The sequence below is a fragment of the Ruegeria marisrubri genome, from assembly GCF_001507595.1.
Taxonomy (GTDB): Bacteria; Pseudomonadota; Alphaproteobacteria; order Rhodobacterales; family Rhodobacteraceae; genus Ruegeria; species Ruegeria marisrubri.
Map to the genome: position 1 here is coordinate 1 of NZ_LQBQ01000004.1, position 109675 is coordinate 109675.

General features: G+C 61.8%; 124 protein-coding genes and 4 pseudogenes. 48 read left to right on the plus strand and 80 right to left on the minus strand.

Going from position 1 to position 109675, the window contains the following annotated elements:
• The 3 genes from AVO45_RS05610 to AVO45_RS05620 form a co-directional block, all read right to left on the minus strand.
• The coding region (locus AVO45_RS05610; RefSeq protein ID WP_038034850.1) for a GTP-binding protein at positions 1 to 98 on the minus strand (98 nt) is incomplete at its 3' end.
• Between the two features lie 108 nt (positions 99 to 206).
• Positions 207 to 803: a type 2 periplasmic-binding domain-containing protein gene (locus AVO45_RS05615; RefSeq protein WP_068344965.1), complete on the minus strand. Its 597-nt coding sequence runs from the start codon at positions 801 to 803 to the stop codon at positions 207 to 209.
• A gap of 100 nt (positions 804 to 903) precedes the next feature.
• On the minus strand, positions 904 to 3252 hold the full coding sequence (locus AVO45_RS05620) for a DNA topoisomerase IV subunit A (RefSeq protein WP_068344966.1): 2349 nt from the start codon (positions 3250 to 3252) through the stop codon (positions 904 to 906).
• 213 nt (positions 3253 to 3465) lie between these two features.
• On the opposite strand from AVO45_RS05620, the gene AVO45_RS05625 reads away from it, so the two are divergent.
• From AVO45_RS05625 to AVO45_RS05650, 6 genes are all read left to right on the plus strand, one after another.
• Complete coding sequence (locus AVO45_RS05625) at positions 3466 to 4119, plus strand: SH3 domain-containing protein (RefSeq protein ID WP_068344967.1); 654 nt, start codon at positions 3466 to 3468, stop codon at positions 4117 to 4119.
• A gap of 68 nt (positions 4120 to 4187) precedes the next feature.
• Positions 4188 to 5015: an SDR family NAD(P)-dependent oxidoreductase gene (locus AVO45_RS05630; protein WP_068344968.1), complete on the plus strand. Its 828-nt coding sequence runs from the start codon at positions 4188 to 4190 to the stop codon at positions 5013 to 5015.
• A 79-nt stretch (positions 5016 to 5094) separates the two neighbouring features.
• Positions 5095 to 5295: a twin transmembrane helix small protein gene (locus AVO45_RS05635; RefSeq protein ID WP_068344969.1), complete on the plus strand. Its 201-nt coding sequence runs from the start codon at positions 5095 to 5097 to the stop codon at positions 5293 to 5295.
• 3 nt (positions 5296 to 5298) lie between these two features.
• Complete coding sequence (locus AVO45_RS05640; RefSeq protein WP_068344970.1) at positions 5299 to 5880, plus strand: cob(I)yrinic acid a,c-diamide adenosyltransferase; 582 nt, start codon at positions 5299 to 5301, stop codon at positions 5878 to 5880.
• 190 nt (positions 5881 to 6070) lie between these two features.
• Complete coding sequence (locus AVO45_RS05645; protein ID WP_068344971.1) at positions 6071 to 6829, plus strand: electron transfer flavoprotein subunit beta/FixA family protein; 759 nt, start codon at positions 6071 to 6073, stop codon at positions 6827 to 6829.
• Positions 6829 to 7755: an electron transfer flavoprotein subunit alpha/FixB family protein gene (locus AVO45_RS05650; protein WP_068344972.1), complete on the plus strand. Its 927-nt coding sequence runs from the start codon at positions 6829 to 6831 to the stop codon at positions 7753 to 7755. Before AVO45_RS05645 ends, AVO45_RS05650 begins: the two co-directional genes overlap by 1 nt.
• Before the next feature lie 66 nt (positions 7756 to 7821).
• Here AVO45_RS05650 and AVO45_RS05655 read toward each other — a convergent pair whose 3' ends face one another.
• Positions 7822 to 8649 carry a DUF6473 family protein gene (locus AVO45_RS05655; protein ID WP_240482078.1) on the minus strand — a complete coding sequence of 276 codons (828 nt, stop codon included), beginning with the start codon at positions 8647 to 8649 and terminating at the stop codon, positions 7822 to 7824.
• A 166-nt stretch (positions 8650 to 8815) separates the two neighbouring features.
• On the opposite strand from AVO45_RS05655, the gene AVO45_RS05660 reads away from it, so the two are divergent.
• Positions 8816 to 9691 carry a 3-hydroxybutyryl-CoA dehydrogenase gene (locus AVO45_RS05660; protein WP_068344973.1) on the plus strand — a complete coding sequence of 292 codons (876 nt, stop codon included), beginning with the start codon at positions 8816 to 8818 and terminating at the stop codon, positions 9689 to 9691.
• A gap of 81 nt (positions 9692 to 9772) precedes the next feature.
• Here the strand turns inward: AVO45_RS05660 and AVO45_RS05665 are convergent, their stop codons facing one another.
• The 7 genes from AVO45_RS05665 to AVO45_RS05695 form a co-directional block, all read right to left on the minus strand.
• The gene (locus AVO45_RS05665) at positions 9773 to 10636 is read right to left on the minus strand and encodes a lysophospholipid acyltransferase family protein (RefSeq protein WP_099045715.1); all 864 of its coding nucleotides are present in this window, start codon (positions 10634 to 10636) and stop codon (positions 9773 to 9775) included.
• Between the two features lie 77 nt (positions 10637 to 10713).
• The gene (locus tag AVO45_RS05670; RefSeq protein WP_068345073.1) at positions 10714 to 10983 is read right to left on the minus strand and encodes an HPr family phosphocarrier protein; all 270 of its coding nucleotides are present in this window, start codon (positions 10981 to 10983) and stop codon (positions 10714 to 10716) included.
• Positions 10984 to 11000: 17 nt separating this feature from the next.
• Positions 11001 to 11393 (minus strand): PTS sugar transporter subunit IIA, encoded by a 393-nt coding sequence (locus AVO45_RS05675; RefSeq protein ID WP_068344974.1) that lies wholly within the window; start codon positions 11391 to 11393, stop codon positions 11001 to 11003.
• Positions 11390 to 12271 (minus strand): RNase adapter RapZ, encoded by an 882-nt coding sequence (rapZ, locus tag AVO45_RS05680; RefSeq protein WP_082688682.1) that lies wholly within the window; start codon positions 12269 to 12271, stop codon positions 11390 to 11392. Before rapZ ends, AVO45_RS05675 begins: the two co-directional genes overlap by 4 nt.
• Complete coding sequence (locus AVO45_RS05685) at positions 12268 to 12738, minus strand: HPr kinase/phosphorylase (RefSeq protein ID WP_068344976.1); 471 nt, start codon at positions 12736 to 12738, stop codon at positions 12268 to 12270. The genes rapZ and AVO45_RS05685 overlap by 4 nt, the downstream gene beginning before the upstream one ends.
• Positions 12739 to 12741: 3 nt before the next feature.
• Positions 12742 to 14451, minus strand: coding sequence for a sensor histidine kinase (locus tag AVO45_RS05690; protein ID WP_068345074.1), 1710 nt, complete (start codon positions 14449 to 14451; stop codon positions 12742 to 12744).
• 35 nt (positions 14452 to 14486) lie between these two features.
• Positions 14487 to 15191 (minus strand): response regulator transcription factor, encoded by a 705-nt coding sequence (locus AVO45_RS05695; protein ID WP_068344977.1) that lies wholly within the window; start codon positions 15189 to 15191, stop codon positions 14487 to 14489.
• Positions 15192 to 15546: 355 nt separating this feature from the next.
• On the opposite strand from AVO45_RS05695, the gene AVO45_RS05700 reads away from it, so the two are divergent.
• The 3 genes from AVO45_RS05700 (at position 15547) to AVO45_RS05710 (ending at position 18386) form a co-directional block, all read left to right on the plus strand.
• Positions 15547 to 17145, plus strand: coding sequence for a phosphoenolpyruvate carboxykinase (locus tag AVO45_RS05700; RefSeq protein WP_068344978.1), 1599 nt, complete (start codon positions 15547 to 15549; stop codon positions 17143 to 17145).
• Positions 17146 to 17568: 423 nt separating this feature from the next.
• Positions 17569 to 17814 carry a hypothetical protein gene (locus tag AVO45_RS05705; RefSeq protein ID WP_240482079.1) on the plus strand — a complete coding sequence of 82 codons (246 nt, stop codon included), beginning with the start codon at positions 17569 to 17571 and terminating at the stop codon, positions 17812 to 17814.
• 107 nt (positions 17815 to 17921) lie between these two features.
• Positions 17922 to 18386, plus strand: a complete 465-nt coding sequence (locus tag AVO45_RS05710) for a hypothetical protein (protein WP_240482083.1) — start codon at positions 17922 to 17924, stop codon at positions 18384 to 18386.
• Between the two features lie 4 nt (positions 18387 to 18390).
• Here AVO45_RS05710 and AVO45_RS05715 read toward each other — a convergent pair whose 3' ends face one another.
• Positions 18391 to 19155 (minus strand): sulfite exporter TauE/SafE family protein, encoded by a 765-nt coding sequence (locus AVO45_RS05715; RefSeq protein ID WP_068344980.1) that lies wholly within the window; start codon positions 19153 to 19155, stop codon positions 18391 to 18393.
• Between the two features lie 143 nt (positions 19156 to 19298).
• Between AVO45_RS05715 and AVO45_RS05720 the strand changes: the two genes are divergently transcribed.
• Both AVO45_RS05720 and AVO45_RS05725 read left to right on the plus strand, forming a co-directional pair.
• The gene (locus AVO45_RS05720) at positions 19299 to 20990 is read left to right on the plus strand and encodes an acyl-CoA dehydrogenase family protein (protein WP_068344981.1); all 1692 of its coding nucleotides are present in this window, start codon (positions 19299 to 19301) and stop codon (positions 20988 to 20990) included.
• Between the two features lie 137 nt (positions 20991 to 21127).
• Positions 21128 to 21520, plus strand: coding sequence for an META domain-containing protein (locus tag AVO45_RS05725; protein WP_068344982.1), 393 nt, complete (start codon positions 21128 to 21130; stop codon positions 21518 to 21520).
• On the opposite strand, the gene recO is transcribed toward AVO45_RS05725, so the two are convergent.
• On the minus strand, positions 21504 to 22229 hold the full coding sequence (gene recO / locus AVO45_RS05730; RefSeq protein ID WP_068344983.1) for a DNA repair protein RecO: 726 nt from the start codon (positions 22227 to 22229) through the stop codon (positions 21504 to 21506). The genes AVO45_RS05725 and recO overlap by 17 nt on opposite strands.
• Positions 22230 to 22360: 131 nt before the next feature.
• Between recO and AVO45_RS05735 the strand changes: the two genes are divergently transcribed.
• Positions 22361 to 22777, plus strand: a complete 417-nt coding sequence (locus AVO45_RS05735) for a hypothetical protein (protein ID WP_068344984.1) — start codon at positions 22361 to 22363, stop codon at positions 22775 to 22777.
• 47 nt (positions 22778 to 22824) lie between these two features.
• Here AVO45_RS05735 and AVO45_RS05740 read toward each other — a convergent pair whose 3' ends face one another.
• Both AVO45_RS05740 and era read right to left on the minus strand, forming a co-directional pair.
• On the minus strand, positions 22825 to 23157 hold the full coding sequence (locus tag AVO45_RS05740) for a DUF1491 family protein (protein ID WP_068344985.1): 333 nt from the start codon (positions 23155 to 23157) through the stop codon (positions 22825 to 22827).
• Positions 23154 to 24062, minus strand: a complete 909-nt coding sequence (gene era / locus AVO45_RS05745) for a GTPase Era (RefSeq protein ID WP_068344986.1) — start codon at positions 24060 to 24062, stop codon at positions 23154 to 23156. The genes AVO45_RS05740 and era overlap by 4 nt, the downstream gene beginning before the upstream one ends.
• A 165-nt stretch (positions 24063 to 24227) precedes the next feature.
• Between era and AVO45_RS05750 the strand changes: the two genes are divergently transcribed.
• Positions 24228 to 24740: a ribosome modulation factor gene (locus AVO45_RS05750; RefSeq protein WP_068344987.1), complete on the plus strand. Its 513-nt coding sequence runs from the start codon at positions 24228 to 24230 to the stop codon at positions 24738 to 24740.
• Between the two features lie 43 nt (positions 24741 to 24783).
• Here the strand turns inward: AVO45_RS05750 and rnc are convergent, their stop codons facing one another.
• The 8 genes from rnc to folK form a co-directional block, all read right to left on the minus strand.
• Entirely contained in the window at positions 24784 to 25461 is a 678-nt protein-coding gene (gene rnc, locus AVO45_RS05755; protein WP_068344988.1) for a ribonuclease III, read from the minus strand.
• On the minus strand, positions 25458 to 26294 hold the full coding sequence (lepB, locus tag AVO45_RS05760) for a signal peptidase I (protein ID WP_068344989.1): 837 nt from the start codon (positions 26292 to 26294) through the stop codon (positions 25458 to 25460). Before lepB ends, rnc begins: the two co-directional genes overlap by 4 nt.
• Before the next feature lie 56 nt (positions 26295 to 26350).
• Positions 26351 to 26770: a holo-ACP synthase gene (gene acpS / locus AVO45_RS05765; protein ID WP_068344990.1), complete on the minus strand. Its 420-nt coding sequence runs from the start codon at positions 26768 to 26770 to the stop codon at positions 26351 to 26353.
• A gap of 1 nt (position 26771) precedes the next feature.
• Positions 26772 to 27545 (minus strand): pyridoxine 5'-phosphate synthase, encoded by a 774-nt coding sequence (locus AVO45_RS05770; RefSeq protein ID WP_068344991.1) that lies wholly within the window; start codon positions 27543 to 27545, stop codon positions 26772 to 26774.
• Positions 27538 to 28236 carry a DUF2062 domain-containing protein gene (locus tag AVO45_RS05775; protein WP_068344992.1) on the minus strand — a complete coding sequence of 233 codons (699 nt, stop codon included), beginning with the start codon at positions 28234 to 28236 and terminating at the stop codon, positions 27538 to 27540. The genes AVO45_RS05770 and AVO45_RS05775 overlap by 8 nt, the downstream gene beginning before the upstream one ends.
• 16 nt (positions 28237 to 28252) lie before the next feature.
• Positions 28253 to 30385 carry a RelA/SpoT family protein gene (locus AVO45_RS05780; RefSeq protein ID WP_068344993.1) on the minus strand — a complete coding sequence of 711 codons (2133 nt, stop codon included), beginning with the start codon at positions 30383 to 30385 and terminating at the stop codon, positions 28253 to 28255.
• Positions 30386 to 30411: 26 nt separating this feature from the next.
• Positions 30412 to 30765 carry a DNA-directed RNA polymerase subunit omega gene (gene rpoZ, locus AVO45_RS05785; RefSeq protein ID WP_068344994.1) on the minus strand — a complete coding sequence of 118 codons (354 nt, stop codon included), beginning with the start codon at positions 30763 to 30765 and terminating at the stop codon, positions 30412 to 30414.
• A 93-nt stretch (positions 30766 to 30858) separates the two neighbouring features.
• Positions 30859 to 31428: a 2-amino-4-hydroxy-6-hydroxymethyldihydropteridine diphosphokinase gene (gene folK, locus AVO45_RS05790; protein WP_068344995.1), complete on the minus strand. Its 570-nt coding sequence runs from the start codon at positions 31426 to 31428 to the stop codon at positions 30859 to 30861.
• A 136-nt stretch (positions 31429 to 31564) separates the two neighbouring features.
• On the opposite strand from folK, the gene AVO45_RS05795 reads away from it, so the two are divergent.
• From AVO45_RS05795 to rnhA, 4 genes are all read left to right on the plus strand, one after another.
• A complete protein-coding gene (locus AVO45_RS05795; RefSeq protein ID WP_068344996.1) occupies positions 31565 to 32140 on the plus strand; it encodes a LabA-like NYN domain-containing protein in 576 nt (191 codons plus the stop codon).
• Positions 32141 to 32356: 216 nt separating this feature from the next.
• Positions 32357 to 33307 carry a 4-hydroxy-3-methylbut-2-enyl diphosphate reductase gene (ispH, locus tag AVO45_RS05800; protein WP_068345076.1) on the plus strand — a complete coding sequence of 317 codons (951 nt, stop codon included), beginning with the start codon at positions 32357 to 32359 and terminating at the stop codon, positions 33305 to 33307.
• On the plus strand, positions 33304 to 33897 hold the full coding sequence (locus AVO45_RS05805) for a class I SAM-dependent DNA methyltransferase (protein ID WP_068344997.1): 594 nt from the start codon (positions 33304 to 33306) through the stop codon (positions 33895 to 33897). Before ispH ends, AVO45_RS05805 begins: the two co-directional genes overlap by 4 nt.
• Positions 33890 to 34357: a ribonuclease HI gene (gene rnhA / locus AVO45_RS05810; protein ID WP_068344998.1), complete on the plus strand. Its 468-nt coding sequence runs from the start codon at positions 33890 to 33892 to the stop codon at positions 34355 to 34357. The genes AVO45_RS05805 and rnhA overlap by 8 nt, the downstream gene beginning before the upstream one ends.
• A 16-nt stretch (positions 34358 to 34373) precedes the next feature.
• Here the strand turns inward: rnhA and AVO45_RS05815 are convergent, their stop codons facing one another.
• Genes AVO45_RS05815 through def (AVO45_RS05840) form a run of 6 tightly spaced genes read right to left on the minus strand, consistent with a single transcriptional unit; the run spans position 34374 to position 37310 of the window.
• On the minus strand, positions 34374 to 34613 hold the full coding sequence (locus tag AVO45_RS05815; protein WP_068344999.1) for a GlsB/YeaQ/YmgE family stress response membrane protein: 240 nt from the start codon (positions 34611 to 34613) through the stop codon (positions 34374 to 34376).
• A gap of 1 nt (position 34614) precedes the next feature.
• Positions 34615 to 34851 carry a hypothetical protein gene (locus AVO45_RS05820; protein WP_068345000.1) on the minus strand — a complete coding sequence of 79 codons (237 nt, stop codon included), beginning with the start codon at positions 34849 to 34851 and terminating at the stop codon, positions 34615 to 34617.
• Positions 34852 to 34865: 14 nt separating this feature from the next.
• Entirely contained in the window at positions 34866 to 35771 is a 906-nt protein-coding gene (fmt, locus tag AVO45_RS05825) for a methionyl-tRNA formyltransferase (RefSeq protein WP_068345001.1), read from the minus strand.
• Between the two features lie 35 nt (positions 35772 to 35806).
• Entirely contained in the window at positions 35807 to 36301 is a 495-nt protein-coding gene (def, locus tag AVO45_RS05830; protein WP_068345002.1) for a peptide deformylase, read from the minus strand.
• A complete protein-coding gene (def, locus tag AVO45_RS05835) occupies positions 36298 to 36795 on the minus strand; it encodes a peptide deformylase (protein ID WP_068345003.1) in 498 nt (165 codons plus the stop codon). The genes def (AVO45_RS05830) and def (AVO45_RS05835) overlap by 4 nt, the downstream gene beginning before the upstream one ends.
• On the minus strand, positions 36792 to 37310 hold the full coding sequence (gene def, locus AVO45_RS05840; RefSeq protein ID WP_068345004.1) for a peptide deformylase: 519 nt from the start codon (positions 37308 to 37310) through the stop codon (positions 36792 to 36794). The genes def (AVO45_RS05835) and def (AVO45_RS05840) overlap by 4 nt, the downstream gene beginning before the upstream one ends.
• Before the next feature lie 97 nt (positions 37311 to 37407).
• Here def (AVO45_RS05840) and AVO45_RS05845 point away from each other — a divergent pair, with 97 nt between their 5' ends.
• Complete coding sequence (locus AVO45_RS05845) at positions 37408 to 38580, plus strand: MalY/PatB family protein (protein ID WP_068345005.1); 1173 nt, start codon at positions 37408 to 37410, stop codon at positions 38578 to 38580.
• A 39-nt stretch (positions 38581 to 38619) separates the two neighbouring features.
• Here AVO45_RS05845 and AVO45_RS05850 read toward each other — a convergent pair whose 3' ends face one another.
• On the minus strand, positions 38620 to 38973 hold the full coding sequence (locus AVO45_RS05850) for a hypothetical protein (protein ID WP_068345006.1): 354 nt from the start codon (positions 38971 to 38973) through the stop codon (positions 38620 to 38622).
• A 213-nt stretch (positions 38974 to 39186) separates the two neighbouring features.
• Here AVO45_RS05850 and AVO45_RS05855 point away from each other — a divergent pair, with 213 nt between their 5' ends.
• Positions 39187 to 40176, plus strand: coding sequence for a glutathione S-transferase family protein (locus tag AVO45_RS05855; RefSeq protein WP_068345007.1), 990 nt, complete (start codon positions 39187 to 39189; stop codon positions 40174 to 40176).
• Here the strand turns inward: AVO45_RS05855 and AVO45_RS05860 are convergent.
• On the minus strand, positions 40158 to 40520 hold the full coding sequence (locus tag AVO45_RS05860) for a response regulator transcription factor (RefSeq protein WP_068345008.1): 363 nt from the start codon (positions 40518 to 40520) through the stop codon (positions 40158 to 40160). The genes AVO45_RS05855 and AVO45_RS05860 overlap by 19 nt on opposite strands.
• Before the next feature lie 193 nt (positions 40521 to 40713).
• Between AVO45_RS05860 and cobD the strand changes: the two genes are divergently transcribed.
• The 4 genes from cobD (at position 40714) to AVO45_RS05880 (ending at position 45073) form a co-directional block, all read left to right on the plus strand.
• Positions 40714 to 41682 (plus strand): threonine-phosphate decarboxylase CobD, encoded by a 969-nt coding sequence (gene cobD, locus AVO45_RS05865; protein WP_068345077.1) that lies wholly within the window; start codon positions 40714 to 40716, stop codon positions 41680 to 41682.
• Complete coding sequence (gene cbiB / locus AVO45_RS05870) at positions 41679 to 42599, plus strand: adenosylcobinamide-phosphate synthase CbiB (protein ID WP_068345009.1); 921 nt, start codon at positions 41679 to 41681, stop codon at positions 42597 to 42599. The genes cobD and cbiB overlap by 4 nt, the downstream gene beginning before the upstream one ends.
• Positions 42600 to 42624: 25 nt before the next feature.
• The gene (locus tag AVO45_RS05875) at positions 42625 to 43788 is read left to right on the plus strand and encodes a lytic murein transglycosylase (RefSeq protein ID WP_068345010.1); all 1164 of its coding nucleotides are present in this window, start codon (positions 42625 to 42627) and stop codon (positions 43786 to 43788) included.
• 85 nt (positions 43789 to 43873) lie between these two features.
• A complete protein-coding gene (locus AVO45_RS05880; RefSeq protein WP_068345011.1) occupies positions 43874 to 45073 on the plus strand; it encodes an NADH:flavin oxidoreductase/NADH oxidase family protein in 1200 nt (399 codons plus the stop codon).
• Between the two features lie 29 nt (positions 45074 to 45102).
• Here AVO45_RS05880 and AVO45_RS05885 read toward each other — a convergent pair whose 3' ends face one another.
• From AVO45_RS05885 to AVO45_RS05895, 4 genes are all read right to left on the minus strand, one after another.
• The gene (locus AVO45_RS05885; protein ID WP_068345012.1) at positions 45103 to 45462 is read right to left on the minus strand and encodes a hypothetical protein; all 360 of its coding nucleotides are present in this window, start codon (positions 45460 to 45462) and stop codon (positions 45103 to 45105) included.
• A gap of 72 nt (positions 45463 to 45534) precedes the next feature.
• Positions 45535 to 45924, minus strand: a complete 390-nt coding sequence (locus AVO45_RS19675; RefSeq protein WP_157770107.1) for a hypothetical protein — start codon at positions 45922 to 45924, stop codon at positions 45535 to 45537.
• A gap of 34 nt (positions 45925 to 45958) precedes the next feature.
• Positions 45959 to 49414, minus strand: coding sequence for an AAA family ATPase (locus AVO45_RS05890; RefSeq protein WP_068345013.1), 3456 nt, complete (start codon positions 49412 to 49414; stop codon positions 45959 to 45961).
• A gap of 140 nt (positions 49415 to 49554) precedes the next feature.
• Positions 49555 to 49944, minus strand: coding sequence for a hypothetical protein (locus AVO45_RS05895; protein ID WP_068345014.1), 390 nt, complete (start codon positions 49942 to 49944; stop codon positions 49555 to 49557).
• A 164-nt stretch (positions 49945 to 50108) separates the two neighbouring features.
• On the opposite strand from AVO45_RS05895, the gene AVO45_RS05900 reads away from it, so the two are divergent.
• Entirely contained in the window at positions 50109 to 50879 is a 771-nt protein-coding gene (locus AVO45_RS05900; RefSeq protein WP_068345078.1) for a FadR/GntR family transcriptional regulator, read from the plus strand.
• Between the two features lie 89 nt (positions 50880 to 50968).
• On the opposite strand, the gene AVO45_RS05905 is transcribed toward AVO45_RS05900, so the two are convergent.
• The 5 genes from AVO45_RS05905 to AVO45_RS05925 all read right to left on the minus strand — a co-directional run bounded on the left by AVO45_RS05905 (position 50969) and on the right by AVO45_RS05925 (position 53588).
• The gene (locus tag AVO45_RS05905; protein WP_068345015.1) at positions 50969 to 51529 is read right to left on the minus strand and encodes a F0F1 ATP synthase subunit B; all 561 of its coding nucleotides are present in this window, start codon (positions 51527 to 51529) and stop codon (positions 50969 to 50971) included.
• A gap of 5 nt (positions 51530 to 51534) precedes the next feature.
• On the minus strand, positions 51535 to 52080 hold the full coding sequence (locus tag AVO45_RS05910; protein ID WP_068345016.1) for a F0F1 ATP synthase subunit B': 546 nt from the start codon (positions 52078 to 52080) through the stop codon (positions 51535 to 51537).
• A gap of 86 nt (positions 52081 to 52166) precedes the next feature.
• On the minus strand, positions 52167 to 52391 hold the full coding sequence (locus tag AVO45_RS05915; RefSeq protein ID WP_005981269.1) for a F0F1 ATP synthase subunit C: 225 nt from the start codon (positions 52389 to 52391) through the stop codon (positions 52167 to 52169).
• A 70-nt stretch (positions 52392 to 52461) separates the two neighbouring features.
• Complete coding sequence (locus tag AVO45_RS05920) at positions 52462 to 53250, minus strand: F0F1 ATP synthase subunit A (protein ID WP_205627858.1); 789 nt, start codon at positions 53248 to 53250, stop codon at positions 52462 to 52464.
• Positions 53251 to 53252: 2 nt separating this feature from the next.
• A complete protein-coding gene (locus tag AVO45_RS05925; RefSeq protein ID WP_068345017.1) occupies positions 53253 to 53588 on the minus strand; it encodes an AtpZ/AtpI family protein in 336 nt (111 codons plus the stop codon).
• 231 nt (positions 53589 to 53819) lie between these two features.
• Between AVO45_RS05925 and AVO45_RS05930 the strand changes: the two genes are divergently transcribed.
• Positions 53820 to 54152: an ArsR/SmtB family transcription factor gene (locus AVO45_RS05930; RefSeq protein WP_068345080.1), complete on the plus strand. Its 333-nt coding sequence runs from the start codon at positions 53820 to 53822 to the stop codon at positions 54150 to 54152.
• An 8-nt stretch (positions 54153 to 54160) separates the two neighbouring features.
• Here the strand turns inward: AVO45_RS05930 and AVO45_RS05935 are convergent, their stop codons facing one another.
• The 3 genes from AVO45_RS05935 to AVO45_RS05945 form a co-directional block, all read right to left on the minus strand.
• Positions 54161 to 54574, minus strand: a complete 414-nt coding sequence (locus AVO45_RS05935) for a universal stress protein (protein WP_068345018.1) — start codon at positions 54572 to 54574, stop codon at positions 54161 to 54163.
• Between the two features lie 64 nt (positions 54575 to 54638).
• Positions 54639 to 55547: a DMT family transporter gene (locus AVO45_RS05940; RefSeq protein WP_099045716.1), complete on the minus strand. Its 909-nt coding sequence runs from the start codon at positions 55545 to 55547 to the stop codon at positions 54639 to 54641.
• On the minus strand, positions 55544 to 56422 hold the full coding sequence (locus tag AVO45_RS05945; protein WP_068345019.1) for a LysR family transcriptional regulator: 879 nt from the start codon (positions 56420 to 56422) through the stop codon (positions 55544 to 55546). The genes AVO45_RS05940 and AVO45_RS05945 overlap by 4 nt, the downstream gene beginning before the upstream one ends.
• A gap of 124 nt (positions 56423 to 56546) precedes the next feature.
• Between AVO45_RS05945 and AVO45_RS05950 the strand changes: the two genes are divergently transcribed.
• The gene (locus AVO45_RS05950; protein ID WP_068345020.1) at positions 56547 to 57128 is read left to right on the plus strand and encodes an FMN-dependent NADH-azoreductase; all 582 of its coding nucleotides are present in this window, start codon (positions 56547 to 56549) and stop codon (positions 57126 to 57128) included.
• Positions 57129 to 57221: 93 nt separating this feature from the next.
• Here AVO45_RS05950 and AVO45_RS05955 read toward each other — a convergent pair whose 3' ends face one another.
• Positions 57222 to 57752 carry a prolyl-tRNA synthetase associated domain-containing protein gene (locus tag AVO45_RS05955; protein ID WP_068345082.1) on the minus strand — a complete coding sequence of 177 codons (531 nt, stop codon included), beginning with the start codon at positions 57750 to 57752 and terminating at the stop codon, positions 57222 to 57224.
• A gap of 254 nt (positions 57753 to 58006) precedes the next feature.
• On the opposite strand from AVO45_RS05955, the gene ffh reads away from it, so the two are divergent.
• Genes ffh through trmD form a run of 8 tightly spaced genes read left to right on the plus strand, consistent with a single transcriptional unit; the run spans position 58007 to position 63380 of the window.
• Positions 58007 to 59515 carry a signal recognition particle protein gene (gene ffh / locus AVO45_RS05960; protein WP_068345021.1) on the plus strand — a complete coding sequence of 503 codons (1509 nt, stop codon included), beginning with the start codon at positions 58007 to 58009 and terminating at the stop codon, positions 59513 to 59515.
• On the plus strand, positions 59512 to 60066 hold the full coding sequence (locus tag AVO45_RS05965) for a GNAT family N-acetyltransferase (RefSeq protein ID WP_068345022.1): 555 nt from the start codon (positions 59512 to 59514) through the stop codon (positions 60064 to 60066). Before ffh ends, AVO45_RS05965 begins: the two co-directional genes overlap by 4 nt.
• A complete protein-coding gene (locus AVO45_RS05970; protein ID WP_068345023.1) occupies positions 60063 to 60668 on the plus strand; it encodes a GNAT family N-acetyltransferase in 606 nt (201 codons plus the stop codon). The genes AVO45_RS05965 and AVO45_RS05970 overlap by 4 nt, the downstream gene beginning before the upstream one ends.
• Positions 60661 to 60957, plus strand: a complete 297-nt coding sequence (locus AVO45_RS05975) for a chorismate mutase (RefSeq protein ID WP_420819929.1) — start codon at positions 60661 to 60663, stop codon at positions 60955 to 60957. Before AVO45_RS05970 ends, AVO45_RS05975 begins: the two co-directional genes overlap by 8 nt.
• A 52-nt stretch (positions 60958 to 61009) precedes the next feature.
• Entirely contained in the window at positions 61010 to 61399 is a 390-nt protein-coding gene (rpsP, locus tag AVO45_RS05980; protein ID WP_068345025.1) for a 30S ribosomal protein S16, read from the plus strand.
• Between the two features lie 11 nt (positions 61400 to 61410).
• Positions 61411 to 62046, plus strand: a complete 636-nt coding sequence (gene bluB, locus AVO45_RS05985) for a 5,6-dimethylbenzimidazole synthase (protein ID WP_068345026.1) — start codon at positions 61411 to 61413, stop codon at positions 62044 to 62046.
• Complete coding sequence (gene rimM / locus AVO45_RS05990) at positions 62043 to 62561, plus strand: ribosome maturation factor RimM (protein WP_068345027.1); 519 nt, start codon at positions 62043 to 62045, stop codon at positions 62559 to 62561. Before bluB ends, rimM begins: the two co-directional genes overlap by 4 nt.
• 3 nt (positions 62562 to 62564) lie before the next feature.
• On the plus strand, positions 62565 to 63380 hold the full coding sequence (gene trmD / locus AVO45_RS05995) for a tRNA (guanosine(37)-N1)-methyltransferase TrmD (RefSeq protein WP_068345028.1): 816 nt from the start codon (positions 62565 to 62567) through the stop codon (positions 63378 to 63380).
• A gap of 5 nt (positions 63381 to 63385) precedes the next feature.
• Here the strand turns inward: trmD and AVO45_RS06000 are convergent, their stop codons facing one another.
• From AVO45_RS06000 to AVO45_RS06025, 6 genes are all read right to left on the minus strand, one after another.
• Positions 63386 to 64471, minus strand: a complete 1086-nt coding sequence (locus AVO45_RS06000; RefSeq protein WP_068345029.1) for a Hint domain-containing protein — start codon at positions 64469 to 64471, stop codon at positions 63386 to 63388.
• 299 nt (positions 64472 to 64770) lie between these two features.
• Positions 64771 to 65514: a hypothetical protein gene (locus AVO45_RS06005; RefSeq protein WP_157770108.1), complete on the minus strand. Its 744-nt coding sequence runs from the start codon at positions 65512 to 65514 to the stop codon at positions 64771 to 64773.
• 439 nt (positions 65515 to 65953) lie between these two features.
• Complete coding sequence (locus AVO45_RS06010; protein WP_068345031.1) at positions 65954 to 66247, minus strand: hypothetical protein; 294 nt, start codon at positions 66245 to 66247, stop codon at positions 65954 to 65956.
• Positions 66248 to 66452: 205 nt separating this feature from the next.
• Positions 66453 to 67052, minus strand: a complete 600-nt coding sequence (locus AVO45_RS06015; protein ID WP_157770109.1) for a YrbL family protein — start codon at positions 67050 to 67052, stop codon at positions 66453 to 66455.
• Positions 67053 to 67211: 159 nt separating this feature from the next.
• Positions 67212 to 67874: a sulfotransferase family protein gene (locus tag AVO45_RS06020; protein ID WP_068345033.1), complete on the minus strand. Its 663-nt coding sequence runs from the start codon at positions 67872 to 67874 to the stop codon at positions 67212 to 67214.
• Between the two features lie 176 nt (positions 67875 to 68050).
• Positions 68051 to 68659, minus strand: a complete 609-nt coding sequence (locus tag AVO45_RS06025; RefSeq protein ID WP_068345034.1) for an outer membrane protein — start codon at positions 68657 to 68659, stop codon at positions 68051 to 68053.
• A 443-nt stretch (positions 68660 to 69102) separates the two neighbouring features.
• Here AVO45_RS06025 and AVO45_RS06030 point away from each other — a divergent pair, with 443 nt between their 5' ends.
• On the plus strand, positions 69103 to 69948 hold the full coding sequence (locus AVO45_RS06030) for a helix-turn-helix transcriptional regulator (RefSeq protein WP_157770110.1): 846 nt from the start codon (positions 69103 to 69105) through the stop codon (positions 69946 to 69948).
• Positions 69945 to 70439, plus strand: coding sequence for an A24 family peptidase (locus tag AVO45_RS06035; protein ID WP_068345036.1), 495 nt, complete (start codon positions 69945 to 69947; stop codon positions 70437 to 70439). Before AVO45_RS06030 ends, AVO45_RS06035 begins: the two co-directional genes overlap by 4 nt.
• 56 nt (positions 70440 to 70495) lie before the next feature.
• Here the strand turns inward: AVO45_RS06035 and cueR are convergent, their stop codons facing one another.
• Positions 70496 to 70882 carry a Cu(I)-responsive transcriptional regulator gene (gene cueR, locus AVO45_RS06040; RefSeq protein WP_068345037.1) on the minus strand — a complete coding sequence of 129 codons (387 nt, stop codon included), beginning with the start codon at positions 70880 to 70882 and terminating at the stop codon, positions 70496 to 70498.
• Positions 70883 to 70896: 14 nt separating this feature from the next.
• Positions 70897 to 73404 carry a heavy metal translocating P-type ATPase gene (locus tag AVO45_RS06045; RefSeq protein ID WP_068345038.1) on the minus strand — a complete coding sequence of 836 codons (2508 nt, stop codon included), beginning with the start codon at positions 73402 to 73404 and terminating at the stop codon, positions 70897 to 70899.
• 198 nt (positions 73405 to 73602) lie between these two features.
• On the opposite strand from AVO45_RS06045, the gene AVO45_RS06050 reads away from it, so the two are divergent.
• Entirely contained in the window at positions 73603 to 73800 is a 198-nt protein-coding gene (locus AVO45_RS06050) for a heavy-metal-associated domain-containing protein (RefSeq protein WP_068345083.1), read from the plus strand.
• A 21-nt stretch (positions 73801 to 73821) separates the two neighbouring features.
• On the opposite strand, the gene AVO45_RS06055 is transcribed toward AVO45_RS06050, so the two are convergent.
• The 11 genes from AVO45_RS06055 to AVO45_RS06105 all read right to left on the minus strand — a co-directional run bounded on the left by AVO45_RS06055 (position 73822) and on the right by AVO45_RS06105 (position 83291).
• A complete protein-coding gene (locus AVO45_RS06055; protein WP_082688689.1) occupies positions 73822 to 74514 on the minus strand; it encodes a DsbA family protein in 693 nt (230 codons plus the stop codon).
• A 37-nt stretch (positions 74515 to 74551) separates the two neighbouring features.
• A complete protein-coding gene (locus tag AVO45_RS06060; protein ID WP_068345040.1) occupies positions 74552 to 75028 on the minus strand; it encodes a c-type cytochrome in 477 nt (158 codons plus the stop codon).
• Positions 75029 to 75064: 36 nt separating this feature from the next.
• Positions 75065 to 75964, minus strand: coding sequence for a c-type cytochrome (locus tag AVO45_RS06065; RefSeq protein WP_068345041.1), 900 nt, complete (start codon positions 75962 to 75964; stop codon positions 75065 to 75067).
• A gap of 9 nt (positions 75965 to 75973) precedes the next feature.
• Entirely contained in the window at positions 75974 to 76576 is a 603-nt protein-coding gene (locus AVO45_RS06070; RefSeq protein WP_205627859.1) for a c-type cytochrome, read from the minus strand.
• A gap of 54 nt (positions 76577 to 76630) precedes the next feature.
• The gene (locus AVO45_RS06075; protein WP_157770112.1) at positions 76631 to 76972 is read right to left on the minus strand and encodes a hypothetical protein; all 342 of its coding nucleotides are present in this window, start codon (positions 76970 to 76972) and stop codon (positions 76631 to 76633) included.
• A 3-nt stretch (positions 76973 to 76975) separates the two neighbouring features.
• Complete coding sequence (locus tag AVO45_RS06080; protein WP_068345043.1) at positions 76976 to 77425, minus strand: c-type cytochrome; 450 nt, start codon at positions 77423 to 77425, stop codon at positions 76976 to 76978.
• A gap of 498 nt (positions 77426 to 77923) precedes the next feature.
• The gene (locus tag AVO45_RS06085; RefSeq protein WP_068345044.1) at positions 77924 to 78901 is read right to left on the minus strand and encodes an HpcH/HpaI aldolase/citrate lyase family protein; all 978 of its coding nucleotides are present in this window, start codon (positions 78899 to 78901) and stop codon (positions 77924 to 77926) included.
• Positions 78902 to 78976: 75 nt separating this feature from the next.
• Positions 78977 to 79948 (minus strand): 2-hydroxyacid dehydrogenase, encoded by a 972-nt coding sequence (locus AVO45_RS06090; protein WP_068345045.1) that lies wholly within the window; start codon positions 79946 to 79948, stop codon positions 78977 to 78979.
• Positions 79948 to 80838, minus strand: coding sequence for a succinate--CoA ligase subunit alpha (gene sucD, locus AVO45_RS06095; protein ID WP_068345046.1), 891 nt, complete (start codon positions 80836 to 80838; stop codon positions 79948 to 79950). The genes AVO45_RS06090 and sucD overlap by 1 nt, the downstream gene beginning before the upstream one ends.
• Positions 80835 to 82034: a malate--CoA ligase subunit beta gene (locus tag AVO45_RS06100; protein WP_068345047.1), complete on the minus strand. Its 1200-nt coding sequence runs from the start codon at positions 82032 to 82034 to the stop codon at positions 80835 to 80837. The genes sucD and AVO45_RS06100 overlap by 4 nt, the downstream gene beginning before the upstream one ends.
• A 15-nt stretch (positions 82035 to 82049) precedes the next feature.
• Positions 82050 to 83291 (minus strand): pyridoxal-phosphate-dependent aminotransferase family protein, encoded by a 1242-nt coding sequence (locus AVO45_RS06105; RefSeq protein ID WP_068345048.1) that lies wholly within the window; start codon positions 83289 to 83291, stop codon positions 82050 to 82052.
• 221 nt (positions 83292 to 83512) lie between these two features.
• Here AVO45_RS06105 and AVO45_RS06110 point away from each other — a divergent pair, with 221 nt between their 5' ends.
• On the plus strand, positions 83513 to 84145 hold the full coding sequence (locus AVO45_RS06110; RefSeq protein ID WP_240482080.1) for a response regulator transcription factor: 633 nt from the start codon (positions 83513 to 83515) through the stop codon (positions 84143 to 84145).
• Between the two features lie 130 nt (positions 84146 to 84275).
• On the opposite strand, the gene AVO45_RS06115 is transcribed toward AVO45_RS06110, so the two are convergent.
• The 8 genes from AVO45_RS06115 to rfbC all read right to left on the minus strand — a co-directional run bounded on the left by AVO45_RS06115 (position 84276) and on the right by rfbC (position 92620).
• Positions 84276 to 86054, minus strand: a complete 1779-nt coding sequence (locus AVO45_RS06115; RefSeq protein ID WP_068345049.1) for an ABC transporter ATP-binding protein — start codon at positions 86052 to 86054, stop codon at positions 84276 to 84278.
• Between the two features lie 149 nt (positions 86055 to 86203).
• Positions 86204 to 87076, minus strand: coding sequence for a hypothetical protein (locus AVO45_RS06120; protein ID WP_157770113.1), 873 nt, complete (start codon positions 87074 to 87076; stop codon positions 86204 to 86206).
• 19 nt (positions 87077 to 87095) lie between these two features.
• The gene (locus AVO45_RS06125; RefSeq protein WP_157770114.1) at positions 87096 to 87854 is read right to left on the minus strand and encodes a glycosyltransferase family 25 protein; all 759 of its coding nucleotides are present in this window, start codon (positions 87852 to 87854) and stop codon (positions 87096 to 87098) included.
• A gap of 278 nt (positions 87855 to 88132) precedes the next feature.
• On the minus strand, positions 88133 to 88966 hold the full coding sequence (locus AVO45_RS06130; RefSeq protein ID WP_068345052.1) for a rhamnan synthesis F family protein: 834 nt from the start codon (positions 88964 to 88966) through the stop codon (positions 88133 to 88135).
• A gap of 300 nt (positions 88967 to 89266) precedes the next feature.
• Positions 89267 to 90145: a glucose-1-phosphate thymidylyltransferase RfbA gene (rfbA, locus tag AVO45_RS06135; protein WP_068345053.1), complete on the minus strand. Its 879-nt coding sequence runs from the start codon at positions 90143 to 90145 to the stop codon at positions 89267 to 89269.
• Complete coding sequence (gene rfbD, locus AVO45_RS06140; protein WP_240482081.1) at positions 90142 to 91062, minus strand: dTDP-4-dehydrorhamnose reductase; 921 nt, start codon at positions 91060 to 91062, stop codon at positions 90142 to 90144. Before rfbD ends, rfbA begins: the two co-directional genes overlap by 4 nt.
• Positions 91002 to 92051 (minus strand): dTDP-glucose 4,6-dehydratase, encoded by a 1050-nt coding sequence (gene rfbB, locus AVO45_RS06145; protein ID WP_068345055.1) that lies wholly within the window; start codon positions 92049 to 92051, stop codon positions 91002 to 91004. Before rfbB ends, rfbD begins: the two co-directional genes overlap by 61 nt.
• Positions 92048 to 92620 (minus strand): dTDP-4-dehydrorhamnose 3,5-epimerase, encoded by a 573-nt coding sequence (rfbC, locus tag AVO45_RS06150; RefSeq protein WP_068345056.1) that lies wholly within the window; start codon positions 92618 to 92620, stop codon positions 92048 to 92050. The genes rfbB and rfbC overlap by 4 nt, the downstream gene beginning before the upstream one ends.
• A 575-nt stretch (positions 92621 to 93195) precedes the next feature.
• On the opposite strand from rfbC, the gene AVO45_RS06155 reads away from it, so the two are divergent.
• Together AVO45_RS06155 and pta are read left to right on the plus strand one after the other, a co-directional pair.
• Positions 93196 to 94221 (plus strand): YeiH family protein, encoded by a 1026-nt coding sequence (locus AVO45_RS06155; RefSeq protein ID WP_068345057.1) that lies wholly within the window; start codon positions 93196 to 93198, stop codon positions 94219 to 94221.
• Positions 94222 to 94232: 11 nt separating this feature from the next.
• On the plus strand, positions 94233 to 95270 hold the full coding sequence (gene pta, locus AVO45_RS06160; RefSeq protein WP_068345058.1) for a phosphate acetyltransferase: 1038 nt from the start codon (positions 94233 to 94235) through the stop codon (positions 95268 to 95270).
• Between the two features lie 146 nt (positions 95271 to 95416).
• Here the strand turns inward: pta and AVO45_RS06165 are convergent, their stop codons facing one another.
• The 4 genes and pseudogenes from AVO45_RS06165 to AVO45_RS20005 form a co-directional block, all read right to left on the minus strand.
• On the minus strand, positions 95417 to 96427 hold the full coding sequence (locus AVO45_RS06165; RefSeq protein WP_068345059.1) for a HupE/UreJ family protein: 1011 nt from the start codon (positions 96425 to 96427) through the stop codon (positions 95417 to 95419).
• Positions 96424 to 97266 carry a peptidylprolyl isomerase gene (locus AVO45_RS19335; RefSeq protein ID WP_082688687.1) on the minus strand — a complete coding sequence of 281 codons (843 nt, stop codon included), beginning with the start codon at positions 97264 to 97266 and terminating at the stop codon, positions 96424 to 96426. Before AVO45_RS19335 ends, AVO45_RS06165 begins: the two co-directional genes overlap by 4 nt.
• 122 nt (positions 97267 to 97388) lie before the next feature.
• Positions 97389 to 97738, minus strand: a pseudogene (locus AVO45_RS19340) (DDE-type integrase/transposase/recombinase); the annotation flags it as partial.
• A gap of 360 nt (positions 97739 to 98098) precedes the next feature.
• A pseudogene (locus AVO45_RS20005) lies at positions 98099 to 98533 on the minus strand (transposase family protein); the annotation flags it as partial.
• Positions 98534 to 98761: 228 nt separating this feature from the next.
• On the opposite strand from AVO45_RS20005, the pseudogene AVO45_RS06190 reads away from it, so the two are divergent.
• Positions 98762 to 98977 (plus strand): annotated as a pseudogene (locus AVO45_RS06190) (IS21 family transposase); the annotation flags it as partial.
• Between the two features lie 38 nt (positions 98978 to 99015).
• Here AVO45_RS06190 and AVO45_RS06195 read toward each other — a convergent pair.
• Together AVO45_RS06195 and AVO45_RS06200 are read right to left on the minus strand one after the other, a co-directional pair.
• Positions 99016 to 99480: a hypothetical protein gene (locus tag AVO45_RS06195; protein WP_068345065.1), complete on the minus strand. Its 465-nt coding sequence runs from the start codon at positions 99478 to 99480 to the stop codon at positions 99016 to 99018.
• A 251-nt stretch (positions 99481 to 99731) separates the two neighbouring features.
• Positions 99732 to 100436 (minus strand): hypothetical protein, encoded by a 705-nt coding sequence (locus tag AVO45_RS06200; RefSeq protein ID WP_157770115.1) that lies wholly within the window; start codon positions 100434 to 100436, stop codon positions 99732 to 99734.
• On the opposite strand from AVO45_RS06200, the gene AVO45_RS06205 reads away from it, so the two are divergent.
• The 6 genes and pseudogenes from AVO45_RS06205 to AVO45_RS19350 form a co-directional block, all read left to right on the plus strand.
• Positions 100423 to 102279 (plus strand): inositol monophosphatase family protein, encoded by a 1857-nt coding sequence (locus tag AVO45_RS06205; RefSeq protein WP_205627860.1) that lies wholly within the window; start codon positions 100423 to 100425, stop codon positions 102277 to 102279. The two genes, AVO45_RS06200 and AVO45_RS06205, sit on opposite strands and share 14 nt — an antisense overlap.
• Positions 102280 to 102369: 90 nt before the next feature.
• The gene (locus AVO45_RS19680; protein ID WP_157770116.1) at positions 102370 to 103029 is read left to right on the plus strand and encodes a hypothetical protein; all 660 of its coding nucleotides are present in this window, start codon (positions 102370 to 102372) and stop codon (positions 103027 to 103029) included.
• A 40-nt stretch (positions 103030 to 103069) separates the two neighbouring features.
• Positions 103070 to 103561 (plus strand): hypothetical protein, encoded by a 492-nt coding sequence (locus AVO45_RS06210; protein ID WP_157770117.1) that lies wholly within the window; start codon positions 103070 to 103072, stop codon positions 103559 to 103561.
• On the plus strand, positions 103558 to 104034 hold the full coding sequence (locus AVO45_RS06215) for a type II CBASS E2 protein (RefSeq protein WP_068345068.1): 477 nt from the start codon (positions 103558 to 103560) through the stop codon (positions 104032 to 104034). Before AVO45_RS06210 ends, AVO45_RS06215 begins: the two co-directional genes overlap by 4 nt.
• Positions 104024 to 105460 (plus strand): CBASS cGAMP-activated phospholipase, encoded by a 1437-nt coding sequence (locus AVO45_RS19685; protein WP_157770118.1) that lies wholly within the window; start codon positions 104024 to 104026, stop codon positions 105458 to 105460. The genes AVO45_RS06215 and AVO45_RS19685 overlap by 11 nt, the downstream gene beginning before the upstream one ends.
• A 347-nt stretch (positions 105461 to 105807) precedes the next feature.
• Positions 105808 to 105990: pseudogene (locus tag AVO45_RS19350) on the plus strand (helix-turn-helix domain-containing protein); the annotation flags it as partial.
• Positions 105991 to 106596: 606 nt separating this feature from the next.
• Here the strand turns inward: AVO45_RS19350 and AVO45_RS06225 are convergent.
• From AVO45_RS06225 to AVO45_RS06230, 3 genes are all read right to left on the minus strand, one after another.
• Positions 106597 to 107364, minus strand: a complete 768-nt coding sequence (locus AVO45_RS06225) for a glycosyltransferase family 2 protein (protein WP_068345069.1) — start codon at positions 107362 to 107364, stop codon at positions 106597 to 106599.
• A 90-nt stretch (positions 107365 to 107454) separates the two neighbouring features.
• Positions 107455 to 108012 carry a WcaF family extracellular polysaccharide biosynthesis acetyltransferase gene (locus tag AVO45_RS19355; RefSeq protein WP_082688688.1) on the minus strand — a complete coding sequence of 186 codons (558 nt, stop codon included), beginning with the start codon at positions 108010 to 108012 and terminating at the stop codon, positions 107455 to 107457.
• Positions 108013 to 108436: 424 nt separating this feature from the next.
• Positions 108437 to 109675 (minus strand): glycosyltransferase (locus tag AVO45_RS06230; protein ID WP_240482082.1); only part of this gene is annotated, 1239 nt, incomplete at its 5' end.

Sequence of the window (109675 nt, forward strand, 5' to 3'; positions counted from 1 at the left end):
GTGATTGCTGCGGTCAGCGTCGTCTTGCCGTGGTCAACGTGGCCGATCGTGCCGATGTTGACGTGCGGTTTCGTACGCTCAAACTTTTCCTTTGCCATTCCTCAGGCGCCCTTTGCGGTTTGGGGGACCCACTTGTCCCGGTTTCCTCTGCGCGCGCGAGATATTTGGTTCAGGCGGGAAAATCAAGCACCTCCTTGGGAAAAGCGCTAACCTTGAGCCGGTTTTTGCGTCACCGGGGCGCTTTCGAGGGGTGTCATCAGTACGGGTCGCTTGTCGAACCAACCGTTCTTGCGGTGTTCCTCGGCGATCCACTCCTCGACCCGGTCCGCCACTTTCAGCGCCAAACCCTTCATCTGCTCTTCCTTGGTGCGGGCATGGCCCGAGCCCATCAGGGCGCTTTCGCTGGTGGTGTCCTCGAGCACCTGGATCTGCTCGGCCTTGGCCAGGAATTTTTTCTGGCCCACGTCATAGATGTTGACCAGTACGATGGCCGTGCTTTTGGGGTTGTAGATCACCGGAACGCCCGGCGGCGCCAGCATGTAGCCTTCGAGGCTGATGCCGATGTCATATTCCTGCGATCCCTGATAGCGGCCGAGACGAAGGTCGATCGCCTTTTCGATCGCATCCGTCCATTCCTTTGGGGTCGCATCGCGCGAAACCGGCCCCTGCACGGCCTTGTCGGCAAAGGCATAGTTCACGCGCAGCTTGAACTCGCCCAGATCCTCCGGAGCCTCATACTCTTGCGTCTGCGTGCAGGCGCCAAGCAGCGCCAAGGCGGAAATCAGGGTCAGGATGCGGAACATGTTCTCGTCTCGATAGGCCTGCTTTTCCAACGGGTGTAGCGCACCGATACGGCCCGTGCCAAGCCGTATCGGCGGTTTCCCCCTGTTTCAGCCAAGGGCGTCACGAGAACTTGTAGTCACGCGGGAAGCCATAGGGCGGCTTTTTACCGACGCTCGCCCGCTTGGCCAGCCACGGCGTCATGTCGGGCTCGTGCCGGGTCTTGTCGCCGCCCATCGACCATTTCAACCCGTCTTCCCAGTTGAAGGTGGTCAGGTCGGACAGGCCGCCATCCAGTTCCAGAGTGCCCTGACGACCGCGCGCCATGTTGTATTTCTGCAAACGCACACCCTTGCCGCGCGTCATCTCGGGCAGCTCGGAGACCGGGAACACCAGGAACTTGCCGTTCTGCGACACCACGGCGACGTGATCGCCCTCGACCGGTTTGCAGATCACCGCGCGTTCATCGTCCTTGACGTTCAGCACCTGCTTGCCGTTGCGGGTCTGGGCCAGAACGTCATCCTCGGGCACGACAAAGCCGTTGCCCGCATCCGAGGCCACCAGCAGCTTGCGCCCCGGCTTGTGGATCAGGATGTCGACGATCTGCGCCTCGTTGGGCAGATCCACCATCAGGCGCAGCGGCTCGCCCATCCCCCGCCCGCCGGGCAGGTTCGCGGCGCTGACCGTGTAGACCCGCCCGTTCGAGGCAAAGATCAGCAGCCGGTCGGTGGTTTCCGCGTGGAAGATGAAACGCGGCCCGTCGCCGTCCTTGAACTTCAACTCGCGGTTCAGGTCGATATGGCCGGTCATGGCGCGGATCCAGCCCATCTGCGAGCAGACCACCGTGATCGGCTCGCGGTCGATCATCGCCTCGAGCGGCACCTCTTCGACCGCGCCGGCCTCGGCAAAGCGGGTGCGGCGGGCGCCGCCCTCGTAATCCTTGCCGAACTTCTTCTTGGTCTCCTTGATCTGCTCGGCGATCCGCGCCCATTGCAGGGATTCGTCGGCCAGCAGGTCCTCGAGATCGGCGCGTTCCTCCATCAGCTTGTCGCGCTCGCGGATCAGCTCCATCTCTTCGAGGCGGCGCAGGCTGCGCAGGCGCATGTTCAGGATCGCGTCGACCTGAACTTCGGACAACTCGCCCTCGCCCGGTGCGGGCGAGACATAGTCGGCCTCGCTGGTGGCCCGGACATGGTCGATGCCCCAGTTCTCGCGCATCAGCGCGGCCTTGGGGTCGTCGTCATAGCGGATGATGTCGATCACCCGGTCGAGGTTGAGGAAGGCGACGATGAAGCCTTCGAGCACCTCGAGCCGGTGGTCGATCTTGGCCATGCGGTGACGCGAACGGCGCAGCAGCACCTCTTGCCGGTGGTCGAGGAAGGCGCGCAGCACCTCCTTCATCGAGCAGACCTTGGGCGTCACCCCGTCGATCAGCACGTTCATGTTCAGGCTGAACCGCACCTCGAGATCCGAGTTGCGATACAGCATGCTCATCAGCACCTCGGGGTCCACGTTTTTCGAACGCGGTTCCAGGATCAGGCGGATGTCGTCGGCGGATTCGTCGCGGACATCGCCCAGGATCGGGATCTTCTTGGTCTGGATCAGCTCGGCGAGCTTTTCGATCAGCTTGGATTTCTGGACCTGATACGGGATCTCGGTCACCACGATCTGCCACTGGCCGCGGCCCAGATCCTCGATTTCATACTTGCAGCGCAGCCGGAACGAGCCGCGCCCGGTGCGATAGGCCTGGGCGATGTTCTCGGGCGGCTCGACGATGACGCCACCGGTCGGGAAATCCGGCCCCGGCACATAGTTCAGCAACGTGTCGTCACGGGCGTCGGGTGTCTTGATCAGATGCAGGCAGGCGTCGCACAGCTCGGCGATGTTGTGCGGCGGGATGTTCGTGGCCATGCCCACCGCGATCCCCGACGCGCCATTGGCCAGCAGGTTCGGGAAGGTCGCCGGCAGCACCACCGGTTCGCGCAGCGTGCCGTCGTAGTTGTCGCGGAAATCGACGGCATCCTCGTCGAGCCCTTCGAGCAGCGCCTCGGCGACGATGGTCATGCGCGCCTCGGTATAGCGCGAGGCCGCCGGGTTGTCGCCGTCGATGTTGCCGAAATTGCCCTGCCCGTCCACCAGCGGGTAACGGACGTTGAAATCCTGCGCCAGACGCGCCATCGCGTCATAGATCGCGGCGTCGCCGTGCGGGTGGTAGTTACCCATCACGTCGCCCGAGATCTTGGCGGACTTGCGGAACCCGCCCGAGGAACTGAGTCGCAATTCGCGCATCGCGTAGAGGATTCGCCGGTGAACCGGCTTCAATCCGTCGCGCGCATCGGGCAAGGCCCGGTGCATGATGGTGGACAGCGCATAGGTCAGATAACGCTCGCCAATTGCTCGGCGCAGCGGTTCCGCCACCTCTTCCCCGCCTTCGGGGGGCACCATGTTGGGGTCATCCACGATATCGGTCATAGATGCTGTGATACGCCGCCTGAGCCTTGTGGTAAAGCAATCCGCAAGCATTTTGCTGGGGACAAGTCGGCCATTTGCAACAAAGGTGGATTTCCTTTCCGCCCTGCCCCGTTTTTTCGACTCGCAGGCGGGATTGTGCTAATATTTCGGCCATAGAGTTTCGGCCATAGAGTTACGTCTTTTTTGTTTCACGTTTTTTTCGGGAGTTGCGCCATGACGCGCCTGATCGTTTTGACTTTCGCCTTTCTTGCATGGGCATTCTACGAAATGAGCGACGGAGCTGATTTCGAACCGCGTGGCGTACGCCCTCCCAAGCCTGAAAACGTGGCTGCGGCACCGGCTCCAAAACCCGAACCTCGCGCCCTGACCTTTGAAACAAGCCCCGACAAGCTGGTCTTCAAGGCCGCTTTGGGTCCGGCCAAGACACTGACGGTCCCTCCCGGACAGAACGCTCAGGGGAACGAAGACACCAAGCCGAAGGGTCAGGCCATATTCAGCCTTGCCCAGATGTCGGCAGGGCTGAACGCGGATCAGGCGGTCGGGGCCGAGAATACCACAAAGATCACCCTGATCTCGATGGAACAGGGGGCGGCGGGGCTGCAACAAGAGGACGTGGTAGCGGATACCGACCAGGAGGTCGAACCCGCCTATGCCGAGCCCGTCAAGGACATTCGGCAAGTGACCGGAACGCGCGTGAACATGCGCAACGGTCCGGGCACCATCTATCCGGTCATCGCCAAGCTGGGCATGGGCCACCAGGTCGAGGTGCTCGACGACCCGGGCATCGGCTGGCTGCGCCTGCGCGTGTTGCCCGAGCAACAGCTGGGTTGGATTGCGGCTTCTCTGGTCAGCAAAAAGGCAAACTGACGGCCGACGGCATTGCCCTGTGCCGAGCCTCGCAATAGCTATGTCAGAGGCTCACATCTGGGAACGACATGCAGAAATCCATTCTCATTACGGGGTGCTCTTCGGGCATCGGACTGGACGCGGCGCACGGCATGCGGGCGCGCGGCTGGCGCGTTTTCGCGTCCTGCCGCCAGCAACGTGACTGCGACCGCCTGCGGGCGCAGGGCTTTGACAGCCCGCGAATCGACTATACCGACGCCGAGAGCATCCGCACGGGCCTGAACCAGACGCTCGAGGCGACCGGCGGCACTCTGGACGCGCTGTTCAACAACGGCGCCCACGGACTGCCGGGCGCGGTCGAGGATGTCCCGACCGAGGCGTTGCGCCACATCTTCGAGACCAACGTATTCGGATGGCACGAGCTGACCCGGCAGGTGATTCCGGTGATGCGGGCGCAGGGGCATGGGCGGATCGTGCAGAACTCGTCGGTTCTGGGTCTGGTCGCCTTTCCATGGCGCGGGGCCTATGTGGCGACGAAATACGCGGTCGAAGGGCTGACCGACACCCTGCGGCTGGAACTGCGCGGCACCGGCATCCACGTGATTCTGATCGAACCCGGTCCCATCACCTCGAAGCTACGCGAAAAGGCGATCCCGCTGTTCGAACGCTTCATCGACTGGGAGAACTCGGCACTGCGTGAGAAATATGAAAACTCGCTGCTGAAACGGCTTTACGAGGGATCCGGCCCGGACCGATTCGAGCTGCCGCCATCGGCGGTTACCGACAAGCTGGCCCATGCCGTCAGCGCAAAACGCCCCCGGTCTCGTTACTACGTCACCACGCCGACCTATGTCGCGGGCTATCTGCGCCGCGTTCTGCCCACGGGCGCCATCGACCGCATCCTTTCCGGCGTCTGATCGGAAATAAGGGTTCGCTTTTCACCCACCCAGACGCTAGACCGGCACAAATGAAACCCGAAACCAGCACGAGGACTACATGGATCTGCTGATGGTGATCCTGTTGCTGGCCATGGCGGCGGTCGTCGTCGTTCTGGCCATCGGCATTTCGAATTTCGGCAAGGGCGGAATGGCCGCTGCCAAGAAAAGCAACAAGATGATGCGCCTGCGCATCCTGTTCCAGTTCATTGCCGTGGTGCTGATCGTGCTCTACGTCTATCTGCGTGGTCAGGGGATGTAACGCATGGTCGTTCTGAACAAGATCTATACCCGCACCGGAGACCGCGGCCAGACCGCCCTTGGAAACGGCGAGCGGGTCGCGAAATATTCCGACCGGGTCGAGGCCTACGGCACCGTGGACGAGTTGAACGCCTTTGTCGGCGTCGCCCGGGTCGAGGCCATCGAAATCGACGAATACCTCGATGAGGCGCTGGCCCGGATCCAGAACGACCTGTTCGATCTGGGGGCCGACCTGTGCCGGCCCGACATGGACAAGGATGACGAGGCCGAGTTCCCGCCCCTGCGCATGGTCGCAGAGCAGGTGGAACGGCTCGAGTCCGAGATCGACGCGATGAACATGACGCTCGAGCCGCTGCGCAGCTTCATCCTCCCCGGCGGTTCGCCGCTGGCGGCGCAGTTGCATGTCTGTCGCACCGTGGCGCGCCGGGCCGAACGGCAGGCGGTGGAACTGTCGAGCGTGGAAGCGGTGAACGAGGTGGCCGTGCGGTATCTCAACCGTCTCAGCGACTGGTTTTTTGTCGCGGCCCGCTGCGCCAACAATGGCGGCGAGGACGACGTGCTGTGGGTTCCGGGGGCAAATCGCTGAAAGAAACGGTGGTGAGGGGACGAAACTTTGTTGCGTTTAGCGGTCGAAAAATGTCGGAACGCGACGTCTCAGGACCATGACGTGACGATTTTGCCCTGTTGCGAAGCCGCGTGACCCGTTATCAAACGCCTCGAGAGCATTGGTGGAGTCGCGACGCGGCTTGCCGTTTTTGTAAGGAGCATACGCAAAAATGAAGGTACTTGTGCCTGTCAAGCGCGTGATTGACTACAACGTGAAGGTTCGCGTCAAGGCGGACGGAAGCGGTGTCGATCTCGCCAATGTCAAGATGTCGATGAACCCGTTCGACGAGATTGCGGTCGAAGAGGCGATCCGCCTGAAAGAGAAGGGCCAGGCCGACGAGGTCGTGGCGGTCTCGATCGGCGTGAAGCAGGCGCAGGAGACGCTGCGCACCGCGCTGGCGATGGGCGCAGACCGCGCCATCCTGGTGGTTGCGGCCGATGACGTGCACACCGATATCGAGCCGCTGGCGGTTGCCAAGATCCTGGCCAAGGTGGTCGAGGAAGAGCAGCCCGGCCTGGTGCTCTGCGGCAAGCAGGCGATCGACAACGACATGAACGCCACCGGCCAGATGCTGTCGGCGCTCTTGGGCTGGAGCCAGGGCACCTTTGCGTCCGAACTCAACATCGAGGGCGACACCGCCAAGGTCACCCGCGAGGTGGATGGCGGTCTGCAGACCATCTCGGTCAAGATGCCGGCCATCGTCACCGTGGACCTGCGCCTGAACGAGCCGCGCTATGCCTCGCTGCCCAACATCATGAAGGCGAAGAAGAAGCCGCTGGACGAGAAGACCGCCGCCGATTACGGCGTCGACGTCTCTCCGCGCCTGGAAATCGTCAAGACCGAAGAGCCGCCGGCACGCGCGGCGGGCATCATCGTGGGCTCGGTTGACGAGCTGGTCGAGAAACTCAAGGAAGCGGGGGCTGTGTGATGGCTGTTCTTCTTCTCGCTGAAGTCAACAATGGTGAACTGGCGCTGGACGCGACCGCCAAGGCCGTGGCCGCAGCCAAGCAACTGGGCGACGTGACCGTTCTGGCCGCCGGTGGCTCTGCCGCCGCAGCCGGCGAGGCCGCCGCCAAGATCGACGGCGTGTCCAAGGTGCTGGTCGCCGAGGATCCGTCGCTGGGCCACCGCCTGGCGGAATCGACCGCGGCGCTGATCGTCAGCCTGGCGGACGGTTACGAACACATCGTCGCCCCTGCCACCACCGACGCCAAGAACGTGATGCCGCGGGTTGCCGCGCTGCTGGACGTGATGGTGATCTCGGACGTGTCGGGCGTCGTGGACGCGTCGACCTTCGAGCGCCCGATCTACGCGGGCAACGCGATCCAGACGGTCAAGTCGAACGACGCCAAGAAGGTGGTCACCATCCGCACCTCGAGCTTCGACGCCGCCGGCGAAGGCGGCTCGGCCCCGGTCGAGACCGTGTCGGTCGGCGAGAACCCGGGCCTGTCGGAATGGGTCGAGGACAAGGTGGCCGAGAGCGACCGTCCGGAACTGACCTCGGCCGGCATCGTGGTGTCGGGCGGCCGCGGCGTCGGCTCGGAAGAGGATTTCAAGCTGATCGAGGGCCTGGCCGACAAGCTGGGCGCCGCCGTCGGCGCCAGCCGCGCGGCCGTCGACTCGGGCTATGCCCCGAACGACTGGCAGGTGGGCCAGACCGGCAAGGTGGTGGCCCCGCAGCTCTACATCGCCGTGGGCATCTCGGGCGCGATCCAGCACCTGGCCGGCATGAAGGACTCGAAGGTCATCGTCGCCATCAACAAGGACGAAGAAGCACCCATCTTCCAGGTCGCGGACTTCGGCCTGGTCGCCGACCTGTTCCAGGCCGTGCCGGAACTGACCGAGAAACTCTGAGGCGGGACGGGCAAAGGCCCGCCCCCAAGGAATTCCGCGAAGGCCCGCCCAGGTGGCGGGCCTTTGTCATGACAGGTCCATCAGAGCTCGATAGAGCCGTTCCGATATCTCGCGATGCGTCGCGGGGCCGATCAGATGCTCGGCCGAAGGCTGCTGGAGAACACCGAACAACATGTCCTCAAGCTCGTGCGACTCGGCCGAGGCCCTGACCGGGATTTCGACGATCGCCGCGCAGGCGGGACGCAGGCGCGAGACCATGTGGGAATCCACCAGAAGCGGCTCGGTGCCGAGAGCGTCTGGAGCGCCGGATTTTGACCCGGACTCATAGCGGAGCCACAACAGGACGACCGGCACCTGCAACCTTGCGATCAAATCCTGCAAACGCTCGCTCCACGCATTTCGCAGCTGGTCCAAGACCGTCTCGAAACGCGCGTCGGCCAAGGCGTGAAGTCGCCCCAACAAGTGCCGTGTGAAATGGAACTCGGTGAAGTCGACTTCTGGATACAATCCCCTGAGCATTTCAGTCGGTGCCAGGAAACGGTCGTTTCGACGTGGATGCACCCGGAACAAGTCATTCGACAGGCTGTGCGCCCCTGGAACTTGCAGGATGCAGACCTCGGCCCCATTCGCCAGCTCGATCAGCGTTTCATCACCGGACATGGCCTCAAGCCCGCAGCAGATGCTGCCCAGGTTCAGGCAGGTGCGGCCGATTCTCTGTTCCAGCAACGCAGGGAACGGTTCTCCGACAAAACGGCCGAAAGTCTCGGTTCCGCCAAGGCACGCGGTGTACGGGCCGTCCAAAGACTGCCGCGGCCCGCGGAACTGCAATCTGGATGCTCCGTATGTGCACAAGGGGTCAGAAGGCACCTCGGCACTTGGTCTGTCATAACTCATGCCAACCGCCCATGAACTGTGAACCGATGAACACGCTAGGGCCGCGAGGGTTGCGATTCCCCTAATGCGCTCATTTGAAGCAAATTGGGGAGACTGCGGACCCTTGCCGCCGCCCCCAACCTGCCAGTAAGGTCGCGGCAACCCTTGGGGAAAGGCACCGGAAAAGATGGAAATTAAGACGGTCGGAGTGATAGGCGCGGGTCAGATGGGCAACGGGATCGCCCACGTCATGGCACTGGCGGAATATGACGTGTTGCTGACCGATGTCAGCCAGGAAGCGCTGGACAACGCAATGGAGACGATCCGGGCGAACATGGCCCGGCAGGCTTCGCGCGGGAAAATCACGGAAGAAGAGATGGAAGCGGCGCTGGGGCGCATCAAGACCACGCTGAACCTGCCGGATCTGGGACAGACCGACTTGGTGATCGAGGCCGCGACCGAACGCGAAACCATCAAGCAGGCCATTTTCGAAGATTTGCAGCCGCATCTTCAGCCGCACACGATCCTGACCTCGAACACCTCGTCGATTTCGATCACGCGCCTGGCCAGCCGCACGGACCGGCCCGAGCGGTTCATGGGGTTCCACTTCATGAACCCGGTGCCGGTGATGCAGCTGGTGGAGTTGATCCGCGGCATCGCCACCGATGAAGAGACCTACAACGCTTGTAAAGCGGTGGTAGACAGGCTGGGCAAGACGGCGGCCAGCGCCGAGGATTTCCCGGCCTTCATCGTGAACCGGATCCTGATGCCGATGATCAACGAGGCGGTCTATACGCTGTATGAGGGGGTGGGCAACGTCCAGTCGATCGACCAGTCGATGAAGCTGGGGGCGAACCACCCGATGGGGCCTCTGGAACTGGCCGACTTCATCGGGCTGGACACCTGCCTGGCCATCATGAACGTGTTGCATGACGGGCTGGCCGATACCAAATACCGCCCCTGTCCGCTGCTGACCAAGTATGTCGAGGCGGGATGGTTGGGCCGCAAGACCCAGCGCGGGTTCTATGACTATCGCGGCGAGGTGCCGGTACCGACCCGGTAGCGACGGGAGGGGGCCAGCCCCCTCGCCCGGATTTCATCCGGGCTCACCCCCGGGATATTTTTCGCCAGATGAAGGCGCGGCTCAGGCCTTGGGCGATTGCCCCAAGGACAGGGTGTGGTCGCGCAACCACGCCATGAAGCCGCGGGGGTCGCGCTCCAGAAGTTTCATGTCCTCGTCCGGGATCGGCTCGCCGATGACCGGTGATTGCGGCTTGTTGCAGGATCTGACGATTTCGTGCAGCAGCAATCCCTGCCGCAGGATCGGAGAAAGCTTGTTCGCGATCTGATACCAGCGGGAGTTCGATCCGGGGAAAAAGATGGGCACGACGCGCGCGCCGGATCGCCTGATCATCTTGGCGGTAAAGACGTTCCAGTCGCGTTCAAGCGCGGGTCCGAACCATGTGTCCGAAGACATCACCACCCCCGAGGGGAACAAGGCGACGACGCCACCATCGCCAAGATGCGCCATGGCCTTGCTGCGCATTTCCAGCATCTTCGCCTGCGCTTCGGGATCGTGAGGGAACGGAACGGGGATCATGAACGAGGTCGCCGCCTCGTCGAGACCGGTCAGGACCGAGCGCGTGAGAATCCGGTAATCCTGACGCACCCGACCGATCAGTTCGGCCAGGATCATGCCGTCCACCATGCCGTGCGGATGGTTCGCCACCACCACGACCGGGCCCTCTTTTGGGATATGCGCGATCTGTTCCGCCGGCGTCAGAAGGTCGATCCCCATGGTCTCCAGCGCGCCGCCCCAGAACTTCTGCCCCCGGTAATGTTCGTTCTTCTTCTCGAACTGGCTGACCATCCGAAGAATGGTCAGCTTGCCGGTGCACCATTCGATGGCGCGGATCGCCGTCGCAGTCCACGCGTCATCGAAAGAATTCGCATAGGTCAGGGTCCGGCGATCGTAGATCTCGCCCTGCGTTCCGGTGTCACCCACCATCGAACCAGCTTTGCTGTTATCCGCGGTTTCAGCCAATTCTTGGTCTTCCAGTTTCAAGTTTCACACGGACGGTCGGCTCAGTAGCTTTCCCCGAACTTTTCGTTCACCAAGGTTTCAAGCGCATCCGCCAGCGCCTCAGCATCTGGCCCCGAGGTCTCGACGTCAATAGTCGTGCCGCGCGACGCTGCCAACATCAAAAGACCCATTATGCTGTCTCCGGACGCCGAAAGCCCGTCTTTTGACACCTCTGCCGTGGCGTCAAAGCCCTCGACGACCTCTACGAGCTTGGCCGAAGCCCGGGCATGCAGGCCCTTTTCGTTGATTATCTTCAGACGGCGGGTGGCCATGTCCATAAAGTCCGCTCTCAATCCAATGTTACGTTTTGCGTGTTGATGTATTTTCGGCCGGCCTCCATCGCCTGGCGAACGGCCTCACCTACGGGAAGGTCGCGGCTCTTGGCCAACTTGATGAGCATCGGCAGGTTGGCACCATAGAGGATGCGGCGATCGGGCGGCGCGCAGGCAAGAAGGCTCAGGTTTGACGGGCTTCCCCCGAACAGATCCGTCACCACGACGACACCGTCACCGGTATCCACCTGATCCGCGGCGGCGCATATCTCGCGCTGCTTTGCCTCACGGTCGTGGTCGGCCTCGATCGACACAGCCACCAGCCCGGGTTGCTGGCCCACGACATGCTGCATGGCCGCCAGGTACTCCTTGGCCAGCCCACCATGCGCTACGATCACGATCCCGATCAATCCGGCCTCACCTTCGCCAAACGGCGCTCAATTTCGCGGTGCCTTATTGACACCTGCTGCCCCCCTTCCGCAAGGGCCTTTGCGATGGTTTCCGCCAAGGACACCGAACGGTGCTGGCCTCCGGTGCAGCCGAAGGCCACCGACAGATGCGCTTTGCCTTCGGCCCGGAAGGCCGGCAACAGAAGCTTCAAAAGCTCCACGACCCTTTCCACGAATGGTTCGTAATTCGGGTCGCTCTGAATATAGGCGGCCACGTCCGGGTTTCGACCGTCGGCCTCGCGCAGTTCGGGTTTCCAGTATGGGTTGGCCAGAAACCGGCAGTCGAACACCATGTCCAGCCCGCGCGGCAAGCCCCGCTTGTAGGAGAAGGACTCGACCGAGACCGCCAGGTGCCGGCCGCCTTCGGGTGCGAACCATCTTTCGATCTCTTCCCGCAGCTGGTGCACGTTCAGGTTGCTGGTATCGATCAACGTGTCGGCGATCTCGCGTATCGGCTGCAGCAGCTCTTTTTCCTGCCGGATTCCCACCTCGGGGCTTGCTTCGGGTGCCATAGGATGCCGGCGGCGGGTTTCCGAGAACCGGCGCAGCAGGACGTCTTCGCTGCAGTCCAGGTAAAGGGTGGTCAGGTCGATCTCGGCCATCCGGCCGAGCCCGGCCACCAGTTCAAGGAAACCGATGGTCGAGAAATCCCGGTTGCGCGCGTCGATGCCCAGCGCCATTGGGCGCTGCGGATCAGAGCCTTCGAGCAGACGGGTCAGCAACCCCATGGGCAGGTTGTCGATCGCCTCGAACCCCAGATCCTCGAGTACGTGAATGGCGGTCGAACGCCCGGCGCCGGAAGGACCGGTGACCAAAACGATGCGCCTCTGGCTGCTCATGCGTTGGGCCATTCGGTTTCAACTCGCCCCATCTTGAGGAGCTGGATCAGGGATGCGGCGAAATGTGGTGCTTTGGCCGCGCGAAGCAAGGGAAAAGATTGTCTCAGCAGGCGGATTTCCCGCGGTTCGGGCAGGCGCGCCGTTTCGGCTTCGTCGAGATCTACCACGTATTCCAATGGAACAGGTCCGGCGTGACGCGCACGCAAAAGGCCGATGCCGCGCGCTTCGATCAGGCCTGCAATGGCTTGCGGCGTGCGAGCCATCACTTGCCCTCCTTCGAGCCTAAGATCGACCCGGTCATCGGCCACCAGATCGGCCCCAAACGCCATCAATTGCAGGGCAAGCTCGGATTTGCCCGATCCTGACTGCCCCACGATGAGGAGGGCCTTCCCATCCAGTGCAATGCAACTCGCATGAACGGTGGCACTATCGAGATGTTCCGTCCCGATCAACGCATCCGCGCCCATGGCTCAGACCGGCAGGCCGACCACGAACCGCGCTCCCAGCGGGTCGGACGTGATGTCCGCCTCGGTCGGACGGATGTTCTCTGCCCAGATCACGCCGCCATGCGCTTCGACGATCTGCTTGGAGATCGCAAGACCCAGACCCGAGTTGTTTCCGAAATGCTCTGGCGGACGTTGCGAATAGAACCTCTTGAAGATCTTGGTAAGGGCCTGATCGGGAATGCCGGGGCCGGTATCCTCGACCACGACCAACACCCGGTTCGCGCGACGCCGCGCCCAGACCCGGATGGCGTCGCCCTCTTCGCAGAAGGAAATGGCGTTCGTGATCAGGTTCACGAAAACCTGCGCCAGACGCGCCTCGAGCCCGTTGATGATGATCGGGTCAGACGGCAGGTCGGTGATGTAGTCGATGCCCTTGGCCTTTGCATCCTCGCCCAGATACTGGCTGAGGTTCCTCAGCAGCTTCAACAGGTCGAAGGCCTGTTCGTCCTCCTTGACCAATTCCGCATCCAACCGGGAGGCGTTGGAGATGTCGCTGACCAGACGGTCGAGGCGACGCACGTCATGTTCGATCACCTCCAGCAGCTTTTCGCGCTGATCGTCGCGCTTGACGACGCGCAGCGTTCCGACGGCGGACTGCAGGCTTGCCAGCGGGTTCTTGATCTCGTGCGCGACGTCCGCGGCGAATTGCTCGTTGCTGTCGATCCGATTGTAGAGCGCGGAAACCATGCTCCGAAGCGCCTTGCTCAGGCGTCCGATTTCGTCCGGGCGCGCGCTCAGGTCCGGGATCCGAATGCGGCCCGCGCTGAAATGCCGGGCGCCGCGGTCGTTGCCCATTTCGGCGGCGGCAGCCAGATCTGCCAGCGGGTTGGCGATGGTCGAAGCCAGAACGAGGCTCAATCCGATCGAAACCAGCAGCGCGACGACGAACATCTGCAGCACCCGCTCCTGCTCCTGGCGTGTCAGCGCGTCAATCTCCCCTGCGGGCCCCGCCATCGCCACGACACCAATGGGCACACCATCCTGCAAGAGCGGAGTCGTCGCTACGATGACGGTTTCGCCTTCGGCATCCGAGATCGCCTGCACTTGCGCCTCACCCTTGAGGGCCGCCGGCACCATCGCCTTCATCTGATCGGCCAGCGGGGGCGACAGATCTTTCGGAGCGCCGCTGAAGACCGAGGAAACCCCGGTCCAGACGACGTTCAGGCCGTCGCTGATGATCGTGCGCCCGTCATCCGGATTGCCCAGCGTTGTCAGCGCAGGGACACGGCCCGCGCCTTTCGTCCATCCGACCAGGTTTCCGGACAGGTCGAACACAAAAACCTCGACCCCGTCCCGCAGGCCCAGTACCGCGAGAGTTTCCTTGACGTCGATGCCGTCGCCCGTGGTCAGATTGGTCGGAGAGCCATCCCGGATCTGCGCCTCGAACACATTGCTGACCAGTTCCACTTCCCCGGCCAACGCCCGCGCCCGCTGCAGAACCTGCTCATCACGGGAATTGTCGAGATACAGAAGCCCCGCAACGAGGATGAACAATGCGATCAGGTTGAAGACAATGATCTTCCGCGTCAGCGGCGAGCGGCGCAACAGGAACATCCCGCGTCGCGCCCGCCTGGCGCGCAGCTTCGCCGTTTCCGGGTCGTGAGGTGCAACCCAGTCGTCACCCAGAACGACGTCGCCGTCGCTTGGTCCGCTTGTTGATCCGGTGTCGCGCAAGAAAACCCTTTCGTCCGCCTTCGTCAGAAGACCGATCATTCCTCGTTATATCTATACCCGATTCCGTACAGTGTTTCGATCGCGGAAAATTCCGGGTCGGCAGTACGCATCTTCTTGCGAAGGCGCTTGATGTGGCTGTCGATGGTCCGGTCATCCACGTAAACCTGATCGTCATAGGCCACGTCCATCAGCTGATCGCGGCTTTTCACGAAACCCGGCCGCTGGGCCAACGCCTGCAACAGCAGGAACTCGGTAACCGTCAGCGACACGTCGATGCCCTTCCAACTGACCGCGTGGCGCAATGGGTCCATGCGCAGGTGGCCGCGCTCCATCACTTTGGCTTCGCCGACCCCGGAACTGCCTGTATCGGTTGCGTTCGCCTCCTGCCGCCGCAGCAGCGCCCGGATGCGCTCGACCAGAAGCCTTTGTGAAAACGGCTTCTTGACGTAGTCGTCGGCCCCCATGCGCAACCCGAGAACCTCGTCGATCTCGTCATCCTTCGATGTCAGGAAGATCACGGGCATCTGGGATTTCTGCCGCAGTCGCTGCAACAGGTCCATGCCGTCCATTCTGGGCATCTTGATGTCCAGAACGGCCATGTCGGGAAGTTTCTTGTTGAAGGCGTCCAGCGCGGCCTGCCCGTCATTGTAGGTTTCTACCTCAAAGCCCTCGGCCTCGAGTGTCATGGATACGGACGTCAGGATGTTTCTGTCGTCATCCACCAGTGCAATCTTCGACATTTGGAATGCCCCTGTTACTGCTCTCGCTACTGCCCTGTCTTCGTTGTTTTTCAGGCATTCTTCCCCCTTTTGCGGCCGCGAATCAATCCATAACTGCGATTCGCCCGGAAACTGTGGCTTTAAATGAGACAAAAAAGCATTACCGGGAGCAGGATATGCGCCGCCCGAATGGGCAGGCTTTTCATGGTTGCGCTAAACTTTTGCTTGGTTGCGCTAACTGCGCCAAACCGTCCTGTTCACCTCCCGATTGACCATGATAAGACCCGCGCACCGGCCGGGTTGGAAGCCGGACAATCGCCCCAAGAGCGCACGCGTCACGCAAAAGGTCGCAGCGCCGCCATAGGAGAAATATCGCATGACATCTGGACGGGTTAACCCGCAATTCCGCCTCGAAGATCAGGGCATCGAGGGTCTGGGCAATGTCTATTACAACTTCATGGAACCGGCGCTGATCGAAGAGGCCATCAAGCGGGGCGAAGGCACGCTGGGCAACGGCGGTGCCTTTCTGGTGACGACAGGCAAGTTCACCGGCCGCTCGCCCAAGGACAAGCATGTCGTCAAGACCGACAGCGTCGCCGACAGCATCTGGTGGGAAAACAACGCCGCGATGAGCCCCGAAGGGTTCGACGCCCTCTATGCCGACATGCTCGAGCACATGAAGGGCAAGGACTACTTCGTGCAGGATCTCGTGGGCGGGGCCGACCCGGCCTATTCGATCAACGTACGCATGGTGACCGAGCTTGCTTGGCACAACCTGTTCATCCGCCACCTGCTGCGCCGTCCGGACCGCGAAGATCTGAACGAGTTCGTGGCCGATTTCACCGTCATAAACTGCCCCAGCTTCCAGGCGGACCCGAAAAAGCACGACTGCCGCAGCGAAACGGTGATCGCGCTGAACTTCGACCGCAAGCTGATCCTGATCGGCGGCACCGAATATGCGGGCGAGAACAAGAAGTCCGTGTTCACGCTGCTCAACTACCTTCTGCCGGAAAAGGGCGTGATGCCAATGCACTGCTCGGCCAACCACGCCGTTGGCAACCCGGTGGATACGGCCGTGTTCTTTGGCCTGTCGGGCACTGGCAAGACGACCCTGTCGGCCGATCCGGCGCGGGTTCTGATCGGTGATGACGAGCATGGCTGGTCCGATCGCGGCACCTTCAACTTCGAAGGGGGCTGCTATGCCAAGACCATCAACCTCAACCCCGAGGCCGAACCGGAAATCTACGCCACCACCACCAAGTTCGCCACCGTGATCGAGAACATGGTGTTCGACCCAGAAACCAAGGAACTGGATTTCGACGACGACAGCCTGACCGCGAACATGCGCTGCGCCTACCCGCTGGAATACATCTCGAACGCCTCGAAAACGGCAGTGGGTGGTCACCCCAAGAACATCATCATGCTGACCTGCGACGCCTTCGGCGTGCTGCCTCCGATCGCGCGGCTTACCCCGGCGCAGGCGATGTATCACTTCCTGTCGGGCTTCACCTCGAAAGTGGCCGGGACCGAGCGTGGCGTGACCGAACCGCAGCCGACCTTCTCGACCTGCTTCGGCGCGCCGTTCATGCCGCGCCGCCCCGAGGTCTATGGCAACCTGCTGCGCGAAAAGATCGCCCAGCACGGCGCGACCTGCTGGCTGGTCAACACCGGCTGGACCGGCGGCGCCTATGGCGTCGGCTCGCGCATGCCGATCAAGGCCACCCGTGCCCTGCTGACCGCCGCGCTGGACGGCTCGCTGGCCGAGGCCGAGTTCCGCAAGGACCCGAATTTCGGCTTTGACGTGCCGGTTTCAGTGCCCGGCGTGGCAGAGGTTCTGCTGGATCCACGCCGCACCTGGGACGACCAGGAGGCCTTCGACAAGCAAGCCGCCAAGCTGGTGCAGATGTTTGCCGAGAACTTCGAGCAGTACCTGCCATTCATCGACGAAGACGTAAAAGCGGTCGCTATCGGCTGAACCGGAGAGGCCAGAAGGCCTCTTCGTCGCATTTTGCCCCGGGTTTCTGGCTTTTCGACGGTCTGCCAACCTGTCGAATTGGGGGTAAATGCACATACAAATTCGTTGATTTCGGAGCCATCCCGCGATAGACACTCCTCCCATTGAACCATAGAACCCGGCGCTTTGACGTCGGGTTCGCGCTGAATGACAATCTCTGGACTGCAGATGCCCACTCACTCTACATCCGCAACTCAGCGAGCTTGGAACAGTTTCAGCGCTAGAACCGGCTGGCTCTCGTGATGCTTGGGTTTCACGCAGGCCAGCCATGTATCCGCGCATCTCTTGGAGGACGAAAGGCAGAGAGCGCCCAACAAAAAGGCAAGTGTTGATAGTATGACCGAAATCTCGAAACTCGCAGAACTTCGCAAACTCATGCAGAGCATGGAACGGACCTTGCGATTGGAAGGGCTGTCTCCGGTCGAGCGCGACATCTACTATGCCGCCGGTGAACTGTCCAAAACCGAAGAGGAGGTGCGGACCTTCGGCCTGATCGAACACACGCTGGTCAAGGACGTGTCTCGTCCGACCTTTTTCCGGGCCCTGAAATCCCTGGTTCGCAAGGGGTATCTGTCCCAGAGCAGCACTGCCAACCGGGGGCGCTACATCGTGCATGCCCCAGGCAAGTAAACGCTTCACCTTGGTCGCTGTTTAAGTCATTGCGCTCGCTGATTTCGGATACGTTCTGGGCCTCTCTGGCCTATGTGGTTGCATCAATTCTGACCTTCGAAGTGTTGATGCCGCTGCAGAATGCGTTTTTCCCGGAATTTGCGAGCCGGGCGAGCCTGCTGTTCCTGCCACACGGCGTGCGGGTCCTCGCGGCTTGGCTGATGGGATGGCGCGCCGTGATCGCATTGCTGCCTGGGGTATTCATCGTCTTTGCCTATCTCGGCGGGGCCGATGTATTTCTGCCAAGCCGTCTGCAATCCATCTTTGTCGCCGTGGTTTCAGCGCCGGCCGTGTTTCATGTTCTCAAAGTGCTGGGATGGGATCTTTTCCCTCGGCCCGACCGCGCCCCCTGCTGGGCCTGCGTCATGGTGGCGGGCGTGCTGTCGTCGATCCTGCTGTCCGTCACGACCAACATGGCCTTCGGCAGCGAACCGAGCGCGTATTTCGCCTTTCTCATCGGCGATACGTTCGGGCTGCTTTTTCTGATGCTGGGGCTTTTCTATGCCTTTCGCTTCATGCGTTCGGCCAACTGACGGATCAGCCCATCAGTGACCGGCGAACCAGGTTGAGGCCGACAACCAGCAACACCACCAGGGTCGCCTTGCGGAAGGTCGTCTGCTCGATCCGATCATGCCACCGCAAGCCAACCCACATCCCGATCATCGCGGGGGCGATCAGCACGGCCGAGAAGGGCGCCGTTTCCGCACGCAGGATGCCCGAGCCCAGATGGGCAAAGGTCAGGGCAACCGCCCCCAGCCCATAGATCACCCCCTGGATCCGGATATGGTCGCGCTTGGGGGTGTCCAGCGCGGTCAGGTAGGCGACCGTCGGCGGCCCCCAAACCCCTGACATCCCGCCGACGAAACCGGCGACCGCACCCGCTGCGGCTTCGACGCGGAGCGATCTTTCCTGCAGAGAGAACTTCACCCCCAGCAACTGCATCAGGGCAAATGCGACCACGGGCAGTCCGATCATCAGCAGGAAGGTTGACGTGGGCACTCGCGTGATCAGCTGCGCACTGGTCAGCAGGAACAGCAGCCCCACCAGCAGAAACACCCGGAACCGGCGGATCGAGTCCAACGCCGCCTGGGGGCCTTCGCGCAGGGCCTGCACCGCGTTGGTGGCGAGCGTGGGCAGGATCAAACCCGCCAGCGCCAGTTCGGGTGGCAGGACCATGCTGAGGCCGGATATCAGGATCATGGGCATGGCGAACCCCACCAACCCCTTGACGCAACCGGCCAGTAGGGCGACGCCACAGGCCAGAGCCAGGTCTTGAGGGGAAAGGAGGGTGAACATGGTCATACCCTTTCATATCACCCGAAATTTTCTCTGCACTGCAAAACCACGCAGGTAATTTTCGAACACTTTCAGGCATTGTTGCGAATTTTTGTTGCGCTGCATGTGCAAAATGATATGACCGTTGGACGCAAGAGAGGACCTGATTCATGGCCCATGACGGACAGGATGTAACGACGATGACGAACCCCGCTATTTTGCCCGACCTTCTGCGGCTGACCGGCGCGGCGCTTGCCCCGGTCGAGACCGTGTTCAACCTTGCGCGCGAGTCGGTGCGCGCCATGGTCACGTCCGACGGGCGGGTTTCGGGCGCATTGATCGAGGCGAACCAGACCGCCGCGCATGGCCTGTCCTGGCTGGCCACCTATCACCAATCTCTCAAGCAGATGCAGCGCTGGGCCGAGGCGCTGGAGGCCGAGGGCAAGTTCGGCGAGATGGAGCAGCTTTTGCACCAGATCGCTTTCGGCGAGTACCTGCACCAGATCGCCGGCGGTATCCCGATGAACCAGGGCGAGGTCGTGCGCCTGCAGGATCTGGGCCTGGGCTGGGACGCACTGTCCGGGTTCCAGTGCGACGAGGTTCAGACGCTGATGCGTTCGGCCAACAGTCAGGCGGCCCGCACCCGTCTGGTCGAGCTGATGGAGGCGCAATCGGGCGCCACCATGTTCGGTGCCTCGGGCCTGGACGAAGAGCTGGAGATGATCCGCGACCAGTTCCGCCGCTATGCGCAGGAAAAGGTCGAGCCCAACGCGCATGAATGGCACCTTAAGGACGAGCTGATCCCGATCGAGATCATCGAGGAACTGGCCGAAATGGGTGTCTTCGGCCTGACCATCCCCGAGGAATATGGTGGGTTCGGCCTGTCCAAGGCCTCGATGTGCGTCGTTTCGGAGGAGCTGTCGAGGGGCTATATCGGCGTGGGCTCGCTGGGCACCCGCTCCGAGATCGCGGCCGAATTGATCATTGCGGGCGGCACCGACGAACAAAAAGCGCAATGGCTGCCCAAGATCGCCAGCGCCGAGATCCTGCCGACGGCCGTGTTCACCGAACCCAACACCGGGTCGGATCTGGGCAGCCTGCGGACCCGTGCGATCAAGGACGAAAACGGCGACTACAAGATCACCGGCAACAAGACCTGGATCACCCACGCCGCGCGCACCCATGTCATGACGCTGCTTGCGCGCACCGATCCCGAAACCACCGACCACCGCGGGTTGTCGATGTTCCTGGCGGAAAAGACCCCCGGAACCGACGAAGACCCCTTCCCGACCCCCGGCATGACCGGCGGCGAGATCGAGGTGCTGGGCTATCGCGGCATGAAGGAATACGAGCTGGCCTTCGACGGCTTCCACGTCAAGGGCGAGAACCTGCTGGGCGGCGAGGAAGGCAAGGGCTTCAAGCAGCTCATGGAAACCTTCGAATCCGCCCGTATCCAGACCGCCGCCCGCGCCATCGGCGTGGCGCAGAGCGCGCTGGACATCGCCATGCAATACGCGCAGGAGCGCAAGCAGTTCGGCAAGGCCCTGATCAACTTCCCGCGCGTGTCGGGCAAGCTGGCGATGATGGCGGTCGAGATCATGATCGCGCGCCAGCTGACCTATTTCAGCGCTTGGGAGAAGGATCACGGCCAGCGCTGCGATCTGGAGGCCGGGATGGCCAAGCTGCTGGGCGCCCGCGTCGCCTGGGCTGCGGCCGACAACGGGCTGCAGATCCACGGCGGCAACGGTTTCGCGCTGGAATACAAGATCAGCCGCGTTCTGTGCGATGCGCGCATCCTGAACATCTTTGAAGGCGCCGCTGAAATTCAGGCCCAGGTCATCGCGCGGCGCCTGCTCGGCTAGTCATTTTTCAAACCCTCTTCATTCCCCAACTACGCCCGGTGTCACCACCGGGCTTTTTTCTTTTCTTCGGAAATGCCGACCCTGTTGCGCGACGCATAGTGTTTCCGCTAGGAGCGGTTCAACCAAGGAATTTATTTATGCTGCGCGCGATTGCACTTGTTCCCCTGCTGGCCCTGCTCCAGTGCGACAAGGATGAAACCGTCGCCGCCTATGGCGCCGGCGGCAAGATCTGGCGTTTGCAGGAAATCGACCGGCAGCCGTTCCAGGCTTCAGCCACGCTGAGCTTTTCCGAAGAAGGCAGGATTGCCGGTGAAGGCCCCTGCAACAGCTATTCCGGGGTGCAGGCTGCGCCCTACCCTTGGTTCGAGGTCAAGAACCTGAGCGCAACCCACATGGCCTGCCCCGATCTTGAGGCCGAAGGCAGCTATTTCGCGGCGCTGATGGCGATGACGCAATCCGAAGTGTCCGGTGACGTGCTGATCCTGCGAAACGAGGACGGGCACGAGATGGTGTTCACAGCCGCCGAGTGAACTGATCGACGAAGCGCGCACGCGCCTCGGGTAGCGGGTTGTGCCCCAGCGACGGTGCTACGCGGTGCGTCAGGAAATAACCCGTGGTCCGCAACCCGGTGGCAATCTCGGCATCCGGAGCGGTGCCCTGCCCGCGCAGGACGGGCGGCAGGGGCAACAGCCGGTCGGCCCAGCATCCTGCCCCTTCCGCGCTTACGGCACGGCCCGATCTGGGCGAGACATAGACCAGCCCCTCGGTCGCGCCAGTCACGGCACAGCGGCTGAGGTCGAGGCCAAAACCCAACTCTTCAAGCAAAGCCAGTTCCCAGCGCAGATAGGCCAGCGGCCAGATCTCGTCCTGCCCGAGCAGGTCCATCAGTTGTTCGGTCTGCTTGTAGATGCCCGGATGCGGCTCTCGTTCCGGCAGGCAGAAGGACAACAGCGCCACCACCGCGTTCAGCCCCGACAGCGCCAGCCGTCCGGAAAACGCCGCTGCCGCACGCGAGCGCAGGGGCTCGACCTGAAAGGTGCCGATATGTTCCTGCAGCCGCGCGTGCCAGGTCACGTCCAGTTGGGCGCCCGGTTGCAGGATCGGCGCGATCTTGCGGCTGGTGCCGCCCCGCACCACGCCGGCATGGCGCCCGTGGCCTTCGGTAAAGACCTCGATGATGGCCGCCGTCTCGCCGTGGCGACGGGTGGTCAGAAGTATGCCGTGATCGCGCCAGTCCATCCTCGCATTCTCCATGCTCGCCGACCCGACGCAAGGCGTCATTTTTTTCCTTGCCTGCACACCATTACCGGGTGACGCCATCTTTCTGTTCTTGCAATGATTGAAGTGACTAGCGTTGGAAAAGGTAAAAAATGAAAACGTTAAAGAAAATCCTTGCTTGGTTGTTCAAAGCATTCGCCGCATTGGCAATCCTGCTCATTCTTTTCGCCGGAACGCTGTATTTCCTAAGCCGCCAAGAGCGGGCAATCGCGAGAGAGTTCATCACACTCCTCGCGCAGCGGCAGTATTCTTCCGCCCATAAGTTGGTGTCGGCAGAAATGAAGCAGCAATATCCACTTGATTTGATGAAATCGCAATTCGAGCAGGCCGAGCCCTACACGAGTGTCTGGTTCAACAGCGTTAGCCTCCAGAACGGTCAGACAATCCTGGTAGGGGTCGCCAAGACCGGTAAGGATTGTTCGAGCCCGGTTGTCTTTGTCTTTGTGGATGAAAAGATTGCTAGTTTCCAGCTGGATGACCCTTGCGAGGCCGCGGAATCATCGGCGTGAGGGTTGAACCGCGATCAAATATTCATGTGCAATCATGCAGTGCACATTCAATCTGACAACCCCTCTTCGCCCAGCAGGTGCCGTCCCTGCCGGTCCTCGACCTCGATCACCCAGAGGTCGGGGTCAAAGCTGCGCTGGCGGGCGATGGCTTCGTCCACCTCGGCCTCGGGGCCGGAGGACAGTTCGACCCATTTCCGTTCGCCACTGAGCAGGTCAAAGCTGCGCTGGAAGGCCGTGGCATTGCCGTCGAGCGTGTTGAGCTTGACCAGCACCGCACCGGCGGTGTCGTCACCGTGCGCGACGACAAAGGCGGGGATCTCCTGAAACCGCAGCCGCGCCAGATAGGCGTGGACCCAGAATTCGGCGGTCAGCCGCGTCATGCGTTACCGTCTTTGAAATCCAGCCCCATCTCGGAATACCGCTCGGCCTCTTCCAGCCAGTTGGGCCGCACCTTGACCTGCAGGAACAGGTGGACCTTGCGGCCCAGAAACTCTTCGAGCTCGGCGCGGGCGGCCTGGCTGACGGCCTTGATGGTCTCGCCCCGCTTGCCCAGCACGATGCCCTTGTGCCCGTCGCGCACCACGTAGATCACCTGGTCGATCTTGGCCGAGCCGTCCTTGCGCTCTTCCCAGTTCTCGGTCTCGACGGTCAGCTGGTAGGGCAATTCCTGATGCAGCCGCAGGGTCAGTTTCTCGCGGGTCATCTCGGCCGCGATCATCCGCATCGGAAGGTCGGCGATCTGGTCCTCGGGATAGAGCCACGGCCCCTCGGGCAGCTGCTCGGCCAGCCAGCGGCGCAGGTCATCGACGCCGTAGCCACGCTCGGCCGAGATCATGAAGGTTTCGGCAAAGTCGTAGCGGTCGTTCAGGTCCTTGGTCAGGCCCAGAAGTTCCTCGGATTTCACCTTGTCGATCTTGTTGATCGCCAGCGCCACCTTGCGGCCCTGCCCGATCTCGGCCAGCCCCTCGAGTATACGCTCGACACCCTCGGTGATGCCGCGATGCGCCTCGACCAGCAGCACGATGATGTCGGCGTCGGCGGCCCCGCCCCAGGCGGCGGCGACCATCGCCCGGTCCAGCCGGCGGCGGGGTTTGAACAGGCCCGGGGTATCGACGAAGACCAACTGGGCGTCACCCTCGATCGCCACGCCGCGAATGCGGGCACGGGTGGTCTGTACCTTGTGCGTCACGATCGAGACCTTGGCCCCGACCATGCGGTTCAGAAGGGTGGACTTGCCCGCGTTGGGCTCTCCGATCAGGGCGATGAATCCGGCGCGTGTGGTCATTTTCGTATGGTCCTGTCTGTAAGACCGCACCCCTACAGCAGATTGCCGTTTCGGGCCAGAGGGTTTTGCGAAGGGGAATGTCCGGGCTCTCTCCGCCAAGACCTTCGTCTTTACCCAGGCCCATCCGTGTCTTAGACTGAAAGGCCCGGAAAGCGGGTAGGTGCCATGTTCGAAGACGATTTTCCATTGTTGAGCACACCAAGCCTCGTTGCGTTGATCATGCACAAGGCCGAGGCCGGTCCGATCACGCTGGAAACCTGCGAAGCAGCGCTTGCCGATCTGTTTCGTCAGGCCAACGAGGAACCCGGCCTGCCGCCGGAAACCCTCCGCCAGAGACTTGCCGAGCACCTGTCCGATCTGGAAATCGCCGGCATTCTGAAACCCGAAGCCGACGGCAAGTGGCGCCTTACGGAACGCGGGGTCGCCGCGCTCAGGCAACACCCGGACGGGCTCGATCAGTCGGACCTGATGCAGTATCCGGAATATGCCGCGCATATCCGTGCCACCGCCCATCACGCAAGCGGGATGGACCCGCGCGAGACCAGCTATGACCAGGGCTACAAGGCGCGGCGCGACGGCCAGCCGCTGACCGCCAACCCGTACGCCTTCGACAGCGTCGATCATCAGTCCTGGGAAAACGGCTGGATGGAGGCCGCCGACGAAGAGCCAAAAGGGTGATTGCCGCCAGTTTGGTGCCATCCGGCGGGATCCGAGTTGCCTCTCAGGTCAGGCGCGACAGCAGCGCCTTGGCCGCGGCCTGCTCGGCCTGCCGTTTCGAGCCTGCGGTAGCCTGCTCTTCGGTGCCGTCCTGCAGGCGAACGGCGATGGTAAAGACCGGCGCGTGATCTGGCCCGCTGCGCGAGACCTCGACATAGCTGGGAGGTTTCTGGCGACGCGCCTGCGCCCATTCCTGCAACGCGGTCTTGGGATCGCGGGCATCGGCTTCGACCGAATTGATCCTGTCTCCCCAGAGCCGCAGGATCACGTCCTGCGCCGCCTCGAAACCGGCGTCGCGGTAAACGGCGGCAATGACGGCCTCCATCGCGTCGCCGAGCAGGGCCTGCTTGCGCCGCCCACCCGACAGCATTTCGGACCGCCCCAGTTTCAGCACCGCGCCCAGATCCACCTGCCGGGCCACGTCGGCGCAGGTCTCCTTGCGGACAAGCGCGTTGAAACGCGGGGCCAGTTGCCCTTCGGTGGCACCCTTGTCGGCCTCGAGCAGCGCGGTTGCCATCACCAGGCCCAGCACCCGGTCACCCAGAAACTCGAGCCGCTGGTTGTCGGGGCGGGTGGCGGACGAGACGGACCCGTGCGTCAGGGCACGAACAAGCAGTTCGGGGTTCTTGAACTCATACCCGATCCGCTGCTGGAACGCTTTTATGTCGGCTGAAAGTTTCACTCGATCCCCTTGAAGAACCGGTCGCTGCGCCAGGTCCAGAAGAACAGCATCGACCGCCCGGCGGACGAGAACATGACCCGGTCCGCGCGCCCGATCAGGTTTTCATAGGGCACATAGCCCACACCACCGGCCACCTGCGGCAAACGGCTGTCACTGGAGTTGTCGCGGTTGTCGCCCATGAAGAAAAAATGCCCCTCGGGCACGACGTAGATCCCGGTGTGATCCGAAGCCTGATCGTCGATGTTCAGGATTGCATGCGATACGCCGTTGGGCAGGGTTTCGATATACTCGGATTTCTGGCAGATCCCGCCGGTTCCCACCGGCCCGTTCTCGCAGCGCGGGCGCAGACGTTGCGGGCCTTGCGGTTCGGCGACCTCTTCGAACACGCCGTTCTCTTCGAGCTTCACGGCGGAACCATTGATGTGCAGAACACCGTCCTTGACCTGAATCTTGTCCCCCGGCAAGCCGATCAGCCGCTTGATGTAGTCGCGCCCCGTGACCGGGTGCCGGAACACCACCACGTCGCCGCGCTCGGGCTCACCGCCCAGAATGCGGTCGTTGTCACCAGCCAGCCAGCCGCAGAGGTCCTTGGCGTCGATGTCCAGCCCGACCGCGGGAATGCGCAGGCTGGGGCACGAGGCGTAGGAGTAGCCGTAGACCATCTTGTTGACGAACAGGAAATCCCCGATCAGCAGGGTCGGCTTCATCGAGCCCGAGGGGATCCAGAAGGGCTGGAAGAACAGCGTGCGGAACACGCCCGCGATCAACAGGGCATAGACGATCGTCTTGATCGTCTCCCAAACGGCGTTTCCGGTCTTGGCTTTCGTGGCCATGCGGGTCTCCAGTCCTTTTCAGATTGGCTGCTACATGCGGGGCGGAACGGGGCGAGTCAAGGTTGCCCGGACGGTTCCGCCACGGGACGCGCCTCGATCACGACGAATGCCTGTGCCCAGGGGTGATCGTCGGTCAGGGTGACGTGGATGATCGCCTCGTGCCCCGGTGGTGTCATTTCCTTCAGGCGGTCGGCGGCCCAGCCGGTGACATGCATGACGGGCTGACCGGTGCGGATGTTGCTGACCGCCATGTCCTTCCAGGCGATGCCCATGCGCAGACCGGTGCCCAGCGCCTTGGAGCAGGCCTCCTTCGCGGCCCAGCGCTTGGCATAGGTGCCCGCGGTGTCGGCGCGGCGTTCGGCCTTGCGCTGTTCGGTCTCGGTGAAGACGCGGTTGCGGAACCGGTCGCCGAACCGGTCGAGCGTGCCCTGGATGCGGTCGATATTGGCCAGATCTGTGCCGATGCCGAGGATCATGTCAGGAGCCGGCCCCTGACAGTTTCGGTTGCGCCCGCGCCCCCTCCATCAGGCGGCGCATTTCCTGAATGGCGGGGGTCAGGCCGCGAAAGATGGCCTCGCCGATCAGGAAGTGGCCGATGTTCAGCTCGCGCACTTCGGGAAAGACCGCGACAGGCTGCACCGTGTCATAGGTCAGGCCGTGGCCCGCGTGGACCTCGAGACCGAGGGAATGGGCGTATGTGGACATCTCGCGCAGCCGTCCCAGTTCTTCGTCGCGGGCGGCGACGCGGCCCTCGGCGTGGAAATCGCAATAGGCGCCTGTGTGCAACTCGACCACAGCCGCACCGATCCGCGCCGAGGCTTCGATCTGCGCCGGCTCGGCCCCCACGAACATCGACACCCGGCAGCCTGCCTCGCGCAGCGGCGCGATGAACTCGGCCAGCCGTTCCTCGTCTCCTGCCACGTCGAGACCGCCCTCGGTCGTCCGCTCCTCACGGCGTTCGGGAACGATGCAGACCGCGTGAGGCTTGTGGCGCAGGGCGATGCGCTGCATCTCTTCGGTGGCCGCCATTTCGAAGTTCAGAGGCACCGACAGCACCTCCATCAGACCGTCGATATCGGCATCCGAGATGTGGCGACGGTCTTCGCGCAGATGCGCGGTGATGCCGTCGGCCCCGGCCTCTTCGGCCAGCTTGGCGGCACGCAGCGGGTCGGGATAGGCGCCGCCGCGGGCATTCCGAACCGTTGCCACGTGGTCAATGTTCACGCCGAGGCGCAGACGGGTGTCAGACATCGTTCGTTTCCTTTTCCAACCGTTGCGCCGAGCCTAGTGTGTCCGGCTGCGAAACGGCAGCCCTGGATTCGGCCAAACGCTTGATTTCCTCGAATTTCGCCTTGATCTTCGCCCGGCGTCGCTGCTGGTAGGTGCGGGTGACAGGCAGGCTCAGGTGGTAGCAGACAAATGCCGCGATCAAGCCCGGTATGATGCAGCCGACCAAGTAGGGAAAGAACACTTCGTCATAAAACACCATCAGCCCCTGCCAGTCGGCGTCGCGGTCGGTGAAGAGCGCGATCAGATTGTCCTTGAGATCGCTCAGGGCGCTGGCAAACTTGCCCATCAGCCCCTGCTTGTGACCCTCATCGAACTCGGTTCCCAGCAGGTAATGGCCCGTTTGCAGGCTGACCACTCCAATCGGGACATAGGTCAGCGGATTGCCGAAGAAGGTTCCGCTGAGAGCAGCCAGGATGTTGCCGTTGATCAGCCGCGCCAGCAGCGCCGCCACCACGAAATGCAGCCCGTAGAACGGCGTGAACGAGGCAAACACCCCGGCGCCGATTCCGCGGGCGATCCGCTCGGGCGAATCCGGCAGCCGGCGCACCCGGTGCTTGACGTAGTGAAAGGCGCGGGTCCAGCCACCGCGGGGGTAGACAAACTCCGAGGCGATCTGGACGGGCGAGCGTCGGTCTCGGCGCTTGAAAACCACTCCTGATCGTCCTTTCTCAGCCTGCCGTGGCTACCGTCTCGGCTTTTTCCCTGTAACGTTCAACCGAGGCCACGTCATTTTCCGCCTCAAGCGTGAGCATCAATGAGTGCAGTTGCTCTACGTCCCGCAGTTCGACATCGATCAACAGGCGGTAAAAATCCGGCTTACGGTCCACGAATTCCAAGTTGGAGATATTGGCCTTTTTCTCACCGATCAATGTGCAAATACGCCCCAGCACGCCGGCATCATTTCCAATCGTCATGTCCAGCGTCGCGCTGTAGGCGGCCTGGTGCCGGCCGGAATGCCAGTGCAGGTCCACCCAGCGCTCCGGCTGGTTTTCGAATTCACCCAACCTATCGCAATCTATGGCATGCACCACCACGCCTTTGCCACGGTAGGTGATGCCGACGATGCGCTCACCCGGCAGCGGTTGGCAGCAGGTCGCACGTTCGAAGCTCTGCCCCGGCTCCAGACCGATCACCGCACGCCGCATCGGAACGGCCTCGCCCTCGTCCTTGGCCAGTTCCGGGTAAACCGCCTCGATCACGTCATGCGCCGTGAGTTCCGCGCTGCCCAGCCGTGCCAGCAATTCCTCGCTGTTCTTCAGCCGCAGATGCTTGGCGGCCGTTTCCAGCGCCTTGTCGGTGGCCTTGCGGCCCACATGTTCGAACGCGGCGCGGGCCAGTTCCCTGCCCAGCTTGATGAATCGCTCGCGGTCCACCTCGCGCAAGGCGCGGCGGATCGAGGAGCGCGCCTTGCCGGTCACCGCGATCTCCAGCCATGTCACCTGGGGCGTCTGGCCATCGGCGGTGATGATGTCCACAGACTGACCGTTCTTCAACCGCGTCCAGAGCGGAACGCGGATGCCGTCGACCTTGGCGCCGACGCAGGCGTGGCCGATGCGGGTGTGGATGGCATAGGCGAAATCGATCGGCGTCGCCCCGCGCGGCAGCTTCACCACGTCGCCCTTGGGCGTGAAGCAGAACACCTGGTCCGAGTACATCTCGAGCTTGACGGCCTCGAGAAAATCCTCGTGATCTTCCTCGTTGTCGAACTGTTCTGTCAGGCTGGCGATCCATTTGGCCGGGTCCACCGCGAAGGGGTTCTCCGAGCGCACGCCGTCGCGGTAGGACCAGTGCGCCGCCACGCCGGTCTCGGCCACGTCATGCATCTGGCGGGTGCGGATCTGCACCTCGACCCGCTTGCCGTCGCGGCCTGACACCGTGGTGTGGATCGAGCGATAGCCGTTCGATTTGGGCTGACTGATGTAGTCCTTGAACCGGCCCGGAACGGCACGCCAGCGCTGGTGGATAGCGCCCAGCGCACGGTAACAGTCTTCCTCGGACCGGGTAATGATGCGGAACCCGTAGATGTCGGACAGGCGGGAAAAGCCCTGGTCCTTTTCCTGCATCTTGCGCCAGATCGAATAGGGTTTCTTGGCGCGGCCGAACACCTCGGCCTCGATCCCGGCCTTTTCCAGCTCGTGCCGCATGTCGCCGGTAATGCGGTGGATCACGTCACCGGTTTCGCGTTGCAGCGTGATGAAGCGGCGGATGATCGACTGGCGCCCTTCGGGGTTCAGGACGCGGAAGGCGAGGTCTTCGAGTTCCTCACGCATCCACTGCATGCCCATCCGGCCGGCCAGCGGCGCATAGATGTCCATCGTCTCGCGCGCTTTCTGCACCTGTTTGTCCGGACGCATCGCCTTGATCGTGCGCATGTTGTGCAGACGGTCGGCCAGCTTGACCAGGATCACCCGCAGGTCCTTGGACATGGCCATGAACAGCTTGCGGAAGTTTTCCGCCTGCTTGGTTTCGCGGCTGGACAGCTGCAGGTTGGTCAGCTTGGTGACGCCGTCGACCAGCATCGCCACCTCTTCGCCGAACAGTTCGGCCACCTGGCCGTAATTGGCCTTGGTGTCCTCGATCGTGTCGTGCAGAAGTGCGGTGATGATGGTGGCGTCATCCAGCCTCTGCTCGGTCAGGATGGCGGCAACGGCGACGGGATGGGAAAAGTAGGGCTCGCCGGAATGGCGGAACTGCCCCTCGTGCATTTTCAGCCCGAACTCGTAGGCCCGGGCGATGCGGTCGGCATTCGTTTTCGGGTTGTAATTGCGGACCAGCGCAATCAGGTCTTCAGCAGAAATCATCCGGTCCGCACCTTCCCCTGCGCGGGTTACCCCTGCCCCTGAGCCTCCATGAGGGCACGCAGCAGCTTCTCTTCGGACATGTCGTCATCGGCGGGCTTGTCCGACTCGGCCCCCATCAGCAGCGCCATCTGATCCTCTTCAGGCTCATCGACCTCGATCTGGGTCTGGTTTGCCTCGATCAGACGTTCGCGCAGCTCGTCCGCAGTCTGGGTTTCCTCGGCAATCTCGCGCAGCGATACGACCGGGTTCTTGTCGTTGTCGCGGTCCACCGTGATCGGGGCACCTGCGGAAATCTCGCGTGCGCGGTGCGCCGCAAGCATCACCAGCTCGAAGCGGTTGGGAACCTTGTCTACGCAGTCTTCTACCGTCACGCGGGCCATGAGCCACTCTCCAATATGAAACAGTGTCAGGAAGAGGCTTATCTAAGCGCCTTTCCCGGCATTGACAAGCGCGAAATGCGCCTTTTCCAGCAATCAAAGGGGCGTAACAGCGGCCACGTCTTCCGCCGGAAGGTCCTCCAGTAATTCCGAGACAGTCCGGCCCAACACCGGGTGTCTCCACTCGGGCGCGATGTCGGCCATGGGGACCAGGACGAATGCCCGGTCCTGCAGGCGCGGATGCGGAAGAATAAGCTGATTCGGAGTCGCCCGGATCTGCTCCGCCTGCGGCAGGGTGCGCCAGCGGTCGTATTCCTGCCTGTCGGGCAGCACCAGATCCTCCCAGCAGATCACATCCAGATCCAGTGTCCGCATGCCCCAGCGTTGCACGCGAGCGCGCCCGAATTGGTGCTCGACACGGTGCAGCAAATCCAATAACGTGTGAGGAGTCATATCTGATTCAACCAGAGCGGCAGCATTCACATAGTCCGGCCCCGCACCTGCTGGAAAGCATGGTGTGGCGAAAAAGCGGCTGACCTGGCGAATCACCAGCCCCTCCTGTTCGAGCGCGATCAGCGCTTGCCGCAGGGTCACCTCAGGCCCGCTTTGTCTCAGATCGAGATTCCCCCCGAGGGCAAGCACGATTTTTGAGCGTCTTTTTGTCATGAAACACCCTGAATTCGACTTAGAGAATACTTGCGATGCACGCCAATTCCCCTAAATTAGTTCTACCATTACGTCGTTTTTTGCACACTCACTCACGGAAATCGCGGCGGATGGCCATACCGGAAGGACCAATTTTATGTTTTATAAGGACGAACGGCTAGCGCTGTTCATCGATGGCTCGAATCTGTATGCCGCGGCCAAAGCCCTTGGATTCGATATCGACTACAAGCTTCTGCGTCAGGAGTTCATGCGCAGGGGCAAGTTGCTTCGTGCCTTCTATTACACAGCGCTGCTTGAAAACGACGACTACTCTCCGATCCGGCCGTTGGTGGACTGGCTGCACTACAACGGCTTCACCATGGTGACCAAACCCGCCAAGGAATACACCGACAGCATGGGTCGGCGTAAGGTCAAGGGGAACATGGATATCGAACTTACCGTCGACGCCATGGAACTGGCGCCGCGCGTGGATCACATCGTGCTGTTCTCGGGCGATGGGGATTTCCGCCCGCTGGTGGCCAGCCTGCAACGTCAGGGCGTGCGGGTTTCGGTGGTCTCGACCATCCGCAGCCAGCCGCCGATGATCTCGGACGAACTGCGCCGCCAGGCCGACAACTTCATCGAACTCGAGGACCTGCGCGACGTGATCGGTCGCCCGCCGCGTGACGTGTCGGCCGAGCCCCGTAACATTGCCGCTGCCGGCGGAAAGTAAGGCCACGGAAAACCGGGCTGCGGCCCAAACCGCAACCGCCATGGAATTGAGCGGTCAGGCTTGCACGATCCTGACCGCTCTTTCCATTTGCAATGCTGTGCGTCCTGAAACATCACCTTGATACCCGATGAACTTGTCAAATTGATGACACCGTCCTCTCTTACTGGACCAATCCGCTGAAAACCCTTACCTGTCCCGGGCAAGGAGATGCCGACCATGACCAAACCGCCCCTGACTTTGTATCTGGCTGCCCCGCGCGGGTTCTGCGCGGGCGTGGACCGGGCCATCAAGATCGTCGAGATGGCGCTCGAGAAATGGGGCGCGCCGGTCTATGTCCGGCACGAGATCGTGCACAACAAGTTCGTCGTGGACGGGCTGCGCGACAAGGGCGCGGTTTTCGTCGAGGAGTTGGAAGACTGCCCGGATGATCGGCCGGTGATCTTCTCGGCGCATGGTGTTCCGAAATCGGTGCCCGCCGAGGCCGACCGCCGCAACATGATCTATGTGGACGCCACCTGCCCTCTGGTGTCCAAGGTGCATATCGAGGCCCAGCGCCACGCCGATGCGGGGCTGCAGATGATCATGATCGGGCACAAGGGCCACCCCGAGACCATCGGCACCATGGGCCAGTTGCCGGATGGCGAGGTTCTGCTGGTCGAAACGGTCGAAGACGTGGCCCGGGTCGAGGTGCGCGACCCCGAGCGCCTGGCGTTCGTCACCCAGACCACGCTGTCGGTCGATGACACCAAGGACATCGTCGCCGCATTGCAGGCCCGGTTCCCCAAGATCGTCGGCCCCCACAAGGAAGACATCTGCTATGCCACCACCAACCGGCAGGAAGCGGTCAAGGTCGTAGCGCCGAAATCCGACGCCTTGCTGGTGGTCGGGGCGCCCAACTCTTCCAATTCGCGCCGCCTGGTCGAGGTCGCCTCGAAAGCGGGCTGCGACTATGCGCAACTGGTGCAGCGCGCCGACAGTATCGACTGGCGCGCGCTGGAGGGCATTTCGAGCGTCGCCATAACCGCTGGCGCGTCGGCGCCCGAGGTTTTGGTAAACGAGGTCATTGACGCGTTCCGCGACCGTTATGACGTGACCGTAGAGGTGGTCGAGACGGCGACGGAAAACGTCGAGTTCAAGGTTCCGCGCGTGCTGAGAGAGCCTGCATGAGCGACGAAGCCACGATCCGCGTCTACGACCAGCGCGCGGGCGAATACGCAGGCCTGACCGACGGCTACAACAGCGCCGATCCGCAACTGGCGGCTTTCATCGCGGCTGTCCCCGCAGGCGGCCGCGTTCTGGACCTTGGCTGTGGCCCCGGAACCGCGGCAGCCGCGATGGCGCGTGCTGGGCTGGTGGTCCAGGCGGTGGATGCCTCGGCGGAAATGGTGGCGCTGGCCGCGCGGCATCCGGGCGTCACTGCGCGACAGGCGACATTCAACGACATCACCGAAGTAGCCGCCTATGACGGCATCTGGGCCAATTTCAGCCTGCTCCACGCGGCGCGGGCGGATTTCCCGCGCCATCTGGCAGCCTTGCACCGCGCGCTGAAACCGGGCGGGGTGTTCCACATCGGCATGAAGCTCGGACAGGGCGAAGGCCGCGACAGGCTGGGCCGGCACTATTCCTATTATGGCGAGGACGAATTGAAGATTCTTCTGCGCGACGCCGGGTTCACCGTCACCGGCCACAGGTTGGGCAGCGGCACGGGGTTGGACGGGACCGTTTCCGACTGGATCGTGGTGGCCGCCCATGCCTGAACTGTTTGCCTACACGGATGGTGCCTGCTCGGGCAATCCCGGCCCCGGCGGCTGGGGTGTTCTGCTGCGCGCGATGGATGGCGACAAGGTGGTCAAGGAGCGCGAACTCAGCGGCGGCGAGGCCGAGACCACCAACAACCGGATGGAACTGCTGGCGGCGATCACCGCGCTGGAAACGCTGGAGCGCCCGTCGAAGATCACCGTCGTCACCGACAGCGCCTACGTGAAGAACGGCGTGACGGGCTGGATTCACGGGTGGAAGAAGAACGGGTGGAAAACCTCGAACAAGAAACCCGTCAAGAATGTCGAACTGTGGCAGCGGCTGGACGAGGCGCAGCGGCGCCATGACGTCACCTGGAAATGGGTGAAAGGCCATGCAGGCCATCCCGAGAACGAACGCGCGGATGAGCTGGCCCGCGCGGGCATGGCCCCGTTCAAGCCGGGCAAGACCAAGGCATGAAGGCGCGAGCGGCGCTTCAGCGCCGCTGGAAATAGGTCTGCCAGACCCAGAGCACCAGCAACGCCCCAAGAACAGCACCGACAAAGCCTGACATCCAGCCCATCACGGCCAGCAGCGCCCTGAGGATGAAGCCACCGACCAGCGCGCCGACGATCCCTACCAGCATCGTCGTGGGGATGTCCGCCTCGATCCGCATGAGCCGCGTCGCCAGGAACCCGGCGGCGGCGCCAATGATTATGAGGGCGACAACGGGCATATCACTTTCTCCAATGGGTCGGCACGATGATGAGGGCGCCGATGGACGAGATCACCGCGTCCAGACCGGGCGATCCAAAGCCCACGCCGAACATGATCCTGACGAAGTAGAACAGGAAGGCGCCGCCGACACAGATTATGATCGACTGAACATAGCCGTTATGGGTAAAGCCGGTCTTTTCCGACAGGTATCCCACGATACCCGCGATGACGACGGTTCCCATCAGGACCATGAACATTCAGCCGACTCCGATCAAAGGCGGGTTCCGGCGGCAACCGGCCAACCGCGCAGTAAGGTTTCCTTATCCTGCGCGGCTTTGCCCGCCCGTTGCAAGCGCAGCAGTTCCACCGCCCCTTCGCCGCAGGCAACGCGCAGCGCGTCATCCAGCACCTCGCCCGGTTGCCCCCGCCCCTCGGCCAGGCGTGAGGCCAGCAGCTTGACCCGCTCGCCCGCGATCTCGGTCCAGGCGCCGGGAAATGGCGAGAGGCCGCGGATTTTCCGGTCTACCTCGGCGGCAGGGCGGCTCCAGTCCACGCGGGCCTCGGCCTTGTCGATCTTTTCGGCATAGGTGATGCCGTCATCCGGCTGCGGTTCCGGCGTCAGCTCGGGCAGGCGGTCGAGCGCCTCGACGATCAGCGCCGCGCCCATTTCGGACAGCCGGTCGTGCAACTGGCCGGTGGTTTCCTCCGGCCCTATGGGGGTTGCCTGCCGCAGCAGGACGGGGCCGGTATCCAGCCCCGCCTCCATCTGCATGATGCAGATGCCTGTTTCCTTGTCGCCCGCCATGATCGCCCGGTGGATCGGGGCCGCGCCGCGCCAGCGGGGCAGAAGGCTTGCATGGATATTCAGACAGCCGTGCTTCGGAGCGTCCAGAATCGCCTGCGGCAGGATGAGCCCATAGGCCACGACCACCGCGATATCCGCATCGAGCGCCGCAAAGGCCTGTTGCTCGTCCTGTGATTTCAACGACACCGGGTGCCGGACCTCGAGGCCCAGTTCCTGCGCCCTCGCGTGAACCGGGGTCGGGCGGTCCTTCTTTCCGCGGCCGGCGGGACGGGGCGGCTGGCAATAGACCGCGGCAATCTCGTGGCCGGCCTCGACCAGCGCGTCGAGCACCGGGACCGAAAACTCGGGCGTGCCCATGAAGATCAGGCGCATGTTCGTGTCTCTCCCTGCGGCGGGGTGAATGCCCCCTACCCCGATTTCCTTGCCTTGCGCAGCAGCATGTCGCGCTTCACCTTGCTCAGGTGGTCGAAATACATCTTGCCGTTCAGGTGGTCGATCTGGTGCTGGACGCTGGTCGCCTCGATCCCCACGAAGTCGCGCCGGTCCATCATCCCCTGCTCGTTCAGGAACCGCACGGTGACGGCGCGCGGACGTTTGATCCTGGCCGAGACCCCCGGCAGGTTCGGGCTGGCCTCTTCGTGCTCGCGCAGTTCGACCGAGCTGTGCAGGATCTCGGGGTTGGCCAGCCGCACGGCCTTGCCCCGCTCGACCGAGCCATCCACCACCGCAAGGCGCAGCATCACCCCGATCTGCGGCGCGGCCAGGCCGACGCCGGGCATCGCCTCCATCGTGTCGATCATGTCATCCCAGATGGCCCGGATCTCGTCGGTGATTTCGCCGACCTCCTCGGCGCGGCTCCGCAACCGCTTGTCAGGCCAGGGCAGGCAGGGGCGCACGGTCATTGCTGTTTCTCCAGATATTCAGATTCGGCGCGTCTTCGGTCGGCCGGGGCGAGGTGATCGAATGTCACGATGCCGTTGAGATGGTCGAATTCATGCTGGATGCAGCGGGCCACGAACCCGTCGAAATCGGCCATGTGGATGTCGCCCTCGGCGGCCGTCCACTGCACCGTGACTGCCTTGGGGCGCTCGACCGGAACCAGGATGCCCGGGATCGACAGGCAGCCTTCCTCCATCACCTCGGGGATGCGTTCGGCGGCCATGATGACCGGGTTGATCATCACCATCGGAGAAGGCTCGCCCTCTTTCCAGCCGCAATCCATGACGAAGAACCGCTGCATCACGCCGATCTGCGGCGCGGCCAGGCCACGGCCCTGCGCGGCATACATGGTGTCGAACATGTCCCTGATCAGATCCCCGGGCACCTCCCGGTCAACCGGCGCGCATTTCTGCGACAGACGCGGATCGGGCCATTTGAGGATCGGCCGAACGGTCACGCGCGGGCCCGCTCGCGCTTGAGCTTCTGCATCTTGCGGGTGATCATCTGCCGCTTGAGCGGCTTGAGATAGTCGATGAACAGCTTGCCGTTCAGGTGGTCGATCTCGTGCTGGACACAAGTGGCCCAAAGCCCGTCGAACACCTCTTGCCGGGCGTTGCCGTCGCGATCCATCCAGGCGACCTCGACCTCTTTGGGCCGGGTGATTTCGGCGAATTGCTCGGGGATCGACAGGCAGCCTTCCTCGTAGACATTGGTTTCGTCCGAGGCCGAGACGATCTGAGGGTTGAACATCACCAGCGGGCGCGGCGCCTCGCCCTCTTCCTTGACGCAATCCAGCACGATCAGCCTGTCCAGCACGCCGATCTGCGGCGCGGCAAGGCCTATGCCGGGCGCGTCATACATCGTCTCCAGCATGTCGTCGGCCAGCTTGCGCAGATCGTCGGTGATGTCGGACACCGGCGCGCAGACCTTTTTCAGGCGGGGATCGGGATGGATCAGGATCGTACGTTTCATGGGGCTGATTTAGGTCATCATTGCCGCCTCCGCAACGCCCCCCTTGCGCCCACGGATAATAAGGCTAGCCTGCGCGGCGATCAGACAGGAGACCCTCATGAGCTTTGACGACCTCATCGACCGCCGCGGCACCCATTGCGCCAAATGGGACATGATGGAGCAGGTCTATGGTGTGCCGACCGACGATGGCATTGCGATGTGGGTCGCCGATACCGATTTCCGCGCCCCCGCGCCGGTCCTGAACAAGATCCGGGAAATGGTCGATCACGGTGTCTTTGGCTATGTCAATGTGGACAAGCCCTACAAGGACGCGATCCGCTGGTGGATGCGGACGCGACACGACTGGGCGGTCGAGCCGGAGGCGATCTTTACCACCACGGGTCTGGTGAACGGGGTGGGCATGTGCCTCGACGCCTTTACCCAGCCCGGCGACGGGATCGTTCTGTTCACGCCCGTCTACCACGCCTTTGCCCGGGTGATCCGCAATGCGGGCCGCGAGGTGGTCGAATGCCCGATGGTCAACAACGAAGGCCGCTACGAGATGGACTTCGACGCCTATGACGAGATGATGACCGGGTCGGAAAAGATGGTCATTCTCTGCTCGCCCCACAATCCCGGCGGGCGCGTCTGGAGCCAGGCCGAATTGCAGGCGGTCGCGGATTTCGCCAAGCGGCACGATCTGCTGCTGTTGTCCGACGAGATTCACCATGACCTGGTTTTTCCGGGCCATACGCACATCCCGATGCAGAATGCCGCGCCCGAGATCACGGATCGGCTTCTGATGCTGACGGCGCCCTCCAAGACCTTCAACATCGCGGGGCTTCACACAGGGCAGGTGATCATTCCCGACCCCGAGCTGCGCGGCCAGTTCGCCAAGCGGATGCTGGCGCTGTCGCTGGCGCCCAACTCGGTCGGCCAGTTCGCCACCGCCGCTGCCTATTCGGCGGAAGGGGCCATCTGGGTGGACGAGCAGATCGCCTATCTCGATGAAAACCGCCGTCTCTTCGACGCGGCCATCGCCGAGATTCCCGGCCTTCGGTCCATGCCTTTGGAAGCAACCTACCTAGCCTGGGTCGATTTCTCGGGCACCGGTATGGAGCGTGCCGAGTTCACCAACAGGGTCGAGCAGACCGCAAAGATCGCGGTCAACCACGGCACCACATTCGGTACCGGCGGCGAAAGTTTCCTGCGGTTCAACCTTGGCACGCAGCGCGCCCGCGTCGAAGAGGCCTGCGCCCGTCTCAAGAACGCTTTTTCTGATCTGCAGTGATAAAGCGGTCTCGCGCCGGCAGCAGCGGCCCGCGCCGGATCAGTCGCGCTTGCCCAGCAGCGCGATCGGCGCATCCGGCGACCGGTAGAAATCCAGCGGTGCCTTGTCGGCGGCCATCGTGTTGCGCTTGAACTCATAGCGCATCTCGCCCGCCTCTTCCTCGGCGGCGACGATCAGGCATTGGTAGAGGTGATTGGCCCCGTCATAGAGATCGACAAGACCGCGCAAAGGCGGTGTGCTGTCGACCTCCACCGTGAAGCCGTCCTTCCACATCCGCAGGACCCGGTAATAGGTTCCGTCCACTTCCACCCTGAGGCGGCTGGCTTTTTTCAATGAAGCAATTCGCGCGGCATTCAATTCGGCACGCATTTCTTTTGAAACATAGGTACTCATCAATCACATTCCCTTCTATGCCTCTTCATGTTTGCAGAGGATTCGTAAAAATCCAATGACGGATTTTCTGTTTTTTCTTTTTGCGAGAGAGTCTTGTTGCAGTCCGACCAGCCCGGCCCTGTGCGCGGGCGCAGAGACAGTGCGCGTTCGGGAGGCTAGGCAGCGACGGCCTGCGGGCCTATGTCTGATGCATCTCGAACAGGAGGGTTTGGCATGGGCTTGCTGGTAGACGGTAAATGGCAAGATGTCTGGTATGACACCAAATCCACCGGCGGCGCGTTCAAACGGTCGGCCTCTCGGTTCCGCAACTGGGTGACGCCGGGCGGAGAGTCCGGGCCGTCCGGGGAAGGTGGCTTCAAGGCCGAATCCGGGCGATATCACCTCTATGTCAGCCTCGCCTGCCCCTGGGCGCACAGGACTCTGATCTTTCGTGAACTCAAGGGGCTGGCCGACCACATCTCGGTTTCCGTGGTCCATCCGGACATGCTGGATCAGGGCTGGAGTTTCGAGACGGACGAACACGGCGCGACCGGTGACGGCCTCTATGGCTTCGGCCACCTGCACCAGATCTATACCAAGGCAGACCCCAGCTATTCAGGCCGCGTCACGGTGCCGGTTCTGTGGGACAAGCAGCGCGAGACCATCGTCTCGAACGAAAGCGCCGAGATCATCCGCATGTTCAACTCGGCCTTCGACGCGATCACCGGCAACACCGATGACTACTGGCCGGAACCGCTGCGTGACGCAATCGAAGAGGTGAACGACCGGATTTACTCGACCCTGAACAATGGCGTCTACAAATGCGGATTCGCGACCACGCAGAAGGCCTATGACACCGCCGTGCATCCCCTGTTCGACACGCTCGACTGGCTGGAGGAGCAGCTGACCGCCAACCGCTATCTGATGGGTAACCGCATCACCGAGGCCGACTGGCGCCTGTTCACCACGCTGATCCGTTTCGACCCGGTCTATCATGTGCATTTCAAGTGCAGCCGCAAGCGGCTGATCGACTACCCGAACCTCTGGGCCTACACCCGCGAGATGTATCAATGGCCGGGTGTGGCGAGCACGGTGAACGTGGAACATATCGTGCGGCACTATTTCTACAGCCACGACAGCATCAATCCGCACCGCATCATTCCGATCAACCCGGTGCTCGACTACTGGGCGCCGCACGGGCGCGATCAGCGGCCTGCCGCGTAATGCTCGACCATCGCCGCCAGATCTTCTGGCGGCGTTGCGCTTTGGACATAGGCGCAGGCATTCGGGCTGTGGGCAAAGATCGAACCGTCCGAGAAAAACGTCGTGTTGGTGACGAAGATCACCCGCGCCTCGGGGCGGCGGTAGCTGGCGAAATCGGCAACCGCCAGGGCGCTGCCGTTTTCCAGGACGAGGTCCAACACGATGACATCGAAATCGGTGCCGTAAAGCGCCAGGATCGCCGCCTCCTGCGAGTCCACCAACACCGTATCGGCCCCCTGCCGCTGCAGATGACGCTGCCAGACCCGGCCCAGATCCAGGTTGCTCTCGACGATCAGAACTTTCATTCGCGACAACCTCGGCACTCGAAAAACGCGTGGTGCCGTCCCCCCTGCCCTTGATCCGCCCATTTCGTTAACAAAGCGTTTACAGGCGCCACCTCGTCGCGTTTGGGCGGGAATAGCTTGTGTCAAAGGCGAAAATCCGCTTGAAGCGCCCAGACGAGCGACGTTTTTTAGGCAAACCTATCGGATGGCCTGCATGCCCGACCCGGATCACGACCCGATCAATCCCCGCGCAAAGCGCGATCATGGCGGCGGGCTGGACGGCGCAATGCGCGCCTATGGCGGCGAGAGACAGGATTGGATCGACCTGTCCACCGGAATCAACCCGCACCCCTACCCTGTCACCAGCCTGGCCCCCGCGGATTGGGCGGAACTGCCCGATCACGAGGCCTTCGAAACCCTCGTCGCCGCCGCCCGCAGGTTTTGGTCCGTGCCCGATGGGGCTGCGATCCTGCCTGCCCCCGGCGCCTCGGCGCTGATCGCGCGTCTTCCGGCGCTGGCCCCCGCCGACTCGGTCGAGATCACGCCACCCACCTACAACGAACACGCCGCCGCCTTTTCCGCCCAGGGCTGGCAGGTGCAAGACAGCGGCCCGGCAGAGGCCCGCGTTCTGGTGCATCCCAACAATCCCGACGGGCGGCTCTGGAGCGAAGCGGACGCCTCGGCCCCTCTGACCATCATCGACGAGAGTTTCTGCGACGTGACGCCCGAGGCATCCCTGATCCATCTGGCCGAGCGCCCGAGCACCGTCGTGCTGAAAAGTTTCGGCAAGTTCTGGGGGCTCGCCGGATTGCGGCTGGGCTTTGCCATTGCACGGCCCGAGATCATCTCGCGGCTGAACGACCTGACCGGCCCCTGGGCCGTTTCGGGCCCGGCCCTGCGGATCGGGGCAGCGGCCCTGTCCAACGAAGATTGGGCCGAGGCGACCCGTGCGCGGCTGGCCGACGAGGCCCGCCGGCTCGATGCCCTGCTGAGGGGCAAGGGGGCCAAGCTCGTCGGGGGCACCTCGCTGTTCCGGCTCTACGAGGTGGACGACGCAGCCGCCTGGCAAGACCGTCTGGCCCGCGCCCATATCTGGAGCCGCATCTTTCCCTATTCTCACAGCTACCTGCGTCTGGGCCTGCCGCCCGCGCATGGCTGGGAGCGCCTGGAGGCCGCGCTGTGAGCACCGCTTTCCTGCTGACCTGCGCCATGCTGCTCGACGCTGCCTTGGGTGAACCCGACTGGCTGTGGTCGCGCATCCGGCATCCGGCGGTGATGATCGGCAACCTGATCGGCGCCTTGGACAGACACCTGAACCACGGCGCGAACAGACGCCTCAAGGGAGTCGCGGTCGTCATTTTTCTGGTGTTTTCTGCCCTGCTGATCGGCGCGCTGCTGGCGGCTCTGGGGCCGGTCGCGGAAATCATCGTCTGTGCGATCCTGCTGGCGCAGAAATCCTTGGTCTCGCATGTTCAGGACGTGGCCACGGCATTGCGGAGGTCTCTGGAGGATGCGCGCCAGACGGTGGCAAGGATCGTCTCGCGCGACACCTCGGACATGACCGAGGCGCAGGTTGCGCGCTCGGCCATCGAAAGCGCCGCCGAGAACCTGAGCGACGGCGTCATCGCACCCGCCTTCTGGTTTCTCGTCGGCGGGTTGCCGGGCCTTCTGGTCTACAAATTCGTCAACACCGCCGACAGCATGATCGGCTACCGCAACGAAAAATTTGCCGAGTTCGGCTGGGCGTCGGCGCGGCTCGACGATCTGCTGAACCTGATACCGGCGCGGCTCACCTGCGGGATGATCGTCGTGCTGTCGGGATGTTACCGCCAATGGCCGGCCATCGTGGCGGACGCCCGCCGCCACATCTCGCCCAATGCCGGCTGGCCCGAGGCGGCCATGGCGCGTGCGCTGGACGTGGCGCTTGCCGGCCCGCGCAGCTATCACGGGCAGGTCCGGGACCTGGCCTGGGTCAATGGCGATGCACGGCGGGAGATCGGCGCGTCAGAGATCGAGCAGGCGGTGGCCATGCTCTGGCGTGTCTGGGGGCTGGCCCTTGGCATCGTGGCGCTTTGGGCTATGCTCGGCTTCATACTCTGAACGAACTTTTCAGGTTGTCTTCAAAATGCGCCTTTTGTCCGGCTTGTTTGCCGTTGCCCTGATGGGCTCGCCCGTTCATGCCCGATGCGGCGGCAGCTTTGATGTCTTCGTCGAAGATCTGAAAACCGAAGCACTCGGCCGAGGGCATCAGCAGACCGCAGTAAACGCGTTCTTCCAGGGCGTCCGTGTGGACGAAAAGGTTTTGAAAGCCGACCGGGCCCAAGGTGTATTCCAGAAACCCTTCATCGACTTTTCCCGCCACTTGATCTCGAAGAACCGGATCGACCGGGGCCAAGCGATGGCCCGAAAATACGCGGCGGTTTTCGACAGTATCGAGGCGGAATTCGGGGTCTCGCGCGGTGTCCTGTTGGCCTTCTGGGCCTTCGAGACCGACTATGGCGGCTATCAGGGCAATTTCAACACGCGCAATGCGCTGGTCACGCTGGCGCATGACTGCCGGCGGCCCGAGCTGTTTCGCCCCCAGATCTTCGCCGCCATCAAGCTGTTCGAACAGGGCGATTTCGACCCACAGCGAACGACCGGAGCCTGGGCCGGGGAAATCGGCATGGTGCAGATGCTGCCGCAGGACATTCTGGACAACGGCGTGGACGCGGACGGGGACGGCAAGGTTTCCCTCAAGACCTCTGCCGCCGACGCGCTGACATCCGGGGCCCAGATGCTCTCGCATCTGGGGTGGCGACCGGGTGAGCCATGGCTGCAGGAAGTCCGGGTTTCCGAGCAGATTGACTGGTCGCTGTCAGGACCGGGCCGCAGCCGGCCGGTATCCGAGTGGCAGGCGATGGGCGTCCGCGCCCGCAACGGGTCGCTGGCCGACCTGCCTGCCTCGCTGATCCTGCCGCAGGGTCGCAAGGGGCCGGCCTTTCTCGCCTATCCGAATTTCGATGTCTTTTTCGAATGGAACCGGAGTTTCGTCTATGTCCTGACCGCCGCCTATTTCGCGACGCGGCTCGAGGGCGCGCCGATCTATGACGCGGGCAATCCAGAGCCGGGTCTGTCGGGCCCGCAAATGAAACAATTGCAGAGCAAGCTGCAGGCACGGGGACACGACGTCGGGAAAATCGACGGCATTCTCGGGGCCGGAACCCGCGCCGCCGTGCAGGCGGAACAGGCGCGGCTTGGCCTGCCCGCGGATGCATGGCCGACGGTCGAGTTGCTGAACCGTCTGTGAACGCGCCCTGATGGCAAGGGATTGCCTTGTGGCAAACCTTCGGGCAACCAAGGCAGGCCGTTGCAATCTGGCAGGAGTCCTCCCGATGAGCCATCCCGCGCCGCTGTTCCAGCCACTTGAGTTGCCGTGTGGAGTCATCCTGAAAAACAGGATCGCCAAATCCGCCATGTCTGATTCACTGGGGGACGGCACCGGTCATCCCACGGCAGAGCAATACCGGCTGTATCAGCGGTGGGCAGAGGGTGGGTTGGCCGTATCCATCATCGGAGAGGTGCAGTCTTCGCCGAATTTTCCAGAGAAGCCCGGGAACCTGGTGCTGGACTCCCAGGCCGATCTTTCGAAGTTTCAAGAACTTGCGCGGCATGGCGGTCGGAATGGCGCTCAGTTGTGGTTGCAACTGGGCCACGCCGGCGCGCTGGCGCACGGGCCGATCAGCAATCCCAAGGGGCCAAGCGCATTGGATCTGCCGGGGCTGGTCTGCGCCGAGATGATGCTAGAGAAAATTCGTCAGGTTCCCCAAGATTTCGCCAGAACAGCGGAATTGGCCAAGCAGGCGGGATTCGGCGGCGTGCAGGTTCATGCGGCACATGGGTTCCTCCTCAGCCAATTCCTCTCGCCGCTGTTCAACAAGCGCAGCGATGAATACGGCGGGACGATCACCAACCGAATGAGGCTGATCCTGGAATGTATCAGGGCCATACGGGAGGCGGTCGGTCCCGACTTTCCGATCGCGATCAAACTGAACGCCTCGGACCAGCTGGAAGGGGGGCTTGTCGAAGATGACGCCCTCCAAGTCGTCGCCGCTCTGGACGCAACATCCATCGACCTGATCGATATCAGCGGCGGAACCTATTTCCCGGGCGCAAAATCGGCGTCAGACAGCGCCGGGCGGGGTCCCTACTTCGTCGAATTCGCCAAGCGCGCGCGAAAGGAGACGACCAAGCCCCTGATGCTGACCGGCGGTGTCAAGACGCGGGGTCAGGCCGACGAGGCCCTGTCGAGTGGTGCCGTCGACGTGATCGGCCTTGCCCGCGCGCTGGCCCTGGAGCCGACCCTCCCAAACCTGTGGCAGGAAAACCGGATGCCCGAGCCCTCTTTCCCAAGATTTCCGAATGCGGCCGAAGGCGGGATCACGGCATGGTACACGATGCGCCTGACCCGAATGGGCGCAGACCAAGAGACCGACGACATCGGCAGTCTGGAACAAGCCATTCAGGAATACGAGGCGCGCGACAATATCCGAGCGGAAATCTGGTCACGCCACTTCGGCCCACCTGCAAGCTGATTAGAAGGGGCGAAAGACACGGAAAACCGTCAATTGGGCCTGACCGGATAGCGCTCGCCTTTTTCGTTTATCAGGATCAACCGATCACCGTTGCGGACATAAAGATCGCAGCGGCTGAACCCGTTGCGGAAATCGACGCAAATGCTGCCATCCTCGGCGATCCTATAGGTGCCAAAGGCCGTGCCGCCTCCGTTCTCGGCGGAATAGGTGAAGGAATAGGCACCGCCAGCCGAATATCTGGACTGCCCGTCGTCGTAAAAAGTCAAGGTCCGACCTGCCAGGGCCGCGAGTTCATCGCGGCCGAGCGGTATGTCTCCCGGACGCAACGCCCAGCCTTCGGCCGAGACGGGGCCTGCAGCAAGGCAGATGATGAGAGCGAGATATCTCATGCAACCAACCTGACGCACAATGGAACGACACGGGAGTCACGTTGCGGTGAACGCACTCCTCGTGACCGACCCTCAGGGGCGCACGCCCAGCCTGAGCCGAACCTTCATCCGCCCCGTGCTTTCGCGGGAATAGATCAGCACCTGATCTGGTTCGATCGCCAGATCGCAGCGGTCGACCCGCCTTTGCAGCCGGATACACAGCTCATCATCGACCTCCATTCTCACCCCACCCACAGAGAAACCGAGTTCTTGGTCCTCATCGGGCAAAGGGGCTTGGCCACCCCTCGCAGAGCGATAAAACGGAGTTTGCGGTCCGGGATAGGGCTGGTCGAGCATGAATGAGTTTTCAGTATCCCCGCCATTGACCCAGATGCTCCGGAGTTGCATGTCACCACCAAGAGCCGGATGCGCCAGAAACGCGATAACGAACACCACAAAAATAACCAACATGCTGGAAAGCATAGCATAAATTGGCCGCTCGCGCTACTGGGCAGGGTCAGGCGACCATCGCTTCGGCCTTCTTGAGGTCCACCGAGACCAGCTGGCTGACGCCCTGTTCCTGCATGGTCACGCCGAACAGCCGGTCCATCCGGGCCATCGTCACCGCGTGGTGGGTGATGATCAGGAACCGCGTGTCGGTCTGGCGGCACATCTCGTCCAGCAGGTCGCAGAAGCGGGTCACGTTGGCATCGTCCAGCGGCGCGTCCACCTCGTCGAGCACGCAGATCGGCGCCGGGTTGGCAAGGAACACCGCAAAGATCAGCGCCATTGCGGTCAGGGTCTGCTCGCCACCGGACAGCAGGCTGAGGGTCGAGAGCTTCTTGCCGGGCGGCTGGCACATGATCTCCAGACCGGCATCCAGCGGGTCCTCGCTTTCGACCATGACCAGATTGGCTTCGCCGCCGCCGAAGAGGTGCTTGAACAGCATGGCGAAGTTGGAATTGACCTGCTCGAAGGCCGTAAGCAGACGCTCGCGCCCTTCGCGGTTCAGGCTGGCGATGCCGCTGCGCAGGGCCTTCACGGCCTCTTCCAGATCGGCCTTCTCGGACTTGAGCGTGTCATATTCTTCCTGGACCTCGCGCGAGTCCTCCTCGGCGCGCAGGTTGACCGCGCCCATCGCGTCGCGCAGACGCTTGAAACGGTTGACCTCGGCCTCCAGCGCGTCGGCGGCCGGCATCTTGTCGGGATCGCCGCCCAGCTGGTTCAGCAACTGGTTCGGCGTCAGCTGCTGATCCTCGGCGATCCGCTCGGCGGCGGCCACAACGCCCTCTCGCGCGGCCTCGCAGCGGGCCTCGGCGGCGGCGCGGGCTTCGCGCGCTTCCGAGGCCAGACGTTCCGCCTCGCGTTCGGCCAGGATCGCCTCGCGCTGCCTGGTCTCGGCCTCGGCCAGACGGTCGGCGGCCTCGGCGCGGCGGGCCTCGGCGGCCTCGATCTGTTCGTTCAACTCCTCGCGGGCCTCGGCGATCTCGCCGGGAACGGCCATGGCCTCGGCCAACTCCTCCTCGGAGGTCGCCTTGCGCTCGGTCAGTTCCGCGATCCGCTTGCCCGCCGTTTCCAGACGGTGCCGCCAGCCGCTGAGATCCTTGGCCACCTCCTGCGAGCGGCGGGTGCGCGCCTCGCCCTCGCGCCGCAACTCGTCATGCGTGGAGCGGTGGGTCAGCATGGTGATCCGGGCGGCCTCTACCGTCTGCTTGATGTCCTCGACCCGGGCGCGGGCGCTGTCCAGATCGCCCAGTTCGGCCAACGCCCCTTCGGCCTCGCGCAGCTGAATGCGCGCCGACATCGCATCTTCCTTGTGGCGATCGACCGCCAGCGTCAGGGTTTCCAACTTGCCCTGCGCAAGGTTTCGCTCCGCCTCGGCCTTGCTGAGCGCCCGGGCGGCTTCGGCGACCCGATGGTCGGCGGCACGGCGGGCCTCGCGCGCCCGGCGGTCGGCCTCGGTCACCTCCGCCAGTTGCCGCGACAACGCCTCGTGTGCGGCTCTCGCACCCTCGGCCTGCGCCTCGACCTGTGCCAGTTGCTGCTTCAGCGCCTCCAGCTTGTTGAGCTGCTCCAGCCGCATCGCTGCCGCGCTCGGCGCATCTTCGGCCCAAGCCCGGAACCCGTCCCAGCGCCACAGGTCGCCCGAGCGGGAGACCAGCCGCTGGCCGGGCTTGAGCAAGGGTTGCAGCCGCGCACCCTGTTCCGCGTCGATCAGGCCGATCTGGGCGATACGGCGGCTGAGGCGGTCGGGTCCCGAGACATGCAGCGCCAGCGGTTCGGCCCCTTCGGGCAGCGGCTGGTCGGCGTCGTAACCCGGCACCTGAACCCAACCTGAGGGTCCGTCGCCCTCGACCAGCGGAGCGCGCAGGTCGTCCGCCAGCGCGGCCCCGAGCGCCTTTTCAAAACCCGGCTCGACCCGCAGCAGATCCAGAACCTGCCCCCCTTCGGCGGTGTCGCGCTCGACCAGCTTGGCCAGCGCGGCGGTTTCGGCCCGGATCGCGCCCAACTCGCCCTCGGCCTCCGAGCGTTTCGCCCGTGCCTCGGCTTCGCGCGCCTGCGTGTCGTTGCGCAGCTCGTCGGCTGCCGCCAGCGCCTCTTCGGCGGCTTCGGCGGCCTCGCGGGCTTCTTCCTCGGCCTCCTGCGCGGCCTCGAACGCCTCGCTGGCACGGGCAAGTGCCGTTCGGGCCTCTGTCACGGCGGCCTTGGCCTTTTCCTCTTCGGCCTCGGAGCGGGCCAGCGTCTTGCGGCTGTCCTCGACGAGGCGCTGCGCCGACTGGTGACGGGCCACCAGACGGGCCATATCCTCGGTTTCCTGCGACAGCAGATCCTCGCGCTCCTGCAGGACGGCGGCGGCCTCGCGCGCGACCTCGGCGGCCTCGGCCAGCTTGTCATCATGGCCCTCGGCGGCCTTGGCCAGTTCGCGGGCTTCCCACTCGAGCCGCTCGATCGTCTCGCCGGCATCCTTGTTCAGGCCGGTTTCGCGCTCGATGTCACGGCCGAGCTGCTGGATCCGCGCGGTCAGGGTTTCGATCGTCTGGCGGGCGCGGGTTTCCTGATCGGCCAGCGCGTCGCGCTGCACCTGCTGGCGCTGCAGGACGGCCGCGGCGATTGCTTCTTCCTCGCGCAGCGGCGGCAGAACCTCGTCCGCCTTGATGCGCGCGGCCTCGGCCTGGCGCGCCGCGGCCTCAGCACGCGACGCCTCGGTGATCCGCTCGCGCAGCTTGTCCTCGGCCAGTTGACGGGCCATGTCGGCCTCTTTCCAGCGGCGATACAGCAGCATCCCTTCGGCCTGCCGCAACTGTTCGCCAATCTCGCGATAGCGCGCGGCCTGCCGGGCCTGACGGGCCAGTTGCGCCAGCTGCGCCCCCAACTGTTCCAGCACGTCATCGACGCGGGTCAGGTTGGTTTCGGTGCCTTTCAGCTTGAGTTCGGCCTCGTGCCGGCGCTGATACAGGCCCGAAATACCGGCCGCCTCTTCGAGGATCCTGCGGCGTGCCTTGGGCTTGGCGTTGATCAGTTCCGCAATCTGCCCCTGCCGGACCAGCGCCGGTGAATGGGCACCGGTCGAGGCGTCGGCGAACAGCATCTGGATATCCCGCGCCCGCACGTCCTTGCCATTGGCCTTGTAGGCGCTGCCCACGTCGCGGGTGATGCGACGGACGATTTCCAGCTGATCGCTGTCATTGAATCCCGAGGGCGCCAGCCGTTCGGAATTGTCGATGATCAGGGACACTTCGGCGAAGTTTCGGGCGGGGCGCGTGGCAGCCCCGGCAAAGATCACGTCCTCCATCCCGCCGCCGCGCATGGCCTTGGGACGGTTTTCGCCCATGACCCAGCGCAGCGCCTCCAACAGGTTCGACTTGCCACAGCCATTCGGACCGACCACACCCGTCAGCCCCTCCGCGATGATCAGATCAGTCGGGTCAACGAAGCTTTTGAAGCCGGTAAGTCTGAGCCTGTTGAAACGCAAGGGTCGTCATCCATGATTCCCGTGGAGTCCGAGTCTGCGCGCTGGAAGGGCGATGAGTCAATGTTGATGCGCAGGATATAGCCTGCGCGCCCAAGTTATCCACAATATCTTGCCCATCTCAGGGTCACTGGGGGGGGCGATCAATACGGGTAGCACTGGAACTCGTCATAACCGTCGCCGCCCCAATAGTCGAAGCATTCGTAATTCGGGGTAGAACGAACCGTTTGCAGCAATCGGCGGCCTTCGGCCTGGTCGCAGCCCAGGACGCCCGTCGTCACGGCGGCATCCCCCATAACCTCCATCACGGGGCATCCGGACGCTTGCGCCATGGCAATCTCTGCCCTGTCCCGGATCGGCCCCAGCCGTGGCGCATACTGCCGGTTGACGCGAACAGCTTCGGCAAGATTGCCCCGTACGCGAACGTCGAAAATGCTGCCGTCAACCTCGACCCGGGTGGCGGGAACGCCTGCGAAATGGGGGGTTGCCTGCGCGCAGGACATCAGGAGGAGAAACGAAAGGATCCACTTCATGCCGTCACAATCCGCAGCCAACGTTAACGATTCGTTTCCGACCCCGCCATGCGCTCCGGAATGTGTGTCCTGCCGTTCTGAAAACGCGTGATGACGCAGGCGCAAATCTTGAAGAACACCCTTTTGTGTGGTCATCTGTTTTGACCAATTCTAACGAGCGCGAGATGCCTTTCCAGAAAGTCCAATCCGAAAAGCTGTCGACCGCAGTCGTTCGCCAGATCGAACTGCTCATTTTGCGGGGAATCCTGAGGCCCGGAGAACGGTTGCCCTCCGAACGCGAACTTGCCGAGCGTTTGGGCGTTTCACGGCCTTCGCTGCGTGATGCCATCGCCGAGTTGCAGGAGCAAGGGTTGCTGACTGCGAAGGCCGGGTCGGGGATTTACGTGGCCGAGGTTCTGGGCTCGGCCTTTTCGCCGGCCCTGATCCGCCTGTTCGGAACTCATGACGAGGCCGTTTTCGACTATCTCTCGTTCCGCCGGGACATGGAGGGGCTGGCGGCCGAACGGGCGGCGCGGCTGGGGTCGCAGAGCGATCTGAAGGTGATCCAGAAGATCTTTGACAAGATGGAAGCCGCCCACGCCAAACGTGCCGCCGACGACGAGGCCCAACTGGATGCGCAGTTCCACATGGCGATCATCGAGGCGAGCCACAATGTCGTCATGCTGCACATGATGCGGTCGATGTTCGATCTGCTGCGGCAGGGCGTTTTCTACAATCGAAAAATCATGTTCCACCAGCGAACCACCCGCGAGGCGATCCTGAACCAGCACCGCGCGATCAACCAGGCACTTCAGGCCCGCGACCCGGCAGGCTCTCGTGCGGCGGTCGAGGCGCATCTGAACTATGTCGAGCAATGCCTGGCCGACCACCAGAAGGCCGAGCAGAACGAAGCCATCGCACGCCAGAGGCTACAGCACGAAACTCGGCGCGGGTGAAAAACCCGGCGCCAGTCCTGAACCTTTGGAATCCGACGAAAAAAGCCCGGCCTCATGGGCCGGGCTTGTCTTGATCGCGTCGAAACCGCTTAGTGCAGTTTGGCGTCCACGTCAGCAATGGCCGCGTCGATCAGTTTGTTGGCCTGGGCGGCAGTCATCTGCTTGGCCAGAATTTCGCCTGCTGCCGCGACGGCAACCGCAATCGCCTGATCACGCACTTCCTTGATCGCCGAAGCCTCGGCCGAGGCGATCTGGTCCTGCGCGGCGGCCAGACGGCGCGCGATCGAGGTTTCCAGATCCTTCTTGGCCTGTTCAGCGGCCAGAACGGCGTCTTCCTTGGCGGCTGCGACGATGGCATCAGCCTGAGCCTGCACTTCACGCTGCTTGCGCTCGTAGGACGCCAGAAGGGTCTGCGCTTCTTCGCGCAGTTCCCGGGCTTCGTCGAGTTCGGCCTGAATCCCTTGGGCGCGATTGTCCAGCGCGCCACCGATCATGCCGGGCACCTTGAAGTAGAACAGCACGGCAACGAACACGATGAACGCGATGGTCACCACGAAGTCGGTGTTGCCCAGCGAGAAGAACGGGCCGCTTGCGGCAAAAGCCGGGCTGGCGGCACCTGCGGTCAGGATAAGGGCGAGAATGTTGCGCATGTCTCTTATCCTTTCATCCGGGCATCGACCGCACCCGCGATGGCGTCGGCATCGGCCTTACCACCCAGAGCGGTGACGAGTTCGGTCGCCGTGTCCTTGGCAACCAGTTTAATGCTTTCCAGCGCACCGGCGCGGATCTCGGCAATCGCCTTTTCCGACTCGGCCGCCTTGGCAGCGATTTCCGCATCCGCCTTGGCGATGGCGTCGTCCAGATCTGCCTGGATCTCGGCACGGGCCTCGGAAGCGATGCGCTGCGCTTCGGCACGGGCATCCGCCAGCGCCTTGTTGTAGGCCTCTTCGGCCTCGACCGCCTTGGCCTTCAGGTCTTCGGCCGCAGCGAGGTCGTTGGTGATGGTCCCCTTCCGCTCGGCCAGGATCGCCGCGATACGGGGCAGAGCCACGCGGGACAGGACCAGAAAGACGACGACCAGCGTAACGACGAGCCAGAAGATCTGGTTCGGGAACCAGTCGAAGCAAAGCTGCGGCATCCCGATGGCAGAGCCATGAGAGTCGACGCAGGTTCCTACTGCTCCGGTTGTTTCAGTCGCCATGATGTCCTCCGTCGGAACTTTGTCTTTACAACGGGCGGGCCGCTATGGCCTGGGCCCACCCGCGCGTAAGGATCAGGTTCCGCAGGTTAGACGGCGAACATCAGCAGCAGCGACACGAGGAATGCGAAGATCCCCAGGGCTTCTGCGAATGCGATACCGATGAACAGGGTTGCGGTCTGCGAAGCGGCGGCCGAGGGGTTGCGCAGGGCGCCGGCCAGGAAGTTGCCTGCCACGTTGCCCACCCCGATTGCGGCTGCGCCCGAACCGATTGCTGCCAGGCCTGCGCCGATGTGTGCGAGATCGCCTTCCATGATGATGTCTCCTTACGATTTGGAAGTTTCGATGTAGGGTTATCGTTCCTGTGCCGGGATCAGGTCCCGATCAGTGATGCGGATGCAGAGCGTCCTTGAGATAGACACAGGTCAGAATGGTGAAAACGTAGGCCTGGATGAAGGCCACCAGGACCTCGAGGCCATACATTGCGGTGATCGCCAGGACCGACACGGGCGAGATCGCGGCGACGGCTGCAAAGCCTGCGAACACCTTGATCACCGCGTGGCCTGCCATGACGTTGCCGGCAAGACGAATGGAGTGGCTGACCGGACGAACGAAATACGAGATCAGTTCGATGATCGCCAGGATCGGGCGGAGCGCCAGCGGCGCGCTCGACACCCAGAACAGGCTCAGGAAACCGGCGCCGTTCTTGACGAAGCCCAGAACGGTCACGGTCAGGAACACCGCCAGAGCAAGCACCACGGTCACGGCGAAATGCGAGGTGGTGGTGAACGACATGGGCAGCAGACCCAGGAAGTTCGCGGTGACGATGAACATGAACAGCGTCATGACATAGGGGAAGTACTTGACGCCTTCCTTGCCGCAGATGTCCTCGAGCATCTTGTAGATGAAGCCATAGGCCAGTTCCGCGATGGACTGCATGCGGGTCGGGACGATGGCGCGCTTCGAGGTGCTCAGCACCAGCAGGCCGATGATCGCCAGAATGGCCAGCGCCATCCACAGGGTCACGTTTGTGGGCGTGTACCAGGCAATCGTGTCACCGCCGAAGAGCGGCTTGACGATGAACTGGTCCATCGGGTGGAACACCAGGCTGCCGCCTTCTGCTGCATGTTCCGCGCCTTCGGCGCCGTGTGCTGCGGTGGTCTCGCTTGCCACGTTCAGTCCCTCTCGTCCTTTTCGGCCGATGCCTCGGCCGCCTTTTGTTTCTCTTGGACCTCTTGCGCGCTGCGGAGCATGACTTTCACCCCGGCGGCAAGGCCCAGCAATGTGAACAGCACCAGAAAGATCGGGATCGTCCCGAACAGGCTGTCCAGCCCGTATCCGATGCCAAATCCGATCCCCAGACCGGACACCATCTCGATGACCATCCGCCAGGCCAGTTCGCCCCCGGATATGTCAGCGTCCGCGCGGGCCTTGGGCTGGTTCGCCTTTTTCGCCGCCTCGATCTTCGCCTCAAGCTGCGACAGGCGCTGCTTTTGGTCCTCATCCGTCAACGACGTCGTCCTCACGCTTTCTTGGGCATGGTGCTAAGGCGGAGAGGGCTCAGAGTCAACGACGCAGTTTGGCTTTGCAGAAAACGATTAAACCATTGTTTTTATGCGAAACTCCCCAACCCCGAGGTATGTGCGACCTTGCGTCCAAACGCCTGTTAGCGCGAAAGTCGCGGATTCAGCATATTCAACCAAATGGTTGACGATATGCGCGCCATGTGGTTCTGCCAAAGCATGTCCGAAGATCTCGACACCATCTTTGCCGCCCTGGCCGACCCGACCCGGCGCGCCATCCTGGCGATGCTGCTCGAGGATGACATGGCGGTCACGGATGTGGCCGAGCCCTTCGAAATGTCGCTGGCGGCGATTTCGAAACACCTGACCATTCTCACCCGCGCCGGCCTGATCAGCCAAGAGAAACGGGGACGGGTCAAATGGTGCAAGCTGGAGCCAGACGCAATGCGGGCCGCCTCGGTGTGGATGCAGGGCTTTGGCCAGTTCGAGCCGGTGAACCTGGATGCGTTCGAGCGGTTTCTGGAAACCGAGCTGCCCGGCGGCAAAAGCTGACCCCGCCCCTAGCGCACGACGAAAACCGAAACGGTCGCGTGCTTGGCCAGATAGCCGGCATGGCTGGACATCACATAGTCCGTAATGCGCGGCGCATGGGTTCCGATGATGATCAGATCCGCATCGATCTCTTCGGCAGCGCGCACAAGGTCCGAGTCCACCTCGACGGGAATGTCGTGCGACGTGATATTGTGTATCTCGACCGCGGCCCCGCTTTTTTCATGCAACGCTTCGGACACCGTGGCCAATGCCTCTTTGATCGTCTCCGGCGTGTGCGGAGCATCTGTCATGCCCGTCCCGGTAACACTGACGATGGTTATCCGCGCGCCCATGAATTTCGCCATCTCGGCCGCCACATCCATGGCCTTGGACACTTCGGGCGGCATATGCAGGTCTACCGGTATCATGATGTGATTGAACATCAGCGCCCTCCTTGGTGATTTTCCACAATGATACCCGACCGAAGCGCCAAAGTCTTGATCGACGTCAACTTTCCTGCTCCAAGGCTCCCGGCGGCCCGTCTCGTTTGAGCAGCATCGCGAGCGCCACGCCAGTCAGGGCGATGCCGATCAGGACCAAGCCCGTGGGCGCGCCGTTGCCGAGTGCGATTTCCCACAGGATCACCCAGCTTGGGGTCAGGTAGGTATAGGCCATGACCTTGGCCGAGGGCAGATACAGTGTCGCGAATTGCAGCAGAACGAAGGTGGCCGCGCTGGCGCAGATCGCGACGTAGAACAGCCCGACCCAGACGATCGCAGGCAGGTTCATCCAGTCTGTGGCCCTGATATCCGACCACCCATAGAGCGTCAGAATCACCCCCCCTGCGACCAGCATTCCAAAAGTGAAAACGACCGCCGGCTCACCCCGGTTCAGTTTCCGCACCATCGGAGTATAGACCGCATGGGCCGCGCAGCCCCAGAGATAGATGATTTCGCCCCGCCCGATCTCAAAGGCGCGGAATGCCTCCCAGTCGGCGCGAAAGATGACCCACAGCGCCCCGATCGCCCCGACGACCAATGCCAGAGCCATCCTGGGCGTCGTGACCTGCCTCAGCAGCACCCATCCAGCGAATGCTGACATGACGGGCGTCAGGGTGAAAACCGCAGCCGCACTCACCGGCGGCGCGGTCTTGAGCCCCTCGAACATCAGAACGAAATAGGTCGCGAACAGCCCGCCGAGGACGAAATAGCGCCACGGCGCGTCTGCGGCGCTGCGCGGAAAGCCCGTCGTGGCGGCTGAGACCGCCCCAATCACGACCGACGCAATGGCAAACCGGGCCGCGTTCAGGGCCGCAGGTGCGATTTCGTTCGCGATGAGCGAGCCCAGCGAGAAACTGCCCGCCACCAGCGCGGAAAAGGCGAGCATGGCCAGATGGCCGCGGGCTTCGAAACTCAGGGCTGCCACGTTTTTGCCTGTTCCTTGAGGAATTTCAGGAAAGCCTGCACCTTGGTGGTCCGGTGCAGATCGACATGGGTCACCAGCCACAGTTTGCCGGCCCATTCCGGCAACGGCTCCATCACCTCGATCAGATCCGGTTGCCGCACCGCATCCCAGCGGGCCATGAAACCTATCCCCGCGCCCGCCAGAACCGCCTCGCGCATCGGGAAGGAATCCGTGCAGCGGAAGGTGATCGCCTCGGCGGGCGCCGTAGCGCGCAGCCAGCGCAGAAAAGGTGCGCGGCTGTTTTCGTCGTCACCACCCACGAAGAAATGCTTCGGGAAGTCATCGACACCTCGGGGCAACCCGTGCCTGTCAACATAGGCCTTGCTGGCATACAGCCCGATCTCCTGCGTCAGAAGCGGCTGGACCACGTTGTCGGGCTGGTCCGGCACCGACCCCGCCCGGATCGCCACATGCGCCTCGCCATATTCCAGGCGGAACAGGCGCTCTCCGGTCAGGTAACGCACGATCAGCCCCGGATGCATCCGCTGGAACTCTCCCAGAACCGGAACCACCAGCGGCCCCAGCGACGACAGGGACGTCACCACCAGCTCCCCCGACACATCGTCTCCACGCCCCTTCATGCGGCCGACCAGTTGGTTGAACTGGTCCTCGGTCGCCTGCGCCACGCGCATCAGATCCTCGCCCGCCTCGGTCGGCGTGTAGCCGCGGGCATGACGCTGGAACAGCTTTACGCCCAGCCGGGCCTCGATCGCGTCGATGTGGCGGATGACCGTCGCATGATGCACCCCCAGCACCTCGGCGGCACCGCTGACCGTCCCCATTCGGGCAACCTGATAAGCGGTTCGCACCTCGTCCCAGTTGTTCATGGAGCGCCTTTCCTAATGTGCAAATTCCAACAGTTGATGTTATTTTTTCCATGTTTTGTTCGCTGAGGCAATGAACATATTGGTGGCATCGAAAGTTCCTCACTGCCTGAAAAGGAAACCGGAAATGTCCAAAACCATCCTTCACATCGACGCCTCCGCCCGCCGCGTCGGATCGGCGACCCGCGAACTATCCGAGAAAATCGTCCAGCATCTGGACGCCCAGCGCATCATCCGTCGTGATCTGGCGACGCCGCTGCCGCTGCTGACCGAAGACTGGATCAACGCGAACTTCACCCCGGCCGATCAGCGCGACTCGGCGCAGCTCGATCTGCTGGCCCTGTCGGACGAACTGGTTGCCGAACTGCAGGACGCAGACACCATCGTCATCGGCCTGCCGATCTACAACTTCTCGGTGCCGGCGGCCTTCAAGGCCTGGATCGACCTGGTCGCACGCGCCGGTGTCACCTTTGCCTATACCGAAAACGGCCCCAAAGGCCTGCTCGAAGGAAAACGCGCCATCCTCGCCATCGCCTCGGGCGGCACGGCGGTCGATTCGGAGATCGACTTCGCCACCGGCTATGCCCGCCACGTTCTGGGCTTCATCGGCATCCACGACGTCGAGGTGATCGCCGCCGACCGGATGGCGCTCGATCCGGAAGCCACGCTCCAGAAGGCGCGCGACGCAGTGGCACAACTGGCCGCCTGACCTTTGAAAAGCGACCGGGCGCCATCATGGTGCCCGCTCTTCATCTTTTCACAAATACTCCCGCCGGAGGCACGCGCCGCAAGGCGCGTTCCTTCATGGCAGCCAATTTACCTCGCAGCCGATCCTGTCGAAGAACGCGAAAACATCCTCGCGCGACATGGCCACGGTCCGGTCATTGACCAAAGGGTGCATGTAGATCACGTCGACCTGCTGGGCAGCCGCATCCATGAAGAACCGGACGTCGTTGCCGACGCCGTTGATCATCGCCAGCGGACTGACGGCGCCGGGCCGGATCCCGAGGTTCTGCATCAACCGATCCGCCGAGCCGAAGGACAGGTTGCCCACGCCCAGCTCGGCCCCCAATGCCTTGAGGTCTATCTCGCGGCTCTGTTCCAGCGTCACCAGGTAATTCCGCTTCTTCTTGTCCCGCAGGTACAGGTTCTTGACCCGCAAGGCGTTCTCGCCGGGCACCATGAACTGGTCCTCGACCGCCTTCGACTCCTCGACCGTCCGCAGGGGGACATGCTCGTGCAGGCGATATGACAGGCCCCACTCGGAAAGCCGCGCAAGCAGCGCGTCGGAACTCAGCGGCAGGCTGTCCTGATATGCAGAAGATGCGTCCATGAAATCCTCCTGAGCGTTCCGGGCCTCTTCGCCGAAACCCGGGCGCGATGCAACCCGCGCCGGCATGTTGACTCGGGCGGGATTTGCGCCTATCTGCAGCGCCAACACCCGGAAGCGTCAAACCTTCCGGTCCCTTGAGCCGTTCAGGGATCGCCCCCCACCAGCGCGTTGCGCCCGTGGGGGCGTTTGTGCATTGACCCATTCGTCCCTAGATATGGGGCGCCAACAGACAACCGGCGAAGGAGGCCGAAGGCATGTTTGAAAATCTATCCGAACGCCTCTCCGGCGTCTTTGACCGGCTGACCAAACAGGGCGCCCTGTCCGAGGAAGACGTCAAGACCGCCCTGCGCGAGGTGCGCGTGGCGCTGCTCGAGGCCGACGTCTCGCTGCCCGTCGCCCGCGAGTTCGTCAAGAAAGTGCAGGAACAGGCCACCGGTCAGGCCGTGACCAAGTCGGTCACGCCGGGTCAGCAGGTCGTCAAGATCGTGCATGACGCGCTGGTCGACGTGCTGCGCGGCGAGGAAGACCCCGGCAAGCTGAAGATCGACAACCCGCCCGCCCCGATCCTGATGGTCGGTCTGCAGGGCTCAGGGAAAACCACCACCACCGGCAAGCTGGCGAAACGCCTGAAAGAGAAAGAGGGCAAGAAGGTCTTGATGGCCTCGCTGGACGTCTACCGCCCGGCGGCGATGGACCAACTGGCGGTTCTGGGCACCCAAATTGGCGTCGATACCCTGCCGATCGTGCCGGGCCAGAAACCGGTGGACATCGCCAAGCGCGCCAAGCAGCAGGCGCTGCTGGGTGGCTATGACGTCTACATGCTCGACACCGCGGGCCGTCTGCATATCGACGAAGTCCTGATGGACGAGGTCGAGCAGGTTCGCAACGTGGTGGACCCGCGCGAGACCCTGCTGGTGGTTGACGGCCTGACCGGTCAGGTCGCCGTCGAGGTGGCCGAGGAGTTCGACGCCAAGGTCGGCATCTCGGGCGTGGTCCTGACCCGGATGGACGGCGACGGGCGCGGCGGTGCGGCGCTGTCGATGCGCGCTGTCACCGGCAAGCCCATCCGTTTCGTCGGTCTGGGCGAAAAGATGGACGCCCTGGAGACCTTCGAACCCGAGCGTATCGCCGGCCGGATCCTGGGCATGGGCGACATCGTGGCCCTGGTCGAGAAGGCACAGGAAACCATCGAGGCCGAGCAGGCCGAGCGCATGATGAAGCGCATGGTCAAGGGTCAGTTCAACATGAACGACCTGAAGATGCAGCTGGAACAGATGCTCCAGATGGGCGGCATGCAGGGCATGATGGGCATGATGCCGGGCATGGGCAAGCTGGCCAAGCAGATGGATCAGGCCGGTCTCGACGACAGGATCCTGCGCCAGCAGATCGCCATGATCCAGTCGATGACCAAGAAGGAACGCGCCAACCCGCAGATCCTTCAGGCCAGCCGCAAGAAACGCATCGCGGCCGGTTCGGGGATGCAGGTCTCCGACCTCAACAAGCTGCTCAAGATGCACCGGCAGATGTCGGACATGATGAAGAAGATGGGCAAGATGGGCAAAGGCAAGATGCTGAAACAGGCCATGAAGGGCATGTTCGGCAAGGGCGGCCCCTCGCCCGAAGAAATGGCCGCGGGCATGGATCCCAAGGCACTGGAAGCCGCGGCCAAGGCGATGGGCGGCAAGATGCCCGGCGGCATGCCCGGCATGGGCGGCGGCATGGCCCTGCCCCCCGGCCTGAGCGGGTTCGGAAAGAAGAAGTGACCGGCTTTTCGCTTCATATCCCCACGGTCGAGACCGAACGGCTGATCCTGCGCGCACCCCGCGAGGCGGATTTCGAAGCCGAGGCCGCGTTCTTTGCCTCCGACGCCTCGCGCTTCGTCGGCGGACCCAAGCGCCCGGACGAGACCTGGCGCTCGCTGGCCATGCTGCTGGGGCATTGGGCCTTGCGCGGCTACGGCTTCTGGGGAGTCGAGGAAAAGGCCACCGGCGCTTATGTCGGCCATGTCGGCCTGTGGTTCCCGCACGGCTGGCCCGAGCCCGAGATCGGCTGGACCCTGATGAACGACGCCACCGGCAAGGGATATGCGACCGAGGCAGCCCTGTCGGCGCGGGCCTATGCCTATGACGTGCTGGGCTGGGAGACCGCGATCTCGCTGATCGACCCGGCCAACACCGCCAGTCAGGCCGTGGCAAGGCGTCTGGGCGCGGCGTTCGATCATACCTACGATCACCCCGAGTTCGGCACCATGCATGTCTGGCGCCACCCGGCACCGGGGGAACTGGTCAACGGCGGGATGGAGGCCTACGCATGAGCATCACCTCGATCCCCGTCCTCGAAACCAGGCGGCTGGTCCTGCGTGGCCCCGAGCCCGAGGATTACCCGAATTTCAAGGCGACCTTCACCAGCTACCGCGCGCGTTTCATGGGCGGGCCGCTGAACACCTATGAATCGTGGATGCTCTACGCCGCCGAGATCGGCCACTGGCAGATCCGTGGCTATGGCATGTGGATGATCCACGACAAGACCACCGATGAAACCTATGGCATGGCCGGGGGCTGGAAACCGGCGGGCTGGCCCGAGGCCGAGATCGCCTGGGTGATCTGGCCCGACGCGGCCGGAAAAGGCTACGCGCTGGAGGCGACCCACGCCGCGCGCGCCTATTTCTATGGTGAACTCGGCTGGGACGGCGCGGTCAGCTATATCGACCCCAAGAATCTAGATTCGATCCGCCTGGCCGAGCGGCTGGGCGCAAAGAAGGATCCGAACGCGCCCACCATCGACGGCAGCGATGCGGTCTATCGCCACCCGGCGCCGGACCAACTGGCCGGCACCCAGCTGGCGCACGGCATCGAGATGGAAATCAGCCACTATGCCGACCCACTCTTCAAACCGAAAGGATGGGCCATTGACTGACGCCACCACCCGCGCCGCCGAATTGCTGAAAGAACACAGGGAAAGCATCGACCGTCTGGATGCCATCCTTGTCTATACCTTGGGCGAGCGGTTCAAGCACACGCAGGCCGTCGGCAGGCTCAAGGCAGAACACGACCTTCCCCCGTCCGATCCCGCGCGCGAGGCGCAGCAGATCGCACGGCTCGAAGACCTGGCGGAAAAGGCCGACCTGGACCCCGATTTCGCCAAGGCTTTCCTGAACTTCATCATTCAGGAAGTCATCCGACACCACAAGAAGCACCAGGAATAACCGGACAGAGGCAAGAAACTCGACCGGTCAACGCCATCAAAGGAGAAACACCATGGCAATGAAAATCCGTCTGGCCCGTGGCGGCTCGAAAAAACGCCCCTTCTACCGCATCGTTGCTGCGGACAGCCGCATGCCGCGTGACGGCCGCTTCATCGAGAAGCTGGGCACCTACAACCCGCTGCTGCCGAAAGACAGCGAAGAGCGCGTGAAGATGAACATGGAGCGCATCCAGTACTGGCTGGACCAGGGCGCGCAGCCGACCGACCGGATCGCCCGCATGCTGGAAGCTGCCGGCGTCAAGGAAAAGGCCGAGCGCAACAACCCCAAGAAAGGCACCCCGGGCAAGAAAGCCCAGGAGCGCGCCGAAGAGAAGGCAGCCAAGGCCGCTGAAGCAGCCGAAGCCGCTGCTGCTCCGGCAGAAGAAGCCGCTGCCGAAGAATAAGCAGGGCTGGCGTGCGGGATCAGACCTTCAGCGACGAGTTCCGCGCGCAGTTCAACCTGCTGCTGCGGCTCCGGCGCGACGTGCGTCGGTTCCGCACCGATCCGGTGGACGAGACAGTGCTGGCGCGCTGTCTCGACTCCTTTCGACTGGCCCCTTCGGTGGGGCTGAGCGAACCCTGGCGCGTGATCCGCGTCGAAAGCAAGACGGCCCGCGACGCCGCCCTGAAGAATTTCCAGACAGCCAATGCGCAGGCGCTGGCCGGGTATTCCGGCGAACAGGCGCAGCTTTACAGCAGGCTCAAGCTGTCGGGCATGCAGGAAGCCCCGGTGCAACTGGCCGTTTTCTGCGACGACACCACTGGCAAGGGCCGCGGACTGGGCGCTGCCACGATGCCCGAGATGCGCCGATACTCGGTTGTCACCGCCATCACCCTGTTCTGGCTCGCCCTGCGGGCCGAGGGGCTGGGCCTTGGCTGGGTGTCGATCCTTGATCCCGAGCAACTGGCCCGCGACCTGGAGGTGCCCGATGACTGGCGGCTGATCGGCTATTTTTGCCTTGGCTGGCCGGAAGAAGTATCAGACATTCCGGAACTGGAACGCGTAGGCTGGGAAGCGCGGCTTCCCGAACTTCCGATTGAGACCCGATGACCGAAAAGCGAGAAAAAGATCTTGTCTGTGTCGGCGCCGTTGGCGGCTCGTTCGGTGTGCGCGGCGAGGTGCGACTGAAAAGCTTTTGCGCCGTGCCGGAAGACATCGAAACCTATTCCCCCCTGACCGACGAAACCGGGACCGAGCGCTATCCGCTGGTGATAACGCGCCCGATCAAGAACGGGTTTGCCGCACGGCTGGGCGGGATCGAAACCAAGGAACAGGCCGACGCCATCAAGGGGATGCGCCTGTTTGCCCGCCGAGACCAGTTGCCGTCGCTGCCGGATGACGAATTCTACCACGCCGACCTGATCGGGCTCGAGGTCTATGACACCGGCGGCAAGCTGCTTGGGCGGGTCAAGTCGGTGCAGAACCACGGCGCGTCGGACCTGCTGGAAATCCACGGGCCGGGCCTGAAATCCACCGTGCTGCTGCCGTTCACCCTGGCGGCGGTGCCGACCGTCGATCTGGCGCAGGGCCGGATCATTGCCGATCCACCCGAAGGGTTGTTCTGAACCATGTCAGACACGCCATCCCGCTCTCACGGCCGCAAGGCCATCCGCCCGACGCTGAAACCGCGCGAACTTATGACGCCCGCGCCCGATCTGCACGGGGTCTGGAAGGCCAAGATCATCACGCTTTTCCCCTCGGCCTTTCCGGGCGTGCTGGGCGAAAGTCTGACCGGCAAGGCCCTGCAGGACGGGCTGTGGCAACTGGAAACCATCGACCTGCGTCAGTTCGGGATTGGCAAGCACCGCAACGTGGATGACACACCTGCGGGCGGTGGCGCCGGCATGGTGCTGCGCGCCGATGTGCTGGGGTCTGCGATCGAACACGCGATGGAGGGCGTTCGCAGCGCCAACTGGCCACTGGTCTATCTCAGCCCACGCGGGCGAAGGCTGGATCAGGCAATGGTGCGGAACTTCGCCCGCTGCGACGGCATCACCCTGCTCTGCGGCCGGTTCGAAGGCGTCGATGAGCGGGTGCTGGAACATTACGGCATTCAGGAAGTCAGCTTGGGCGATTTCGTTCTGACCGGCGGCGAGATCGCGGCGCAGGCGCTGATCGACGCGACCGTGCGGCTGATCCCCGGCGTGCTGGGCAACCAGGCCTCTGCCGAGGAGGAAAGCTTTTCCTCGGGCCTTCTGGAGCATCCGCAATACACCCGCCCCGCGGAATGGAAGGGCAAACCGATCCCCGAGGTACTGATGTCCGGCCATCACGGACGCGTGGCGGAATGGCGCCACCGGATGTCAGAGGAAATCACCAAATCCCGCCGTCCCGATCTGTGGGAAGCCTATCTCAAGGCGAGGCGTGAAGAGGGGCAGGAATAAGCCCCTCAGCCGATTACGGCCGTCGCCAGATCGCGATCCATGCTTGTGCTTTCGACCCCCAGGACCGAGAAGCCCCCCAAGCTGACGAGTTGCCTGGCTTCGCGGCGGCTGAGCGCCGGTCGGACCATTGGGCCATACCCCGCGGCAAGCCCCGCGCCGGACAGGGCCAGGGTCAGGCGCAGCTTTTGCATGCCATCCAGCAGGGTCAGGGACGTGCGGCCGGGATAGAAACTCTCTGACGCGATCCCGTGTGCGAACAGCAACTCGTGGCGCCTGAGCAGGATATGGTAATAGGTCACCTCGGTCGCCTCGTTCACATAGCGAACTCCTGGCAGGCCTACAAACCCGCTTGCCGGGGCCAGAGCTTCGGCCACCCCGTAGTGCAACTCGACAGTTGCGCCGGACACCAGAATCTTGTGCTGAGGCGAGACTTGCAAAACCCGCGACGGCAAACCTTGGCCGAAAGCGCCCGCAGCGATCTCTATCGGCCTCGCTGCCTGTTCACCGGGCTCCAGCCGCCGCACCGTCTTGCCCACCCAGACAATCGGCTCGGGCGCTCCACCGGCGACGAGAACCATATCGCCAACGCGAAGATCCTGAACCGGAACCTCGCCTCTGGGCGTCAGAATGCAGGTATTCTCGGCAAAACAGATCGTGGCTGAAGTCGGGTTCGCGTTCAGACCCTGCACGTCGATTGCCCCGTTGCCGAAATCGTCCATTTCGGCCTGAGTCGCGTTGCTGTATGGCAGAAACGCCAACCGGGTGGTCTCGCCGGCACTTGGGTAGTCATGGACGGTGATGACATAGACCGGATCACCCTCGAACTGATCCGGAACCTGGCCGGCACCGTCATTTTTCGCGGTTGGCATGGTGCCCGTCAGCGTCAGAGAGAAACTGTATGTCTGCCCACCGATCTCGACGACCGTATCCGGGTCCGGGCCGCCTGCGCCAGACTCGAGCAGCAAATCACCGCTATCACCGGATATCGTCTGGGCAAGAAAGGTTATCTCGATTGCCGGGTCGCCCGTCAGGTTCAACGCCGGATTGTTCGCAGAGTTGCTGTCGGTTCGTGCGAAAAAACTCAGGCTCATCCATCCTCCTACCCGTTTCGCCGAACAGCTTCGCCTCCACGAAAACGTTACGCGCCCCCGGGAGTAAAAAACTGCGAATTCCATCCGAAATCAAGCCGGTCGTGGAGATATCAGCGTGATCCGTAAGGTTTCCGGGACACAAAGGCACGAAGACTGGAAACGGCATCGTGGAGATGTGTATGCAAGCAATGGATGGCGTCCGCGGCACGATACAGCCAGAACTACCTCTCCCTCAAACATTTGTTCACCGGCATCTCGACCCAAACCCATGATTGCTCAAACAGGCGGCAAGTTTCCTGTCAGCCCGAGCCGGGGTCGCCGGTGCTCCCACTTCCCGAGAGCCTGAGACCAGCCGTCAACGCAAAACAGGCCAGACAGCAAAAACCGAAAAGCTTGGCGGCATCCTCGATGACGATGCGGTATTCGCCAAAGTTGTGTTCGAATATGGTATCAACGACGATCGAGGCGGCAAAGAAGCCGGCAGTCGCCAACAGAAACCCGTTTTCGAACCAGCTGAGCCACAGCACGCTCAGACACGCGACGGCACCAAGCACCGTCATGTAGAAGACAATGAATTTTCGTTGATGCGATTCGTGCAGGCGGAACAGATCGTCGAGCGCCAAAACAGTGGCAAGGCATGCGCCAAGCAACAACAGAATGACCCCTCCGTCCCACTTGCCGACTTTCAACGCGCGTTGAATTCCCGCGAACCCCATCATGGCGGCGGCACCGGTCGTGATCAAATTGCCCAACAGAGAAACCGCACCGACTTCGGAACCGCAACAGCCCTCGGCGCTGCCGGTTCGCGTGATCCTGTGCTGGGCAACGTTCAGCGGATCACGCAACAGATCACCCGGCTCCCACCAAGGCTGAGCGACCGTCACCACCGTCACGACAAGAGGAAGCCCGAACGCCAGCACCGCCAGGCCGTAGAAAAACCACCGCGGCCGCTGTCCAATGTCGACCCAAGCCTCGTTCTCTGGTGAATATTTACGGTTGACGAGATTCCAGAAACCGACCACCGCGGCGGCAGACAACGTCACATAGATCCATGTCCTGGCCGACAAGAGTTGGGAAGACCACGCGCTTCCGAACAGAGCGCTGAATACCGCGAACAGCGCGGGAACTCCTATTGCCGCGGATTGAATAGCTCGAGACATTTTTTCTTACCTCCCGCCAAACCCGGGCAAAAACCGTCTGAAATCCCTGGTTGGCCACTCGCAAACAAAACCCATGGTAGCACGAAGCCCCTCTTGCCGCGACACATTCGAAGTCGCGGACGATTTCGGGGAAACAACATGCTCCGGGGCTTACGCAGAGAAAGGCGCTCTGACGACGCACCCCAGCTTGCCATCGGAGATTTCCAAGTACGAAAAAGGGGCCTATCGAAGGGAAAAAAGCCAGTGCAACGGGGCTGCGAGAGGCCGCGCCAACGGAACTTGGGCGGTACATATGCCAGCCGCCCCAAGGCTCCAGGTCGATCTACTCCAGACACTCCCGGCTGTTGCGCGCCTTGATCTGGCAGGGGTTGTGCATTCTGCGGGCATCCTGGTGATTTTTCGCGTGGCAGGACGGGCACAGGGGAATTGGCAGAAGCACACGTTCGCCGCTCGACAGGTCCGAGTAAAGCTCTTCACCGCATACTTCCAACCGCTCGCCGCGCTCCAGCAGTTCCTCGGCCGAAATACCGCAATGACTGCATTCGGCCTCGGCAAGCGCGGTCGAGATCTCTCTGAGAGTCACCTTGCGCTGGTAGTTACATACAATCGACGACATACCGTTACACCTGAAGCTGAAGCAACAAACAACTAACTAGTCTAACACGCAATCCACAGATCCCTGCCACGCTCTGTTTACACAATTCGGTGATTGCTTTTCGGTTCGGCGAAACTGCTTTTCCGATGGCTCTTGGTCGTTCATACAGCAGAAGTATCCTTGCGCCAATTGGTACGGATTGGAAACGAGGCGCCCTGCCCAGACGTCAATCGAATCCGATTGCCAAACCCGCCCGACGCCGTTCCAGAGATTTTCGGAACGCATATCGACTGAAGACCGTAAGTGGCAACAGCACCCTTTCGCCCAGACCGTCTATGACCACGAGCCGGCCACCGCGCTCCTGGGCGCGCACGATGTTGTCGGTGCTGAGATCTCCGACGATAATTCTGCCCCTTTCCAGATCGTCGACCAGTTCCATCAGCTCGTTCAGCAATTTCCTGCGCCGCGGGTCGCCCTTCGGCAAAGCCTCGAGCTCTTCCCTGACGGTAGGTGCAAGTTTGCCTTCCGGGTCGGTCATTTTCTCGACCACCATTGCCGGGCCTTCGTTTGTACGCTCATATCCCATGAACCGGGCAAGGCGCTCAACTTCGGGACAGCCACGATGCAAGGCGGCAAGGTATTCATTCGCCTCTCGGTTCCACTGCCGCAGATTGCCATAGCGCCACTCGCCGTAACGCGGCACGAGGTGCCGACGCACCGGAACGTCACTGCGCACCTTCAAAAGCGCCCCCGCGACGGTGGGGTGATCATAGATCCTGTAATTGCGGCTGGTCCGCAACAGGCGTGCGGCAGTAAGGTCGATCATTTCGTCGGTATCTCCGCAACCCAAAACATTCTTCGTTCCCTTGGCGCTCATGCCCCAAACCACCCCGGCGATCGAAATCTGAGTTGCCCACAGCCAGCGCAGGATCAGGCTGAACGGTCGAACTTGCCCGTTTTCGCCTGTAACAGCCCCTCAAAAGGCTCAAGACGCCCCCTTGCGCAGGAACTTCAGGAAAAAGGACTTCCCCCGCTTCTGGCCATCATCGAACTTGTAATCGTAGATCTCGATGTCGCGGGCGTAGATTTCGGCGATGGCATCACGCCTCCAGACGTCATAGTACTCGCGATAATCCGACCGCTTGGATTTCTTTCTGTGACGCATCAGTGATCGCTGAATGCCAAGGCGCGCAAGGATCGTCTGCAGGTCGTCATCGAAACGTTCGAAACGTCCGACGAAATCGGCGGGCGAATTGCCCTGATCGTCAATCAGATAGGACCATTGAGGGCGGAAATACCGGATACTCAGGAAGCGCTCGGGATCCGCCGCAAAAGCCGGAACGAAATCCTCGAACGTCTTGTGGGACGTGACCTCGGTCAGTTCCGGTCGTCTTTGCGCCACGTAGTGATACGCAGACACGAAGCGATCCCAGGGATTGCGCACGAAGGCGAACTTGAAATAATCATCCGCCTCGCTTCCCAAGGCTTCCACCAGTTCGACCATCGTCTCACGACCGTCTCCGCGAGGATCGACCGCGTTGCGCTTGGTGTCTACCAGGCGATCGTGCTTCAAAAGCGCCGCGATCGACGAACCGCCGGTTTTCGGAATATGAACGAAGACTGCCTTGTGAGAAGGATAGATCGACACAACGTCTCCTCAGTGCGATGTCGGCAACCGTGCCGCCCCGGAGTTCCGCAACACAGCCCGTGCCCGGTATTCACGGTATTAGCTCTGCGCCCAACCAGTGACAAGCCAATCAGTGACCAGCCAAGCACGATCGACCTGAACCGTTTGCTGATTGTCGCCTAGACGCGTGGCCAGACCTAAAAGCGGTAGCCCAGCCTGAAAGTCAGCGTGTTGAGGTCCGCGTCCATGTCAGTGGCTGCTTCGGCAAATCGACCGTTGAGATCGCGAAATGTCAGATCCGCTCCGGCCGACCAATTGTCGTTGATGCTGTATTCGACGCCAAGCCCGTAGTTCACGCCGTCGATGTCTGCGGTGTTCGACCGCCCGCCGAACTGAAGCCCCGGATGCACACGGAGCGACGCCCAAGTCCAGCCCAAGGTGCCGTAAACCATGAAATCGCCAGTGACATATCCTACCTTGCCTCGGACATCCGTAGCCACCGTGATTTCCATCACTTCCGGTGCGCCCCCATCACTGGCATTCAGCCCTGTCAGATTGGAATAGCGAACCTCGGCGCCATAGACGAAGGATCCGCTTTGATAATTGTAGCCGGCGAACGCGCTGTAGGATCTGCCGCTACCGGGATCGTAAGAACCCGTCGTGGTTCCGCCCGCGATGATGGGATACTCGCCGTTTCCATCCGCGTCGGACAAACCGAGGCCGATACCCAGATAGACCCCGTCAAAGACCGCGTTGCCCGCCCCGTCGCCTTCGCCAGCCGAAGCCATCCCGGCAATGATTGACATTGCGAATACCAGTACCGCCTTAGTTTTCATGGCCCAACCCGAAAAAGAATACTTCGAAACTCATGACATTCCTCCGGCTGGGGCACAACCCGCCGATTCTCATCGAGCAGGCGTCCGGTGGCATTTCAGCATCAAAATTCTTCCCGACGCCGGGAGCAGAACCCTGACAACGAGAACCTGCCAAACCGGCCCCTTGGCGTCGTCCTGACGTCGCCTTGAGCCCCCTGCAACGTTGTCCACTGTTCTCACATTGCCCCCACTGGAGAGCAAACAGGCAGGTTTGTTTCGAAATCTCAGGCAAATATGCAACAAATTCCCCCCCCAATTTCGAAGGAACGTGAATTTTCCACCCGGGTTTGGAAAGCTACAGGTCGAGGGAATCATTCGAGCACCAAGAAAAAAAACAGTGTCGATGGTATGTGTAACTTTGTTGGGTGCATTTTATGGTACGGGGGACTACGAGTAACGGAGCGTGGCTGCCAACTGCGCAACATACTCAGGCGTTAATCAGCTTCATCAAATGGAGCCAGGGAGGCATCGTTCTCGAAGCCGCTCTTGAAGACATTGTAAAAGCTTTCGAAGCAGAATGCGGCGTGATCAGCCGCGTTCGTCTGAACAAGTCCACCAGCCGCGTTGCGGCTCGCGCAGACCTGCAACCGGATCGGCGCAAGAGGCCATTGACCAAGTCCTACGCGGCAGACGCGATAGGGGCCTTGGAAAGCCGGCCGAAACTGGCATCGGTTTTCAGCCTCGTACATGACAGCGACGGACGATATGAACCTGCTTCGCCGGTGTCGGACTGGATATCCCATCGGCGCCTCAGCGATGTCATTTTCATCTGCCTCGACAACCAGGGAAGCGAGATCGATTTCCTCGAACTGCACTTCGGGCAAGGGGCCAGCATCGGTTGGCAAACCGGTATCGAAACCATTGCGCCTGAACTGTCCAGGATATTCCGGGAACGGCGCGCCGGCTTGATTACCGAGGCTTTGTCGCGCCAAACGGTAGTGCCGATGGCCAAGCAGGTCATTGACAGCCCGATCCTGGGCCCGGACAACCCGGCCGGCCTGACACGCTCCGAATGGCGCGTTTGCCTGTTGGTTTCGCGTGGATTGTCGGTGAAGGCAATCTGCGAGGAGCTTGAAATCGGAAGGGCCACCGTGCGGACGCACCTGAAGCATATCTACTCGAAAACGTCGCTCGAAAACTTCCACATGCTGGCCCGCCGTCTGGTCTCGGTCGATGAACGAGAGGCGTTGCAGGGAAGACTTCGCCAGGCCAGCGCATGATGTTCGGCCTCGAGTGGCAATCCTGGCTGCCGCTGTGGATGTTCAGCCCGGTTTTGGCGGCGCTTGCGTGGACCGATTTCTCGCGGATGCGCATTCCGAATATTTTCAGCCTGGCGGGTATCGCGATCTTTTTGCTTTCGCCGCTGTATCTGGACATGAACGACGCGCTGTTGCGGCTTGTCGCTGGTTCGATCTGCTTTGCGATTTGCTTTGCATTGTTCGCGATCGGATGGCTCGGAGGCGGAGACGCCAAGATTCTGCCGGTGGTCTTCCTCATGATACCGCCGAGCGTCCTATCGACATATCTTTTCGTGCTGGCCGCTGCGATGGCGTTGGGTCTCGTGGTGATGGCAATTGTGCGCCGAACCCTGCACCAGCCGCTATCGGGATATGACTCGGTTGTTCAGAAACGCGAGTTTCCCTTGGGGATCGCGATCGGGTCCTCGGGGCTTTTGCTTGCGGCGGTTACATTTGTCGGAGCCGTGTTCTGAGATTGATCGAATAAATCCGGCCGTCGAATTGGTTGGCTACCTCGCCCCGAACACATTCAGCATTTGGCCAGATCATCCAGGATCGGACAGTCGGGGCGGTGATCGCCGGCACATTCCGCAATCAGGTGCGACAGAGTGGCCCGCATGGCCTGAAGATCCGCGATCTTGGCATCTATTTCAGCCAGGTTCTGTTTCGCGACCCGCTTCACATCCGCGCTGGCACGGTCCTCGTCCTCGTACAGCGCCAGCAAAGTGCGGCAATCCTCGATCGTGAACCCCAGAGACCGTGCCCGGCCAATGAAGGCCAGCTTGTGCAGTTCTTTTTCATCGAAATACCGGTAGCCGTTCGCACCACGCCTGGGCTTGATGAAACCGATATCCTCGTAATAGCGGATGGTCTTGGCTGGCAGACCTGAACGCCGCGCGACGTCTCCGATATTCATGGGCTTCTTCCTTCCTATTCTGCCGGTGTGGGCTGCGGGGTCGGGGACCGGGCCGGGGCCGCCTGCCCTGCACTTCCCGCCACCGGCTTGATCCAGCGCAGGCGCAGGGCATTCGACAAGACAAAGACGCTCGACAGCGCCATGGCCCCGGCCGCCAGCACCGGAGACAGAAGCGGCCCGCCAAACGGATAGAGCACACCTGCGGCCACCGGGATCAGCAGGGTGTTGTAACCGAAGGCCCAGAACAGGTTCTGGCGGATGTTGCGCATGGTGCGCTGACTGATGTCGAAGGCGTTGACCACTCCGTTCAGGTCGCCCGACATCAGCACCACGTCCGCCGCCTCGATCGCCACGTCGGTTCCGGTGCCGATGGCAATGCCGACATCCGCGGCCGCCAACGCCGGCGCGTCGTTGATGCCATCGCCCACGAAGGCCAGCTTGCCGTCAGCACGCAGATTGTCCAGAGCGGCCACCTTGCCCTCAGGCAGCACCTCCGCGCGCACATCGTCCATGCCCAGTTCCCTTGCGATCGCCTCGGCCGTGACGCGGTTGTCACCGGTGATCATGACCACCTTCAGCCCCAGACCATGCAGTGCTGCGATGGCCGCAGGAGTTGTCGGCTTGATCGGGTCGGCCACGGCAATCACTGCGGCGATCTGACCATCAATCGCGGCATAGAGCGGCGTCCTGCCCTCGCCTGCCAGCGCAGCGCTTTGGCCCGAGAGAGAGCCCAACTCGACACCTTCGCGTACCATGAGCCGGTCGGCACCCACCAGGACTTCGCGCCCTTCTACCACTGCCCGAACGCCGTATCCGGTGATCGAAGAGAAATCGTCCACGCGCGGCAGATCCAGGCCGCGCGCCTCAGCCGCCCGCACGATGGCCACGGCGATAGGATGCTCCGAGGTCGCCTCGACCGCGGCCACGAGACGCAGCACCTCGGCTTCGTCGAAGCCCTCTGCCACGTTCAGGTCCGTCAACTCGGGTCGCCCGGCGGTCAGCGTTCCGGTCTTGTCCAGCGCCACGACCTTGGTTTCCTGCAGCATCTGCAGCGCGTCGCCCTTGCGGAACAGCACGCCCATCTCGGCGGCCCGCCCGGTGCCCACCATGATCGAAGTTGGCGTGGCCAACCCCATCGCGCAGGGGCAGGCGATGATCAGCACGGCAACGCCCGCCACCAGCGCAAGACTCAGCGCCGGGTCCGGCCCAACCAGCAGCCACACGAACACGGTCAATACCGCCACGGCCATCACCGCCGGCACGAACCACAGCGTGACCCGGTCCACCAGCCCCTGAATCGGCAGCTTGGCACTCTGCGCCTGCTCCACCATCTGGATGATCTGCGCCAGCATCGTATCCGCGCCGACCTTCTGGGCCCGGAAGATCAGTGCTCCGGCCCCGTTGATGGTGCCCCCGACCACCTGCGCGCCCTCGGCCTTTTCGACCGGAACCGGCTCGCCGGTGATCATGCTTTCATCGACATAGGAAGAGCCGCCGATCACCACCCCGTCAACGGGGATCTTCTCGCCCGGACGGACATGGATCACGTCGCCCACCACGATCTCTTCGATCGGGCGTTCCTCGACCTTTCCGCCCCGTTCAACCCGCGCCGTTTTGGCCTGCAACCCGATCAGTTTGCGCACGGCCTCGCCCGTGCGGCCCTTGGCGCGCGCCTCCAGCAGCCGCCCCAGCAGGATCAGCACCACGATCACCGCAGCCGCCTCGTAATAGACATTGGCGGTTCCTGCCGGCAATGCGCCGGGGGCAAAGGTCGCGACCAGCGAGAACCCATAGGCCGCCGAGGTGCCCAGCGCGACCAGCGAGTTCATGTCAGGCGCGCCCTTGAACAGAGCTGGGAAGCCCTTGGCGTAGAATTGCAGGCCGGGGCCGAACAACACGATCGTCGTCAACAGAAACTGCAGGTAATAGCTGTTCTGCAACCCTATCGTTCCGGCAACCAGATGATGCATGCCGGGAAAGACATGGCTGCCCATTTCCAGAACGAAAACCGGCAGGGCAAGGGCCGCAGCCAACAGGGTGCGTCGCGCCAGTTGCCTGATTTCGTCGGCCTTGCGCTCTTCGCGTCCCGCTGGTTCTGCCGAGCGGACCTTGGCGGGATAACCGGCCGAAGTGGCAAGCGCCGCGATTGCCTCTGGCGTCGTCGCGCCGACCATATAGCACACCGTCGCCGTTTCCGAAGCCAGGTTGACGGATGCGTCCAGCACTCCCTCACCGGCTTTCAGTGCGCGCTCAACACGGCCCACACATGAGGCGCAGGACATGTCCTCGACATCCAGCGTGATCTCGTCGGTCACCGCCGGATACCCTGCCGCGTTCAACTCTTCGACCAGTTGCGGAACCGAAGCCGGAGCCTCGAACGCGACCTGCGCGCTTTCACTGGCCAGATTGACCGAAGCCGACGTGACCCCCGGCACAGCCGCCAATGCACGTTCGACCCGCCCCACGCAGGACGCGCAACTCATGCCTTCTACCTGAAAGCGTGCCGTCATATTCTCAGCCATGGTTTCACCATCAATATTCTGCTGGCACCGGACATAATGGTTCCAGTAGGTGGAAGGTCAAGGGAACGCGCCGTCGAAAATGCAACAGTCCTAAGAACCTTGCTCGAAACGCCGAACGCACTGGCTGCCGTTTTCCCGCTTGACCTTCCAGTGCTGGAATACTTTAGCCAGCGCCGAAGACCCGAGGAGATCACCCCGATGACGATTCTGAACGTTCCCGACATGAGCTGCGGCCATTGCAAGGCCGCGATCGAAAAGGCCGTTGGCGGCGTCGATGCCGCGGCGCGGCTGGAATTCGACATGGACAAGCGCACCGTCAGCGTCGAAAGCAGCGCACCGCTCGACACCATCCTCGCGGCGCTCAAGGCCGAGGGCTACGAGGCCACCACCGCCTGACGGGCGGGCGCCCCCATCGCCTCACTTCGCCTCGCGGGCCACGCCGATCAGGCGCTTCAGCTCGTCCTCGGGGATCAGGCCCGGGGCCAGAGCGTCGCCGATCACGAAGGACGGTGTGCCGCTGAATCCCAGCTGCTCGGCCAGGCTCATCGAGATCTGGATATGGGTCTCGACCTCGGGCGCCTGCATGTCGGCGCGCAGCTGCGCCTCGTCCATGCCCAGCTCGCGCGCCACCCGCATGACGCTGGCCTCGTTGGCGCGGCCTTTGAGGTCCATCAAGGCCCAGTGGAACTCCTCGTATTTGCCCTGCTTGCGCGCGGCCAGCGCCGCGCGGGCGGCAAAGACCGAGTCCTCGCCCAGAATGGGCCATTCGCGATAGACCACGCGCAGGTCGGGGTCCTGCTCGATTGCGCCGTGGATCACCGGGGCGGCGCGCTTGCAATACGGGCAGTTGTAGTCGAAGAACTCGACCACCGTCACATCGCCGTCGGGGTTGCCGATGACCGGCGCGTTCGGGTCGCGCTCCAGCAGGTCGCGCTGCTGCTCCAGCACGGTTTTGACCGCCTCGGCCTTGGCCTGCTGGTCGCGCTGGCGCAGGATCTCGACCGCCTGCATGACGATCTCGGGGTTTTCCAGGATGGCTTCGAGCGCCAGCCGCTTCACATCGGCCTCGGACAGTTCTTCGGCACTGGCCGCCATCGCGCCCAGCGACATCACCGCCGCCAGAAGGCAGGCAAGAATAGGTTTCACGTCAGTTTCCTTTCATTTGCTCGGCCAAGGTGCGTCGCCGCTGAAGCTCCCGCTCGCGCTCGGGCCAGGTGGACTTGATGAAGGCAAGGATAGCCCGGATTTCCGCATCGGTCAGGCTGTCTCCAAACCCCGGCATGCCGCTTTTCACCCCGGTCACGCCCATGCGTTTCAGGGTCTCGGCCCCGCCCAGCTTGGTGTAGTCGAACAGCATCCCGTCGCCATGGTGCCACGTATGGCCGGTGCGGTCATGCGGCGGCGCGGGCATCACCCCGTCCGGGCCGGGACTGCGCCAGTCGGGCTGGCCCTCGAGATCCGCGCCATGGCACGAGGCGCAGTTCTCGGCATAAAGCGCCGCGCCGCGCGCCGTATCCACCGCCTCCGGCATAGGGGTATCGCCGTTGCCCGACAGCACCAGCGCGCCGCCGGCCACTGCCAGCGCCGCGGCGCCCGCCATGAATTGCCTGCGGTCAAGCCTCATCGCCGCCCCCTGTCACATGCGGACATCCTCACGCCTCTACCCGCCATTATGGTCGTCCATCAGGTAGGTGGCCATCGCCCTGCGGTCCTCCTCGGTCAGGAAGCCGGTGCCGAATGCCACCACCTCGCCCATCGAGCCGCCAAAGGCGTCGCCGTCGGGGGTTATGCCGGTGCGCAGCGCATAGGCCAAGCTGTCCACCGTCCAGCCCCTCTCCTGCAGGGTCTCGTGGTCGATCGCCGGGGCCTTGCCGCCGCCGGGCAGCGCGTCGTTGCCCTTGAAGTGCGCGGTATCCGACTTGCGCGCGCCGGCAAGGTTGCGCGCCGTGTGGCAGGCCGCGCAATGGGCCGCGCCCTCGACCAGTTCCCGGCCCCGGTTCCACAGATCGCCATTGTCCGCGGCCGGCGCGGTGCGGGGCGGCTCCAGGAATGCCGCGCGCCACAGTTTCAGCCCCCAGCGCTGGTTGAAGGGAAAGGCCATCTCATGCGGCTTTGACGGCTCGGCCACCGGCGGCACCGTCTGGAACGCGGCCCAGAGGTCGGCGATGTCCTGGTCCGAGAAGTTGGCGTAGAACGGATAGGTGAAGGCCGGGTAATAGGGCTGGCCATCCGGCGACACGCCCTGCCGGATGGCGCGGGCGAAGTCCTCCAGCGTCCAGCCGCCGATGCCGTGCTCGGGATCGGTGGTCAGGTTCGGGGAATAGAGCGCCCCGAAGGGCGTCTCGAGCTTGACCCCGCCGGCCAGAGCCGCGCCGCCGCCGGCGGCATCGGTGTGGCAGGCAATGCAGCCGCTGGCCCGCGCCAGGTAGGCGCCCCGGTTCACGTCGCCCTTCAGATCCAGCGAATCCAGCGGCACACCGATCGGCCAGGCGATCACCGCCGCCATCCCCGCCGCCGCCGTGACGGCGGCGCCGAGGCCCAGTCGGAGAATGCGTCTCATGCCCGCCTCCTATTCCGACCGGAACCGGGTGTGGCAGGCCGAGCAGGCCTGGCTGAGCATCATGAACACCCCGTCGGCGGGCATCTCGGACAGTTCCTCGCGGCCGGGCACACCGCCCATCATCATGCCGCCCATCATGCCCGAGCCCATCATGGCGCTGCCGCCCGTCATCATGCCGGACCCCATCATCGAGCCGCCGCCCATCATGCCGGCGCCCTGCCCCGACCCGGCCATCATCAGCCCGTTGTCGGCGGCCAGCGCCAAGCCCTCGGCATAGGTGTGCAGCTGTTCGGCCAGATCCGAGAACGTGTCCCAGTCCTGCCAGATCTCGGGCTTGGCCTCGGAGGGCTTGCCTGCCGTGCCCTCGGGGAACAGTTTCGTCAGCGACTCGCCCGCGTGGCGGCCGATCTTCTCGGCCTCGCGCCGCACGGTGGCCGCGTCATAGGGCACCTTGCCCTGCATCATCGGCGTCAGCACCTTCATGCTGTCCTTCATGGCCGACATGCCGTCCATGCGTTCCTTCACGATGCCCGTCGCGCCACCATGCGCCAGAGCGGCAGCGGCAATCACGGACGCCACCGCGGCGCCCATCGTCAGTTTCAGAATATTCATCGTCTTGTCCTGTATGTCTGTTTCAATGCGCCCCAAAGGGGGCAGGTCTTGAACTCAGGACAGGACGCGCGGCGGTGGTGGATCGAAACTGGTGACGGCCAGCGCCCGGCCCCGCCCCCTGGGGATGGCCTGCGTTTCGATGGTCGCGAACGGCTCGGGCGCGGCCGGGGTCACCGTGAACATGGCGACCGCGTTGCAGAACGCGCCACCATGGCAATGGCCGGGATGACCCTTGTCGGCGTGATCGGGATCGGGCGCATCAAGCTGCTGCGGCGCGTGCACGACCCCGTCGCCGCCATGGGCATGGGCCGGCTCGGGCGCGATCAGAAGCCCGGCGAGGAACAGCCCCACCGCCAGCATCCAATACCCGATTGCCCTGCCCCAAAAACCTGTCACGGTTCAGTTGATCCCGTTCTCGCGCTGCAATTCCCTGACATAGGCAACGATGCCCTTGACGTCCCCACGGGTCAAGCCGTCGACCGGCGGCATGTTGCCGAAGCGCCAGTGATGCGCCCGCACGCCGTTCTGCACCGCCAGAAAGAATGCCTGGTCGGAATGGTGGCTCGGCTCGTAGATCTTATGCACCAGCGGCGGCGCCGAGCCTTCCAGCCCCGTCGCATTGGCGCCGTGGCAGGCGGCACATTTGGCGTCGAAGGCCGCCTTGCCCGTGGCCGCCAGCGGGCTGAACCCGTCCGGCACGCGCACCTCGGCGATCGGATCCCCCGGTGACAGCGACGAGGTGTCCGGCACCGCCATCGAATGACCCGAGGGCTGCCGGTCAAGGTTGTAGACGAAGGCGACGCCGCCCGCCAAGAGCACGCCACCGATCAGAAGTGTCAGCTTGTCCATTCCAGTCGTTCAGTCTGTTTCAGAAGGTTGGCTTTTGTCACGAAACGCCCAGAGGTCAGATCAGCTTGACCATGTCATGTGTTGCATTGATCCCTTCGATTTCCTGTGCCGGCATTCGAACAGCCTGCAATTACGGTTTTCACGGGCAGCGCGCGTCAGAGGAAACGACCGCCCCGGAAATTACAGGTTCCAGCCCCCTTTTTTGCCGATGTCACGCAACATCAGGGCAAATTGGGCTCCAGCATTTTGCTCTGCCGTGCTTCCTGCCCGATTCCAGCGCTGGAATGTCAACGGCTTCGTCGCTCACATTTCAGTAAAATGAGCATGGCAGCGGTCTTGCCGCTTCCCAAGGCGGGACTTGTGCCAGAGAGCTTCGGAAAATCGCCGCAACCCGGCGTTTCTCGCGGCAACGCGTGTTTTCGGCCGGGCGGCTTCCAACGGTTGCACGCGCAAGAGATGCCGCGCCGTGGCCGGCGCGGCACCGTTGAGTCAAGCGGCTCATTCAGCCGCGATGCGGCGGGCCTTTTCCACCAGAACCTCGGCCTGGCGGATCGAGGCATAGTCGATCAGACGCCCGTCCAGCGAAACCGCGCCCTTTCCGGCAGCCTCGGCCTCGGCCATGGCCGCGAGAATGCGGTTGGCCTTGGTGATTTCGGCCTCGGACGGGCTCATGACCTCGTTGGCCAGAACGATCTGGCTGGGGTGGATCGCCCATTTTCCTTCGCAGCCCAGAACCGCCGCCCGCCTGGCCGCCGCACGATAGCCCTCGGGGTCCTGGAAGTCGCCGAAGGGGCCGTCTATGGGGCGCAGGCCATTGGCGCGGGCCGCGACGACCATACGCGCCAGGGCGTAGTGCCACATGTCGCCCCAGTGAACATCACGGCTGCCGTCCTCCAAGGGGTCGGTCAGCACCGAGTAGTCGGGATTCACGCCGCCGATAATAGTCGTGCGGGCGCGGGTGCTGGCGGCATAATCGGCAACCCCGAAATGCAGGCTTTCGTTGCGCTTGGACGCCGCCGCGATTTCGTGCACGTTCTGCATGCCCAGCGCGGTCTCGATGATATGCTCGAAACCGATCCGTTTCTTGTAACCCCTGGCGTCCTCGATCTGGGTCACCATCATGTCGACGGCATAGACATCCGCCGCAGTGCCGACCTTGGGGATCATGATGAGGTCCAGCCGCTCGCCGGCCTGTTCCACCACGTCGACCACGTCGCGGTACATATAGTGCGTATCCAGGCCATTGATGCGCACCGACATGGTCTTGTTGCCCCAGTCGATCTCGTTCAGGGCCTTTATGATGTTCCTGCGCGCCTGTTCCTTTTCGTCCGGCGCAACCGCATCCTCGAGGTCCAGAAAGATCACATCGACCTCGGATTGCGCCGCCTTTTCGAACATCTGCGGCTGGCTGCCGGGCACGGCCAGTTCGCTGCGGTTCAGCCGGGCGGGCGCCTGTTCGAATGAATGAAAGCTCATGTCTTGAAACTCCTAGTGTGTTGGTTGCCCGGCGCCACGCCACCGGGATATGTCTCTGCCGTGTCGCCAGTGGCGTCAGATCACCCGGTCGCGCGGATCGCGCCCCGAGAAGAAATCGCTCAGGTTGTCCAGCACGCGGAACCCCATCGCCTCGCGGGCCTCGCGGGTGGCGCTGCCCAGATGCGGCAGCATCACGAGGTTGTCGCATTGCATCAGGTCCGGGCTGATCCGAGGCTCGCCGTCGAACACGTCGAGAGCAGCGCCGCCGATGGTTTCGAACATCAGCGACTGGGTGAGCGCGAATTCGTCGATCACCTCGCCGCGCGCGGTGTTGATCAGAAAGGCGTCGGGCTTCATCAGGTCCAGCCGCCGCGAGTTGAGCAGGTGCCGGTTCTCTGGCCCGCCGGGGCAGTGCAGCGAGACGAAATCACATTGCGGCAGCAACTCGTCGATGCTGTCCACCTGCTCGGCATTGCAACGGGCCAGAACATCGGGCGCGACGCGGCTCCGGTTGTGCACCAGGATCTTCATGCCGAACCCGTGATGCGCCCGCCGGGCCATTTCCTGCCCGATGCGGCCGAAACCGACGATGCCCAGCGCCTTGCCGCTGACCTTGGTGCCGATCAGGTGGGTCGGCCGCCAGCCCGTCCAGTTGCCCGAGCGGATCTCGCGCTCGCCCTCTCCGGCGCGGCGCGCGACCATCAACAGCAGGGTCATCGCCAGGTCGGCGGTGCATTCCGACAGCACGTCCGGCGTGTTGGTCACCGCCACGCCGAGGCTGCGGGCCGAGGGCTCGCAGATGTGGCTGTAACCGACACCATAGTTGGCCAGGATCTTGGTGCGGGCGCCGGAGACGTCCAGCGCCTCGGGGCCCAGCCTGTCGGTCACCGTCGGCAGCACCGCGTCATACCTCCGCAGCGCCTCGCGGAACTCGGCGGGCGAGAGCGGCACGTCATTGGTGTTCAGCACCGCTTGATAGTTTTCCTGCAACTGCGCCTCGACCGCTTTTGGCCAGCGCCGGGTGACCAGAACCGAAGGTTTCGCCATCACGCAGCCCTCCTCATCACGTTGGCAATGGTTTCCCCGATGACGGTCGGGTTCTCGGCCACGGTGACACCCGCCGCGCTCAGGATCTCGACCTTTTCCGAGGCGCTTTCCCCGAAGGCCGAGATGATCGCCCCGGCGTGGCCCATCGTGCGCCCCTTGGGCGCAGTCATGCCGGCCACATAGGCGATGACCGGCTTGGTCACGTGATCGCGGATGTATTCGGCCGCCTCGGCCTCCTGCGGGCCGCCGATCTCGCCGATCATGCAGATCACATGGGTCTCGTCGTCGTTTTCGAAACGCTCCAGAATGTCCCGGAAGGACGAGCCGTTGATCGGGTCGCCGCCGATGCCGACGCTGGTCGAAACGCCGATACCGCGTTCCTTCAGCTGCGCGGCAGCCTCGTACCCAAGCGTGCCCGAGCGCCCGACGATGCCGACATTGCCCGGCAGGTAGATGTGGCCCGGCATGATCCCGAGGATCGCCTTGCCCGGACTGATGGTGCCTGCGCAGTTCGGCCCGGTCAGGACCATGCGCTTGTCCTTGGGGTAGCGATACATGTAGCGCTTCACCAGGATCATGTCCTGCGCCGGAATCCCGTCGGTGATGCAGACGCAGTAGCGGATGCCGCCGTCTGCGGCCTCCATGATCGAATCCGCGGCAAACGGGGGCGGCACGAAAACGAGGCTGGCATCGGCGCCGGTCGCCTCGACCGCCTGCTTGACGGTGTCGAAGACGGGCACGCCCTCGACGATCTCGCCACCCTTGCCGGGCACGACGCCGCCAACCACGTTGGTGCCATAGTTCAGCATTTCACGCGTGTGAAACCGGGCCATCCGGCCCGTGATGCCCTGAACGATGACGCGGGTTTCGCGATCAAGAAGAATACTCATTTGACAGCCCTCACCTTGGTGCCCTGGGTCAGATCGTGCCGCCATGCGCCGACGGCGCGTTCTGCAGCTTCCATCAGTGTCGTCGCGCGAATGATCGGCAGGCCGGACTTGGCAAGGATCTTCTGCCCTTCCTCGACATTGGTTCCAGCCAGGCGCACCACCACCGGCACGTCGACCTGCAATTCCCGCAGCGCCTGCACGACGCCCTCGGCCACCCAGTCGCAGCGGTTGATGCCGGCAAAGATGTTGACCAGAACCGCCTGAACGTTGCTGTCGGACAGAACCAGCCTGAAGGCCTTGGCCACGCGCTCGGGTGAGGCGCCGCCGCCGATATCCAGGAAGTTCGCGGGCTCACCCCCCGCCAGCTTGATCGTGTCCATCGTGGCCATGGCCAGACCGGCGCCGTTCACGATGCAGCCGATGTTCCCCTCGAGCCCGACATAGGACAGGCCGCGATCGGCAGCGCGGCTTTCGCGCGGGTCCTCCTGCGACTTGTCCCGCAGTTCCGCGATCTGGGGATGACGGAACAGGGCATTGTCGTCAAAGCTCATCTTGGCGTCGAGCGCGAGGATCCGGTTGTCACCCGTCACCACCAGCGGATTGATCTCGACCATGGTCGCGTCATATTCCCGGAAGGCCCGGTAGCAGGCCTTGAGCGTGCGCACCATGTGCTGCGTCAGAGCAGGGTCCAGCCCCAGCTTGAAAGCAATCTCGCGGGCTTGGAATTCCTGCAGGCCCACCGCCGGTTCGACGGTCGAGCGCACGATGCTTTCGGGCTTCTGCGCCGAGATGTCCTCGATCTCCATGCCGCCTTCCGAGGAGGCGACGATCATCACCCGTTGACTGGATCGGTCGAGGACGAAGCCCAGGTAGATCTCGCGGTCGATCGGTACCGCCGCCTCGACGTAGACGCGGTAGATACCCTTGCCTTCGGGGCCGGTCTGGTGCGTCACCAGCTTGCGGCCGAACATGTCCTCGCAGGCCTCGTGGATTTCGTTCTCGGTCCGGCACAGCTTGACGCCGCCGGCCTTGCCGCGCCCGCCGGCGTGGACCTGGGCCTTGACGATCCACTTGTCGCCGCCCAGTTCGCGGGCGCGATAGGCCGCCTGTTCCGGGCTGTAGGCAAGCGCCCCCGGCGGAACGTCAACACCGAAATTCGAGAGGATTTCCTTGGCCTGATATTCGTGAATATCCATCTGATCCGTTTCCTTCTACGCGGCGATCGAGGTGCCGTAGCGGCTTTCCAGCAGGGCCTCGATCGCGGTGTGATCGACATGCCCCCCCAGTTCGCAGATGGCTTGGGCAAACAGGCGCACGATCCGGCTGACGGCCTCGCGATCCAACTGGTTGAGGATGCCAATACGCACCTGAACCGGGGCCGAGAGGGTGGGCCAGATGCCAAAGCCCCGCGCACGGCAGTTCTGCACCAGTTCCATCTCGCGCCCGGCCAGTTCCGAGGGCAGGTTCAGCACGACGAGGCTGGTCATGTCCGAGGTCACTTCGCAGCCCATTTCCGTGACCGCATCGCGCAGCACCTGTTCGTGCCGCCGATACGCGTCCGAGCGCCGTGCGAGCCCTTCCTGCAGCGTCAGGCGCAGCGCCTCGTGGAAGGCGGCCACGGCATAGCCCGAATGGGTCCGGTGATAGCTGCCCTTTTCCACGTCGCGCCCGTCGACGATGCCCCAATGGCGCGCCTCGAAGATCGGGTTGTGCACATAGGTATATGCGCCGGTGGCCTTCAGCGACGCGATATAGGCGTCGGTGAAGCTGACGGGGGCATAGGTCAGCGGCAGGCAGCACAGGCCTTTCTGAGGGCACGAGGCCCAGCCTGCGACGCCCGGATAGTCATCGATCGCGAAGTTCTCGACGCCGAGGGAGGAAACGGCATCGACAAGCCCCATGACCCCGTGGCGCTCGCAGGCATCCGAGAAGCCCCGGATGTCGTTGATCCGGCCCGAACCGGTTTCCCAATGCGCCATGAAGGCCCATTTCGGCTTGTGCTCGGCCAGCGCGGCCTCGATCACGTCGGCGGTCACCGGCTGGCCGTGCGGCACCTCGACCACGGTGACGCTGGCGGGTTGGGGGTCGAGCGGGCTGGCCGCCAGTTCGGATGGCGTCGCCGCCTTGATGCGAAGGGTCAGCGCGTCGATGCCCGAGAAGGTGCCATTGACAAAGGCCACGACCTTGTCACCCGGTATGACCGCCGAGAACATCATGTCCAGCGCGCTCCAGCCGGTGCCGGCAACCGCGAAAGTGTAGGTGTTCGTGGTGCCCCAGATCTGGCGCAGCATCAGCTTGCACTCGACCATCCCACGCAGAACGTCAGCCTGCATGTGGTCGGCCACCCCGGCGCGGGCAAAGGCCTGAAGCACCCGAGCGTCGGTGTTGCCCGGCCCGGGGCCGGCCGCCAGTGTTTCGGGTATCTCGAGCGGCGGGAAAATCTGGACCGTCATCCTCAGGCTTCCTCATCATTCGGGCAAGGCCAAGTGGCCTCGGTGGTGTTGATGGCGAACAGGAAACCGGGACTTGCGGCATGACGCAACGGAAGTTACTACTGCCTTTGGGTATCTAAATGGGTGGGGGATTGCCCACCCATAGTGGTAAGAATACAGGTGTATACCGAGCACTCGCCCATACTTTTGGGTAGGTTTTGGTGCCGAACGTGGAAAAATGGATGGTTAGCGACAAATCCAGCCCTATCACCGTCATGTTGGCCGACGGCAATCCGCTGGTCCTGTCGGCCATGTCAGAAATCTTCGAGCGCGACCCCCGATTCTCTTTGGTGGCGACATCGGCCACGGCCGAGGGCTTTCTTGGCCTGGTGATGCGTGTCCCGGTTCAGGTGGGGGTGATCGACTGGAACCTGCCCGTTCTGGGCGGAGCCAAACTGATCGAAGTTCTACGCGAGCATGAAAGCGCGCCCAAGATGGTGATCTATGGCGACGAGACGGGCGATCTGCCAAAGCTGGCGATGAAGGCCGGTGCGGCGGGTTTCGTGCCGCGGTCGGGCGAGGTTGAGGGGCTGCTGGAAACCTGCGTGGATGTCGCCGCCGGCAAGATGGTGTTTCCGTTCATCGACGTGCGGGATCTGCAGCGGGATCCTATCAGCAGCCTGTCAAAGAAAGAGAAGGCGATCCTCGAGGCCCTGTCCAAGGGGCTGTCGAACCGGGAATTGTCGAAGGAGTTGGGAATCTCCACCAACACGGTGAAGTTTCACCTGTCGAACCTCTACGAGAAGCTCTCGGTCAAGAACCGTGCCCAGGCGATCGCCTATTATTATTCGTCGCAGTTTCAATCGCCGGAGTAGATCGCCGCAAGCGCACACGCATACGGCGGGGCATCGACAGGGCACCCTGCGTCCGGCTTTCGGCCGTTCCTGCCCGGCAATTCCCCGGAATCGGTATGTTCGCAACCTGCGGCCACCGATGGCCGGGTGCTCACTCTCGCTCCAACGCGGCCTTGTATTGGTGCTCGTACAGGGCGCGGAACGGGCCGGGCTGGTCGAGCAGTTCGGCAGCACTGCCTTTTTCGGCGACCCTGCCGTTCTCGATCACGACGATCTGGTCCGCGTGCAGAACCGTGGAAAGACGGTGAGCAATAATGACGGTGGTGCGGCCTGCCGTCAGCCGTTGCAACGCCTCCTGAACCAGATGTTCGGACTGCGAATCCAGCGCGCTTGTCGGCTCGTCCAGCAGCAGGATCGGGCTATTGCGCAGCAACGCGCGCGCGATCGCGATTCTCTGTTTCTGCCCCCCAGACAGGAAAGCCCCATTCTCGCCGACTCGGGTATTGAAACCTTCGCCCAGCTTCATGATGAAATCATACGCATTGGCATCGCGGGCCGCCTTTTCCACCTCTTCATCCGTGGCGTCCTGGCGGCCAAGCCTGATGTTGTCCGCGATCGAGGCCGAGAACAGGAACGTGTCCTGCCCCACGAATGACATCTTCCGGCGCAGTGTTTCAAACGAGGCGTGCTTGATGTCCTGACCATCCACCGAAACCGTCCCTGCCTGCGGGTCATACAGGCGCAGAGCAAGATTCAGGATCGTCGATTTGCCGCCGCCCGATGGGCCGACCAGCGCAGTCGTCTTGCCGGCCTCGAAGGTCAGGGAAAACTGGGACAGGATCGGCTTTTTGGGCTGATAGCCGAAGGTGACATTGTCGAAAGCGATTTTCCCCGGCCCGTCGGGTAAATCCTGCGGATCGCTCTTTTCGGCCAATGTCTCAGGCTGGTCCAGAAGGTGGAACATCATCTCCACGAGCCGCAAACCCACCTCGACCTTCACGCGCACGCGCGACAGCCGCTTGGCGGGTTCATAAGCCATCATCAGCGCGGTCACGAAGGACATCAGCTCTCCTGGGGTCGAGCCTTCTGCGCCAAAGAGCTTGGCCGCGCTCAGAGCAATGACCGAGGCCACCGCGAAACCGGCAAGCACGTCCATCAGCGGGCTCGTCACGGCTTCGAGACGGGCAATCGAATTGGCGCGTTTCTCGACCTGCTTGACCGCGCTGAACATGCGTTGCGCCATCCGCTCCTCGAGCGCAAAGGCCTTGACGACACGAATTCCGCGCGACGTCTCTTGAATGACTTTCATGATTTCGGCGAGAGAGCTCATCTCCATCTGGACGATGTCCCGCACCTTCTTGACCAGACGCCGCACCCCGATCAGGGCGGCGGGTCCGATCACCAGCGTGAAAAGCGAAAGAACCGGTTGCTGATAGAACATCACCCCCAGCAAACCGATCAGACTGAGGGTGTCGCGCACCGCGCTGGTAACGATAACCTCGATCACCCGGCGCGCGGCCTGCGCAGACTGAGTGACTCGCATCAGCAGGTCCGAGCTTTCCGTCAGGTTGAAGAACGAGACCCCCTGCCGCAGCAGTTTTTCATAGAGTTTTATCTGCTGGTGCGCCACGATCCGGTTGCCGGCCCGACTCAGGGCGACGACCTGAACATAGGTGGCGACGCCCTTGACGAAAAAAATGCCGAAAACGGCAATTGCTACCCCGAACACTTTCGAGGAGTTGTCCGTTTCGAAAAGGGAGTCCACAACATCCCGCATGATCCAGGCAATGCCGGCGGTCGTGGCTGCAACCAGAACCATCGCGACCGAGGCGATGGCATAATAGATCCACTGCGACCTGAGGTTCTCGCGCAGCAGCCGCCAAAGGATCGACTTGTTCAGTTGGCCTGAGATCTTTTCCTTAGCATTCATACAAACAAATCCGTGTCATTCATCATTGGCGACCGGCGCTCTTGACCCCAAGACCATACTGCAACCTCGGATGTTTGATAGACCCCGGTTGCGGGCGGGGCAAGAAACCCCACTTGCGGGAAGTGTCGCAATGTTCCAACTTTCGGGAATCAGGTGATGCCGGACCAATCGATCTTCCTGATGATCTGACGCTTGAAAACCTGCAGCGCCTTGGATCTGGCCAACCGCTTGTCGAAGAAACTCGGCAAGTCCGCCGTCCAGTCACGATACATCCGATAGCCCATGCGCGTCATGCCAGTCACCGGCTCGCCCTCCAGGGTCAGGCCGGCAAAGGCCAGCGGCACGATCCGCCGGGTTATTCCGAACTCCTTCTTGATCTCCTGTTCTTCCAGTTGGCTCGTGGTCCCCGTCGACCCGATCGCCTTTTTCAACTGACTGCCGATTGGCCTAGTATGGTGGATCGATACTTCGTCGAGAATACCGCATTTGAAGGCACCGCTTTCGGGAAATCGGCACCAGATGTAATCCAGGCCATAACCGCTCATGGTCGATCGGAAATGCGGCAAAGCGCGTTTCAGCAGGGCTCGATCCAGGCATGGGACCATGATTTCGACGTGGTTGGTGAACCGGACGCGGAAACTCTGGCATCTGTTGAACAGCATGTGGGTGTAGTAGCTGTCGCGCGTCAGAGACGGCTGGCAGACGGACAGCCCGAAATACCTGGAAAGCTCGAACATCCGGTTGATGGTGCAGGCATCCGTGGCGATGTCGTCGTCCGGCAACCATATCCTCTCATATGAGTCCAGATTTTCGAGCGCAGTCAGCGTCTTGTAAAGACCGTCCCACTTGCCGCCTCGAACCAGAACGGCCTGAACGCCTTCGCTCTGCTCGTGCGCCTCATAGGCTGTCTCGGAAAAATAGCTGACCAGAAGGTCAAAGTTTCTCTCGCCATACGGCCGCTCGATCCATCCGGGGTGCAAAGAGCTCTCCCCCGCCCGTACCACCACAAGGTTTTTTCTCATTGCTCTCCGATCATTTGGCTCAGCTGTTCTTGCTCAGGAACAGATCCCGGGCATCGTTGCAGCGGTTTCGGAGAAGACCGTATCGAAACGCGGCCTGATACTTCAGATTCTTGCAGAAACGCAAAACCTTCGACGGCGATCTCTGGGTGCGCCGGTCGGTTGACAGGAGGCTGACGCAATCTTCCCGTTCGGCAACAAGCGAGGGTTTCAGAACAAAAATCGGAACACCGTGCTCCCAGTAATGCTTTAGATCCAGATCAATGGGGCGATAGAACCGTTCACTGGCATGCAACAGTGTTTTTGCAGCCTCCCTTCCAATGACATAGCCTGTGGTGCGCGGCGGAAGCACCTTGCGCTGCACAAGGGCCGCCTCTCCCAAATGGCCAATCTGGGTGCCGTCGATATCCCACCCTCCATCGAGCTTGATCATGACTCCTCGGAGGTTGGTGGCTTCGCACGCTGCCAGCACCGGCCTTGGGTCGGCCACAAACTTGAAGTCATCCTCCAGCACCACCGCAGCATCTTCATCTGAGGCCACCAGCTTCTCCCAGATCGCCCGATGCCCCAAATAGCAATAGACCTCAGGCGTCGACAGGGACCGCTTGAAGTGCTTCCGGTTCATCTGCGAATCATAGTGGTTGTGGAGCAGAGAGGCGTCCGCCGCCGCATCGCCATACGCATCGAAGAACCGAAATTGCAGCCCGTACCTTTCGAATTGGCTTTTCGCGGCCAATCTTCGATCCATGCTTGATTTCAAAGACAAAACATAGATTTGCACAGCGAAATCCTTGAAATATGTGGCAACGAACCGGAACCGAACAACAGCAAATAACACACAGTAACAACGGCAACTCTCTTCTTGAAGTAGATAGCGCGGTTCGTGTGGGTAGTAAATCTGGAGGAGCCTTCCCCTGATGTCGCATCCTGCGACTTTCGGACCCGGTATCCGGAAACGTCAGCATTGGTCTTGGATGCCACCCGAACCCCTGGGTTCCTCCGCCAGTCTGGGAGGCTGACCTGCTTTCCCGGAAGTCCGCGCTTTTTGGTCAGCTCTGTTCATGGTTCGGCAAGCAGCGAGCGTTGCAAATATTCCGCCTCTTCGAGGAGTATCCCATCACGGTCAATGTCTCGAACAAGCCGCATCGTGATGTCCGACGCCTGTTTCTGGTGCCAAACGGGAGATTTCTTGAGGAACGGAAATTTCATCTCTCTTAGATTGAAGTCGATCAAGGCATAGCTCACTCCCAAGCAACGCGTTGCGGCCAGAAGAAACGACATCAAAGCATCCCGATCCAGATCTTCCTGAAGAACGCGGTTCTTCAGGGCAAGAAACCTGGGGTTGCCCAGAACGATAAGGTTCCGTGAAATTTCCCTCAAACGCGAAGTGGAGAGCGGCTCCAGCAGGGTGTCCATCCTTTCCACGGGGTAAGTTGACGAGGCTGACCACCGCTGAGCAAGCGCCATTTGCGTCAGCCCGATTTCTCCGCGCAGAACCGTCAGTTCCTTGTTGTTCACCATAGGGTAGCTTGCCCAGAATTTCCGAAACGCGCGCTTGCCTATGACGTCGGACGAGAACGATATGGCATAAGATGGAAAGTGATAGTTGACGCCGTCTGCACCATAGGACCACGGCTCTGAGGCGGGAACCTCGGGCACCTTTCTGGATCCGCCGAAATTCGAAGCCGCACCGGTTACCTGAGTGCCCAGTGTCTCTACTGCCTTCAACCAGTCCACGGAGCCGGGTACCGGAAACCAGACGGAATCGTTGAAGAACGACAGCCGGGAAAGGCTGTCCAACCGGCCCTCCAGAAAAAGAAAGCCTTCCCGGTAGGCTCCGAAATCGTAACCCTGGTTCGGCCTTTCGATGACCACGGCGGCGCGCTCGGCCATGGGGCATAAGGCTCTCGAGCGAGGCACAGTCATCCGGGGCAAGGTCGCCGGCGTGCAGGATATGCACCCTGAGTGTTTGAGAGGCGCCGGTCGCCCTTGCCGCAGAGAGCAGGGTCACAGCCGCATGGGGAACGAAATTTCGGTCGAAGGCCAGACACAGATTGATCTCACCCTCCGGTGCTGGCCGTTTCGGCGGCAAGCATTGTTTCTCGATCTGCTCAAGAATGGCCCGCTTTGTTAACTCGGTCACGGCTGGCATCCATATGAGGGGCAAAAAGCGTGGTCTTGAAACGCGACAGGCTAGCTACCTTTCCGGATTTCCGAAAGATACGCTCCATAGTTGGTCTTTTTGTAGCGAGAAGCCAACTCATCCAGCTTCTCCCTGGATACCCAACCCTTGTTGAACGCAACTTCTTCGGGGCAGCCGACCTGCTGGCCCTGACGTTCGGACAGCGTTCGCACGAAATTGCCAGCGTCCAGCAAACTGCCGTGGGTGCCGGTATCCAGCCACGCGTAACCGCGGCCCATCTGCTGTACGTCCAACTCGCCTTCGTCGAGGTAACTGCGCAAAAGATCGACGATTTCGAGTTCCCCCCGTGGCGAGGGTTCGACTTTCCGGGCGCGCTCGGGGGCGGTTTCATCCAGAAAATACAACCCCGTCACCGCATAGTTCGAAGGGGGATTTTCCGGCTTCTCGATGATCTCGGTAACACGCCCTTGGGCATCGTAGCCGACCACGCCATAGCGATTCGGATCGGAGACCCGGTAACCAAATACCGTCCCGCCGCGCTCCCGCCTGTCTGCTGCCGCCAGAATCTCGGGCAAACCGTGCCCGAAAAAGACGTTGTCGCCAAGGATCAGCGCCGACGGCGCACCATCGAGGAACTCCTCCGCCAGCAGGTAGGCCTGCGCCAGGCCATCCGGGCTGGGTTGTTGGATATATGTAAAGTTCAGCCCCCAATCGTTGCCATTGCCCAGCGCGCGTTTGAACTGGTCCTGGTCGTGGGGCGTCGTGATGATGGCGATCTCGCGTATGCCGGCCAACATGAGAACGCTGATCGGGTAATAAATCATCGGCTTGTCGTAGATCGGAAGCAGCTGCTTTGAGACGCCGATGGTAATGGGAAAAAGGCGCGTTCCGGACCCGCCTGCGAGAATGATGCCCTTTCGGTTCGTCATGCCTTCGAAACTCCCAAATCCTTCAATATTTCTGCCAGGTCTTGTCGCCAGTCCGGACTTCGGATGCCGAAGACCCTTTCAATCTTGCTGTTGTCCAGTCGGGAATTCAAAGGGCGGCTGGCCCGCGTCGGGTAGTCGCTGCTGGGAATGTCGACGACCTTGCACTCCATGCCGCTCTGCCGAAAAATCTCCCGCGCGAAATCGGCCCAGCTGACATTCGGCTGGCCGGAGAAATGGTATGTACCGGATTTGCCCGGGTCTTCGACAAGCTGTCTGGCGCATGTCAGGCAGGCATCGGCAATGCTCGCGGCGCATGTCGGCCCCCCGATCTGATCTGCAACGACGGTCAACTGGTCGCGCTCTGCCCCGAGACGCAGCATGGTCTTCACGAAATTGCCGCCATGCGAAGAGACGACCCAGGATGTGCGCAGAATGGCATGCGGCCCGTTTGCCGCGCGTACTTTCATTTCGCCCGCCAGCTTGCTGCGGCCGTAGGCTCCCAGTGGGCCGGTCGCGTGATCTTCGGAATAGGGCTTGTTGCCTTGCCCGTCGAAAACGTAGTCGGTGGAGATGTGCACGAATGGCAGACCACGTCTCGCAGCGGCTTGGGCCAATGCGCCCGGCGTCTGGCCATTGATCAGCAGCGCAACGTCTTCGTGATCTTCGGCCTTGTCTACCGCTGTATAGGCAACTGCGTTGACGATGGCATCTGCATCAGTGCCTTCGACCTTTTCCACGCAGGTTGCGGGATCCGTGAAGTCCCCCTCGTCGCGCCCGACGACTTCGAGATCGATTTCGCCCCGGCGCCGTTGCAGCTCCAGACCGACCTGGCCGGTTTTTCCGAAAACAAGTACCTTCACACTTTTTCTCCGAGACGCACGCCGACACCTTTGCGCTGTTGCAGTGGCCGCCACCATGCCTCGTTGTTCAGATACCATTCCACGGTCTTCCGCAGCCCGTCCTCCAGCGTGACCGCAGGGGTCCAGCCCAGTTCGCGCCTGATGCGGCTTGCGTCAATGGCATATCGCGCATCATGGCCCGGTCGGTCGGTCACGAAGGTGATCTGGTCGGCATAACTGCCGTCGGCCTTGGGGCGCAGTTCATCGAGAATGGCGCAGAGCGTGCGAACAAGCTCGATATTGGAGCGCTCGTTGCCCCCGCCGATATTGTAGGACCGGCCGATTCGCCCCTTTTCGACAACCAGCAGAAGCGCGTCGGCGTGATCCTCGACATAAAGCCAGTCGCGTATGTTCGACCCGTCGCCATAGACCGGCAGGGGCTTTCCGCCGATCGCGTTCAGGATGGTTACGGGGATCAGTTTCTCCGGGAAATGATACGGCCCATAATTGTTGGAACAGTTGCTCAAAACAACAGGCAATCCGTAGGTTTCATGCCAGGCGCGCACCAGGTGGTCACTTGCGGCCTTCGAGGCCGAATAGGGCGATCTCGGGTCATATGGCGTGTCCTCGGTGAACAGCAGGGCCGGATCATCGGGGAGAGAGCCGAATACTTCGTCGGTCGAGATGTGGTGGAACCTGAATCCGTCGGGCTTGCCACAGCTTGCCCAATATCCGCGGGCCGCCTCAAGCAGGTTGTAGGTGCCCTTGATGTTGGTATCCACGAAGTCCTCGGGCCCATCAATGGATCGATCGACGTGGCTTTCGGCCGCCAGGTGCATGATGGCATCCGGTGCATGTTCGGAAACAACCCTGTCCACCGCCGCCCGGTCACGGATGTCCGCCTGCTCGAAGAAATAGTTGGGGCTGTCCGCGACGCTGGCCAGGTTGTCCAGGCAGGCCGCATAGGTCAACGCATCCAGATTGACGACCTGATGTCCACGGGAAATCGCCAGGCGGACAACCGCGGACCCGATGAACCCGGCCCCGCCGGTCACGAGTATTTTCATGCCTTTGATCCCTCGAATTCGAACGGGCTTTGAAAATCCCTGAACAAGGGGGCGGCCGCGTCTTTTTCGGACAGCGTGGGCACCGTGTCCCCCAGTTTCCAATCGATACCGATGGACGGGTCGTTATAGCGAACCGCGCCGTCGCACTCCGGGGCGTAGTAGTCGGAACACTTGTATATGATCTCGGTGTCCGGCTCGCGCGTTACGAAACCGTGCAAGAAGCCCTCCGGGATCAAGAGCTGCTTTCCGTTCTCGAAACTCAACTCCACGCCGACCCACTTTCCGTAGGTCGGGCTGCCCCGCCGGATGTCCACGGCCACGTCGAACAGCCGCCCCCTGCCACATCTGACCAACTTGGCCTGGGCGTGGGGCGGAGATTGAAAATGCAGGCCGCGGACCGTGCCCGCCTTGACCGAAAACGAGTGATTGTCCTGAACGAACTGGATGCCCAGCCCCTGTTCACTCATACGCCGGAAGTTCCAGCTTTCGCTGAAGAACCCACGATCGTCACCGAAACGGTTCGGCGAGATAATCAGGACATCGGGTATGGAAGTGCGTTCAACTCTCACTCTCTACTCCTTTCGCAGGAACAGCTCTGTTCCGACAATAGGCTTCAATCTGGCCGTTCTTTGTTTTCTAGCAGCTCAAAAAGGCATTTCGAGCAATTTCAATACAATGTGCGGATGATCGCCGTGTAGGAGACTCTGCCCCAAAGCACAAGGCAAACAGACATGGGCGCATGTGGGGGCCGTCAAGTTGCATGTGATCGGTCTGGCTGCAGCAATGCACAAACCGAAAATGCGGGGCGCTGATTGCTTCACTCTGGCCGAGACCCGAATGTCTTGACCATCGTGATTTTCGGTCATGTCACCGACAAGGGGATACGCAGCCGAACTTCACCTCTCGAATTGGACTTAAATCGGCTTCTCCACTGGCCCTAACCGAAAACCAAATCCACCCATAGCGTCGCCGGGGATGCGTGCAGACGGGCGGAAGGTGACCCTCAATGAAAACTTCGGCGCGGCTGCCGGAACAAGGCTCATCGACCGCGTTGTTCGACGCCGTGTCAGCTTGAAGCCGGGCCAACACACAAGCCATGCGTGCCATACGTGAAAGCGCGTGACAGAGGAGATTGGGTTTTCTCATGGTGTCATCCATCGCTGCTGCCGGCGGCTTGCCGAAATTTCTGTCCGGGGTCGGTCACGGCTTTCTGGTGTCGGTGGTAGTTGCCATCGCGGCGCAGTTTCTGTCGGAACACTATGGCGCACCGGCGATGCTGATGGCGTTGCTGCTGGGGATCGCCTTTCATTTCCTCGCCGAGGAAGGCGTGTGCAAGCCGGGCATCGAGTTCACTGCCCGCACCGTCCTGCGGTTCGGCGTGGCGCTTCTGGGGGCTCGAATCAGCGTCGAACTGATGATCGGCCTTGGCCCGCAGCTGATCGCCGTGGTCATTGCCGGCGTGATCGCGACCATCCTGTTCGGGCTCTTGGGCGCACGGTTCTTGAGGCGCGGCTGGCGGTTCGGGCTGCTCACCGGCGGCTCGGTGGCGATCTGCGGCGCCTCAGCGGCGATGGCGATCTCGGCCGTGCTGCCGAAGAACGAGCATTCCGAGCGCAACCTGATCTTCACCGTCCTGTCGGTCACGGTTCTGTCAACCGTCGCGATGATCGTCTACCCGATCCTGACCGAGACCTTCGATTTCGACCACGAGATCTCGGGCGTGTTTCTGGGCGGCACCATCCATGACGTGGCGCAGGTGGTCGGCGCGGGCTTCTCGGTGTCGGACCAGACCGGCGAGGTCGCGACCCTGGTCAAGCTGATCCGGGTCGCCATGCTGGCGCCGGTGGTGCTGGTGATCTCGATTCTGGTGCGTCGCCATGCCGGGAACGGGCTGGCAGACGGCAAGCGCCCGCCCATCCTGCCGCTCTTCGTGGTCGGGTTCCTCGCCTTCGCCACGCTGAACTCGCTGGGTCTCATCCCGCCGGCGGTCTCGGCGGCCATGGCCAGCCTGAGCCGCTGGGCGCTGCTGATCTCGATCGCCGCCGTGGGCATGAAAACCTCGCTCAAGCGCATTCTCGACGTCGGCGGCCAGGCCATCATCCTCATCGTCGCCGAAACGGTCTTCATCGCCCTATTCGTTCTGACGGGCGTCGCCTTGCTGCACCACTGAAAGGACCTGCCATGAAACCGCTGGAAATGCTTCTGCGCAACGCCGCCCGCTCGCAGAAAAAGATCGTGCTGTCCGAGGGCGCCGACCCGCGGGTGGTGCAGGCCGCCATCGAGGCGCGCAGACAGGGCATCGCCCGCATCGTTCTGGTGGGCCGCGAAGAAGGCATCCTGTGCCAATACGCCTTCGCCAAGGCCAAGCCGGATGAGGGCGTCGAAATCCACAACCCGGCGCAGTCGCCGCTGCTCGACGAGCTTGCGCTGCTCTACTACGAGCTGCGCAAGCACAAGGGCGTGCCCCTGGAACAGGCGATCTGCGAGGCGCGCAAGCCGCATGTCTATGCCGCGTTGCTGGTCAAGAGGGGGCTGGCCGACGGCACCGTCGGCGGCGCGGTCGCCACCACCGCCGAGATCGTGCGCACCGCGATCCAGGTGATCGGTCCGAAGCCGGGGTCGAAACTTGTTTCCAGTTTCTTCCTGATGCTGTTCTGCCAGATGCATCATGTGAAAAAGGGCGCGCATATCTTTGCCGACAGCGGTCTGGTGGTGGACCCGACGGCCGAGGAAATGTCGCAGATCGCGCTGGCCTCGGCGGACAGTTTCGCCGCCCTGATCGGGGACGTGCCGCGCGTGGCGATGCTGTCGTTCTCGACCCGCGGCAGTGCGAACCACGATTCAGTGTCCAAGGTGGTCACCGCCACCGAGATGGCCCGGGCCGCCGTGCCGGAACTGCTGATCGATGGCGAGTTGCAGTTCGACGCCGCCTTCGTCCCGGACGTCGCTGCCTCAAAGGCCGGGGATTCCCCTTTGGGCGGGGATGCCAACATCTTCATCTTCCCCAATCTCGAAAGCGGCAACATCGCCTACAAGATCGCGCAGCGCGTCGGCGGCGCGGAGGCCATCGGCCCCATCCTGCAGGGCCTCGACAAACCCGCCAACGACCTCTCGCGCGGATGCTCGGCCGAGGACATCCTCCACATGATCGCCGTCACCGCCGCCCAAGCCGAGGCGAACCAGCCAGCGAAGGCGCGGCAAGAGGAGTTTGTTTCCTAGAATGCATTGAACCGGTCCGACTTTTGAACCTCATTGCAGCCAGCGTGTACCGGTTCGTTGTTCCGGGACACGACGGGCGTGGTGGCTTCGGGCCGCGTCAAGACCGACGACGCCCCCTGTCAAACCGAGCAGGCCCCATATCCTGACTAAAAAGACATCAACCGTTCCACCAGCCAAAATGTCGACACGCAGCCGATGGCATATGCCGTCGCCGTCTTTGCGCCGCTGTCGGGCCTTTGCCAGTGCACCATCACGCGCGGCACTGCGTAACGTAGCAATCCGGCACCGGCGAGAACGAAACTGACAAAGGTCAACTGCCCCGCTTCGACGCCAAGGTTGAAAGCCAGCAGGGCCGCAGCGATATCGCCCTCGGGCAAGCCGATCTCGCGCAGAGCACCGGCGAATCCCAGCCCGTGCAACAAGCCAAAGCCGAAGGCGACCAGCCAAGGCGATCGCACGGATAACCGCTCCTGGCCATCGCGCTGCTTGAGCGTTTCCACCGCGAGGAAGGTGATGGACAAGGCAATGACTGCCTCGACGGGCGGCCCGGGAACCGAGACATGACCCAGAGCGGCCAATGCCAGGGTAATCGAATGCGCCACCGTAAAGGCAGTAATGGCACCGACCAGGCGCCAAGCATCGCGGATCAGGATCAAAAGGGCGAAAACGAACAGCAGATGGTCCCAGCCTTCCAGTATGTGCTCGAAGCCCAAGACGAAATAGCTGTTGAGCACCTCGAATGTCGTCGGATCCACCGGCACCAGGAAGGACGCCTCCTGCGGCGTCAGACGGGCCGTGGTCGCCGCACCGCTCAGTGCCTGAAGCCGCACAAGGACGTCGGTGCGCTGCATCGCGAGGCCTTCGATCGTGATTTCCCCTCCACTCATCCCGTCTGGACAAACCGAAATCCAGCTGGCGATCCAGGCAGAACCGTCGAAATCCACTTTCGGTTCCGACGAAGGATCACAGCCATCCGGCAATTCCACTCGGATGGCCATGGGGGCGCCTTTCACATCCGGCTTGCGCCAAAATACCTGCCAGGACTCCGGCGTGAGCTGACGGATATCCAGGTAACCGGGCTCCAAGGCGTGGGGATATGCCGGCCCCAGCGGCATCACCAGGAGAAGCAGGCTGAACAGGAAACGGTGCAGTTTCATTCCGAAGGCCCCTCTGCGGGCTGGCCCGGTTCCGGAGTGATCACCTCGTACCGGCTCTTCAGTTCATTGAAACGCGCCGTTTTCAGGTCTTCCGTCAATTCGCGGCGCCAGTCAAACAGGACATCTTCCCTGATCTCTTCAAGCGCAGGGAGTCTCGGCTCTTCCTTTTCCTCGACAAGAACCATGTGGAAACCATAACCGGACCGAACAGGTCCGGCCCATTCCCCTTCCGGGAGGTCTTCCAACGCCGCATAGAACCCGCGACCAAAAATGCCGTCTATCTGCTTCGCATGAGACAGTGGAACGGAGGTGGGCAAAAGGCTCGAAACGCCAAACTTGTCCGGATTTTCGCCACCTTTCAATGACACCAGCGTCTGTTCGACCGTCTCGGGGACGGGGTTATCGCCCAGAGCAATCTGCTTGAACGCCAGTTTTCCCGCCTGCGTGAAGCGATCCGGAAATTTCTCGATATGTTCGATCAGGATGGCATCTTCCGGCTCTGCCGCCTGTGCGACGGAGGCGATCAGAAAGTCCATCTTTTGCACCAACCGGCCGCGGACGACGCTGTCGCCTTGATCCATTCGAAGCGCGCGCGCCTCTCGGACAAGAATTTCCTGTCTGACGAGGTCATCAATCAGAGCGTCAAGTTCATCCGGTCTCGGCGGTCGCCGCCAAACGGCCTGAAACCGCAAGTTCAAGCGGTTGATGTCCTGCTCATCAACAACGATCACATCTGGGCTGGGTTCCCCGGGCTGTTGCGGATTCAGGTAGGCGAACCAGCCGAAAATGGCGAGGCCGAGAAGAAAGAAATGGAAAAGAGGTTCCTTGAGAATATGCATCGATACCCTGTTTATTAGTGGGGTGCCCCTAGTTTTGTAGACGCCTTGCCCCCTGACTTTGAGGCAAGGAGGCCGACATGGGGACAAGCAATTACAACGGCGAGTGAGGTGCCCCTGGTTTCCTAGACACCTGCCTGTTTCAGTTTGAGCTGTCTTTCTTCGAAGTCAACGGGCGACAGCATGCCGTTGTTCGTGTGCTTGCGTTTCGGGTTGTAGAACATCTCGATGTACTCGAACACGTCCGTCTGGCGTCGTCGCGTGCCGGATAGGTGCGTCGCCCGATCCGTTCCCGCTTCAGCAGTTGGAAGAAGCTTTCGGCAACCGCGTTGTCATGGCAGTTTCCACGCCTGCTCATGCTGGGTTCCAGATTGTGTTGGCGGAGAAACGTCTGCCACTCCCGGCTGGTGAACTGGGCGCCCTGGTCGGAATGCACCGTGACCTTGCCGGCAGGCTTGCGCCGCCACACGGCCATAAATGCTAATCGGCATTGAACTTTGACCCCCTATCGGCATCCAAAGTTGGCTCTGACTCAGTTTTGGTGCAACTTCGGCCTCCCTCAGATCAGAGCGCTTGAACGAGCCGGGCTTTGAGCAGGTCGATGTTCGCCCTTCCATACATCTGGCGTTTGAGCGTCTTGAGGCGGTTAATCTGCTCTTCAGTCTGCCCGTTCGATCATGGTTCCCGAAGCGCCGCGGCGACGGCTGCCTGATCTCGTCGTAGCCCGCGGGCAAAGGCACCGAGCAGCCCGTCCTCCGCTTCATTCAGCCATCCTTCCAACTCATCTTCGCGAGCATTGCGTACCATGTCCGTAAACCGGTCGGTCAGCCGTGTCCCGGATGCTTCGGAGGAAAGTATCCTTGCTGACTGGCAGCAGGAGCCGTGCGGCGAACGCCTGTGCCGGACGTCCGCCGAGTGCCAGGCCGAGGTGCCGGACCAGTCCTTGCAGACGGGAGGTATGCCGCGCATGCGGCCGGGTCACGTCCGGTGGAAATCGCTCCAAAAATATCTTGGCTGGGCAACGCAGAGCACGGCAGCCAAAGCGGCGAACCACCAGGACCAGTTCCGCCTTCCGGCCATGCGCAGGAAGATCGGCAGGCCGTCGGCGGTAACTGCTGTGAACATGGCGTGAAGCCGTGCCGCAGCGCGGGCACGCCGCCGTGGCTTTGGCGGAACGCGAGTGGATCCGGACCGTGTTCCCGACAAGCTCAACCTGGTTGGCCTTGAGACCCGCTGGCAGGAAATCCCGCCGTGAAAACTTTGACGCCATCGGCAACCTCCTCCAAAGCCTGCCGATATATAGCGCTTAGCAGGTTGGGCTGCACCAAATCTGCTTCAGATCCCAAAAGTGACACCGTTTGTGCTGAGCAGGCCCGGCGCTGCGTAGCCCTCACGTAGCGCAGCGGCGGCGGGCCTGCGGGGTTTCGGATTGGCGCTATGCGCGGTTCTTGATGCGCCATCGCTCGTTGCCGGTCTCGACGATCTCACAGTGGTGGGTGAGGCCGTTCTACGCGTCGTCGAACTGGCGCTGGAGGCTGGGGTGCCAACCAAAACGCATATCCTGAATCTGCTGCACCGGTTGATCGACAAGAAGCACACCGATCTACCCGACGTCGACCCGCCAGAGGCACTGGCGCTGGAAACGGCCCCCAAGGCCAACGTGGACCGCTACGATGGGCTGAGACGGGTCAGGGAGAAGCGCAATGCGTCATGACCCTGCAGGAGCGTCAATCGTGATCATGCTAACCTGCGTCAGTCAGCTTCGAGTTGTCTTCGTATTTCTTCCGCGAACTCGGCCCATCTTTGCTTGTCCAACTCGTGGTCCCACGGCACCGGCGCCACTGTTCCATCAACCTCTATCTGCATTACATCCCGATCGCCGCAATCTGGATCTTCTGCTGGCTTTTCGTACCTTACCCTTACATCCGACCCGAAGGCGAATTTCAGGCGGCGGCAAAGGGCAACACCTTCGGCATGGAATGAAGCCCAATCAAATTGGCAGGCAGCCTCGTGGTTCCAAACAGAGCCTTTCTCGAAGCGCGAATGCCAAACACACAGATCGCGCCGCAGATCATCATCAATGACATCGTACTTTTCGTTCCAATAGCTCCCGTCCCAGATCCCGCTACCAAGAGCAGGGTTTGCTTCGTCTTCCGGGCCGTGGTGGCACCAGCCGAAACAGCCAAAATCAGCCATGAGCGTGAAAGTCGCGATCATTCCTTCCCCCCAAACGCCCAATCAGCATTTTCAGAGTAAACAGTTGTTATGCCCATGATATGCCTAGTACGGGCAGATGCGAGTTCAAACCGCAGCCGGGACACGGAAGTTGACACATTGCAACGCATTCTGCGTAATCCGAGCCGAAACCGATAAGTGCCATAGAAACCCCAATAGCACAATTTTTAGTTGAGACGTTTTGTGTTTGTTAAGAGCTTTCGAAAAACGCAGTAGGTCTCGCCACCTCCCATTTACCCACTTGTGAACTTCCGAGCGTTGTCGGCGGTCCAGGGCTTGCCGTTCAGCGTACGGTTACCGTTTGAATTGAGCCATTCGGCAACTTTGGACCAGCTCGCACCGGTCTCGCGCAGGTGGTGAATCTGAGTATTGATAGCGTGTGCAAGGTCAGCTTTCTGTTCCTTGCGCTCATCGTTTGCTTTTCGCCATCCGCGGAAATGGTCAATAGGATCGAAGGCCTCGCCATCGATCATGATTGGGTCGGGATAGAGGCCGATTGCGTTGACCCGATCGTCACGGAGAACACCATCCAGAAATGAATGCGGACGGGAGGAGTGCCGCTCCTGAAAATGCACGTAAAGGAGTGTTGCGCCGTAATCCCGACAAAGGTCGAGCGCCTCTTTCAGGGGGCCGGTTATCCATTTCGAGGCTCGGTCCGGTTGCAGTTCAATAAACACTTTCTCGCAGACAAGTGTGCCGTTGTTGTCACTGACCCAGCGACGAACGAGATCTCGTTGGTATCGGATCGTGCGGCTCTCGGTGGCGGCTACGTCCACATCACCGGACAGCGTGGTGAATGCAGCCCAAGGTACGGGCAAGGTCCAGTAGAATCCGACATAGACGTTGGCTGGCATGGCGACCTCAAGCTGCGTGTGGAGATGCGGAAAATTCCGGCAGAATTCCCGATTGCCCCAATTTTCTGCGATGGTCGTGATCAAGTATTCAGCAGATGGAACGAGTAAGATGATTTCTGGGAATGGCGAAACGTGCAAGCCGGTTGATGTTGCAGTGTTGCTGCCGCGGGTGATTGAGATCGTGAGGGAGGCCGGGCGGTTCCTCAGGGCGGAATTTCATCGCGAAGGCGGGCCGCGTGGCCATGGCCACCACGCTGAGGTGGACGAGGTTGTTGAGAACCTCCTGAGCAACCGGCTTCTGGATCTCTACAGCGTTGGTTTCCTGGGCGAAGAGACCGGGCGCCGAATTACCACGTCTTCGGACATCTGGGTCGTTGATCCAAATGACGGAACGAATGCGTTTTTGGAACAGCTGCGTGGATCCTCGATTTCCGTGGCGCTCCTGCGCGGTGGGTCGCCGGTTCTGGGTGTGGTTTTTGCCCCCACGGCACCGGACGACAACGGCGATCTGATCGCTTGGGCGCAAGGCTGTTCATTGATGCGCAATGGCAATCCAGTGGCAATCCCCCCGCATCACAGGGAACTGGTTGCGGAGACCATTGTTGCACTCAACGAAGAAGCCGGGGATTACGCGATGGCAAATACCGAGCGGATCAAGCCAGCGCGCTTTATCGCTCTTCCGTCCATAGCCTACAGGCTAGCACTGGCTGCGGTGGCTGACGTGGATGCGGCGGTTTCGCTTGGCAGGCTTTCGCCTTGGGACGTTGCCGCAGGCCATGCTCTTCTGATCGGTGCCGGGCGCGAGATGACGGATATGCACGGACGGCGGCCAAGTTACGACGAGGGTGCGCCGATCGATGGGTGTATTGGCGGGGCGACCAACATTGTCTCCGAACTCGTCAAGCGAAACCTGCGCAAGGCGGTCGGTGTCGGGCGAATCCCGCGAAAAGGAGTGATACCCCAGCGCCGAGTGCTTCTCGCCGACCAGCTCAACCGCGCGCAAGGCGTATTGCTGGGCCAACTCGTCGGCGATGCGCTTGGCTCAGCAGTGGAGTTCAAGTCGGAAGCGGAGATAGCCTCGATCTATCCGCGCGGGCTCAGACAGATCGCGGGCGGCGGGCCGTTCAACACGATTGCGGGTCAACCAACAGATGACAGCGAACTTGCGCTGGCACTGACGCGCAGTTTGGTGGTTCGAGGAATGTGGGACGAAGCGCATGTGACGGCAGCTTACGTTCGTTGGTTGGAATCGGCTCCCTTCGACTGCGGCAACACTATCGGCGGCTCGATCCGAGTGTTGAAAAACGGAAAAATGCCCGAGAATAGCAGTCAGGCGAATGGCTCGCTCATGCGGGTCAGCCCTATCGGCATTTTTCATGCAGGTCGCCCGGATCTCGCGGCGCGCGATGCGGCACGCGATACGACGCTTACTCACCCCCATCCGGTTTGCGTTGCGGCGTCATCCGCCTATACGGCGGCAATCGCCACAGGTGTCGGTGGAGGTGATCGAGAGGCAATGTGGTGTGCAGCCACCGCCTATGCCGGGGAAAGCATCGGCGCTCGAACCATACGAGAAGTTCTGACCAAGGCGCTCAATAAGCCACCAGTGGATTATTCGACCAAAATGGGCTGGGTCCTGATTGCACTTCAGAGCGCCTTTTTCCAGTTGATGCGAGGGGCGTCATTTACCGACGGCATAGTCGAAACGGTGGCGCGCGGGGGCGACACGGACACGAACGGCGCGGTTTGCGGCGCGCTGTTGGGTGCGGTCGAGGGGCGCAAGGGCGTGCCACTCGAATGGAAGCGGGCGGTAATGTCCTGTCGGGCGATGGCGGGTTTTGCGCCGCACCCGCGTCCGGTCGAGTACTGGGCCGACGACGCGCTTGACCTAGCAGAAGCACTACTGGTGGCAGGAGAAACAAGATGACTACGGGAGAAAACTACAAATACCGGCTGAAAATGCTTGGCGGTAACACGCGTTGGCGCCGGCCGTCGACGCCATCACGGGGATGACGAAATGACCGGCCAACACAAAGATTCTGACGAAGTCGTCAGGTTCATGTCCCTTCTTGCAAAACTGAAATCTGCTTCGTCAGATCAGCCCGCAAAACTACCCAGGTTGGCGCGAACGGACGAGACGGTCGCTGAGCTTTGTCGGGAGTTGGAATTGGTCGGAAACGACCTTCGAAAGGCTGAAAGGAAAAGGAAGACCTTGTTTGCCATGCCCGTCGATCCGAGTTTCATCGACGCTTGGCGGGACTACGAAGAACGATATGCGGCGACCATCTCGCTGTTCGGCCTTTTCGCATTGATAGACGAACTACCCCCAACAGAATTTTCCGACAAACCCCCAAAATCGCTGAGTGAAAGATGGGAAGAAGAGGATACCTACGGCTTTGTTGCGTCGGATGCCCTGGAAAATTTGATCCAGTTCGCCTTCGACATTGGAACAGATGAAACAGCATTCGACGACGACGAAATCGAACAGATCAAGGAGGGCGTACAACTCGACCTGCCCCGTCGATCTGTCGTTTCAGCAGGAGTACGCTCGGCGCGCACTCCAAGCCGATCAAGGTTTGGTCGTCATGCAGAAGGATGCAGACTCTTTGCCTGTGCCAGCCCACTCGACTGTCGTGGGAGGGAAATCAGCGGTCACCGTGGCGCTTCAACTGATTAAAAGGAACCGCAACATCCGGTGGGCAACCCGGGACGGGCGCATGCCCGCCTCTGTGATGCTGAGTTGTCTGACGTTGGAGGTCGCGGAATCAGGGCGGACCATTGGTCAGAACCTCAAGGTCATCGCGCAGCACATCCTCGACCGCCTGCTGTGGGCGAAAAGCGTGGGAGAACTGATCCATGTAGAGAACCCGCGATGCCCCGGCGATGTGTTCACTGATCGCTGGCCTGAAAACCACTCCGCACAAGAAAAGATGATCGCGGATATGAAGCTGTTCTTGGAACAACTCAGCGTGCTTCTCGATGATCGACGGACTTTGCGCGAACGTCGCGACACCTTGAAGGCCATGTTCGGCGAAGACATTGGCCAACAAGTCGTGGACGACATGGAACGCGAGATTGGTGAGGCTATTCGCACTGGTCGTCATGGCTTCGGCGCGCTTGGCGGCCTTGCTATGAGCCCAACCATCGCACGGGCCAAACCAGCGGTAAAGCCTTCGACATTCTACGGCACGCGGTTTGCGAAACGATGAAATCCCTTCTGGCACAAGTGAACGGAATGCAGCGCGATTGGCCGCAGTTCCAACCCACGAAGGGATTCGGACCGCAGTCCGTTGTCTGGTTTGGCGACATTAAGGGCCTAGATCGACAATTTCAGATCAGCATCGAGTACGGTCTGCCCCTGACCGGGCGGACTGAGCTTTACCGGCGCATGCCAGTAGTTCGCGTCCTAAGGCCCTCGCTGGCCCCAAATTGGGACGCAGAAGAGGAGTCGCCACTCCCTCACGTTTACTTCGAGCTTCCAGACATCAGGTTGTCTCCGCTTTGTTTGTTCGACCCTAAGGCTCGTGAATGGGAACCATCCATGCTCATTAGCCGAACGACCGTTGGCTGGACGGTACGCTGGCTCGCCGCTTACGAGTTCTGGGAAATGACCGGGCGTTGGATCGGCGGTGGGCGACACGAGGAAATTGGGACAGAAAAGGGCGACAACCATGCCGCGTGATAGCGAATATGACCACACCGTTCCTCGACGCTCTGACGGAACGAGACAAACTCTCAGACCGGTTCAGCCGTGGCCTGCGGAGAAGCCGTTCAAGATACTATCTATCGATGGCGGCGGCATCTTGGGCATTCTTCCCTGCATGGTGTTGGCTGAAGTCGAGAAACGGTTCCTTGGAGGTGAGCCAATCGGGCAGCACTTCGACATGATCGTGGGCACATCGACCGGGGGCATTATCGCGTTAGGCCTTGGGCAGGGAAAATCCGCACAGGAAATCTCCAAACTCTACTTTGAGCGTGGCCGGTTCATTTTTCCTGGAAATCGTCTTACGCGTTGGCTTCGCGGTTTGGCGGGCTGGGCATTCACCCCGTACAAGCGGGCCAACCTCGAAAACGAGCTGCGTCGAGAGTTTGGTGATGGTCTCTTCGGCTCTTCATCTGTCGCAACCTGCATACCGTCCTTCGATGGCAGATATGGTGAGCCATATGTTTTCAAGACGCCTCACCACCCCGACTACAAGAAAGACCAGTATGAACGAATTGTGGATGTTGGGCTTTCCACTGCGGCGGCGCCCACGTTCTTTGCTGCGGTGAAACGAAATGGATACGTATTCGCCGATGGCGGCATTTGGGCGAACAATCCCGCTATGATCGGTGTTGTAGACGCGCTGACATGCTATGACATTGACCGCACCCAGATCAGGCTCCTGAGCCTCGGATGTGGTCAAGAAAGTTATCGAATGCGCTGGTGGCACCGCATCGGGGGGAAATTCATCTGGGCGGTGGGAAGACGGAACATGTTCACGCTTTATTGGGAGTACCTGGCAGGATCGATTGTGGTTCAGGCAGTCCTTGAAGAAATTGGTGCCGAATATAGGCTGCACTATGTGGACATGGGCTCTGACGCACATCGCGCCGCAGATTTCTTGAGGCTAAACCCAACCGGTCGCATACCGGCTCTCGGCTACGCAAATGGTAGGACGATTGGAGAGACTGCCGCGATTGTCACACTACTGAGCGAGATGCATCCTGAGAGCGGGATCGCTCCGGCGCCCAGCGACGACAACCGTGGAGAGTTTCTGTTTTGGCTGAATGTCATGACCACCTCCGGCTACATGACTGCGGCACGGCTCGGGCACCCCGAGCGCTATGCGAACAGTAGCAAAGCGATTGAGGAAGTCGGCGCAAAAGCCGCTGTCGATTACGACGCCTTTTTCGATGTCATGGAAGAGGCTATTGCGGGCGATCCTTACTTTATCGCGAGCGGTGTGACCGCGCTGGATTTCTACGTCACAATGCTGACCGAGTGGCACGCCAACAAACAGTCTCTCTTTAGTTCACGACCCAAGCTCAGCTCGCTGTGTCAAACTGTGAATGAAAGCCGTTCCTACAAGGCCGCAATGGATACGCATGCACTGCCGCATACCTAAATAGCTCAGATCCTTGCTGCACTCCGCACGAATGGCGGTATTCCCCGCCGCGCGGCAGCACCAATTTTAAGCTGACGCAGCATTATCCACACTGCGAGCGCACGCAGCAGGAAAATCAATTTAACAGTTTGGGCTCGGAGCCGCCTTGCGGCGCTGCAGCGGGTCGAGATGCAGGCCGGTCCCGAAAGCAGACATTGCAAAAACTGAGATGATCTGGCGATTTGAGCAGCTTGCTGTTGATTGTCACTGAGAACTGACCCGGTATGCCCATAAATTGTCACTGAGAATTGATCCATGTGAACACACTGCCCCGACGTTTTTGGTTGGGGAGATTTGGAGTGATCGACATGGGATTTTTGAGTGTCATCAGACGCTGGGCATTGCGTGACAAAATGCCGATACGCGAGATTGCCCGTCGCACGGGTTTGTCTCGCAATACCATTAGGAAGTATCTGCGCGAAGGCGCTGTGGAGCCAAACTTCAAGACGCCAAAACGTCCGAGTAAGCTGGATCCATATGCGGATCGGTTACGCGCATCAAAGCGGCTCGCACATCGAAGCCGCAATGGATCGGCTGGAAGTGCGGGTCAGCGGCACACAGAATGACAACATCCGCAGGCTGAAGCCGAATAATTCGGCCTGATTACACACGAATTACACGTGCACTTGAGTGCATCAAGCCGGATGAAGTCTAAGCCTTTGATTTTTATGGTGCCCGGGGGCGGACCCACACATGAAGTTTTATTAATTAGTTATCAAGCGCTTGGGAAATAATTGAAAGAAATCGACACTCCGATTCACACCACCGGAACCTACATATGCGAATCCGGAATCGAACGGAGGCAAAATCTGGCTAGTCGAAACTAGCAAAATCCTAGCACAAATGATCTACCGAAACGAGGCTGAGTTCTGCCCTGTCGGTCTGGAAAAGCCGTAGAGCCGCGTTGATCGCCGAAAACCTGCGGGGACTTCGTTCTGACGGCTAGGCCACGGAACAGAAAAACCGCCCGACCGTACAGCGACAGCTGTGCGGTCGGGCGGTTGCCGATCTGATCAGAGCCCAGTTACTGGGCGTTCTGACAGGAGCGGCGCCGAAACTGTACCGAAATCTAAGTCAACACCAAACTTGGATGACAATCAGAATCCAACCCCCTTCTCGCGCTTGACGATGAACTGCTTCAGTTTGCTCGTATTCTTGCTCAAAAGCGTGCTCACGCCGCCAACTCCATTTCGGCGTAGCGCACGGTAGTCCTCGCGGGACTTCTGAATGATCCGACCGAGCGAACGGTTGCTTTCGCCCCCGACTCGCATTTTGACGAGTACCTCTGGCACATAGGCGAGGCGGATTTTTCCGCGCCACAGATAGCGCAGCATCGCGTCGTAATCGGCAGCAATCTGGAAACCGGGATCATAGAGCCCCCATTCCTCGAAAACATGTCGCCGGAGGTACAGCGTCGGGTGCGGCGGCATCCAGCCTCGCCGTAGAAGATCCGGGTGGTAGGAGCCCGAGCGCCACTCCCGAATGACCCGGTTGGTATCTGAAGCCGAGACATAGTCGAGATCGCCGTAGACCCCATCCACATCGGGATCCTCGAAGGCTTTGGTGATCCTGTCCAGAACCTCGGAGTGAGCGAAGTAGTCATCCGAATGCATCAGGCCGATGACGTCGCCAGTGGCACGAATGATCCCTCGGTTGATCGCGTCATATAGCCCGTTGTCCCGCTCCGAGACTAGACAAGTCGAGGGAGTGGCAAAGTGCTTGATGATATCGAGGGTGCCATCAGTTGATCCACCATCCTGGATCACATGCTCGACGTCACCGTAGGTCTGGTTCTGCACACTCGCGAGAGCTTCACCGATGGTGGCGGCACGGTTATAGACTGCCGTGACAACTGAAATTTTCATTGGAAACACAAACCGGATTTAGCCGTCATGGCTGGGAGAAGGTTCAATGGAAAGTCAGCTGTCATAACCGACGATTTCATTGGAAATGAACTAATCGATATGCTCCACCGTTCGAGGGCGCTCACGAACTGCGGCGGCGGGGTTACCCACATATATTGTCCAAGGAGTCGCCTGCCCCGAGAATACCGAACCGAGAGTGATGACCGTGCCCTCGGAAACAACCGTGCCCGGGGCTAAGACTGCCCCTGCACAAACCCATGCGCAATTGTCTATTCTAATCGGCTTGGCAATCAGGTCAAAGCTGTCGCGCGCCCAATTGTGAGATCCTGTACAGAGGTACACTCCTTGAGATAGGCAAACATTGTCGCCAAGCGTCACCCAATCGAGATTGTCTATCCAGACTCTTTCGCCGATCCAGCAATGATCGCCGATAGCTAGTTTCCATGGAAACTTGACCCGCACACCAGGTTTGATGACCGCTCCAAGACCGATGCGTGCGCCAAAAGCCCGCAGGAGCAATACTCTCCACCTCGACCCTGGCAACCAAGACCCTAGAACAAGCGCATCGAGCACGTGCCAAATGGCCTGCTTCCCACTTCCTGTTCCGCGATCAAAATCATCAGGCACACGGTAGGTATCGAGCCGCATTTCGTAACGTTCCTATTCTCTCGATCATGGCTTTGGAAGAGCTAGTCCAATTGAACCGTTCATGGGCAAATGCGCGACCTCTAGTCCAAAGCCGCAAAGCTTATTCTGGATCTTTTCTGCCAGAGAAGCCGTCACCATTTCGTCGACATCACGCTTCTAGACCCAGTCAGTACTACTCGGCACCCAATCAAGGTCCCAGTAATACTGGGTTGCGTAGTTGACCCAAAGGTTCACAAGAAATTCCGCTCCATTCATGCGAACCAATTCCACTGTCCGGTCTGTCGATCCGCTGCGCACAACAAAACTGCGACTGTGTTGAGCGCACGTTCTATGTGGCGCTTTTCATTCTTGGTGACGATGATGACTGTGAGGGTCAACTCAAGTGTCCGGTCGGACGGTGGGAAACCGACCATACGGGACAAGGTCACAGTGTTTTCATTGCCTTCAATGTTCCCTTGGGATCAGCTTTCAAAGCAAGGTCTTGGTAAAGGCGAGCAAACTTACGCACCATGCCATCCACAGTGAAGTTGCGTGTCACCCATGCTCGCCCACGCTCGCCCAGTTGCCCAAGGTCAGCGGCGGCAAGTTCACTTATAGCATCTGCGAGCGCCTCAGACGAAGCCTCGACCCAGCGGCCACAGCCCTCATTTTCTACCATCTCCCAGGGTGCGTTTTTTGTAACGACTACAGGAGTGCCATGCGCAAGCGCTTCCGCCACCACAATACCAAAATTCTCGGAATGGGTCGGCAGCACGAAAAGATCGCAGCCTGTAAGTGCCGCGGTCTTGCCCTCGTCTTCAACATGACCATGGAACGCGACCCGCCCAGTCAATTCTGTCTTCGATATCTGCTCGTTTAGAATGGAGAGATATGCCGGATCTCCATCACCATACACATCTAGGGTCACGTGCTCTGGTAAGCTGGCAAGCGCCGATATCAAAAGGTCTAGACCCTTTTTGGGATGAATCCGGCTCAGGAATGCCAAACGCAAACGTCCATTTGATCGCCAAACGCGTTTGGGAAGGTCCTTCGGCATCTCGATAGCATTTGGGATTAACTCCACGCGAGCGCGGGGAAAGTTGCGGGCGCTGGTCTCTGCCTCAACTGGCGCGGTCACATGAAGAACCATTCGATCCGGGCCGAGTTTGGCGCAAAACTTCTCGAAAAACTCCTTAAGGCGCCGCTTCGGCACCGCCGCCCATTGTGCCGTCGCCTGAAAGCCGCCGCGCGGCGACCAGACGATAGGCGTACCCGTGAGACGGCAGGCTATCAGGGCTGGAATTACCGGGAAGTTGTAAGGCCCTGTTAAGTGCACTACATCAGCGCGGCGCACGGCCCCCACCAGTCGCCATAGCAGTTCGACAGAGACCGAGTTGCCGACCAGTTTGCGGCAGTAGCGCACCTGATATCCCGCTGGCATCCTCAATGGGTTTTCTGGAAGCTTCAGGCGAGCAGTTGTATTTGGATCCGCCGCATCGGTAGTGATTACTTCGACGAAAAAGTCAGGATTGGCTGCAATCCCGTCAGTGATCGCTTTTGTCGAGTGTATTGGGCCGCCGAAAGCCGTCGCCGGCCAGAAGCTCGGCGCGACATGTAGAACATGGATCGGCTTACCAGTCATCAACTTCTCGTTTCCAAGTTTTTTTGAGGGGGGGGGGGGGGG

Bases quoted from the DNA above. Each gene is read 5' to 3' on its own strand.
- AVO45_RS05950 (WP_068345020.1), top strand. From the start codon at position 56,547: ATGTCCAAAACCATCCTTCACATCGACGCCTCCGCCCGCCGCGTCGGA.
- AVO45_RS06110 (WP_240482080.1), top strand. From the start codon at position 83,513: ATGGTTAGCGACAAATCCAGCCCTATCACCGTCATGTTGGCCGACGGC.
- cueR (WP_068345037.1), bottom strand. From the start codon at position 70,882: ATGAATATCGGAGACGTCGCGCGGCGTTCAGGTCTGCCAGCCAAGACC.
- era (WP_068344986.1), bottom strand. From the start codon at position 24,062: ATGACCACACGCGCCGGATTCATCGCCCTGATCGGAGAGCCCAACGCG.
- AVO45_RS06100 (WP_068345047.1), bottom strand. From the start codon at position 82,034: ATGGATATTCACGAATATCAGGCCAAGGAAATCCTCTCGAATTTCGGT.
- AVO45_RS05630 (WP_068344968.1), top strand. From the start codon at position 4,188: ATGCAGAAATCCATTCTCATTACGGGGTGCTCTTCGGGCATCGGACTG.
- AVO45_RS05945 (WP_068345019.1), bottom strand. From the start codon at position 56,422: ATGAACAACTGGGACGAGGTGCGAACCGCTTATCAGGTTGCCCGAATG.
- AVO45_RS05905 (WP_068345015.1), bottom strand. From the start codon at position 51,529: ATGCGCAACATTCTCGCCCTTATCCTGACCGCAGGTGCCGCCAGCCCG.
- AVO45_RS05880 (WP_068345011.1), top strand. From the start codon at position 43,874: ATGAGCCATCCCGCGCCGCTGTTCCAGCCACTTGAGTTGCCGTGTGGA.
- AVO45_RS06035 (WP_068345036.1), top strand. From the start codon at position 69,945: ATGATGTTCGGCCTCGAGTGGCAATCCTGGCTGCCGCTGTGGATGTTC.
- AVO45_RS05885 (WP_068345012.1), bottom strand. From the start codon at position 45,462: ATGAGATATCTCGCTCTCATCATCTGCCTTGCTGCAGGCCCCGTCTCG.
- AVO45_RS05935 (WP_068345018.1), bottom strand. From the start codon at position 54,574: ATGTTCAATCACATCATGATACCGGTAGACCTGCATATGCCGCCCGAA.
- rnhA (WP_068344998.1), top strand. From the start codon at position 33,890: ATGCCTGAACTGTTTGCCTACACGGATGGTGCCTGCTCGGGCAATCCC.
- acpS (WP_068344990.1), bottom strand. From the start codon at position 26,770: ATGATCCTCGGCATCGGCACAGATCTGGCCAATATCGACCGCATCCAG.
- AVO45_RS06090 (WP_068345045.1), bottom strand. From the start codon at position 79,948: ATGGCGAAACCTTCGGTTCTGGTCACCCGGCGCTGGCCAAAAGCGGTC.
- def (WP_068345002.1), bottom strand. From the start codon at position 36,301: ATGACCGTGCGCCCCTGCCTGCCCTGGCCTGACAAGCGGTTGCGGAGC.
- AVO45_RS06120 (WP_157770113.1), bottom strand. From the start codon at position 87,076: ATGAGAAAAAACCTTGTGGTGGTACGGGCGGGGGAGAGCTCTTTGCAC.
- recO (WP_068344983.1), bottom strand. From the start codon at position 22,229: ATGGACTGGCGCGATCACGGCATACTTCTGACCACCCGTCGCCACGGC.
- rapZ (WP_082688682.1), bottom strand. From the start codon at position 12,271: ATGAGCAGCCAGAGGCGCATCGTTTTGGTCACCGGTCCTTCCGGCGCC.
- AVO45_RS05895 (WP_068345014.1), bottom strand. From the start codon at position 49,944: ATGAAGTGGATCCTTTCGTTTCTCCTCCTGATGTCCTGCGCGCAGGCA.
- AVO45_RS06050 (WP_068345083.1), top strand. From the start codon at position 73,603: ATGACGATTCTGAACGTTCCCGACATGAGCTGCGGCCATTGCAAGGCC.
- AVO45_RS05620 (WP_068344966.1), bottom strand. From the start codon at position 3,252: ATGACCGATATCGTGGATGACCCCAACATGGTGCCCCCCGAAGGCGGG.
- AVO45_RS06215 (WP_068345068.1), top strand. From the start codon at position 103,558: ATGAAATCCCTTCTGGCACAAGTGAACGGAATGCAGCGCGATTGGCCG.
- AVO45_RS05725 (WP_068344982.1), top strand. From the start codon at position 21,128: ATGCTGCGCGCGATTGCACTTGTTCCCCTGCTGGCCCTGCTCCAGTGC.
- AVO45_RS05740 (WP_068344985.1), bottom strand. From the start codon at position 23,157: ATGACGCGGCTGACCGCCGAATTCTGGGTCCACGCCTATCTGGCGCGG.
- AVO45_RS05720 (WP_068344981.1), top strand. From the start codon at position 19,299: ATGGCCCATGACGGACAGGATGTAACGACGATGACGAACCCCGCTATT.
- ffh (WP_068345021.1), top strand. From the start codon at position 58,007: ATGTTTGAAAATCTATCCGAACGCCTCTCCGGCGTCTTTGACCGGCTG.
- rfbA (WP_068345053.1), bottom strand. From the start codon at position 90,145: ATGACGAACCGAAAGGGCATCATTCTCGCAGGCGGGTCCGGAACGCGC.
- cobD (WP_068345077.1), top strand. From the start codon at position 40,714: ATGCCCGACCCGGATCACGACCCGATCAATCCCCGCGCAAAGCGCGAT.
- AVO45_RS05860 (WP_068345008.1), bottom strand. From the start codon at position 40,520: ATGAAAGTTCTGATCGTCGAGAGCAACCTGGATCTGGGCCGGGTCTGG.
- folK (WP_068344995.1), bottom strand. From the start codon at position 31,428: ATGACAAAAAGACGCTCAAAAATCGTGCTTGCCCTCGGGGGGAATCTC.
- AVO45_RS05710 (WP_240482083.1), top strand. From the start codon at position 17,922: ATGCCGCTGCAGAATGCGTTTTTCCCGGAATTTGCGAGCCGGGCGAGC.
- AVO45_RS05685 (WP_068344976.1), bottom strand. From the start codon at position 12,738: ATGGGCGCGGATGCGTTGATCGGGACGGAACATCTCGATAGTGCCACC.
- AVO45_RS05910 (WP_068345016.1), bottom strand. From the start codon at position 52,080: ATGGCGACTGAAACAACCGGAGCAGTAGGAACCTGCGTCGACTCTCAT.
- AVO45_RS06080 (WP_068345043.1), bottom strand. From the start codon at position 77,425: ATGGACAAGCTGACACTTCTGATCGGTGGCGTGCTCTTGGCGGGCGGC.
- AVO45_RS06010 (WP_068345031.1), bottom strand. From the start codon at position 66,247: ATGTCGTCGATTGTATGTAACTACCAGCGCAAGGTGACTCTCAGAGAG.
- AVO45_RS05625 (WP_068344967.1), top strand. From the start codon at position 3,466: ATGACGCGCCTGATCGTTTTGACTTTCGCCTTTCTTGCATGGGCATTC.
- AVO45_RS05875 (WP_068345010.1), top strand. From the start codon at position 42,625: ATGCGCCTTTTGTCCGGCTTGTTTGCCGTTGCCCTGATGGGCTCGCCC.
- AVO45_RS05660 (WP_068344973.1), top strand. From the start codon at position 8,816: ATGGAAATTAAGACGGTCGGAGTGATAGGCGCGGGTCAGATGGGCAAC.
- AVO45_RS05795 (WP_068344996.1), top strand. From the start codon at position 31,565: ATGTTTTATAAGGACGAACGGCTAGCGCTGTTCATCGATGGCTCGAAT.
- AVO45_RS19680 (WP_157770116.1), top strand. From the start codon at position 102,370: ATGACCGGCCAACACAAAGATTCTGACGAAGTCGTCAGGTTCATGTCC.
- AVO45_RS05650 (WP_068344972.1), top strand. From the start codon at position 6,829: ATGGCTGTTCTTCTTCTCGCTGAAGTCAACAATGGTGAACTGGCGCTG.
- AVO45_RS05645 (WP_068344971.1), top strand. From the start codon at position 6,071: ATGAAGGTACTTGTGCCTGTCAAGCGCGTGATTGACTACAACGTGAAG.
- fmt (WP_068345001.1), bottom strand. From the start codon at position 35,771: ATGCGCCTGATCTTCATGGGCACGCCCGAGTTTTCGGTCCCGGTGCTC.
- AVO45_RS06030 (WP_157770110.1), top strand. From the start codon at position 69,103: ATGGTACGGGGGACTACGAGTAACGGAGCGTGGCTGCCAACTGCGCAA.
- AVO45_RS19355 (WP_082688688.1), bottom strand. From the start codon at position 108,012: ATGCGGCTCGATACCTACCGTGTGCCTGATGATTTTGATCGCGGAACA.
- AVO45_RS05955 (WP_068345082.1), bottom strand. From the start codon at position 57,752: ATGGACGCATCTTCTGCATATCAGGACAGCCTGCCGCTGAGTTCCGAC.
- AVO45_RS06045 (WP_068345038.1), bottom strand. From the start codon at position 73,404: ATGGCTGAGAATATGACGGCACGCTTTCAGGTAGAAGGCATGAGTTGC.
- pta (WP_068345058.1), top strand. From the start codon at position 94,233: ATGAAACCGCTGGAAATGCTTCTGCGCAACGCCGCCCGCTCGCAGAAA.
- AVO45_RS05845 (WP_068345005.1), top strand. From the start codon at position 37,408: ATGAGCTTTGACGACCTCATCGACCGCCGCGGCACCCATTGCGCCAAA.
- AVO45_RS05750 (WP_068344987.1), top strand. From the start codon at position 24,228: ATGTTCGAAGACGATTTTCCATTGTTGAGCACACCAAGCCTCGTTGCG.
- AVO45_RS06070 (WP_205627859.1), bottom strand. From the start codon at position 76,576: ATGAATATTCTGAAACTGACGATGGGCGCCGCGGTGGCGTCCGTGATT.
- AVO45_RS05930 (WP_068345080.1), top strand. From the start codon at position 53,820: ATGTCCGAAGATCTCGACACCATCTTTGCCGCCCTGGCCGACCCGACC.
- rpsP (WP_068345025.1), top strand. From the start codon at position 61,010: ATGGCAATGAAAATCCGTCTGGCCCGTGGCGGCTCGAAAAAACGCCCC.
- AVO45_RS06000 (WP_068345029.1), bottom strand. From the start codon at position 64,471: ATGAGCCTGAGTTTTTTCGCACGAACCGACAGCAACTCTGCGAACAAT.
- trmD (WP_068345028.1), top strand. From the start codon at position 62,565: ATGTCAGACACGCCATCCCGCTCTCACGGCCGCAAGGCCATCCGCCCG.
- AVO45_RS06015 (WP_157770109.1), bottom strand. From the start codon at position 67,052: ATGATCGACCTTACTGCCGCACGCCTGTTGCGGACCAGCCGCAATTAC.
- AVO45_RS05695 (WP_068344977.1), bottom strand. From the start codon at position 15,191: ATGTCGAAGATTGCACTGGTGGATGACGACAGAAACATCCTGACGTCC.
- AVO45_RS05615 (WP_068344965.1), bottom strand. From the start codon at position 803: ATGTTCCGCATCCTGACCCTGATTTCCGCCTTGGCGCTGCTTGGCGCC.
- AVO45_RS05715 (WP_068344980.1), bottom strand. From the start codon at position 19,155: ATGACCATGTTCACCCTCCTTTCCCCTCAAGACCTGGCTCTGGCCTGT.
- def (WP_068345004.1), bottom strand. From the start codon at position 37,310: ATGAAACGTACGATCCTGATCCATCCCGATCCCCGCCTGAAAAAGGTC.
- rfbD (WP_240482081.1), bottom strand. From the start codon at position 91,062: ATGGTGGCGGCCACTGCAACAGCGCAAAGGTGTCGGCGTGCGTCTCGG.
- AVO45_RS05640 (WP_068344970.1), top strand. From the start codon at position 5,299: ATGGTCGTTCTGAACAAGATCTATACCCGCACCGGAGACCGCGGCCAG.
- AVO45_RS05655 (WP_240482078.1), bottom strand. From the start codon at position 8,649: ATGAGTTATGACAGACCAAGTGCCGAGGTGCCTTCTGACCCCTTGTGC.
- AVO45_RS06085 (WP_068345044.1), bottom strand. From the start codon at position 78,901: ATGAGCTTTCATTCATTCGAACAGGCGCCCGCCCGGCTGAACCGCAGC.
- AVO45_RS06115 (WP_068345049.1), bottom strand. From the start codon at position 86,054: ATGAATGCTAAGGAAAAGATCTCAGGCCAACTGAACAAGTCGATCCTT.
- AVO45_RS05805 (WP_068344997.1), top strand. From the start codon at position 33,304: ATGAGCGACGAAGCCACGATCCGCGTCTACGACCAGCGCGCGGGCGAA.
- AVO45_RS06130 (WP_068345052.1), bottom strand. From the start codon at position 88,966: ATGGCCGAGCGCGCCGCCGTGGTCATCGAAAGGCCGAACCAGGGTTAC.
- AVO45_RS05815 (WP_068344999.1), bottom strand. From the start codon at position 34,613: ATGCCCGTTGTCGCCCTCATAATCATTGGCGCCGCCGCCGGGTTCCTG.
- AVO45_RS05970 (WP_068345023.1), top strand. From the start codon at position 60,063: ATGAGCATCACCTCGATCCCCGTCCTCGAAACCAGGCGGCTGGTCCTG.
- AVO45_RS19675 (WP_157770107.1), bottom strand. From the start codon at position 45,924: ATGCTTTCCAGCATGTTGGTTATTTTTGTGGTGTTCGTTATCGCGTTT.
- AVO45_RS06065 (WP_068345041.1), bottom strand. From the start codon at position 75,964: ATGAGACGCATTCTCCGACTGGGCCTCGGCGCCGCCGTCACGGCGGCG.
- AVO45_RS06105 (WP_068345048.1), bottom strand. From the start codon at position 83,291: ATGACGGTCCAGATTTTCCCGCCGCTCGAGATACCCGAAACACTGGCG.
- rimM (WP_068345027.1), top strand. From the start codon at position 62,043: ATGACCGAAAAGCGAGAAAAAGATCTTGTCTGTGTCGGCGCCGTTGGC.
- AVO45_RS05820 (WP_068345000.1), bottom strand. From the start codon at position 34,851: ATGTTCATGGTCCTGATGGGAACCGTCGTCATCGCGGGTATCGTGGGA.
- AVO45_RS05770 (WP_068344991.1), bottom strand. From the start codon at position 27,545: ATGTCTGACACCCGTCTGCGCCTCGGCGTGAACATTGACCACGTGGCA.
- AVO45_RS05635 (WP_068344969.1), top strand. From the start codon at position 5,095: ATGGATCTGCTGATGGTGATCCTGTTGCTGGCCATGGCGGCGGTCGTC.
- AVO45_RS05670 (WP_068345073.1), bottom strand. From the start codon at position 10,983: ATGGCCACCCGCCGTCTGAAGATAATCAACGAAAAGGGCCTGCATGCC.
- AVO45_RS05900 (WP_068345078.1), top strand. From the start codon at position 50,109: ATGCCTTTCCAGAAAGTCCAATCCGAAAAGCTGTCGACCGCAGTCGTT.
- sucD (WP_068345046.1), bottom strand. From the start codon at position 80,838: ATGAGTATTCTTCTTGATCGCGAAACCCGCGTCATCGTTCAGGGCATC.
- AVO45_RS06060 (WP_068345040.1), bottom strand. From the start codon at position 75,028: ATGAGGCTTGACCGCAGGCAATTCATGGCGGGCGCCGCGGCGCTGGCA.
- AVO45_RS05700 (WP_068344978.1), top strand. From the start codon at position 15,547: ATGACATCTGGACGGGTTAACCCGCAATTCCGCCTCGAAGATCAGGGC.
- ispH (WP_068345076.1), top strand. From the start codon at position 32,357: ATGACCAAACCGCCCCTGACTTTGTATCTGGCTGCCCCGCGCGGGTTC.
- AVO45_RS05855 (WP_068345007.1), top strand. From the start codon at position 39,187: ATGGGCTTGCTGGTAGACGGTAAATGGCAAGATGTCTGGTATGACACC.
- AVO45_RS19335 (WP_082688687.1), bottom strand. From the start codon at position 97,266: ATGCATATTCTCAAGGAACCTCTTTTCCATTTCTTTCTTCTCGGCCTC.
- AVO45_RS05780 (WP_068344993.1), bottom strand. From the start codon at position 30,385: ATGATTTCTGCTGAAGACCTGATTGCGCTGGTCCGCAATTACAACCCG.
- AVO45_RS06225 (WP_068345069.1), bottom strand. From the start codon at position 107,364: ATGAAAATTTCAGTTGTCACGGCAGTCTATAACCGTGCCGCCACCATC.
- AVO45_RS19685 (WP_157770118.1), top strand. From the start codon at position 104,024: ATGCCGCGTGATAGCGAATATGACCACACCGTTCCTCGACGCTCTGAC.
- AVO45_RS05915 (WP_005981269.1), bottom strand. From the start codon at position 52,391: ATGGAAGGCGATCTCGCACACATCGGCGCAGGCCTGGCAGCAATCGGT.
- AVO45_RS06155 (WP_068345057.1), top strand. From the start codon at position 93,196: ATGGTGTCATCCATCGCTGCTGCCGGCGGCTTGCCGAAATTTCTGTCC.
- AVO45_RS06025 (WP_068345034.1), bottom strand. From the start codon at position 68,659: ATGTCAATCATTGCCGGGATGGCTTCGGCTGGCGAAGGCGACGGGGCG.
- AVO45_RS05735 (WP_068344984.1), top strand. From the start codon at position 22,361: ATGAAAACGTTAAAGAAAATCCTTGCTTGGTTGTTCAAAGCATTCGCC.
- AVO45_RS06205 (WP_205627860.1), top strand. From the start codon at position 100,423: ATGGTCGTGATCAAGTATTCAGCAGATGGAACGAGTAAGATGATTTCT.
- AVO45_RS06195 (WP_068345065.1), bottom strand. From the start codon at position 99,480: ATGATCGCGACTTTCACGCTCATGGCTGATTTTGGCTGTTTCGGCTGG.
- AVO45_RS06165 (WP_068345059.1), bottom strand. From the start codon at position 96,427: ATGAAACTGCACCGTTTCCTGTTCAGCCTGCTTCTCCTGGTGATGCCG.
- AVO45_RS05705 (WP_240482079.1), top strand. From the start codon at position 17,569: ATGGAACGGACCTTGCGATTGGAAGGGCTGTCTCCGGTCGAGCGCGAC.
- AVO45_RS05665 (WP_099045715.1), bottom strand. From the start codon at position 10,636: ATGGTGGGTGACACCGGAACGCAGGGCGAGATCTACGATCGCCGGACC.
- rfbB (WP_068345055.1), bottom strand. From the start codon at position 92,051: ATGAAAATACTCGTGACCGGCGGGGCCGGGTTCATCGGGTCCGCGGTT.
- lepB (WP_068344989.1), bottom strand. From the start codon at position 26,294: ATGGCCACGAAAGCCAAGACCGGAAACGCCGTTTGGGAGACGATCAAG.
- AVO45_RS05850 (WP_068345006.1), bottom strand. From the start codon at position 38,973: ATGAGTACCTATGTTTCAAAAGAAATGCGTGCCGAATTGAATGCCGCG.
- AVO45_RS06055 (WP_082688689.1), bottom strand. From the start codon at position 74,514: ATGTCGCTGGGCGCGATGGCGGCCAGTGCCGAAGAACTGTCCGAGGCC.
- AVO45_RS06210 (WP_157770117.1), top strand. From the start codon at position 103,070: ATGCCCGCCTCTGTGATGCTGAGTTGTCTGACGTTGGAGGTCGCGGAA.
- rpoZ (WP_068344994.1), bottom strand. From the start codon at position 30,765: ATGGCCCGCGTGACGGTAGAAGACTGCGTAGACAAGGTTCCCAACCGC.